The organism is Micromonospora sp. BRA006-A (genome assembly GCF_033433935.1).
Taxonomy (GTDB): domain Bacteria; phylum Actinomycetota; class Actinomycetes; order Mycobacteriales; family Micromonosporaceae; genus Micromonospora; species Micromonospora aurantiaca.
The window spans coordinates 264,288-375,002 of sequence record NZ_JANCLW010000001.1; the positions used below are offsets into that span (position 1 = coordinate 264,288).

The following is a 110,715-nucleotide window of genomic DNA, read 5'->3' on the forward strand; positions in this document are numbered from 1 at the left end:
CGGCCGAAGCTGTCACGCCGGCAGAAGGCCGTCAACCGAGCGCACGCGAAGATCCGCGCCCGCGGCGAACGCGCGATCGCCACCCTCAAGACCTGGAAAATCCTGGTCAAGCTGCGCTGCTGACCACGCCGAGCGACCGCGATCGTGCAGGCCATCCTCGTCCTGCACCGCGTCGAAGCCGACCGCCACGCAGGATGAAAATGGCTCACTGATCATCCCAGATCAGGCGGATCGGCCTGCTGACCTCGGCGAGTTCTTGCGTCGCCTTGCAGCGGTTGACAGTCCTTGTCGGCGTCAGTTGTGCCCAGTGTGCGCCTAATGATCTTGCTGGCTGGACGACGTCGAAGACGTCCAGGACCCAGCTCGACCACTCCGACGCCCGTACCACTCCCCGAAATCGGCGAACCCGGAAGGGCCCGCCGCGCCCTGACCCACGAGGCCCCCGATCCGCAGAGGATCGGGGGCCGGAGAGGGAGATTTCGGTGCGATCAGGTGGCAGGCGACGGTGGGGCGCTGGGCGTGACGGGGCGGGCGGTGACGGGAACCGGGGTGACGGCGTCGACGCCGTCCACGTCGGGCTTGGGTTTCAGCTCACCGGTCATGCAGCTCTTGATGTAGGCCTCTTCCACCTGCTCCCGCCACTTGACGGTGGTATCTCCGACCTCACTGTCGGCCGGCAGGTCCGGATCGAGCAGGTCATAGCCGATCTTGCACGCCTCCTTGGACGGCTCGGTGTGCTGGTCGTACAGCTGGGCCCGGTAGTCGATGCCCTTCTGGGAGATGCCGTCGAGGAACTTCATCCGCTCGTTGTACGGTGCCTTGCCGCACCCAGCCGCAGTCAGCGTCAAGAGGGCCACCACACAGGCGGCAACGCTACGCAATCTCATGACCACAGTGTAGGAATCAGCGGTGACAGACCTCGATGCGCCGTCCTGACCTACGGCGAGCCCGGCCACCTTGATCCACAAGCTGCTGGGTGGCAGAAGCATGCCTACCGACGGGGGGAGGTTTGTGCTGGCATATCGCCTGTGGCGCGTCGCCCCCCACAACGCCGGCCGACCGACGCATTACGAGTCGGCACCAAGACAATGGTTCGCTGCGTGGTCTTTCCTGCTTGACGTGCCTTCTGGTCCGCGGTCGTCCGCTGCTGCTCGCCGGCTTGGCTGCTCGTCAGGGCGTCGCGTCCGCACGGGGCCGGCAACGGCTGCAGGCTCGGAGCCTCGTCCGCGCCAGCGCGCGTCAGCGTGCGGCCGTCCGCTGACGTTGCTGTGGGCGGCCGTTCCGCCGGCGGCCGAGGCCGGCACGCATCGGGAGGCGGGGTGGTGCTGTCGAGGAGCGAGGTTCAGCAGGCAACAGCGCCGGTGGGGCATCTGCAGCACATCCCTTGTTGGCAAGCCTCTTCGAAGCCACTCTCCTGGCGCCGGTCTCGGCCTAGGTGGCTGGGAGCCAGTCTGTGCCACAGCAGGGCGGCGAGACCTCGCAAGCGAACCCCATCCTCGCGTGACGTCGTTGAGCGCGCTTTGGTCCACCCCTCGATCGAGAGCCACCTCTGCCGTAAGGTGGTGACACGGTGGCACAGCAAGATCGGAAAGTGGGGAGCTGGGTGGCAGCCAACCCTCAGAGTGTGGCGGCGCCCAGTTGGGATGCAACCAACGGCACACTCTTCCCGGAGAGGCCTGAGCATCGGTCACCTAAGCGCCCTCGAGTCGAGATGGTCGGCTTAGCAGATATCTTCCCTTACTACGCTGGCTTCTCCTTCGACTGGGCTCGCGGCCTTCTGCCAAGCCTCGCTACGTCAAGCGAACCGCGGGTCCTCGACCCTTGGAACGGCAGCGGCACGACCACCCTGGCGGCACAAGCACTCGGCTACAAGTCGGTTGGCGTCGACCTTAACCCAATCGCAAACGTCATCGCGAGGCTACGAACCCAAGTCCAATCAAGCGCCGAGGCCATACCACCGCCGAAGGGGCCCCTCGCCGCAGCCAGCGCAGACGATCCCCTCTCGGCGTGGTTTACGCACCCCACCGTTGAGCGGCTACGCAGCTGGACCTCGGAATTAACGCTCGCATCACGCGCCTCTGCCACGCTCGGACAGGTTGCACTCTTCCGAGTGGTCAAAAGCCTTACCAGTAAGTTCCAAGGAAGCAATCCGACTTGGGTTCGACGAGCTGCCTCTCCGGACGAGCTGGTGGATGTGCCTGCAGACGAACTGGATTCGCTCATCGTCGCCGATCAGCACCATATCCTGTCGCGTCTTAGGACCCTGCCGAGAGACAAAGAAAAAGAGTCGGTTGCATTGGTAACCGCATCATCCTCCGCACTACCAATCAAAGATGGCAGCATTGATGTCATCCTGACGTCCCCGCCGTACCTGACTCGCATCGACTACGCAGTTGCGTACGCAAGGGAGCTGGCCGTCTTGGGTGTGGATATCCGGATGGACCGGCGCCTTCGAGCGGGGCTAATGGGAACAACTCTCATCCGCCCATCGGACGAACAGCTGAGTTACGGACCCTTAGCAACAGACTTGGTGGACCGGATCAAGAGTCACTCAAGCAAGGCGTCTAATGGCTATTACCGGAAACAAGCCATCCAGTATCTGAATGACCTAGTTGGAAGCCTTGATGAGATCCAGCGAGTGGCTGCCCCTCGAGCTAGCGCCGTCCTCGTGGTGCAGGACTCCTACTACAAGGATGTACACGTGCGCTTGGCCGAAATCTGCGAGGAAGAGATGTCCGCGCGTGGATGGACCTGCAAGCCCCGTCGCTTCCGGGTCGATCGCATTCTTACCAGCGTGAACACTGCGGCGCGTGCGTACACCAAGGGCGATGTCTACGAGACCGTTCTCACTTTCACGAGGGGCAAGGATGACTGAGCTAGCCGCCGATGCCACCGGCAGTTTGATTCAAGCCATCGACGAAAAGATCAATGCGGTCCGAACGAACAGCTTGGACTTCTCCTTCAACGAGCTTGCAGATATGCACTCCTCCGGGGAGCTCATTATCCGGCCCGAGTTTCAGCGAATGTTCCGCTGGACAGAGGGTGCCCAGTCACGTTTCATCGAATCGTTGCTGCTGGAGCTACCTGTCCCGCCCATCTTCCTCCTTGAGCGTGAAGACCGAATCTACGAGCTGATTGACGGCCTGCAACGCGTTTCCTCCTTCCTAAACTTTCGAGGCCAACTCAGGGCGGGTGACGCGTACCGCGATCCCTTGACGCTCGTGGATTGCGACATCGTCAGGGAGTTGAACGGCCACACGTACAAGTCATTACCAAAATCGCTCGAGATCAAGCTGAAGCGCAGCTACATCAGAGCCGAGATTCTCCGCAAGGAAAGCGACCAGCATCTCCGCTACTACATGTTCAAGCGTCTGAACACCGGCGGCGAGAGACTGTCGGAGCAGGAGGTTCGCAATGCGACCATCCGTCTGCTGTCGAACGACTTTAACAACTTGATCATCGAACTTAGCGGCGATGTCAACTTCCGGCATTGCACTAACATCATCTCTTCTCAGCAGCGGAACCGCAAGTTCGACCAGGAGCTGGTGCTTCGGTTCTTTGCGATGAAGAACAACTTCGGCGATTACGTGCACGACATAGCTGACTTCCTGACAGAGTACATGGAGTCAGTCTCAGACCCCGAGTCCGGGACCGCGTTCAATTACGAATCCGAACGGGCCATTTTCAAAAAGACTTTCCTGATCCTGAAACTGATCTCCGATAAGCTGGACTTTGGTTACAAAATCTTTGGCAGCATGGGTGGCGGAGCGGAGCCCCGAGGCCAATTTTCCGTCTACCACTACGAGGGTTTGACTCTCGGCCTGCAGGCCGTCCTCGATGAGGTTGACCCAATGGACGACGACCATATTCGACGGCTTGCCGAGGTGGTATCTGCCGGCAAACCAGATGAAGAGTTCCTGAAGCACAGCGGGGGAGGTAAGAACTACCGTAATCCCATGAAGGCCCGCGTCGATTACTTCGCCGACCGGTTCCGATCGGCGATGGCCTCATGAACCTCAATGATCTTCGCGTACAACTTGAGGAGGATTTGGCTTGGCGCCTTGACGAGCTGCGGCGCCTGCGCAACGAACTGCTGGGCGCGCGCCGTCCAGAAGAATGGCCAGTGGCAGCACTTCGCTCCATCCTCGTTATGCAGTACGCCCACCTTGAGGGGTACGCTCGTCAGGCATTCACGCTGTACGTTACTGCCATCAATGCTCGGAAGATGCAATCACATGAGCTAAAGCCTCACTTGTTTGCATCGGCCTGCACCGCGGAATTCGAAGCGCTGCGGCTTCCGTCGCCCGACACTGAGAGCGAAGACGGAAAGTTGACGCGGCGAGCCAAGAAGCAAGTTGAGTTTGTCGAGCGGATCCGCACCCTACAGATGTCGGCAGTAACCATCGATCCCGACGCCGCAGTATCGATGGAAATGAACTTCGGAAGCGACGTTTTGCGACGGACGCTGTTTCGCCTGGGGATCCCCGAAAGCGAAGTAAGCAGAAGCTACTTCAAATCGATCGAGTTTGTCCGGAATACCCGGAACGACATCGCGCACGGGAACCGCAAAGAGCGGATCCCACCTGGCTTGTTTCAGGCACACCAGCGTACGTGCGAGCAATTCATGCAAGATCTAGCCCGGCTTATTACCACTGCCGTCGCTCGGGAGTATTTTAAGGTGCCGGTTCAACGGACGGGATGATGAATAACTACCACTAGGCTATCGAGGGAAGCCACTTCCAATAGCCTTAGCTTACACACTTCCATCACTGTCTGCCGTCGACCCGCCCTTCTGGGGAGCGGGCCGTCGCCCGGCCCGCCACGTCAAGACAGCCTTGACGCTCGCACGGACGCTGGCGGGTCGGGCGGTGGTCTGCTCGGCTTGCCCGGGTCGATGGCAGGCGGGATGGCTCCCTTCCGCAACCACCTACGGACCGTGACCCGCCAGCGGAGCCCCGGCCATCCTGGAGCCGGAGCGCCCCCGCCGGAGGCGCCCTAACCGCAACCCCGCGACCGCCGCCAGCTCGCCGACGCGGCCGGCGTGCGCTTTCCTTCGCCGCGCGGGCTCGTGGCCGCGCGGCCCGGCCGGCTGCCGGCCCACCACCCCACCGGTCAACAGTCTGTCGTTCTGCGGCGGCCCTCCGGGCTTCCCGCTCCCCGCGCCAGCCGCCGGGCATCCGGCGTGACGGCCGCAGAGCGACAGCGGCAGCGGCCGGCGCGCGCCCAGGCGGCGGCGCGTGCGGCCCGTCTAGGGCCGCCTTGATAGACGTATAGAAAGTCCTCCCACACCGGCCGGCAGCCGACACGGCCGGCAGCCGACCGTCCCACCCGGCGCGCAGGAGTCACGGCGGGTTGACGTGTCGGTACCCGGTGCTACTCTGGCGCTCGTCGAGCACGCTAGCGCGGCCTTCCTGCCGGATCGCTGGACTCGACGTCGGAGATGCCGAGCGGCCCTTCCTGCCGCTGATGCGGGCTACGCCCCGACGGCTCTCGATCGCACCGGCCGCTGTGCCGGCCTTCCGAATCCGCTGTACGGCCCAGCACGGTCTTCCTGCCGTCTACGTTGGCCCGGATTCGCGCATCTCCACGGGTGGGGGCAGTCTGCGGCAACCCGCCGGATGCCGACATTCAGGCTCCCCACCCGTGCCGGCCCCAATTGCCAAGTCCAGAAGCGTGAAAGGACATGACCCATCGGCGGGAAGTGGCACGACCACGACTCCGCCCTCCGGCGTCAGCCGCCCTCTCGGCGGTGCCAGGAGACACGACGAACACCATCAGCGGACAGACGTCCATGGCTGGTGGTGCTTCGTCTCCCGTCCCTGCCACCCCCTGAAGAGGAGACAGTCGTGTCCACCACCCCGCTCACCCTCTACCGGCCCGGTCTCGTCGTCGGCCGTGACGCCCAGGTCCTGCACCGCGCCGCCTCTCTGGAGTTCTCCGGCTGGATGGAGCACACCCGCCCCGCCGGCGGCTGCTCGCGGCCGATCCGCCTCACCGGCACAATCGCCGCCGTCGACCGGGACACCGGCCGCATCACCGGCCAGCTGCACACCGACGAACTGCCCGACCGCACGCTCTACAAGGCGTGCGGCAACCGCCGCGAATCGGTGTGCCCGGACTGCGCCTGGGTCTACCAGGGCGACGCCTACCAAGTGGTCTGTCGCGGCCTGACCGGCGGCAAGGGCGTCCCCGACTCGGTCGGCCGACACCCGGTCGTGTTCGCCACCTTCACCGCCCCGTCCTTCGGCCCGGTCCACCACCGGCACGTCCCCCGGCACACCTGCCGCCACCGGCAGCGCTGCGACTGCCGGTCCGCACCCTGCCGCGCCCGCAGCACCGCCGGCACCTGCCCGCACGGGCAGCCTGCGGCGTGCTTCGCCCGCCACGACAGCGATGATCCGCGGCTCGGGCAGCCGTTGTGCCTCGACTGCTACGACCACGCCCACCAGGTCGTCTGGAACTACCTCTCCGGCGAGCTGTGGAGGCGCACCAAGCAGGCCATCGAACGTCACCTCACAGCCCTGTGCCGCAAGCGCGGCATCCCCTTCGTCCGGGTCGTCACGGCCTCGGGCAAGGTCCGCTGGGTGCCGCCTGTGCGGGTGTCCCATGGCAAGGTCGCCGAGATGCAGCGTCGGGCAGCGGTGCACTTCCACACACTGCTGCGTCTCGACGGTGTCGACGCGGACGACCGGGACGCGCTCGTGCCGCCGCCGGACGGCATCACCGTCGACGACCTGGAGGAAGCGGTCCGCACCGCCGCTTCGCGGATCACGGTTACTGCACCTGCGCATCCGGACCGGCCGCAGGGCTGGTTGGTCGCCTGGGGTGAGCAGGTCGACGTCCGGCGGATCAACACCGCTGGCGACGAGCTGACCGACGGCAAGGTAGCCGCGTACCTGGCGAAGTACGCCACCAAGGCCACGGAAGCCACCGGGCACTCGTTGACCCGGCTCACCCCGGCCACGATCGACGACTACGCCGATCCGGAGGGTGACCACGTCGCCCGGCTCATCGACGCCTGCTGGCACCTCGGCCGCCCTACCCAGACCAACGGGAGCGGTGGCGCCGCAACGGCCGGCGACCGTCAAGACGGCCTTGACGCCAAACCGAACGTCTACGGCGGGCTGCGTCGCTGGGCGCACATGCTCGGCTTCGGCGGCCACTTCCTCACCAAGGCCCGTCGCTACTCCGTCACCTTCGGCCAGCTCCGCGACGCCCGCGCCACCTACCGCCGGACGGAAGACGACGAACCCGCCGACACCATCACCGTCGGCACCCTCACCTACATCGGGTCCGGCTGGCTGAGCGAGGGAGACGCCCTGCTCGCGAACACCGCCGCCCGACAGCGACGCGAGAGCAGCCGTGTCGGCCGGGAAGAACTTGCCTACGAATCCTGGCTCACCGGGGCCGCCGCATGAGCCACGATCTCCGCCCCCGCTGGTACTCGCCGGCCGAAGTCGCCGTGCTGCTCGGCTTCGGCATCTCCAAGGTCAAGATGAAGATCGCCACCGGCGAGCTGCGCTCCATCAAGGACGGCAAGTACCGCCGCATCCTCCCCGAATGGGTCGACGACTACATCCGCGATCAGATCGAGCGGCAGGAGGCGGCCTGATGCCCGGACGCGCCCGCGCCAACGGTGAGGGGTCGATCTTCCCCTACCGCAACGGCTTCGCCGCCTACGTCTGGGTCGAGAAGCCCGACGGGAAGCGGGGTCGGAAGTGGGTCTACGGCAAGACCCGCGAGGAGGTCCACGACAAGTGGATCAAGCTGCATGGCCTGGCGAAGGCCGGACCGGTGGCGACTCGCTCTCCGACGGTGGGGGAGTACGCCGGCTACTGGTTGCGCGAGATCGTCAAGCCGAACCTCGCCCCGGGCAGCTACGTCACCTACGAGGTGGTGGTCCGGCTCTACCTCGTGCCAGGGCTGGGCCGGAAACGCCTCGACAAGCTTCGGGTCAGCGACGTGCAGACGTGGATCAACGAGGTGGGGCGGACCTGCCAGTGCTGTGCCCAGGGCAAGGACGAGCGGCGCAAGCTCGCCCAGCGTCGCTGCTGTGCCCTCGGCCGCTGTTGCCAGAATCTGCCTTCGGCAACCAGCGTCACCCACCTGCGGACCGTGCTCCGGACGCTGCTCTCCCAGGCGATCACCGAGGGGCTGATCTCCCGCAACGTCGCGTCCCTGGTGAAGCTGCCACCCGTACGCAAGCGAAAGCGGAAGGCGTGGACGAGCGACGAGGCACGGCGCTTCCTGGAGTCGGCCCGCGCCGACGACGACCCGCTCTACGCCGCGTACGTCTTGGTCCTGGTGCTCGGTCTGCGCAAGGGCGAGATGTTGGGGCTCACCTGGGCCGACGTCGACCTCGACGCGGGGGAGCTAACCATCGATCGGCAGCTCCAGCGGGTCGGTGCCGAACTGCTGCACCGAGAGACGAAGACGGCCGCCTCGGACGCCACCCTGCCGCTGCCGGACATCTGCACCGTGGCGCTCGGCCGCCGCCGTGCCGCCCAGACCACCGCCCGGGATACCGCCGGCCCGGCCTGGCAGCCCTCAGACCTGATCTTCACCACCTGCTACGGCCGGCCGGTCGAGCCGCGCAACTTCAACCGCTTCTGGGACCGCCGCTGCGACGCGGCCGGCGTCCGGCGGATCACCGTCCGGGATGCCCGGCGGACCTGTGCCTCGCTCCTGGCGGACCTGGACGTGCACCCCCGGGTGGCGATGCAGATCCTCCGGCACGCCCAGTTCGCCATCACCATGGAGATCTACACGGTGGTCTCCTCGGCGGCCACCCGCGACGCCCTCAAGCGACTCGGCAGCGCACTGGACCGGTAACGCGCTACTGCTGTACTTCGTTGCTGTACCGGCCCGGAGCACAACAAAAGCGGCCCCCGCAAAGGGCCGCTGAGCTGCAACAGAGTGGGCCGCCAGGGACTCGAACCCTGAACCTATGGATTAAAAGTCCACAGCTCTGCCATTGAGCTAGCGGCCCGCACGGCACAGGTTACCCGAAGCCGATCAGCCCGGCGTGCGTCGCGCATCGACCCTCCGACCACGCCCCGACACCGACACGACGCCGCTTCGGGGCCCTCCGCTGCGTCCTCGGGCCGCTACGCTTCGGCAATGGCGAGCTGGCACCGGCACGGCCTGAAGGCAAAAGCCGCAGTGGTGCCCGCCGTCGCCCTGGTCGCCCTGCTCGGCCTGGTGGTGCAGTCGGAGGGCATCGACACCACCGCCGAACTCGTGGCGCTACTCGTCGTCCTCGCCTCGTCCGCAGCGCTCTACCTGCGCCGGCGACACCCGGTGGCGGTGGGCGTGGCCGCGCTGGCCGCGGTCGCCGCGTACGGCGCTCTGCTGCACCGGCCCGGGCCGATCATGCTGGTGTTCGTCGTGGCGTTGTACACGGTCGTCGACGAGGGGTACCTCGCGGTCGCGGTGGGGCTCGGCGTGGCCTCTGTCGTCTCGTTCGCCGTCGCCGACAGCTACACCCGGACCGGTGTCAGCGGGAACGGGGCGACGCTGCTGCACGCCGGCTGGCTCGTCGCGGTCATCGTCGGCGTCACCCGTAACCGGCGGGCCTACCTCGCCGAGGTGCAGGCCCGGGTGCTTGCCGCAGAACAGCGTAAGGAGGAGGAGGCCCGCCACCGGGCCACGGAGGAGCGGCTGCGGATCGCCCGCGAGCTGCACGACCTGCTCGGCCACCACTTGTCGCTGATCAGCGTGCAGGCGAGCGCCGCGTTGCACCGGCCCGATCCGGAACGGTCCGAGGAGGCGCTCTCCGTGATCAAGCAGACCAGCCGGGAGACGCTGCGCGAGCTGCGGGCGGCGCTCGGGGTGCTCCGGCAGGAGGGTACGTCGCCGAGCCGGCCCGCGCCCGGTCTCGACCGCCTCGACGAGCTGGTCACGGCGGCCGGGCGATGCGGGCTGACGGTGCGTACCGAGGTGACGGAGACCGGGCCGCTCCCGCCGGAGGTGGATCTGTCCGCGTACCGGATCGTCCAGGAGGCGCTCACCAACGTGAGCCGTCACGCGGGCGCAACCACGGCGGTGGTCCGGGTCGTGCCGGACGGCGACGAGGTGCTGGTGGAGGTGGCGGACGACGGCGCCGGTCCCACGGGCCCGCCCGGGAACGGGATCCTCGGCATGGGCGAGCGGGCCCGGGCGCTGGGCGGCTCGCTCACCACCGGGCCCGGCCCGGACGGCGGGTTCCTGGTGCGGGCCCGCCTTCCGCTGCGGCCCGCCCCGCTGCCGGTCCCGGCGCCACGCACGGCACAGGGGGAGACGACATGATCCGGTTGCTGCTCGCCGACGACCAGACCTTGGTACGCGCGGGCTTCCGCTCCATCCTCGACGGCGAGGACGGCATCGAGGTGGTCGGCGAGGCCGCCGACGGTGCCACTGCGGTAGGGCTGACGCGGGAACTACGGCCGGACGTCGTCCTCATGGACATCCGGATGCCGCTGCTGGACGGGCTCGCCGCGACCCGGGAGATCGTCACCGGCACGGCCGCCCGCGTGATCATTCTGACCACCTTCGACCTGGACGACTACGTGTACGGCGCGTTGCGGGCCGGCGCGAGCGGCTTCCTGGTGAAGGATACCGAGCCGGCGGAGCTGATTCACGGCGTCCGGGTGGTGGCGCGGGGCGACGCGTTGATCGCCCCGGCCGTCACCCGCCGGCTGATCGCCGAGTTCGCCGCCCGGACCCGGCACCCGGACCCGGGCCCTCGGCTGAACGCGCTCACCGAGCGGGAACGGGAGGTGCTCGCCCTGGTCGCCGCCGGCCTGTCGAACGACGAGATCGCGGCCCGGCTGGTGCTGAGCCCGGCCACCGCGAAGACGCACGTCAGCCGGATCATGACCAAGACGCGGGTACGGGACCGGGCCCAGCTCGTGGTGCTCGCGTACGAGTCGGGGCTCACCGTCCCCGGCTGGCTCACCGCCTCCTGACCGAGCCGCCAGGACGGAACGAGATGCCGGTCAGGCGGTGCGCCGGGAACGGGCCAGTGCCAGCCCGCCCAGCACCGCCCCGATCAGCCCGAACGCCACCCCGGCGACCGCACCGGCACGTCCCTGACCGCTGCCGAGGCCCTCGGTGGTCAGCGCCAGATGCCACACGCTGAGGACCAGGCTGACCAGTCCGGCCGCGGCAGCCAGCAGGGCCTGGACCCGCCCCTCGCCCGGCCCCCGGCGGGAGCGGCGCAGTGCCAACCCGCCGACGGCCACGCCGGCCAGGCCCACCAGGGCGATGACTGTGGCGCCGGCCCGCCCGGAGCCGCCGATGCCACCGGCGGCGAGCGAGGCGTGCGCGGCCGGGGCGACTGCGCCGGCGAGCAGGTGCATGGACATTCTGGGACTCCCTCGGGTCGCGGCAAGTGGTGACGGCGGCAGCGTATGGACGGGCATCGCCGCCGGTCGTCGCCCCGGAGTCGTCGATCGGGCTACCACCACGGGAGTACGCGCACCGCCCGCGTACCCCAGGGGTTGTCGCCGCCGGGCGTGAACGGCGGCGGCTCGGCGGTGAGGTGCACGCCTGGCTGCCGGGGCAGAACCAGACGCTGTGCGGGCTGCCGCTGAGCACGAACCCCCGTCCGTGAGCGGTTGCTGCCCGGTTCAGCGGGTACCGCACCCGTCATGCGCATCGTGATCGTGGGGGCGACCGGCAACGTGGGGACGGCAGTGCTGCGCCGGCTGCGGCGGGAGGCGGGCACCGAACTGGTCGGCGTGGCCCGCCGGCTGCCCGGGCCGGACGCCGGTGAACCGTACGACGACGTGGAGTGGCACGCCTGCGACATCGGCGCACCTGGTGCCGCCGACCAGCTCGTGCGGATCTTCGCCGGGGCACGGGCGGTCGTGCACCTGGCCTGGCAGATCCAGCCCAGCCACGACCGGCGCACGCTCCACCGAACAAACGTCGGCGGCAGCCGCGCGGTGATCGAGGCCGCCGTCCGGGTCGGCGTTCCGGCCCTCGTGTACGCCTCATCTGTCGGCACCTACGCGCCCGGCCCGAAGAACCAGCCGGTCAGCGAGAACTGGCCGGCGACCGGTGTGGAGACGTCGTCGTACAGCCGGGACAAGGCGGAGGTCGAGGCACTACTCGACGGCGTACAGCGGGAGCACCCGAAGCTGCGCGTCGTACGCCTGCGGCCGGGACTGATCTTCCAGCGGGAGGCCGGTACGGAGATCAGCCGCTACTTCCTCGGCCCGCTGGTGCCGGTGCGGCTGCTGCGGTACGGCCGGATTCCGCTGGTGCCGTCGAACAAGCGACTCCGGATGCAGGCGGTGCACGCCGACGACGTGGCGGACGCGTACGCCCGGGCGGTTCTGGGGGATGCGAGCGGCGCCTTCAACGTGGCGGCCGACCCGGTGCTGACGCCGGAGCTGGTGGCCCGGCACTTCCACGGCTGGACGCCGCTGCCGGTGGCGGTGCCGGTGCTGCGGGCCGCGGCGGCGGTGACCTGGCGGGCGCGGCTGCAACCGGTCGACACCGGGTGGGTCGACCTGGCGCTGAACGTGCCGCTGATGTCCAGCCACCGCGCCGAGACCGAACTCGGCTGGAGCCCGGCCGTCGACACGGTGACCGCCCTGAAGGAGCTGTTCGCCGGGATGGCCGCTCGGGCCGGTACCGACTCCCCGCCGCTGTCCCCGGACCCGGCGCTCCCCGGTCGACCTGCCGCCCTGACCAGAGGCCACCTCCCCGGACACCCCAACCCCTACTGACCCCGCCCTGCCTCGCCGCCTCGCCCCACCTCGCCCTGCGAAAGGGCGGATGCGATGGCGCGGGCGGAACGGGCGCCGTCGGGCCGGGATTGCCCGCTGATCATGAAGTTGACGGCGCGACACGCCGACGGGGAGGCCGCTAACTTCATGATCGACGGGGCGGGCGGGCGGGCCGGCGGGCCGGCGGGCGGGCGGAGCCGAGCCGCGCGGGGCAGCGCGGGGCAGCGCGGGACGGGTCAGGAGATCTGGGCACCCAGGAAGAAGATGCCGGGGTGGCCCTTCGTCTCGAAGCCTCGGCTGGGGTTTCGCCGCAGGGTGCTGCTGTCGATCTTCAGGGTGCCGGTCCGGTTGTTGCTGACGAAGAAGATCGCGCCGCCGCCCTCGTTCGCGCTGTTGTCCTCGATCACCGTGCCGGCGATCCGTACCGCGAACTCGTTGCCGTCGCAGTAGATCGCGCCGCCACTGCCGCCACCCGGCGTGCCGCCCCGGGCCGGGTTCGCCCCCGTGCCGACCGCGCGGTTGTCGCGGAAGACGCTGTTCAGCACCGTCCAGGAGACGCCGATGCTGCTCAGCGCCCCGCCGTTGGCGCACACCCCGCCGGTGAAGGTACTGCTCACCACGTACACCGGCTTGTTCTCGAACTGGCTCAGCACGCGCAGTGCGGCGCCCCCGAGGTCCGGGCCGGTGCGGTCGCAGCGGTTGCCGACGAACCGTGAGTTGATCACGGCGAACCGCCCGCCGCGTACGAAGATCGCGCCGCCTCCGCCGCCCTCGGTCTTCTCGCCCGTGGCGTCCCCGTCGGCGAACGTCAGGTTCTGCACGGTGAGCCGTGGGTGGTCCTGGTTCTGGCAGTGCGAGGTGGTCCAGCCCTGCGCCTCGTCGCACGTGTTCATGTAGAGGATCCGGCGCTTGCCGCCGCCGCTCAGCGTGACAGTGCCACCGCCGTCCAGCACGACGCGCGGGCCGTGCGAGTTCACCACCTTCGCGGTGGCCTTCATGGTGATGGTGACCGGCGCGGGCCCGCAGTCGAAGGTGATCAGACCACCGGCCGCGACGGCCTTCACCACCGCCTCCGAGGTGCAGCTCGCCGGGGTGCCGCTGCCGACGGTACGGGTCGGGCGCGAGGTGTCCACCGGGCGCGCCTCGGCCGGTACGGCGGCCCGGCCGGCCGGATTGCCGGCGCGGAACGTGACGGTGGCAGGGCTGGGGCTCGGACGGGCGCTGCCGAGACCGGCCCGCCCGCTCGGGGAGGCGACCGGGGCGGCTGCCGGACGGGCCGACGAGCCGGCGTCGGCGGCGGGCGCGACGGCCGGATCGTCGTCGCCGCAGGCGGGGAGCGTCGCCGTCGCCAGGGCGAGGACGAGCAGAGTGACAGCCGACTTCACGCGCACCGCCCGATGCTAGGAGGACCGGCCGCCCCGGCACGACTCCACGGACGATCCTTAACCTGCCGCTAAGCCGCCGCCGAGACGGCGGCCACGTGAAAGCGGCACCCGCGACCGGGCGCGCCGGTCAGGCGTGCGAGAGCGCGAACGCGACGAGGAAACCGAGCACGGTGATCAGCCCGACCAGCAGGTGCGCGTCGGCGAACGCCTCCGGGACCATGGTGTCGGTGATCATCGCGAGGATCGCGCCCGCGGCGAGCGCGGTGATCGTCGCCAGCAGCTCGGGCGGCGCGCCGCCCAGCAGCGTGTACCCGGCCAGCGCCGCCGCACCGGAGATCAACGCGATGGCCGTCCACAGCCCGAACACGTAGCGCCGGGTACGCCCGGCCTGGCGCATGCCGGCCGCGCTGGACAGCCCTTCCGGCACGTTGCTGAGGAACACCGCGATGACGGTGACCAGGCTGACCGGGCCGCCTGCGAGCAGGCTCGCGCCGATCACCACCGATTCGGGTACGCCGTCGAGCAGCGCGCCGACCGCGATGGCCGTCCCCGAGCCGGGCTGTTCCCGCTCGGAGGGCTGCTCGTCGCCGGAGCGCTTGCGGTGCCGCGCGCCGTGCCGGGCCAGCAGCACGTTCGCCCCGGTGTACGCGAGCGCGCCGATCGCCGCACCGATCACCACCGGCCGCAGGCCGCCCTGCTCGTGCGCCTCGTCGATCAGCTCGAACGAGACGGCGGACAGCAGCACACCTGCCCCGAACGCCATCACCGAGGCGGTCATCCGGCGCGGTACGCGCGCGAAGAACCCGACGGCCGCCCCGATCAGCAGGGCCGACCCGGCGAGCAGGCCCCAGAATCCCGCTTCCAGCCACTCCGGCACGCGCTGGACCCTACCCCCGGGCGCGCGTCGTCAACCGGGTCAGAAGTCGACGAACAGGTGCGGCAGTTCACGGGGGAAGAGGCGGCGCAGCTCACCGGCCGCGTCCACGGGCACCTCACCCAGCCCGCGTACGACCACCTCGGCCGGGTCGAGCACCCCGTACGCCAGGGCGGACAGCCCGGCGGCGGTGAGCCGCGCGGTCGGCACGCTGCCCTCGGCGGCGGTCTGCGCGGGCAGCACCGCGAGCTTGCCCGTGGTGCCGTCGAGCAGGTGCCGACCGGCGAGCCAGCGGTCGCCGACGACCTCGATCAGTACCCGGCCGACCCCGACCGGCTGCTCGGCGAGCGCGTCCAGGCTGAGCAGCCGGGCCATCGGCGCGGTCGGGTCGGGCCGGGCCACCCGCGCCTCCACCTGCACGTCGAGGTCGGTGAGCCACAGCTCGGGCAGTTCGTCGGGGGTCACCTGGAGGCTGATCCGGGCCACCTGGTCGACGTGCCGGGCGAAGAACTGAAGCACCGACGCGCGGGCGTACGCGTCGTCGACCAGCAGATCGTCGGCGAACAGCGTGCCGGCGTGGTCGTCGATGCGGTAGGTGACCGCGCCGACCGTCTCGCCGCCGCGCACCACGCTGATCAGCCAGCGGTCGTCCCGGTCGCGTAGCCCTACCGCCCGGAAGTCCGGGAAGACCGCGAAGCCGTGGCGTTCGCGCAGGCACCGCTCGGTGTACGCGCGCCACCGCGGATAGCCCGCGCCGATCCGCTCCCAGACCAGCTCGTCGGGCAGCTCGGCGCGCAGCAGCGGCGCCAGGTCCGCCGGGTTGAAGATCGCGGTGCGCCGCCGGGGCAGCCCGATGTAGCCGAAGCGCTCGTAGAACGAGGCGCGGAACGGGTGCAGTGCGGTGAGCTGGTGGCCCTCGTCGCGTACGCCGTCGAGGAGCTGCTGCATGAGCGTGCGGACGTGGCCGCGCCGGCGGGCCAGCGGATGGGTGGCCACGCCCGCGACACCGGCCATCGGCAGGACCGCGCCGCGCAGGTTCTGCCGCATCGGTATCGCCGACACGGCCGCCGCGGTGACCCCGTCCTCCTCGGCCACCAGCGTCGTGTTCCCGGCGTTGTACGGCAGGTACGCGCGGAACTGGTCGGTCCGGGTGGCGCCGATCGGCGAGGCCTCGAACGCGTACGCCTGGAGCGGGAAGCTGGTGGTCAGTCGTTCATCGGCGGCCAGCCGGCGAATGTGCATCCGTTCATCCCAACCGCACCCGCCGTGGTCCGCAACCGGAAAGGGGGCCCGCTCACGCCTCGGTGACGTCCGAGATGACCACAGTCACGTTGTCCGGCGCGCCGGCCTGGTGGGCCAGTTTCACCAGTTGCTCGCCGCACTGCTGGCGGTCCCCGTAGGTGGCGAGCGCCGCGGCGATGGCGGCGTCCTCCACGTAGTCGGAGAGGCCGTCGCTGCACAGCAGCAGCCGGTCGCCGGGGAAGACGGTGAGCGCGCCGACGGCGGGTGGCGCGTCGGAGCCCTGCACCGCGCGGGTGACGAGCGAGCGCTGCGGGTGGTGCCGGGCCTGGTCGCGGGAGAGCGCGCCCTGGTCGACGAGCGCCTGCACGAACGTGTCGTCGCGGGTGAGCTGGGTCAGCTCGTGGTCGCGCAGCAGGTAGCAGCGGGAGTCGCCGACCTGGGCCAGAACCAGGGTGTCCCCGGCGAGCAGGGCGGCGGTGAGCGTCGTACCCATGCCGTCGCGGGCCGGGTCCACCGTGATGGCCGCGCGGATGCGCTGGTTCGCGGTGCTCACGACGGCGCGCAGCGCATCGGCCGCCTCGTCGGCACCGGTGGGCGGCGTCAGCTCGTCCAGGATCCGGATGACGATCTCGCTGGCCACCTCGCCGGCGGGGAGCCCGCCCATGCCGTCGGCCACCGCCACGAGGCGGTCACCGGCGAGGGCGGAGTCCTCGTTGTTGGTCCGGACGAGGCCGACGTCGTTGAGGATGGCCGAGCGGAGGATGAGCGTCATGACGACAAGCTTGCCAAGAAGAACGGCTCCGCGTCTCTACGCGGTGGCGGGTCTACTGAAAGAAATGTCATCAGCTTGCATCCTGGGTATGCGTCAACTGTCCGGTGTGGACGGACGAGGATAGCGCAGCAGGAGGCTCGCATGGACCTCCTCCTCGCCCACCGCCGCGTAGGTGTGCGGGACGTCGGAGGTCCACCGCAGGTAGCCCCCGGGACCGGCGGTCAGCGGGGCGTCGACCGGCCCGGCGCGGAGCACACCGGAGAAGACCGTCACGTGTTCGGTCACGCCGCTGGAGTGGGCGGGGGAGAGCTGCGCCGGCCCCGGCGCGACCCGCATCCGGTACAGCTCGTATGTCGCCGCCCGGTCGTCGAACACCTCCAGCAGCGTGGCGCCGACCGCGGCCCCGCGTACGGTCGGCGCGTGGTCGGGTGTGGCGAGCACGGCGGTCAGCGGTACGCCGAGCTGCGCGGTGATCGCGTACAGGGTCTCCAGCCGGGGGTTGCGCACGCCGTTCTCCAGGCCGGAGAGCGTGGCCTTGCCGACGCCCGCGAGGCGGGCCAGTTCGGACAGGGAGACGCCCCGCTCGGTGCGGAGCGAGCGGATGCGCCGGCCGACCTCTCGGGCGCCCCTGTCGTCGGCTGGTGCGGCGGCTGTCATGGGGGCTATCGTGCTACACCGTGCCGTTCCGTAAACGGAACGGTCGGAGGAGGAGAGCATGGGGGGTCGGCTCCAACCCGTCCTGGCCGGCGTGGTGACCGCGCTGGTCGGCTTCGCCAGCTCGTTCACTGTCGTCCTGGCCGGGCTGCGCGCGGTCGGCGCCGAACCGGACCAGGCTGCCTCCGGCCTGCTCGCGCTCTGCGTCGCCAGCGGCGCCTGCGCGGTCTGGCTCGGCCTGCGGCACCGGCTGCCGCTGTCGATCGCCTGGTCCACGCCGGGCGCGGCGCTGCTCGTGGCCACCGGGCCGGTCGCCGGCGGCTGGCCCGCGGCGGTCGGCGCCTTCCTGCTCGCCGGCCTGCTGATCGTCGCGGCGGGGCTGATCCCCGCGCTCGGCCGCGCGGTCGCCGCGATCCCGGCTCCGATCGCCTCCGCCATGCTCGCCGGGGTGCTGCTGCCGCTGTGTACGGCACCGGTACGCGCCCTGGTCGAGGTACCCCGGCTGGCCGGGCCGGTGGTGCTGGTCTGGCTCCTGCTGCACCGGTTCGCCCGCCGCTGGGCGGTGCCGGGCGCGCTCGCCGTGGCAGTGGTCGCGATCGCGCTCACCACCTCCGGGCCGGCCCGGCTGGACGTCGCACCGGTCGTCGCGTTCACCGCGCCGTCCTGGACGCTGCCCGCAGTCGTCGGGCTCGCGCTGCCGCTGTTCCTGGTCACCATGGCCGCCCAGAACGTGCCCGGCACCGCGGTGCTCGCCGGGTACGGCTACCGGGCCCCGCTCGGCTCGGCGCTACGGGTGACCGGGCTCGCCACCGCACTCGGCGCCCCGGCGGGCGGGCACGCGGTGAACCTGGCCGCGATCACCGCCGCGCTGGCCGCAGGCCCGGACGCCCACCCCGATCCGGAGCGGCGCTGGATCGCCTCGGTCACCGCCGGGATCGGCCTGGCCCTGCTCGGCCTGGGCGCCGGCGTGGCGACCGCCCTGGTGCTGCTCTCCCCGCCGGTGCTGGTCGAGGCCGTCGCCGGGCTCGCCCTGCTCGGCGCGCTGGCCGGAGCGGTCACGGCGGCGGTCGCCCAGCCGGACGCGCGGGAGGCGGCGGTGGTGACGTTCGTGGTCACCGCCTCCGGGGTGAGCCTGCTCGGGGTGGGTGGCGCGTTCTGGGGACTGGTAGCGGGCTGGCTGATGCTGCTGCTGTTCCGCCGCCGCGCGGTCGTACCCCCGCCGGCCGAGCCGCCCCGGACCGAACCCGCCCCGTCGCTTTCCGGCCGGACCGGGTGACGAACTGTTAACCTGGAGTGCGCAGGAGGCCCGTGAGGGTTCCCGCAACCGCCTCAGGGCCCGCTCTCACGCGGGCCCTCCGTGCCTCGCCCACCCGGTTGCTCAGCCCATCGCTGTCTGCTGAGGTGGTAGCCGCAGTTCGAGTTCGACCGTCTGAACTTCCTCCCGGCTCACCGTTATCGGTGCCGGCCGCCCGATGTGGTAGCCCTGAGCGAAGTCGACCTCGGCTGCGCGCAGAAGGTCCATCGTCTCCTTGTCCTGGACGTACTCGGCGGCGACACGGATGCCGAGCGTGTGACACAGCTCGACGAGCGCCGACACCACAGCCTGGTCCGCCGGGGATCGGCAGAGGTCGACGATGAACGCTCCGTCGATTTTGACGAGGTCCACCGGCAGGTACTTCAGTTGGGCGAGAGCGCCGTACCCGGTGCCGAAGTCGTCGAGCGCGAGGTGGCACCCGATCTCTCTGATCCCCCTGGCGAAGGTCAGGGCCTCGTTCCGGTTCTCGATCAGCGCGGTCTCGGTGATTTCGAATGTCAGGCACTCCGGCTTGACGCTGTGCCGATGGATCGCCTCGGTGACGAAGGTGAGCAGCCCCGGATCGGCGAGCGATCTCCCGGAGACGTTGACTTGATAGTGGGAGGTCTGAGCCCCGCGGCCGATCAATTCCAGAGCATGGTCGATGACCCATTTGTCGACGGACAGGATCTCGCCCACACGCTCGGCCATGTCGAGGAAAGCCCACGGCGCGACCGGCTCGCCGGTGTCACTCCGTACCCGCAGCAGAATCTCGTGACGGGCGATCTGGTTGAGTGCGAGATCGATGATGGGCTGGGCGTACAGGGCGAAACGGCTCGTCGATACAGCGCCCAGAATCCGCGAACGGCAGCGCTCGGTCCGCTCCCTCTCGGCGGCCGGATGCTCCAGGACCTTGACGTCGGTCGCGCTCCGGCGTGCGTCGCGGGCCGCGTGCTCGCCGTCGATGAGAAGGTCGAAGCCGGTGTCCGGGATGTCGCTGCCGAAATGGACCACACCGGCCGAGATGTTGAGCCGCAGTGGCTTCTGGCGGACGCTGAAGAGATGATTCCGGAACTTGTCGACGATCTGCGCGGCCAGGTTCTCCGCCGTCCGCGCTTGTTCCTGCCGGGCGAGTAGTAAGCCCCACGAGCCGGAGCCCACCAGGCCGCTGGTCACGTCATGCCCGACGACTGTGCGCAGGGTCCGCGCGATGTCAGCCGTCAGTTGGTCCCGGTCCTCGTCGGTGAGCGCGTCAGGCATGCGGGTGGCGGGTTCGGTCGTCACGACGATCAGGGCGCCGCCGGTCGTGCGACGCGCCCTGTCGACCTCGTCGATGACGTAGCCCCGAGTCTGTAGTCCGGTGAGCACGTCCCGTACGGCCGGATCGGCGCCGAGCATCTGACGGCGGATCGCGAGCCGACGTTGCTCCCGGCGGGCGAGTTCGAGCGCGGTGACGTCCTCGCCCGTGGCGATGACGCCGACCGGCCGGTCCGCCTCCGTCAGGATCTCGAGGTGGCAGGACACGTGGCGGATGCTGCCTCCGGGTTGGACCACCCGGAAACCGATCTCGTCGGGACGGCTCTGCTCCCACGCCGTCCTCACCGCGGCGAGGACACGCTCGACATCAGCGGGGTGGACGAGGTCGAAGAGCGTCCGTGGGGTGAGGCGGAGCGTTCCGGGCGCGTGGCCGACGATCATGGCCATCTCGTCGGACCAGGAGAGCCGCTCGGAACGCTCCGTCTGGCCGGCGCCGGCCAGCCAGGTGACCGTGCCCCGCTTCGCGAGCTGGGCGGCGCGCGCCACCCGGGTGGCCTCGCCGGCGTCCCACGTCAGCGGGTCGACGAGGTCGGTATCCACGATGATCTCATAGCCCTCGGCCAGCGAGAGGTCGTACTGACTCTGCACGGTCCGTGCGACACGGCGGGCGCGGGCGAGTTCCAGAGGGCTGGGCCTGGTCTCGGCCAGCGCCAGGATGTCATCGAGGTCCACGGCCCGCCCCCTGACGCCGGTCGCGCTCCGAACGGGTGAAGCCTGCCTCCTCGGCCAGTTCGCCCAGCCTCTTCCTGGCGGCGGTCTTGTAGGAGCGGACACTGTTCTCGGTCAGGCCGAGAATGCCTGCGATCTCCTGGTTGGAGAAGCCCTCCCGCGACATCTGGAACACTTCGGCGTGCCGTGCCGGTAGCTGGTGCAGCCAGCCTCGCAGCGTCTCCTGCGCCTCCCACACGTCCGCGATGTCCGAGTGGGACGACGGTGGCAGGTCTTCCGGCGCCACCGCGGCTTCCCGCTGGCGCCGATCGTGATCCTTCAGCATCTTGAAGCGGGCCGTGCTGATGATCCAGCCGGCCGGTTTGACGTGCTCGCGAAGCTTGGGCCACTCGACTCGGCCGTGCAGATACGCTTCCTGAAGGGCGTCGTCCACCGCTTGACGGTCTCGGCACGTCGCCCTGAGAATCCGTTCGACCCGGTAGTAGGAGCTCTCGGCGAATTCGGCGAACTCCCGGTCGTGGAGGGCTTTCAGGCGGGCTGCCTCCGCCTCGCGCAGAGCGTCGCTGTCGGTGGAGCCCGGTGTCAGAGCGGCCGTGCCCTTGATGTCGGTCACGCCGCCTCCTCGACGGCCTCGGTCTTCGACGCGCTGCGTCCGCCCAGCTCGACCTCTCGATGCCCGTCGCGGTCGCGTTCCACGATCCGCACGACGTCATGGTCGGTCTCCGCGAGCCGAATCAGCCATGTCACCCGGGCTGTGGTGCGTGTCGTCGCCTCGCGTTCCTCGTTTATCCGGGCCCGGTATGCCACATAGGCTCGCACCAGGCCGGCGACCACTCCGGCGACTGCTGTAGCCACGGCCACCACCTGGTATCCGGTGAGCGGTTCCGCCAGCGCTTCGTTCATCGTTCCCCCTCGACCCCCTTGGTTCGCCAATAACTATCCGTGGCGGAGGGTCGATGTAGATACGTGAGCGCGCGCAATGTTTTTGAAGATCAATGATCAAGGCATTCATCTGCGATCAGAGCGCAAAGTCATGCCATTGGAACGCTGTGCAAGTGGATTGGCGAGCGCCTTTTCGGGGCAACTTGCATTGATCATTCATTACCGTGGGTGACAAATGCATCACCTCTGCCGGGGCTCACTCCTCGGCGGGCAGCTCCGCGGCCGGGACGGTGAGGCGTACCGCGCCGTCGCTCACCGCGGCGATGCGGTCGGCCAGCACGTAGACCGCGCCGGTGCGGACCAGCTCGGTGGAGACCTTGAGGTAGCCGTCGCGCAGCAGCCGGGCGGCCAGGTCGGCCGGTACGTCCGGCTCCTCGACCGCCGCCGACTCGATCAGCTCGTCCAGGCTGCTGCCCGGGTCGACCGGGGCGGGCGCCTGCACTGTCACCGCGGCCGGGTCGCCGCGCTGCACGAGATCGACTGTGCCCACCTCGACGCCTGCGGAGTCGACCACCCGCATGCCGGTGGTGACCCGGGAGACGGTGTCCTGCTGCTGGCTCATGCAGAAGCGGTTCCCGGGGCGCGCGGGCGCTAAACGGACGGGGCCCAGCCGCCCGGCGGGCGGGGGGACAGCTCGCGCCAGGTGTCGGTACCGTCCAGCAGCGCGCGGACCGTCTCCTCGGCCTCCTCGACGCTGGCGTGCTCGTAGAACCGGGAGACCCCCTCGGCGCCGCCGGCCCGCTGCTCCACGTGCCAGCGGTCGCCGTCCACCCGGAGGAAGACGTCACGCCGGGCGAGGCGTCCCCATTTCCCGTTCCACCAGTGCCTGCGCTGCTCCATGCCTGGACTCTATCGAACATGTGTTCGATACACGTCGGCCCCCGCGGGATTCCCGCGAGGGCCGATCGGCTATGGCGTCAGCGCGGCGCGGGCGGCTCCTGCCGGCGGCCGAGCACGTCGTCCAGGGCGCTGCGCTGGCCGGGGGTGCCGTGGTTGCCGGCGAGCAGTGCGTCGCGGATCTCGGTGAGCAGCTTGACCTCCTCGCTCGGGGCCGACGGCGGCGGCTCCTCGCCGCGCTTGCGCCGCTCGGCGAGCTTGTTCATCGGATAGACGACGAGGAAGTACAGCGCCGCAGCGGTGAGCACGAACGTGATCGCCGCGTTGACGAACGCCACCCAGTCGAACGGGATGCCCCGGAACTTCGGGGTCGAGCCGCTGAGGCCGTCCTTGCTGCCCGTGATCAGCGCGATGAACACCCGTACCAGCGGTTCCAGGAACGACTTGGTGAGCTGGGTCACCACGCCGGTGAACGCGGCGCCGATGACGACACCGACCGCCAGGTCGACGACGTTGCCGCGCATGATGAAGTCTTTGAAGCCCTTGAGCATCCGTACTCCCGTGCCCTGATGAGTCTGCGTCGGGGACAACCTATGCCGTTACCCATCGCCGGCTCTAGTGAGCTCGCGATCGGTAGTCCTGCCTTGCGGCGGGACGGTCCCGGTCTGACCCGCTGAGGCGGCGCCGGGTTGACGCTTCACTGCCACCAGCCCAGCATGCTGGGTCTTACGGTCGGCTCCACGTCCAGCCACCGGACCACTCCCGGTGGTGTGACTCGCGACTAGGGCGGCCAGATTGCGGGCAGCGTTGAGATCTCTATCAAGCACCAGGCCGCACTTTGTGCAGATGTAGATCCGCTCGGCTAGGGCCAGCTTGGCTTTCGCCGTACCGCAACCCGAGCAGGTTTTCGAGGAGGGATACCAGCGGTCGGCCAGAATCATTTGGCCGCCGTACCACTCAGCTTTGTATGCCAGTTGCCGGCGCAGTTCGGCAAAACCGGCATCGGCGATATGCCGCGCCAGCCGTCGATTGCGCAGCATTCCGGCGACGTTGAGGTCTTCTAGCACGATCGTGCCGTGTTCTCGGGCGAGGCGGGTGGTGAGCTTGTGCAACCCGTCACGACGCAGGTTTCTCACCCGTGCGTGAGCCCGGCTAAGGCGGGCGGATGCCCGTTCCCACCGGCCGGACGGGTGGCGGCTGGCGCACCGATCCGGTCCGGCCTTTCGGGCCAGCGCCCGGCTGAAACGCCGCAACCGCGCCTGTGCACCAATCAGGTGCTGGGGGTTTGGTGCCTTCTCACCGGTCGAGAGCACCGCGAGATGCTTGATGCCAAGGTCGACACCGACCACCGACAGGGGTTGGGTCGGGCGGCGATCGGTTCGCTCGACCTCGCAGGTGAAGGCCACGTGCCACCGGCCGCCGTCACGGCGCACGGTGGCGGACATGATTCGGGCGGTCCCGCTGTCGATGCGGCGGGCGAGCTTACGGGCGGACTCGTGTAGCTTCAGCCGGCCTAGCCGTGGAAGCACTATATGCTTCCGGTCCAACTCCACCCGGATCGTGCCAGTGGTGAAGCGAACGCTCGGCGCAGTGCGTCGGCGGGACTTGAACCGGGGGAAACCGGCGGGTCGGCCGGCCCGGTGCCCGCTGCGGGAACGGGTCCAGTTCCTCAGTGCTCGGGCGAGTGCGTCGAGACCCGTGTTGAACGCTTCTTTGGAGCACTCCGTCCACCATGGGGCGACCTGCCGCTTAGCGGCGTTCCATTCCTTGCGCAGCCCTGGAAGCGACCACGACAGCGCCGGGGTGAGTTGATTATCCGGGATGCCGTAGGTGCGCTCCGCGGCCCGTTGACACATCACTGCTCTGACTCGTGCGAGCGCCCAATTGTGCGCCACGCGGGCGGCACCGGCGTGCGCAAGTGCTGCGCGTTCCTGCATCGGGGTGAGATCGAGGGCGTATCGGTACGCCTGGATCGTCTTCACGCGGAACCATCGGGAGGTGACGGCGCCGGCCAGGATGCCGTGGCCACTACCTGCTCCTTCGGGTCTCCCGTCATGTCAGGAAGCTAGCGGGTGCCAGTGACATTTTGCGTGCGTCAGCAGCCGCTGCCCCCGGCGGGCCCTTCGAGAAAAGCACCGGCTTCGATCGCCGCCCGCTGCGGGTCGCCGGCCCGGATCGCCTCGACCAGCCGGCCGTGGTCCACGTACCGCTCCGGGGTCAGCGCCTCGCCCATCGCCTGGGCCACGGTGCTGCGCAGCGCGGCGCCGACCGAGGCGTACAGCTCGGCCAGCATGGCGTTGTGCGCGGCCGCCACCACGACCGTGTGCAGCGCGGCGTCCGCCTCGACGAACTCGTCCACCCGGCCGCCGCGCCACGCGGCCTCACGGGCCGCGAGCGCGCCGTCGAGCGCCGCCAGGTCCTCGGGGGTACGCCTCAGCGCGGCGAGCCGGGCCGCCTCCACCTCGAACGCGCGCCGGACCTCGATCACCTCGGTCATCCGGTCGTCGGTGAGCCGGCGGGCCACCACCGGCGCCAGCTCGTCCGTCGACACCACGTAGGTGCCGGAGCCCTGCCGGCACTCCAGCACCCCGGCGTGCACGAGCGCCCGGACCGCCTCGCGGACCGTGTTCCGTCCCACGCCGAGCGCGGCGACCAGTTGCGGCTCGGTGGGGATGCGCCCGCCCACCGGCCACTCGCCGCCGAGGATCCGTTCCCGGAGCTGCTCGATCGTCTGCCGGACCCGGTGACCGCGCGGAGGCACGGCGACGGAATCCCGGGCGGGTGTCACCGGTTACACCTCGTGCCGAAATTCATCCCATGATTGTAGGTTCGAGGTCATGACTCCGCCACCTGCGCCCGCCGCGACAGTGCCCGCACCGGGCGTCACCCCCGCGGCGGCCCCCGCCCCTGCGGCCGGCCCGGTCCGCGGCGGTCTGCTGGTGCTCGCCGGGATGCTGCTCGTCGCGCTGAACCTGCGGGCCGCGGTGACCAGCCTCGGCGCCCTGCTCGACGAGATCCGGGTCGGGCTGGGACTCTCCGGCGCGATGGCCGGCCTGGTCACCACGCTGCCCACCATCGCGTTCGCCGGGCTGGGCGCGCTCACCCCGTGGCTGGTCCGACGCTGGGCCGCGCCCCGGGTGCTGGTGCTGGCCATGCTGGCGCTCACCGCCGGGCAGGTGCTGCGCGCGGTCACCGGCTCGGCTGCGGTCTTCGTGCTCACCAGCGCGCTCGCGCTGGCCGGCATCGCGGTGGCGAACATCCTCCTGCCGATGCTCGTCAAGCAGCACTTCCCGCACCGCACCGGACTGGTCACCGGGGCGTACACGATGGCCCTGACGGTGGGCACGACGGTGGCCGCCGCGGCCGCCGTGCCGGTCGCCCACGCGTTCGGCTCCTGGCGGGCCGGACTCGGCATCTGGGCCGGGCTGGCGGCGCTGGCCGTACTCCCGTGGGTGCCGCTCGCGCTGCGGGCCCGCGCCGCGCGACGGAACGCGCCCCCGGCGGTGGCCGTCGCCGCCCCGGCCCGGGTGCAGCCCGCCCGGACCCGGCTCGGCTGGGCCATGGCGGTGTACTTCGGGGCGCAGTCGCTCAGCGGGTACGCGATCATGGGCTGGCTGGCCCAGCTCTTCCGGGACGCCGGCTACCGGCCGGAGGCGGCCGGGCTGCTGCTCGCCGGGGTGACCGCGCTGGGCGTGCCGGTGGCGCTGATGATGCCGGCGCTCGCCGGCCGGCTGGCCACGCTGCGCCCGCTGGTGCTGTCGCTGACCGTGTTCTCCGCCGCCGCGTACACCGGTCTGGCGCTCGCCCCGCGCGGCCTGGCGCCGCTGTGGGTGCTGCTGCTGGCGCTCGGCCAGGGCGCGTTCCCGCTCATCCTGACCACGATCGGGCTGCGCGCCCGGACCGCCGAGGGCACCGTGGCGCTGTCCGCGTTCGCGCAGAGCACCGGGTACGTGATCGCGGCGCTCGGACCGCTGCTGGTGGGCGTCCTCTACGAGGCGACCGGCGGCTGGACCGCCCCGATCGGTTTCCTGCTGGTGGCGCTGGCGGTGCAGACGGCGGCGGGCATGGTGATCGCCCGTCCCCGCTACATCGAGGACGAGCGCTGAGCGGGATCGGTCAGGAGGAGGCCGGGGTGGGATCGCCCGCGACGGCCTGCTCGACCGTCGGGTACGTGTGCAGCACCTCGACCAGGCCGCTGACCTCGAGGATGCGCAGCACACCGCGCTGCGGGGCGGCCAGCCGGACCACGCCGCCGACCTCGTCGCAGTTGTTCTTCGCCCGGACGAACACCGACAGGCCGGTGGAGTCGCAGAACGAGACCTCGGCCAGGTCGAAGACGAGGCGGCTGCGCCCCTTGTCCAGCAGATCCGTGATCTGGTCCTGGAGTTGCGGTGCCGTGGCCATGTCCAGCTCGCCCGCGACCGACACGACGACCACGTCGCCGCGCTGTTCCGTGTGCACCGTCAAGGACATTCGTCGACCTCCTGTGTTCGGGGGAAACGGTATCCCACGATGGGCGCGACGCGCAGAACGGGAGCGGTCACGGGTGCGGTCGATCATTCTTTGCTCCGCGACAAGTACCGCGTCAGCCTCCGGTGATAGAGTCCGCCCGTCCAAATCAGGGAGGTCAGCATGGCGTTGAGCGCCGAACAGGGTGGTCGGCTCGCCCACCTGCTCAGTCAGCACACGGACCGGCTGACCAACCGCTGGACGGAGATCGTCGCCAGTTCGCTGCGCGGTCGCCTGAGCCGGGCCGAGCTGGCCCGTCAGGTCCAGGAACTGCACCGCGCGCTGATCGACGCCGGCCGCCATGGCGTCTCCGACCTGGCCGGCGAGCACGGCGGTGAGCTGCGGGCGGTGCTGTCCGAGCTGTCCACCAACCGGGCCCGCCAGGGATTCTCCGCCACCGAGACCGCGATCAGCGTGTTCGCGCTCAAGGACGCCCTGCTGGAGCTGATGGAGGAGGAGAAGGGCGACGAGACCCTCCGCGACTTCGTCTCCTTCTCCGCGCTCGTCGACCAGATGGGCCTGTTCACCTTCGAGACGTTCGTCCGCGCCCGGGAGAGCCTGATCGCCGACCAGGCGGAGCAGCTGCTGGAGCTGTCCACCCCGGTGGTCAAGCTCTGGGAGGGCGTCGTCGCCGTCCCGCTGGTCGGGACGCTGGACTCGGCCCGCGCCCAGGTGGTGATGGAGCGGCTGCTGCAGACGCTCGTCGACACCGGCTCGCCGTACGCGATCATCGACATCACCGGCGTACCGGCGGTGGACACGCAGGTCGCGCAGCACATCCTCAAGACCGTGGTGGCCGCCCGTCTGATGGGTGCCGACTGCATCATCTCCGGCATCCGCCCGCAGATCGCCCAGACGATCGTCGCCCTCGGCATCGAGTTCGGCGACATCGCCACCAAGGCGAGCCTCGCCGACGCGCTGCGCCACGTGCTGCGCCTGACCGGGGTCGAGACCACCGCTCGCCGCCCGCGGCGGGAGTCCTGATGGAACGGGTGCCGATCCTCAAGATCGGCGACATCCTGCTGGTCTCCATCCAGGTCGACATGTCCGACCAGACGGCGATCCAGTTGCAGGAGGACCTCGCCGAGCGGATCGTCGCCACCGGCTGCCACGGCGTGATCATCGACATCACGGCGCTTGACATCGTCGACTCCTTCGTCGGCCGGATGCTGTCCACCATCGCGTCCATCTCCAAGGTGCTGGACGCCGAGACGGTGGTGGTCGGCATGCGCCCGGCCGTCGCCATCACCCTGGTCGAGCTGGGGCTGTCGCTCAACGGCATCCGTACCGCGCTGAACGTCGAGCGCGGCATGGAGCTGATCGCGGCCAGCCGGGCCGACGAGTGGGACGAGGCGGCCGACGACGAGGACACCGAGACGACGGCGACGGCATGACCACGGGCGTCGACCTGGGTGTGCCGGCGACCCAGGCGATCCGCAGCGACGAGGACGTGGTGCGGGTCCGGCAGTTGGTGCGTACCACCGCCGTCGCGGTCCGGCTCTCCCTGGTCGACCAGACGAAGCTCGTCACCGCCGCCAGCGAGCTGGCCCGCAACACGCTGATCTACGGCGGTGGGGGCAGCGCCGAGGTGAGCACCGTCTCCGACGGCCGCCGGCGCGGCGTGCGGATCGTCTTCGCCGACGAGGGGCCGGGCATCCCCGACCTCGACCTGGCGCTCACCGACGGCTACACCACCGGCGGCGGGCTGGGCCTGGGACTGAGCGGCGCCCGCCGGCTCGTCGACGACTTCGACATCCGCACGGCTGTCGGCGAGGGGACGCGGATCACCGTCACCAAGTGGTCGCGATGACCGCCGACGTGGTGCCCGACCACGGAATCTGGTTCCGGGTCGACACCGGCGCTACCGCCGGCAGCGTACGCCGGGCGGCCGAACGTCTCGGCCGGCAGCTCGAACTGAGCACGTCGCGCGTCGCGGACCTGGCAATCGTCACCGCCGAGATCACCAGCAACCTGGTCAAGCACGCCCGCGAGGGCGCGCTCCTGATGCGCCCCGCGCGCCGGGGCGGCCGGGCCGGGGTGGAGCTGGTGGCCATCGACTCCGGCCCCGGCATGGCCGACCTCACGCTCTCCTCCGTCGACGGACACTCCACCGCCGGCACGCTCGGCATCGGGCTCGGCGCGATCGCCCGGCAGTCGAGCCGGTTCGACGGCTACTCGACGCCGGGCCGGGGCACGGCCCTGGCCGTCCAGGTCTATGACGGCGTACCGCCGGAGCCGGACTGGGCGGCCGGGCTGGCCCGTCCGATCACCGGCGAGCAGACCAGCGGCGACGGGTACGCGGTCCGCCAGGTCGACGGCCGGCGGCAGGTGCTGGTCTCCGACGGGCTGGGCCACGGACCGCTCGCCGCCGCCGCCACAGGTGCCGCCGTGTCCGCGTTCCGCTCCGCGCCGGACGGGCCGCCGGACGTCGTGGTACGGCACCTGCACGCCGCCATGTCGCACACCCGGGGTGCCGCGCTCGCGGTGGCCGAACCGGATCCGGCCGCCGGACTGCTCCGCTACGCGGGGCTCGGCAACATCGCCGCGATGATCGTCGCGCCGGGCGAGCGGCGGCGCGGGCTGGTCTCGCTGCCGGGCATCGCGGGGCACCAGCGCCCCGTGATCCGCGGGTACGACTACCCCTTCTCGCGCGACGCCACCCTGGTCATGCACAGTGACGGGGTGGTGGATCGCTGGGATCTGGACGACTATCCCGGGCTCGCCGGGCGCAACCCGCTGCTGGCCGCCGCGACGCTGCTGCGTGACGCCGGTGTCCGCCGCGACGACGCCTGCGTCCTGGTGGCCCGGGGGGCGGCATGACCGAACCCCTCCTGCACCTCGCGCTCCGGGTGGAGCAGGACATCTTCCTGGTCCGGCAGCGGGGCCGGGAGGTGGCCGCGGCGGTCGGGCTGGAGCACCAGGATCAGGTACGGATCGCCACCGCGCTGAGCGAGGTGGCCCGGGAACTGTTGCACGGGGCCGACGGCGCGGACGTCACGTTCGCGCTCGACCGCGACGCCGTGGGCCGCCGGGTCCTCCAGGTGGACCTGTCGCCGCTGCGCCCGCTCCCCGGCGGACGGTACGAGCCGCAGTCCGGTGCCGTCGCGCGTCTGGTGGACACGTTGCGGGTCGTGGCCGTCGAGGGCGATACGGTCGTGAGGATGTCCCGACGAGTGCCCGACCACGCCGAGGAGCTGACGGCTGATCGCGCCGCCGAGCTTCGTGCCGAGCTGGCCGAGCGCGCCCCGGGTTCCGCGCTGGACGAGCTGGCCGCCCAGAACGCGCAGCTCATCGCCGCCCTCGACGAGGTACGCAGCCAGCGCGACGAGCTGGCGGTGCTGAACTCCGAACTCCAGGAGACCAACCACGGTGTGATGGCGCTCTACAACCAGCTCACCGAGGAGCTGGAGGAGACCAACCGCGGCGTGGTGGCGCTCTACGCCGAGCTGGACGAGAAGTCCGCCCAGCTGCGGGCCGCCAGCGAGTCGAAGAGCCGGTTCCTGGCGAACGTCAGCCACGAGCTGCGCGCCCCGGTCACCGCGATCATCGGCCTGGCCCGGCTGCTGGCCGACTCCGCCTCCGACCCGCTCACCGGCGAACAGGCCCGCCAGGTGGGGCTGATCCGCTCCTCGGCGGGCGACCTGCTGGGGCTGGTCAACGAGCTGCTCGACCTGGCCAAGGCGGAGTCGGGCCGGATCGAGCCGGACTGGTCCGACGTCGACCTGCGCGCCGTGTTCGGGCAGTTGCGCGGCACGCTGCGCGCGCTCGCCTCCCGCCCCGAGGTGGAGCTGGTGGTCGAGGAACCGCCGGCCCCGGCCACTGTGCGCTCGGACGAGGTGCTGCTCGCCCAGGTGCTGCGCAACCTGCTGCACAACGGACTGAAGTTCACCGAGCGCGGCGAGGTGCGCCTGCGCGCCGAGCGCCGCGGCGACCAGTGGACGCTGTCGGTCACCGACACCGGCGTGGGCATCCCGCCGGAACTGCACGAACGGATCTTCGAGGAGTTCTACCAGGTGCCCGGCACGACCCGGGTCGGCGGCACCGGGCTCGGTCTGCCGTACGCGCGACGGCTGGTCACGCTGCTCGGCGGGACGCTGGAGCTGACCAGCGAAGCCGGCCGGGGCAGCACGTTCACAGTTGCCCTCCCCGCGGGCGGAGCGTGACGGTGGACGGCGGGCCGGTGACCGTGCTTGTGGTCGACGACAGCGGCCCCAAGCGATACCTGCTGGTCAACTGGCTGACCCGGGCCGGCTTCGTCACCGTCGAGGCGGAGAACGGCACGGCGGCGCTGGACCGGGTGGCCCGGGAACACATCGACCTCGTGGTGCTCGACGTCCGGCTGCCCGACATGAGCGGCTTCGAGGTGTGCGAGCGGATCAAGGAGGCGTACCCGTCGATCCCGGTCATCCACGTCTCGGCCCACGCCGTCGACGTGGTGGACCGGGCGCAGGGCCTCACCCGGGGCGCGGACGCCTACCTGGCCGAGCCGATCGAGCCGGAGGAACTGGTCGCCACCGCCCACGCGGTGCTGCGCTACTACCAGGCCCGGCGGCGGGCCGAGCAGCTCGCCGAACGGCTCGCCGCGCTGGCCGACGCCACAGTGGAGATGCACGCGTCACCGAACTTCGTCCGGCTGCTGGAGGCCGCCGCGAGCGGCGCGGCCCGGATCTTCAAGGCCCCGGCGGCGGTGGTCGCGGAGACGTTCGACGGGGACTGCCTGGCCGGGGTGGCGTCCGACCCGCACACGCCGGCCACCATCGTGCCGTGGGTGGTGGACGACACCGGAGTGCCGATCGGCACCCGGGTACGCGTCGACGAGCCGGCCAACTGGGCGCTGGCCGGCTGGCCGGACGGCGACACCGTGACGGTTGCCGCATCCCGGCTGCGCGAGGACCGGGCCCCGCTGTACGTGGTGGTGCCGACCGCCACCCAGACCGTACGCACGCCGGTGCTGGTGCAGCTCGCCCAGGCGGTCGCCTCGGCGGTGGAGGCCCAGCGGTCCTTCGACGAGGAGCACCGGATCGCTGTGACGTTGCAGCGCAGCCTGCTCCCGCAGCGGCTGCCCGACGTCGTCGGTCTGGACCTGGCCGTCCGGTACGAGCCGGCGAGCGCGCAGACCGAGGTGGGCGGCGACTTCTACGAGCTGGTGATGCTCGACGGGCATCTGCTGGTGGCGATCGGTGACGTGGCCGGGCACTCGTTGCACGCCGCCACGGTGATGGCCGAGTTGCGGCACGCGGTGCGGGCGTACGCGGTCGAGGGGCACCAGCCGGGCGTGATCCTGGACCGGGTCAACGAGCTGATGCGCAGCCTGCTGCCCGCCGAGCTGGCGACCATCTGCGTCCTGCTGCTCCATCCGCCGACCGGGCGGGTCCGGATGGCCAGTGCCGGGCACCTGCCGGCGTTGCTGAGCCGGGACGGGCAGGTCGAGTTCGTGGCGCAGTCCGCGCCGCTGCTCGGCGTGCGCGCGCCGCGCCCGCCGGACCTGGAGTTCGTGCTGCCCGCCGGGGCCACGCTCGTGCTCTACACCGACGGGCTGATCGAGCGGCGGGACGCCACCATCGACGACGGCATGGCGGCGCTCGGCGTGGTCGCCACCCGGGTGGACGACGACCTGGACGACTTCTGCCGGCGGCTGCTCGTCGAGCTGGCACCGCCGGAGATCCACGACGACGTGGCGGTGGTGGCGGTCCGCCGCCGCTGACCCGCATCGGCGCGCGGCCCGCCCCGCGTCACTGTCGCAGGGCGGCCAGCGAGCGGGCGTACGCCGCGGGGGAGACCCCGGCGACGGCGGTGAACTCGCGGACCAGGTGGGCCTGGTCGGCGTACCCCAGATCGGCGGCGACCCGCGACCAGTCGAGCGGCCCGGCGGCGGCCTGTTCGATCGCCTCCTGGAGCCGGTAGCGGCGGATCACCCACTTCGGACCGACGCCGACGTGGTCCAGGAAGAGACGCTGGAGCCGGCGGACGGAGACGGCGTGCCGCCGGGCGAAGTCCGTCACCCGCAGCACGGTCCGGTCGGCGCGGATCTCCTCGACCAGCGCGGTGGCCTCCGCGTTGAGTGGGTCAGCAACCGGCGACCACGAGGTAAGCAGCTCGTCCAGCCTGGCGCAGCGCTCGTCGTCGGTGCCGGGGCAGATCGGCCCCTCGGTGATCGGTACGCGCCGGCCGGTCAGCTCGGCGACCGGGCGCCGCCAGAACGGCCGGAACCCGCCCGGGCGGAACTGGACGCCGGAGACCCGGCCGGTGCCGTGCAGCGTGACGGTGAACAGGCCGGTGTCGACGCCGGCGATCTCGCCGTGCTCGGCCGCACCCTCCTGCGCCTGGAACACCACGTTCACGGTCGGGTGCGGCACCACCCGTTGCTCGAACGACTCGGTCAGATCCCAGTCGATCAGCCAGTAGTGCTCAACCCACTGGCGCAACGCCGGGGCGGCCAGCCGGCGCCGGAACCGGACCTGCCGGCGCAGCCGGACGGGATCGAGGATGCCCCGGTTGTCACGCCGCGGTTCGTGTCGCATTTCTTCAAGACCGCCCTCATACGCTGCCCCTATGAGCACGAAGACTAGTGAGCTGCTCGCCGTCGCGGCGCCGCGTACGGCGGCGGTGGTGCGGGGCATCTCGGACGACCAGCTCGGCCTGCCCACGCCCTGCCCCGACTACACAGTGCGCGACCTGCTCAATCACCTGTTCGACGTGGTGGTCAACTTCCAGGCGCTGGCGCGTCGGGAGGAGGTCGACTGGTCCGGCAAGACCGACCACCTGACCGACGGCTGGCGGGACCGGTTCGCGACCGAGGCGACCCGGCTCACCGAGGCGTGGTCCGACCCGGCCACGCAGGAGGGCGTCTCGCCCGGCATGGGGCTGCCGCAGGAGACGGTCGGCTCGATGGCCCTGATCGACCTGACCATCCACGGATGGGACCTGGCGCGGGCCACCGGCCAGGAACTGAGCGTGGACCCGGCCGTGGTGGCGGCGGGGCACGAGTTCATGGACCGGATGGGCGACACGGGCCAGAAGATGGGCGCGTTCGGCCCGCCGGTGCCCACCGACGCGGCACCGGACGGCATGGACGCGCTGCTCGGCCGGGCCGGGCGCGATCCGGCCTGGACCCGCTGATCCGAACGGCCCGCGTTGTCCCGCGCGGGCCGTTCTTGACAGCGCTATTCACTCAGCGAATAGTAAGGGAGGTGTCCACTCAGCACGTCCTGCTCGGGCTGCTCGCCGCCGGGCCCCGCCACGGCTACGAGCTGAAGCGCGCGCACGACGAGCGCCTGCCCCGGGCCCGGCCGCTCGCCTTCGGGCAGGTCTACGCGACGCTGGCCCGCCTGCACCGGGACGGCCTGGTCGTGCCGGCCGGCCAGGAACGCGACGGAGGCCCGGACCGGACCGCCTACGCGCTCACCGACGACGGACGGGCGGCGCTCGACCACTGGCTGGGCGCCGTCGAGCCACCGATGCCGTACGTGGCGAGCACGCTGTTCGCCAAGGTGGTCGTCGCGCTCCTGGTGGCAGACGCCGCGCAGGCCCGCGGCTACCTGATCGCCCAGCGCCGGGCGCACACGCAGCGGCTGCGTGAGCTGACAGCGCTCAAGACCGCCCCCGGTGCCCGCCTCGACGAGGTGGTCGCCGCCGATTTCGCCATCGCCCACCTCGACGCCGACCTCCGGTGGCTGCACACCACCCTGGACCGGGTCGTCGACTGGCACCGGGAGGTGCACTCGTGACGTTCCTGCAAGCGCGCGGCGTCGTCCGCGCGTACGGCCATACGCCCGCGCTGCGTGGCGTGACGCTCGACGTGGCCGAAGGCGAGATCCTCGCGGTCACCGGGCCGAGCGGATGCGGCAAGTCCACCTTGCTGCACTGCCTGGCCGGCATCCTGCGTCCCGACGCCGGTCAGGTCACCTGGCGCGGTGAACGGATCGACACGTGGCCGGAGGCGGCCCGCTCCCGGCTGCGCCGTACCGAATTCGGGGTGTTGTTCCAGTTCGGCCAGCTCGTCGCCGAGCTGACCGCGGCGGAGAACGTCGCCCTTCCGTTGTTGCTCGCCGGCACGGGGCGGCGAGCGGCACGGACGGCGGCGTTCTCCTGGCTGGACCGGCTCGGTGTGGCCGACCTCGCCGACGTCCGGCCCGGCGAGATGTCCGGCGGGCAGCAGCAACGCTGCGCGCTGTCCCGGGCGCTGGTCACCGAACCACGGGTGCTCTTCGCCGACGAGCCGACCGGCGCGCTCGACACGCTGGCCGGCGAGCAGGTGCTCACCCAGATCGTCCGGCTGGCCCGCGAGCAGCGCACCACAGTCGTGCTGGTGACCCACGAGCCGCGCATCGCCGCGTACGCGGACCGGGAGGTGAGCCTGCGCGACGGCATGGTCGACCACACCGGCCTCGGGCTCGACCCGGCGCTGCCGGGCGGATCACGGTGAGGCCGGGCACGCTGCTGCGGCTCGCGCTTGCAGGCACCCGCACCGACATCGCCCGGGTGGTGCTCACCGCGGTGAGCGCCGCGCTGGCGACGCTGGCCGGGCTGGCCGCGCTGACGGTGCTGGCGGTGGTGAAGCCGCCCGGCGATGCCTGGACGCAGTCCGACCAGTACACCAACGCCCTGCTGCGGGAACCCGGCCTGCGTCCCGGCGTCGCGCTCGCGGTGCTGCTGCTCTGCGTACCGGTGCTGGGACTGGCCGGGCAGTGCGCCCGCCTCGGTGCGCCCGGCCGGGACCGGCGGCTGGCCGCGTTCCGGCTGGCCGGCGCCACCCCCGGGCAGGTCACCCGGGTCGCGGTCGCCGAGACCGGCGTGGCGAGCCTGCTCGGCACCCTCATCGGCCTGGCCGTCTTCCTGGCCGGGCGCAGGTTGCTGCACCGGCCCGACGCCGACGGGCGGCTGCCGCTGCCCACCGACGTGCGTCCGGCGCCGGTCGCCGTGGCCGCCGTGGTGCTCGGCCTGCCGCTGGTGGCCGCGCTGGTCAGCGCGCTGCTGCTGCGGCGGGTCACCACCACCCCGTTCGGCGTCGTACGCCGGGTCCGCACCCGGGCGCCCTGGCCGTGGCCGGGCGTGCTCATCCTCGCCGCGCTGGCGATGTTCGCCGCGATCCGCCCGCTCCTGCTCTGGTACGAACGGCGTGGCGTGGTGGCCCCCGACTGGCCGGTGCCGACACTGCTCGTCGTCGGCGGGCTGACCGCGATGATCGGCGTGGTGTCGGGCACCGGCTGGATCTCGTACCAGACCGGCCGGCTGCTGCACCGGCACGGACGCGGCCCGGCTGCCCTCCTCGCCGCCCGCCGGCTGGCCGCCGACCCGTGGGCCGGCAGCCGCACCTTCGCCGCGCTGCTGGCCGCGCTGATCTTCGGCGCCGGTGCCGCAGGACTGCGTGCCGACTTCCAGGCCGAGGCCGAGGTGACCCGCCGCACCGGCTCCGGACTGGCCGACCCGGGCTTCTACCTCGGCGCGATGGACCTGGTCGACCTCGCGGTCGTGGTGGCGATGGCGATCGCCGGCGGTGGGCTGCTCGTAGCGGTGGTCGAGGGGATCACCAGCCGGCGCCGGGCGTACGCGGCACAGGTGGCGACCGGCGTGCCACGGGCCACCATCGGCCGGTCGCTGCTCTGGGCCGCGCTCGCCCCCGCCGTACCCGCGATCGGGCTCGCGCTGACTGTCGGCTACCTGCTGGTCCGGGGCGTCATGCCGGCACCGAGCAACGGCGGGTTCACGCGGACGATCTGCGACGCCGGCACGGAACTGTGCGGCGACCCGGCCACCGCGGCGCGGTACACCCGTACCGAATGGGTGCCGAAGACGACGATCCCGCCGGACGTACCGTGGGACCAGCTGGCCTGGCTCGCGGCCGGCGGGCTGGCGGCGGTGCTGGGCACGGTCGTGGCCGGCCTGCTGTTCCTGCGCGCCGCGACCTCGGTGGAGGAACTGCGCGCGGGCTGAGCGGTCAGCGGCCGAGCAGCCCCTCGTGTAAGGAAGGGCCCCTTATTAACAGACGTCTGTTAATAAGGGGCCCTTCCTTACACCTCAGGCGCGGCTGACGCGGTCGAGGATCCAGGCGTTGACGAACGCCTCCTCGCGCCAGGAGTCGTACCGGCCGCTCGGACCGCCGTGGCCCGCGCCCATCTCGGTCTTGAGCAGGTAGTCGCCGGCCGGCGCGAGCGCGCGCAGCCGGGCGATCCACTTCGCCGGCTCGTGGTAGAGCACCCGCGTGTCGTTCAGGCTGGTCACCGCCAGCACCGCCGGGTAGTCGGCGGCCACCACGTTCTCGTACGGCGTGTACGACTTCATGTACGCGTAGACCTCGGGGTCGTCGAGCGGGTTGCCCCACTCCTCCCACTCGGTCACGGTCAGCGGCAGCGACGGGTCGAGGATCGAGGTGAGCGCGTCCACGAACGGCACCTGCGCGACGATGCCGGTGAACGCGTCCGGGGCGAGGTTCGCCACCGCACCCATCAGCAGGCCGCCGGCCGATGCGCCCCGGGCGACCAGCCTGTCGCTCGCCGTCCAGCCCGCCTTCACGAGGTGCCGGGCGCAGGCCACGAAGTCGGTGAACGTGTTCTTCTTGGCCAGCAGCTTGCCCTCGTCGTACCAGCGCCGGCCCAGCTCACCGCCGCCGCGGATGTGCGCCACCGCGAAGATCACGCCGCGGTCGAGCAGGCTCAGCCGGGCGATCGAGAACCACGGGTCCATGCTCGCCTCGTACGACCCGTAGCCGTAGATGACGGCGGGCGCCGAGCCGTCACGTGGCGTGTCGCGGCGGCAGACGAGCGAGATCGGTACGCGGGTGCCGTCGTCGGCGAGCGCCCAGTCCCGGTGCTGCTCGTAGTCGGCGGGGTCGTACGCCCGTCCGTCCGGCCCGGGCAGCACCGGCTTCTGCCGGCGCAGCGTCAGCTCGCGGGTCACCAGGTCGTAGTCGTAGACCGAGTCCGGGGTGACCAGCGAGGTGTAGCGCAGCCGGACCTCGTTCGTGCGGTACTCCGGGTTGGCGTCCAGCCCGACGCTGTAGATCGGCTCGGGGAAGTCGATGTCCCAGCTGTCGTCGCTGCCCACCGGCAGCACCCGCAGGCCGGTCAGCCCGTTGGTGCGCAGCGACACCACGAGGTGGTGCTCGAACGCGTCGACCGCCTCCAGGCGGGTGCCGGGCGTGTGCGGGATCAGCGGCTCCCACTCGCCCGGCGCGTCCGCCGACGTGTACGCCAACGCGAAGTCCTCCGCGCCGTCGTTGTGCAGGATCAGGAAGCGGTGGCCGTGGTGCTCCACCGCGTACTCGATGCCCTGACGTCGCGGGGCCACGACGGCGGGCGCGCCGGTCGGGTTGGCCGCCGGGATCACCCACACCTCGCTGGTGATCTTGCTGTGGATGTCGATGACCACGAAGCGCTCCGAGCGGGTCAGCTCGACGCCGACCCAGAACCGCTCGTCGTCCTCCTGGTGGACCACCACGTCCTCGGTGGACGGCGTGCCGACGGTGTGCCGCCAGACCCGGTTCGGCCGCCACGCCTCGTCCACAGTGACGTAGAACAGCGTGGACGCGTCAGTGGACCAAGCCGTCCCGTAGAACGTGTCCGGTACCTCGTCCGGCAGCGACTCGCCGGTGGTCAGATCCTTGATCCGCAGCGTGAAGCGCTCGTCGCCGGAGAAGTCGGTGGAGTAGGCCAGCCAGCGCCCGTCCGGGCTGACGTCGAACGCGCCGAGGGAGAAGAAGTCGTGCCCCTCGGCGAGCTGGTTGCCGTCGAGCAGCACCTCCTCACCGTCGAGCGGGGCGCCGTCCACGCTGACCGGGGGCGCCGTCTCGCCCGGCCGCACCGCACGCCGGCAGTGCACGCCGTACTGCTGCCCCTCGACCGTACGGGTGTAGTACCAGTAGCCGTCCTTGCGCGTCGGCACCGACAGGTCGGTCTCCTGGGTGCGCCGGCGCGTCTCCTCGAACAGCTCCGCGCGCAGCCCGGTCAGGTGGGCGGTGCGCGCCTCGGTGTACGCGTTCTCGGCGTCCAGGTACGCGATCGTGTCCGGGTCGTCCTTGACGGCGAGCCAGGCGTACTCGTCGATCACGGTGTCACCGTGGTGGACGCGCTCGGACGGGACGCGCTTGGCGACGGGCGGTGGGGTTTCGGTCACGGCGCCACGTTACCGGTCGGCGGGCCGCCGCCGGGCTCGCCCGCCGACCGAAACCCGCGACTCGCCGCCAGGTCATTCGAACATGTGTACGATAGCCGCCATGGCGGATGCGGCACGTTCCACCCCCCGGCTCGGAGCCCTCGACATCACCCGGAAGCTGGCCGCGATCTGCGGCGACCCGTTCGCCCGCTTCGCCGGCCCGGCCGACGAGGTGGCCGGCCGTACCGCCCGATGGGTGGCCGTGCCGGGCGGCCCGCACGCCGCCGCCGAGGTGTTGCGGCTGGCCGCGGCGTACGACCTGACAGTGGTGCCCCGCGGTGCCGGCACGAAGATCGACTGGGGTGCCGCGCCGGCACAGGTGGACATCATGCTCGACACCGGCCGCCTCGCCGGGGTCTGGCACGAGCCGCGCGACGCGGCGGTGGCCGAGATCGGCGCCGGTACGCCACTGCGCGCCGTCCAGGCCACGCTCGCGCGCACCAACCGGCGGCTGCCCGTCGACGCGCCCTCGCCGGGCGCGACGCTCGGCGGGGTGCTCGCCGCCGACGAGTCCGGTCCGCTGAGGCACCGGCACGGCAGCCCGTGCGCCCAGCTCGTCGGGGTGCGCTACCTCGACGCCGACGGCGAGCTGGTGAGCGTCGGCGAGTCCGGCACGGAGGCGCTCGGCCGGGCCGCGCCTGGCGGTGGCCGTCCGTCCGGGCACGGTCCGGCGGGCGGTGCCGGCGGAGATCCGGGTCGCGGTGGCGGCGACGCGATACTCGGTCGGGGTGGGGCGGCCGGGCTGGACGTGGCCCGCCTGCTCTGCGGCTCGCAGGGCGGGCTCGGCGTGCTGGTCTCGGCCACCATGCGGGTGCACGCCGTGCCGGCCGGCCGGCTCTGGGTGTCCCGCCCGGTGTGGACGCCGCTGGAGGTGCACGACCTGGTCCGGGCCGTACTGGCCGCCGACGTCGACCCGGCCGCCGTCGAACTGGACCTGCCGGTGCCGGTGCCGCTGCCCCGCCGTCGCATCCCGGCCACGCACCCGTCGGTGGTCAACCGCCCCGATCACCCGGCTGTGACCGGGCGACCCGCGGCGGGCAGCCTGGTGGTGCTGCTGGAGGGCGGCCCGGCCGACGTGACCGAGCGGGCCGAGCGGCTCACCGCCGTCCTCGGCGCCGAGGCGATGGTCGGTCACCACGCGCCGGAATGGTGGGGGCGTTACCCGTTCGCACCCGGCGACACGGCGTTGCGCATCGAGGTGCCGATAGGCGACCTGCACGCCGCCGTCTACGCGTTGCGCGACGCCACCGGCGGCCCGGTGCCGGTACGCGGTTCGGCCGGCTCGGGCACCGTGCACGCCGCACTGTCCGGCGCGCTGCCGCCCGAGCGGGTCGCCTCGATCCTCACCGCCGTACGCAGCGTGCTGATCGCCCGGCGGGGCCGGTGCGTCGTGGTGGCCGCGCCCGCGGCGGTACGCCGTGCCGTGGACCTCTGGGGCGAGCTGCCCACGTTGCCGCGTCTGCGCAGCGCCAAGGCCCATCTGGACCCGCACCACCGCCTGGCCCCCGGCCGTCTCCCCGGCGGCCTCTGATCAGCCTTCGCCCTCCCAAGGGGCCAGTCTGCCGATGTCCTGGCTCACCCGTGCCGGTGCTCTGCTCGACGGGGTGCCCGCCGGGGCGCCCGCCTGCCAGGTGCCCCGGCCCCACAGCCTCGGTGTCACCCGCGTCCCCGCCTCTCGTCCCCGCCCTGCCTCCCAGTAGTGGGTTGACCATGAAGTTGACGGGGAGGAAACGGGCGAATTGAGCGGCCAACTTCATGATCGACGGTGCCCCGCCCGGGGCGAGGTGGGACGGCGGTCAGGGGGTGTCGTTCCGGAGGACCAGGATGGCTATGTCGTCGCGTGGAGGCTCCACCGAGAACGCGATCGTGGCGGCGCGCAGCCGGGCGGCCACCACGTCGGCCGAGTACCCGGCCAGCGGCGCCGCCGACTCGCGCAACCGGTCGGTGCCGAACAGTTCGCGTCCGCGCCGCCGCTCGGTGACCCCGTCGGTGTAGAAGATCAGCGCGTCCCCGGGCTTGAGCGTCAGCTCGGCGGTCGGTGTGGTGATCGTGTCGAGCAGGCCCAGCGCCGTACCGCCGACCCCGACGAACGTCGCCCCGCCACCGCCGTGCAGCAGCACCGGGCGGTCGTGGCCGGCCAGGTGCAGTGAGACGTCGAGATGGTCGCCGTCGCCGGGTGCGACGGCCGCCAGCGCCAGCGTGCAGTAGCGTCCGCCGCCGCGCTCCACGAGCGTCTCGTTGAGCCGGCCGAGCACCTCGGGCAGCGGTTTGCCGTCGCCGACGAGCACCCGGATCACGTCCCGGACCAGGCCGGTCACGGCGGCGGCCTGCACGCCCTTGCCCGACACGTCGCCGACCACCACGAGCCAGCGGCCGTCCGGCAGCGGGAGCACGTCGTAGAAGTCGCCGCCGACCTCCGCGTCGTCGCCGGTCGGGACGTACTCGGCGGCGAAGCCGATGCCCTCGACCACCGGGAGCACCGGCGGCAGCAGCGACTGCTGGAGCGTCTGTGCGACCCGGCGGCGCTCGGCGTGGATGCGGGCGTTCTCGATGGCGAGGGCGGCGCGGCGGGCCACGTCCTCCAGCACCGACACCTCGTCCGGGTCGTGCCGGTGCCGCTGGTGGCGGCCCACGGCGAGGGTGCCGAGCCGCTGGCCACGGGCGATGAGCGGTACGGCGAAGCCCTCCATCGGCCCGCCGAGCGGCACCTGTGCGGCGTTGCGGGACGCCTCGCGCAGCCGGGACTGGATCGAGTCCGGGCCGGTCTCCTGGAGGATCCGGTGCAGCTGCGGCAGCATCGCCTCGTCGGCGTGGCTCGATGCGGCGAGCCGCAGCCGGCCCCACTCGTCGGTGGTGTGCACGGCGCACCACTGGCCGAGCCGGGGCACCACGAGCTGCGGGACGAGTGCCATGGTCAGCTCGACGTCGAGCGACTGGGCGAGCAGCTCACTGGCCTCGGCGAGGAACGTCAGCCAGGTGGAGCGGCGTACGTCGGCGCGGCGCAGCCGGTCGTTCTCCAGGTGCAGGGACAGCCGCTCGGCGGCCAGCACGGCGAGCGGCCGGGCGTACGCCGAGGGCGCCGCGTCCAGTTCCAGCTCACCGGCGTACGGGCGGTGCACGGCGAGCGGTACGCGCAGCAGCTCGTTGCCGTCGCGTGGCGGCCGGCCGTACCGGGCGAAGACCTGGGTGCCGAGCCCGTCGCCCCGGTCCAGCCGGACGGTGCCACCGGCGGCGCCGACCATCTCGGCGACCCGGGTCAGCAGTCCGGTGGCGAACTCGGGCAGCGGCTCGTCGGCGTACGAGTCAGGGGTGAGCTGCATCAACTCACTCATCGCCGCGGCGCTCGGCGTACCGTCGCCGTTTCGGTCCGGTTCGGCGACGCGCAGTGGGCCGGCCGACGGCCGGGCGGACCCGCCGGGGCCGGGCCGGTCGAGGCGGAACCAGACGCCCTTGCCGGTGGGCAGGTAGGTCGTGCCCCACCGGCTGGAGAAGTGGTCGACGAGCAGCAGGCCGCGCCCCCGGGCGGCGACCTCGGTGATGTCGGACGTGGTGTTGCGCACGCCCACGATCAGCTCGTCGACCGGGCCGGAGGCGAAGTCGGTGACCGTCACGGTGAGGCCGTTGCGGTCGGTGTCGACCTCGATGTCCAGTTCGGTACGCGCGTGCTCGACGGCGTTGGTGGTCAGCTCGGTGGTGAGCAGCAGCGCCTCGTTCAGCAGCTCGGGCAGCCGCGCTTCGAGCAGCATCGTGCGGACCAGCGCGCGGGCCGCAGCCGGGGTGCGGCGGTCGGCGGGGAGGCGGACGCGGCGGACGCGCTCGTCCGCGCCGCCGCTGACCGGCCCTGCCTCCGCTGACACCTTCGTATCCTCCACCGCGCCCACCCCGGGTGCCAAGCATCAGGCCGAACCCGCCACCCGGGTCGATACCGCACGTGACGCGCGATCACACGCGGTGACCTCGACGGATCGCGCGGCACAATGATGGGATGGCCCGTGTGACCGCACGAGCCCGAGCGGAGCGAGGAACGATGGCCACGGTGAATCAGTCGGTGACCGCTGACCCGTCCGCGTCCGACCACGAGGTGCTCCTCGGCGAACTCGTCGAGGCGTTGCGCCGGGTGGGGCGCGGCGATCTGCGGGTGCGCCTGCCCCGGCGGGCGGGTCTGCCCGGTGAGGTCGCCGACGCCTTCAACGACGTGGTGTCGTTGCAGGAGCGGCAGCACCTGGACCTGCGGCGGATCAGCCGGATCGTCGGCCGTGACGGCCGGCTCACCGAGCGCCTGGACGACGAGGGCCTGGACGGCTCGTGGGCGGAGGGGCAGCGGGCGGTCAACTCGCTCATCGACGACCTGGGCCGGCCGACCACCGAGATCGCCCGGGTTATCGTGGCGGTCGCCGACGGCGACCTCTCCCAGCACATGGCGCTGGAGATAGACGGTCGCCCGCTGCGCGGTGAGTACCTGCGCATCGGCCGCACGGTGAACACGATGGTGGACCAGCTCTCGTCGTTCGCCGACGAGGTGACGCGCGTGGCGCGTGAGGTGGGCACCGAGGGCAAGCTGGGCGGCCAGGCCGACGTGCGCGGGGTGGCCGGCACCTGGAAGGACCTCACCGACTCGGTGAACACCATGGCGTCGAACCTCACCGGGCAGGTGCGGTCGATCTCCCAGGTGGCGACGGCTGTGGCGAAGGGCGACCTGTCGCAGAAGATCACTGTCGGGGCGCGCGGCGAGGTGGCCGAGCTGGCCGACACGATGAACTCGCTCACCGACACGCTGCGGCTGTTCGCCGAGCAGGTGACCCGGGTGGCCCGCGAGGTGGGCACCGAGGGCAAGCTGGGCGGCCAGGCCGAGGTGCCGGGCGTGGCCGGCACGTGGAAGGACCTGACCGACAACGTCAACTCGATGGCGTCGAACCTGACCGCGCAGGTGCGCAACATCGCCCAGGTGTCCACGGCGGTGGCTAAGGGCGACCTGTCGCAGAAGATCACGGTGGCCGCCCAGGGCGAGATCCTGGAGCTGAAGGACACCGTGAACACGATGGTGGACCAGCTCTCGTCGTTCGCCGACGAGGTGACGCGGGTGGCGCGCGAGGTGGGCATCGAGGGCAAGCTGGGCGGCCAGGCGCAGGTGCGCGGCGTCTCCGGCACGTGGCGCGACCTCACCGAGAACGTCAACCAGCTCGCCGGCAACCTGACCAGCCAGGTCCGCAACATCTCCCAGGTCTCCACCGCGGTCGCCAAGGGCGACCTGGGTCAGAAGATCACGGTGGACGCGCAGGGCGAGATCCTGGAGCTGAAGAACACCGTCAACACGATGGTGGACCAGCTCTCCTCGTTCGCCGACGAGGTGACCCGGGTGGCCCGCGAGGTGGGTACCGAGGGCAAGCTGGGTGGTCAGGCCCAGGTGAAGGGCGTCTCCGGTACGTGGCGTGACCTGACCGACAACGTGAACTCGATGGCGTCGAACCTGACCAGCCAGGTGCGGAACATCGCGTCGGTCACCACGGCGGTGGCGAAGGGTGACCTGTCGCAGAAGATCACCGTTGATGCCCGGGGCGAGATCCTGGAGCTGAAGTCCACTGTCAACACGATGGTGGACCAGCTGTCGTCGTTCGCCGACGAGGTCACGCGGGTGGCGCGCGAGGTGGGCACCGAGGGCAAGCTGGGCGGCCAGGCCCAGGTGCGCGGCGTCGCCGGCACCTGGCGCGACCTGACCGACAACGTGAACTCGATGGCGTCGAACCTGACCGCGCAGGTGCGCAACATCGCCCAGGTGTCCACGGCCGTGGCGAAGGGTGACCTGTCGCAGAAGATCACTGTGGACGCGCAGGGCGAGATCCTGGAGCTGAAGTCCACTGTCAACACGATGGTGGACCAGCTGTCGTCGTTCGCCGACGAGGTGACCCGGGTGGCGCGCGAGGTGGGTACCGAGGGCAAGCTGGGTGGTCAGGCCCAGGTGAAGGGCGTCTCCGGTACGTGGCGCGACCTGACCGACAACGTGAACTCGATGGCGTCGAACCTGACCAGCCAGGTGCGGAACATCGCGTCGGTCACCACGGCCGTGGCGAACGGCGACCTGGGTCAGAAGATCACAGTGGACGCCCAGGGCGAGATCCTGGAGCTGAAGAACACCGTCAACACGATGGTGGACCAGCTCTCCTCGTTCGCCGACGAGGTCACCCGGGTGGCCCGCGAGGTGGGCACCGAGGGCAAGCTGGGTGGTCAGGCCCAGGTCAAGGGCGTCTCCGGTACGTGGCGCGACCTCACTGAGAACGTCAACCAGCTCGCCTCCACCCTGACCACGCAGTTGCGCGCGATCGCGCAGGTCTCCACGTCGGTGACTCGCGGCGACCTGACCCAACGGATCAACGTGAAGGCGCAGGGCGAGGTCGCCGAGCTGAAGGACAACATCAACCAGATGATCGTCACCCTCCGGGAGACGACCAAGAAGAACGCCGAACAGGGCTGGCTGGACTCGAACCTGGCCCGGATCGGTGGCCTGCTCCAGGGCCAGCGCGACCTGGGCGAGGTCTGCCGGATGATCATGCAGGAGGTGACCCCGCTGGTGGACGCGCAGCTCGGCGCGTTCTTCCTGGCGGACAGCTCCGAGGGCAGCATGCGGCTACGGCTCACCGCCTCCTACGGGTACGTGGCACGCGGCCACGACGTCACGTTCGGCCCGGGTGAGGGGCTGGTCGGGCAGGCCGCCCTGTCCCGTCGGACGATCCGGGTCAAGGCGCAGCCGGACGGACGCCTCGTCGTACGGTCCGGGCTGGCCGACACGCCCCCGGCCGACCTGGTGGTGCTGCCGGTCCAGTTCGAGGGCGAACTGCTCGGCGTGATCGAGTTCGCCGGCGTGGCCACGTTCTCCGAGCTGCACCTGGCGTTCCTGGAGCGGCTGGTGCTCACCATCGGTGTCGCTGTCAACACCATCCAGGCCAACCGGCGTACGGAGGAGCTGCTGGCACAGTCGCAGCGGCTGGCGCACGAGATGCAGGACCAGTCGGCCGAGTTGCAGCGCACCAACGCCGAACTGGAGGACAAGGCGAAGCTGCTGTCCGAGCAGAAGGCCAACATCGAGACGCAGAACCGGGAGATCGAGCTGGCCCGCCTCGGCCTGGAGGAGAAGGCGCAGCAGCTCACCCGCGCGTCGGCGTACAAGTCGGAGTTCCTGGCGAACATGAGCCACGAGCTGCGTACGCCGCTGAACTCGCTGCTCTTGCTGGCCCGGCTGCTGGCCGAGAACCCGGAGCGCAACCTCAGCGCGAAGCAGATCGAGTTCGCCCGGACCATCCACGGCGCCGGGTCGGACCTGCTGTCGCTGATCGACGACATCCTCGACCTGTCCAAGATCGAGGCGGGCCGGATGGACGTGGAGCCCACCGAGATCCAGTTCGCCGAGATCCGCGGCTACGTCGAGCAGGCGTTCGCGCCGCAGGCCGAGGAGAAGGGCCTGGACTTCCAGGTACGGGTGAGCCGCGACCTGCCGCCCGCGCTCGTCACCGACGCGCAGCGGTTGCAGCAGATCCTGCGCAACCTGCTGTCGAACGCGGTGAAGTTCACCGACAACGGCGCGGTGACGCTGCGGATCGGCCCGGCGGCCGAGAACGCCGTCTTCGACGTGCCGGCGCTGACCAACGCGCAGCGGGTGATCGCGTTCACCGTGATCGACACCGGCATCGGGATCTCCGACGACAAGCTGTCGCTGATCTTCGAGGCGTTCCAGCAGGCGGACGGCACCACCAGCCGCCGCTACGGCGGCACCGGGCTGGGCCTGTCCATCAGCCGTGACCTGGCCCGCCTGCTCGGCGGCACGATCACCGTCTCGTCCGCGCCCGGTCAGGGTTCGACGTTCACTCTCTTCGTACCCGATGTGCTGGCGCCGGACGCGGTGGTGGCGCCGGCGCCGCCGTCGCCGAGCCGCGCGGGCCTGCCGTCGTCGCTGCTCATGCCGATGGAGCTGCCGCAGCCGCAGGAGACGCCGGCCACCCGGCGCCTGGACGGCGTGACCGTGCTGATCATCGACGACGACGTGCGGAACGTGTTCGCGCTGACGTCCGCGTTGGAACTGCACGGGATGACCGTGTTGTACTCGGACAACGGGGCGGACGGTGTCCGCCAGCTCGCCGAGCACCCGGAGGTGGACATCGTCCTGATGGACGCCATGATGCCGGACCAGGACGGGTACGAGACGACAGCGCAGATCCGCCGCAACCACCGGTTCGCGGACCTGCCGATCGTGTTCCTGACCGCGAAGGCGATGCCCGGCGACCGGGAGTCGGCGCTCGGCGCCGGCGGCAGCGACTACATCACCAAGCCGGTGGACCTGGACGAGCTGATCGAACTGATGGCGTCCTGGATCGGCCGGAGCCGAGGCGAGGAGAACGCGTGACGCAGACGGCCAAGGCCCTGCTGGTGGACGACCGGCGGGAGAACCTGATGGCGCTGGAGGCGATCCTCCAGGGTCTCCCGGTGCAGTCGGTCGCGGTGGAGAGCGGCGAGGCGGCGCTCAAGCAGCTCCTGGTGGACGACTTCGCGGTGATCCTGCTGGACGCCCAGATGCCGGACATGGACGGGTTCGAGACCGCCACCCACATCAAGCGGCGCGAGCGCACCCGGCACGTACCGATCATCTTCCTGACCGCCGCGGACAAGGACGCCCAGCTCGCGCTGCGCGGTTACGCGGCAGGCGCGGTCGACTACCTGACCAAGCCGTTCGACCCGTGGGTGCTGCGCGCCAAGGTGACGGTCTTCGTCGACCTGTGGGTGAAGACGCGGCAGCTCGCCGCCCAGTCGGACCTGGTGCGGGAGCGGGATCTGCAGTGGCGGCACCTGACCGACGCGGTCGACGAGGCGACGGCGCTGCTGCGCGCCGACGACGACCCGTCCACCCGGGAACGCGCGGTGGAGCTGCTGGAGCAGGCGCGCTGGGGCAACACCCGCTGACGGTTCAGCCGCCGGCCGGGCCGCCGTGCCCGGTCGCGGCCCGCCGGGCCCGCCAGCGGTCGCCGAGCGATTCCAGTTCCTCCTGTACGAAGAGGAAGAAGTCGCGCATCTCGGCGACCCGCTCACCGGCCGGTGTGCTCCGCCCGTGCAGCGCGTCGACCCCGCCGGCGGCGATGTCGATGAAGTTCTTGTAGAGCGTGGTCTTGGTGATCGTCGCCTCGTACCACGGGTTGTCGGGCATCCGGTAGCGGTCGCGCCGGGAGCCCTTGACCGGCTCGCGGACCAGCATGGCGAACTGGGTCAGGTAGCGCACCGCGCCGCTGACCGCCGCCGCGCTGACGCCGAGCCGCTCGGCGATCTCGCCCGCGGTGAGCGGGTCGTCGGCGCTCATCACGGTGAACAGCACCCGGGCGGCCATCCGGGGGAAGCCCACGTCGGCGAAGGCCATCGCCATCCGCTCGACGAAGAGGTGGACCTCCTCCTCGTCGTGCTGGGGCGGCACGTTCATGGTCGGCTCCTCGACACTCACCCCGTGACCCTACAGTCTTCACAACTTTGTGAAACGAGCGTAGCTTCTGAAGTATGGAAACGGCAATTGACGTGTCCGGCCTGGTGAAGACCTTCGGCCGCACCCGGGCCCTCGACGGGCTCGACCTGACCGTTCGCACCGGTGAGGTGCACGGCTTCCTGGGCCCGAACGGCTCCGGCAAGTCGACCACCATCCGGGTGCTGCTCGGCCTGCTGCGGGCGGACGCGGGGGCCGTCCGACTGCTGGGCGGCGATCCGTGGCGGGACGCGGTGACGCTGCACCGCCGCCTCGCGTACGTACCCGGCGACGTCACGCTCTGGCCCCACCTCAGCGGCGGCGAGGTGATCGACCTGCTCGGCCGGCTACGCGGCGGGCTCGACCCGAGACGCCGCGCCGAGCTGCTGGAGTCGTTCGAGCTGGACCCGCGCAAGAAGGGCCGCACCTACTCCAAGGGCAACCGGCAGAAGGTCGGCCTGGTCGCCGCGCTCGCCTCCGACGTCGAACTGCTCATCCTGGACGAGCCGACCTCCGGGCTCGACCCGCTGATGGAGGAGGTCTTCCAGCACTGGGTCCGCCGGGCCCGGCAGGACGGGCGCACGGTGCTGCTGTCCAGCCACATCCTCGCCGAGGTGGAGGCGCTCTGCGACCGGGTGACGATCATCCGGGCCGGCCGGACCGTCGAGTCCGGCACGCTCGGCGACCTGCGCCACCTGCACCGCACCGCCATCGACGCCGAGGTCACCGCGCCGCTGGACGGCCTGGCCGACCTGCCTGGTGTGCACGACCTGCGGGTGGACGGGCAGCGGGTCCGCTTCGACGTGGACACCGCGTCGCTCGACGCCGCGCTGCGCCGGCTCACCGAGCTGGGGGTACGCAGCCTGGTCAGCACGCCGCCCACGCTCGAGGAACTGTTCCTGCGGCACTACGAGACGGCGCCTGCCGCCGACGTGGCGCCCTCGGATGCGGTTCGCGAGGGGGCGGACCGCTCATGAGCACGCTCACCGGCACCCGTCACCTGGTCCGGCTGATCCTGCGCCGGGACCGCCTCCTGCTACCGCTGTGGGTGCTCGTCCTCGCGGTACTGCCGATCACGTACGCGGCCAGCTTCTTCGAGCTGTTCCCCACCGCCGCCGAACGGGCCGCGTACCTGGAGGGCACCGCCCGCAACCCGTCGATCGTCGCGCTGCTCGGCCCGGCGTACGGCGACAGCGTCGGCGCGCTCACCGCCCAGCGCAGCGGCTTCCTGCTGCTCATCGTCGCGTTGGCGAGCCTGCTCACGGTCATCCGGCACACCCGTACCGAGGAGGAGGCCGGGCGGCGGGAACTGCTCGGCGGCAGCGTGCTCGGGCGGCACGCCGGACTGACCGCCGCGCTGCTCGTCACGTACGGCGCCGACCTGGTGCTCGGGCTGCTCACCGCCGCCGGGCTCGTCTCGACCGGGCTGCCGGTCGGCGGCTCGGTCGCGTACGGGCTGGTCACCGTGCTGACCGGCGCTGTCTTCGCGACGCTCGGCGGGCTGGCCGCCCAGCTCACCGAGACTGCGGGCGGGGCGCGGGGCGTCGGCCTCGCCGGTCTCGGCGCCGCGTTCGGGCTGCGCCTGGCCGGGGACACCGCCGGCAACGACTGGCCGAGCTGGCTGTCCCCGCTGGGCTGGGCCGCGCGCGTCCGGCCGTACGAGGGGGAGCGGTGGTGGGTGCTGCTTCTGCCGCTGGCCGCGACGGTGCTGCTCGCCGCGTTCGCGTACCCGATCTCGGTCCGCCGCGATCTGGGCGCGGGCGTGCTGCCGCCCCGGCTCGGCCCGGCCGGCGCGGGCGACGCGTTGTCCGGTCCGTTCGGGCTGGCGTGGCGGCTGCACCGGGGGCAGATCCTCTGGTGGTCGGTCGGGTTCGGCCTGCTCGGGCTGATCCTCGGTGGCGCGGCCGAGGCGGCCGGCCGGTCCGTCGAGGGGAGCCCGCGGATGGAGGAGATCGTGGCCCGGCTCGGCGGGGCGTCCGGGATGGCGGACGCGTACCTGGGGGTCACGCTGAGCCTGGCCGGGCTCGCCGCCGCCGGGTACGGCATCCGGGCCGCGCTGCGGATGCGCGCCGAGGAGGCCGCCGGGCACGCCGAGCCGGTGCTCGCCACCGGTACCCGGCGCTCTACCTGGCTGCTGTCGCACGTGGCGTTCGCGCTGCTCGGCCCGGTGGTGGTGCTCGGCGTGACCGGTCTGGCCACCGGCCTGACGTACGGGCTGAGCACCGGCGACGTGCCCCGCCAGCTGGGCCGGATGCTCGCCGCGGGCCTGGCCCAGGTGCCGGCGGCGTGGGTGCTGGCCGGGCTCGCCGTGCTGCTCTACGGCCTGCTGCCCCGGCTCGCGTCCGCCGCCTGGGTGGCGCTGGCGGTCTGCGTGCTGCTCGGGCAGCTCGGCGCCGTGCTGGAGCTGGACCAGTGGCTGCTGGACGTGTCCCCGTTCACGCACACTCCCCAGGTGCTGCGCGCCACGTGGACCCCCACCCCGCTCTACGTGCTGACGGCGTTGGCGGTGACCCTGGCCACAGCAGGCCTGCTCACGTTCCGCCGCCGCGACATCCCCGTCGTCTGAAGCCGTTGATCTTGCACTTGTGGCCCCGGCGAAAGGTGCGAATCACCCTCGCGGAGGGCTGCAAGTGCAAGATCGCGGGGAGGGGGCGGGTGGGGCTATGGGGTGGCCTCGTTGCGGATCATCAGGGCGCTGCGGAGGCCGGTGATGTCCAGGACGCGGATCAGGAAGTCGCCGACGTTGGTGAGCATCAGCAGGCACTGGGTGTGACTGGCCTTGCGGCTGAGCACCACGAGCGTGCCCAGGCCCTGCGAGTCGCAGAACGTGACTCCGGCCAGGTCGAGCACGATGCGCGGGGGCGGATCCGCCAGCACCTCGTTCACCACTGTCGAGAGCTGGGCGGCCGTGAGCATGTCGATCTCACCGGCCAGGCGAAGCACGGCTTCGTCACCCGTCCGGTGTACGGTGATGGACAGTTCGGCACGATCCACCCGGTCAGCCTATCGCGATCTCGACCGGCGGGCCTGTCGAGCGGTTCGCCGTCGGCCCGTCGCGCCGCTCAGGCGGGTGAGCCTGGTAACCCCCGTCGCGGGGTGCCTGCCAGGCAGCACTCCGGCGCTGACACAATGGCCCCATCGTGACCGAGACCTTTTCCGCCGGATCCGGCCGTTACCCGGCCGACGCCCCGGCCTCCGAGGCCCTGTTCGACCGCGCCAAGGCCGTCGTGCCCGGCGGGGTCAACTCTCCCGTGCGCGCGTTCCGTGCCGTCGGCGGCACCCCGCGCTTCATGGTCCGGGGGGAGGGTCCGTGGCTCTTCGACGCCGACGGTCGGCGCTACGTCGACCTGGTCTGCTCCTGGGGCCCGCTGATCCTCGGCCACGCGCACCCGGCGGTGGTGGAGGCGCTGCGCGAGGCGGCGCCGCTCGGCACCAGCTTCGGCACGCCGACGCCGGGTGAGGTCGACCTGGCTGAGGAGATCATCGCGCGGACGCCGGTGGAGCAGGTGCGCCTGGTCAACTCCGGCACCGAGGCGACCATGTCGGCGATCCGGCTGGCCCGCGGCTTCACCGGCCGCGCCAAGATCATCAAGTTCTCCGGCTGCTACCACGGCCATTCCGACGCGCTGCTCGCCGCCGCCGGCTCCGGCGTGGCCACGTTCGGCCTGCCCGACTCGCCCGGCGTGACCGGCGCGGCAGCGGGCGACACCATCGTGCTGCCGTACAACGACCTGCGCGCGGTCGAGGAGGCGTTCGCCGCCGAGGGGCAGCACATCGCCGCGATCATCACCGAGGCCGCGGCCGGCAACATGGGCGTGATCGCGCCCCGCGACGGCTTCAACTCCGAGCTGGCCCGGATCGCCCACGCCAACGGCGCGCTGCTCATCGTCGACGAGGTGATGACCGGGTTCCGGGTGTCCCGCGCCGGATGGCACGGCCTCGACCCGTCGGACGCGGACCTGTGGACGTACGGGAAGGTCATGGGTGGCGGCCTGCCCGCCGCGGCGTTCGGCGGGCGCGCGGAGATCATGGCGAAGCTCGCCCCGGCCGGCCCGGTCTACCAGGCCGGCACGCTCTCCGGTAACCCGCTGGCCTGCGCGGCCGGCCTGGCCACGCTGCGACTGGCCGACGACGCGCTCTACCGGCGGCTCGACGAGACCGCCGCCGCGCTCGGCAAGCTCACCACCGAGGCGCTGTCCGCGGCCGGCGTGCCACACCGCCTCTCCACCGCGGGCAACATGTTCTCGGTCTTCTTCACCGACGCGGACGTGCACGACTACGACAGCGCCCGCACCCAGGTGGTGCCGGCGTTCAAGGCGTTCTTCCACGCGATGCTCGCCGGCGGCGTCTACCTGCCACCGAGCGCGTTCGAGTCGTGGTTCGTCTCGACCGCGATCGACGACGCCGCGTGGGAGCAGATCGCCGCCGCCCTGCCGGTGGCGGCGCGGGCGGCGGCAGCGGCGGGAAGCGGGGGGTAACAATGGCGGAGACCGTGGTGCACGTGCTGCGGCACGGTGAGGTGCACAACCCGGACGGCATCCTCTACGGCCGCCTGCCCGGGTTCCGCCTATCCGAGCTGGGCGTGCAGATGGCCAAGGCGGCGGCGCAGGCGCTCGCCGACCGGACCGTCGTGCACGTGGTGGCCAGCCCGCTGGAGCGCGCCCAGCAGACCGCCGAGCCGATCGCCGCGCAGTTCGGCCTCTCCGTCGGCGTCGACGAGCGCCTGATCGAGAGCGCGAACTGGTTCGAGGGCAAGAAGGTCTCGCCCGGTGACGGTTCGTTCCGCGACCCGCGCAACTGGTGGGTGCTGCGCGACCCGGTGACCCCGTCGTGGGGCGAGGCGTACCGGGCCATCGCCGAGCGTATGTTCGCCGCGCTGCACGCCGCCCGGGTCGCCGCCGAAGGGCGGGAGGCGGTGCTCGTGTCGCACCAGCTCCCGATCTGGACGCTGCGCCGGCACGTCGAGCGCAAGCGCCTCTGGCACGACCCGCGCCGCCGCCAGTGCGGCCTGGCCAGCCTCACCTCGTTCCACTTCGACGGCGCCAAGATCGTCGGCATCGGGTACTCCGAGCCGGCCGCCCACCTCGTGTCGATCTCGCCGACCGCCCGGACGGCCAAGGGGGCCTGATGCTCACCCGGAGGCTCGCCGCCGCCCTGCTCGCCACCGTCACCGCCGGTACGGCGCTGGTCGGCTGCTCCTCCGGCAGTCAGGAGAGCCGGTGCGCGGCCGACGGCTCGACTGTCACCTGTGCCCCGGACCAGCGCTCCAAGACGCCGAAGGTGAGCGGTGAACTGCTCACCGGCGGCAGCTACGACATCTCCCGCGACCGCGGGCAGGTCGTCGTGGTCAACTTCTGGGGCTCCTGGTGCGCGCCCTGCCGCGCCGAAGCGGACGACCTGGAGGCCACGTACCAGGCCACCAAGGGCTCCGGCGTGACGTTCCTCGGCATCAACGTGCAGGACAGCAAGGACAAGGCGATCGCCTTCGAGGAGGGCCGGGTCACGTACCCGAGCATCTTCGACCCGGCCAGCCGGCAGGCGCTGAACTTCGACATCCCGCCGAACACCACCCCGGCCACCGTCGTGCTCGACCGCGAGGGCCGGATCGCCGTGGTGATCCGCCGGGCCGTCACCCGCGACGAGCTGCGGCCGATCGTCGAGGACATCGCCGCCGAGTCGCCGCCGCCGAACGGCGCCCGCTGATGGGCGAGACGTTCCGCCAGCTCGCCGAGTCCGGCCCGCTGCTGCTCGCGGTCGGCGCGGCCGCACTGGCCGGACTGGTCAGTTTCCTGTCCCCGTGCGTGCTCCCGCTGATGCCCGGCTACCTGTCGTACGTGACGGGCTTGGCCGGCTCCGACCTGGAGGGTGCAAGGAAGGGCCCCCTGTTAACGCCTCCGGTAGAGGAAGGGCCCCTTCTTAACACCGGCACCGCCGGCAGCGCCGGCAGCCAGGGCGCGAGTGGCAGCGCGGGCGGCGCCGGCGGCGGCGTGAGCGTCGCCGAGCGGGCGGTGCCGCAACGGACCACCGCCGCCGTCAAGGGCCGGGTGCTCGGCGGCACGCTGCTGTTCATCGCGGGCTTCACCGTCGTGTTCGTCGCCACCGCGATCCTCTTCTCCGGCGTCGGCAAGCTCTTCTTCCGGTACGAGCGCACGCTGGAGATCGTCATCGGCGCGCTCGTGGTGGTGCTCGGCCTCGGCTACCTCGGGGTGATCCCCGGCATGCAGCGGGAGTTCCGCATCCGCTGGCTGCCCTCCGCCGGGCTGCTCGGCGCACCGGTGCTCGGCGCGGTCTTCGCGCTCAGCTGGCTGCCCTGCACCGGCCCGACGCTCGGCGCGGTGCTCGGCATGGCGGCCACCGAGGGCGGAACCGACCGGGCCGTGGTGCTCGCCGTGGCGTACTGCCTCGGGTTGGGGATACCGTTCGTCGTCTTCGGGCTGGGCTTCCAGCGCCTGCTCGGGGTGTTCCGCGCCGTCCGGCGCAACAGCCGGTGGGTCACCCGGATCGGCGGTGCGCTGCTGATCGCGATCGGCCTGGCGCTGATCACCGGCGGCTGGGTGAACGTGGTGATCTGGTTGCAGACGAACGTGGGCGTGGGCGAGGTGAGCATCTGATGACGACCGTCGACGACAGGCCGTCGACCCCACCCGCGCAGGCACCCCGGCGGCGGGTCAACCCGGTGCTGGCCCTGCTGCGCAACTCGTGGCGGCAGCTCACCAGCATGCGTACGGCGCTGATCCTGCTGTTCCTGCTCGCCATCGCGGCCATCCCCGGCTCGGTGCTGCCCCAGCGCGGCGTCAACCCGGAACGCGTCAACCAGTGGTTCGTCGACCACCCCGACCTCGCGCCCCGGCTGAACCAGATCGGCGCGTTCGAGGTCTTCGGCTCGGTCTGGTTCTCCGCGATCTACCTGCTGCTGTTCACCTCGCTGATCGGCTGCATCCTGCCCCGCGCCCGCGACCACGTCCGCGCGCTGCGGATGAGGCCACCGGCCGCGCCGAGACGGTTCGACCGGCTGCCGCAGCACGCGGTGCTGGAGGCCCCGGCCGCCGCCGACCCCGAGGCGATCGCGGCGGTGCTGCGCCGCCGCCGGTGGCGGGTCACCGTGCGCGGCAACGAGGTCTCCGCCGAGAAGGGCTACCTCAAGGAGACCGGCAACCTGCTCTTCCACGTGTCGCTGGTCGCCGTCCTGCTCGGGGTGGCGCTCGGTTCCTGGTACGGATGGCACGGCAACCGCATCCTGGTGGCGGGCGAGGACAACGCGTTCTGCAACACCCGCCAGCAGTACGCCGAGGCGTCGCTCGGTCCGCGCGTGGACAGCTCCGACCTGCCGCCGTTCTGCCTGACGCTGGAGAAGTTCGAGGCCGACTACCTGCCGTCCGGGCTGGCGTCCCGCTACTGGGCCACGGTGACCGTGGACGAGCCGGGCGGCACGGAACGGACCGCCGGGTTCTCGGTCAACTCGCCGCTGCGGCTCGGCTCGGCGAACGTCTACCTGCTCGGCAACGGCTACGCGCCGCTGCTGAAGTACACCGACAAGTACGGCCGCAGCCAGACCAGCGAGGCGCCGTTCCTGCGTACCGGTGACTCCAACGCGACCGAGGAGGGCGTGGCGATCTTCCCGGACGCCAACGTCGACCCGAAGACCGGCGCGCGTGCACCGGACCAGCAGATCGCCTTCGACGGGCTCTATCTGCCGACCGCTCCGGAGAGCGCGCCGTACGTCTCGTCGCAGTATCCGGCCGAGCGGAACCCAGCGGTGAACCTGACCGCGTACCGGGGCAACCTCGGGCTGGACGCGGGCATCCCCGGCTCGGTGTACGCGCTGGACCGGGGGCAGATCGACGACGGCAAGCTCAAGGAGATCGGCACCAAGCTGCTGCGGCCGGGGGAGAAGTGGACCCTTGACGACGGCAGCACGCTGGAGTTCGTCGGCACCAAGCCGTACATCACGCTCGCGGTCCGGCACGCGCCCGGGCAGACGTTGCTGCTGGTGGCGAGCGGCACGCTGCTGCTGGGCCTGATGGGCTCGCTGTTCGCCCGGCGGCGCCGGGTCTGGTTCCGGGTTTCGCCCCCCGAGGGCGGATCTCCGACGAGCGGTAGTAGTTTGGTGGAGGCCGGTGGGCTGCCGCGCACCGAGCACCCTGGGTTCGCCGACGAGTTCGCGCAGCTCGTCGCCGCGGTGAGCGGTGACGCGCCGGACGCGCGGCGGGCGCGAGAAGGAGACGACTGATGTCCGCACTCTCCGACCAGCTGGTCGCGTTCGCGATCCTGGCGTACCTGATCGCGATGATCAGCCACGCCGTGGAGTTCGCGCTGGGCAACGCGCGGAAGGTGCCCGCGGCCGCGCCGGCGCGGGAACTGGTCGGTGCGGGCGTCGGCGGAGCCGGCGGCACCATCGACGAGCCGGCCGTCGCGGCGACGCCGCCGCGTCCGGACCGCACCGGCGCGCGGGCCGTGCTGGCCGGCCGGATCGCCGCCTGGCTCACCGTGCTCGCCGCCGCCGTGCACCTGGGCGCCGTCGTCACCCGGGGCCTCGCCGCCGACCGGATGCCCTGGGGCAACATGTACGAGTTCGTGCTGACCGGCACCTGGATCGGTGTGGCGGCCTGGCTCGTGGTGCTCTGGAAGCAGCCGTGGCTGCGCCGGCTCGGGCTGTTCCTGACGCTGGTCATGGTGCTGCTGCTGGCGTTCGCCGAGCTGAAGCTCTACGTGCCGATCGAGCCGCTGATGCCGGCGCTGCAGTCGTGGTGGTTCATCATCCACGTCTCGACGATCATCTTCGCCTCGGGCATCTTCCTGCTGGGCGTGGTGCCCGCCGCCGCGTACCTGATGCGGTCCGGCTGGGAGCAGGGGCGGCGCAGCTTCCCGTACACCCTGGCCCGCCGCCTCCCGGAGGCGGCCGGGCTGGAGCGGCTGACCTTCATGCTGCACGCCTTCTCGTTCCCGATCTTCACCTTCGCGGTGATCGCGGGGGCGATCTGGGCCGAGGCGGCGTGGGGTCGTGCCTGGGGCTGGGACCCCAAGGAGACCTGGGCGTTCATCTCCTGGGTGGTGTACGCGGGCTACCTGCACGCCCGGGCCACGCCGAGCGTGAAGCGCAACGTGGCCACCTGGATCTCCATCGTGGGCTTCCTGACCGTGATGATGAACCTGTTCGGCGTGAACTTCTTCTTCACCGGTCTGCACTCGTACGCCGGGGTGTAGTGCCGCTCAGCACCTCGTCCATCCGCCGCGTGACCTGGTAGGCCACCTCCGGCAGGTCGGCCAGTTCGAGGCGGTCCGCCCGCAGCGCGAACTGGGCGTGCAGCTCGCGGGCCACCGCGTCGCGGATCTCGGCTTGGAGCGGGCTGAGGCCGTCGGGGTCACCCACCACATATGCGTCGTCCATCCGCCGATGATGAACCGCCGTCGGCGACCCTGTCAGTGACGAAGTCATCCGCCGAACCAGCCGGGGACGTCGAGGCGGAACACGTCGGCGGGGACCACCCGGCGTAGGTCGTCCTCGATGGCGGCGACCCGGTCCGCGCCGAGCGTGGCCGCCCAGCGGTCGTGTAACTCGTCGAAGACCACAGCCGAGCGGTGCAGCCCGTCGCGGCCCTTCGCTGTCATCCGGACCAGCCTGCGGCGGGCGTCGGCGGGGTCGTCCACGCGTTCCAGGTAGCCGAGCGCGACCAGCCGGTCCACCGTCTTGCCCGCAGCCTGCTTGGAGACGCCGAGGCGTTGCCCCAGGTCGGAGGCGGTGGTGCCGGCCGGGCCGATGGCCTGGAGGACGAAGCCGTGTGCCGGGCGCAGCTCGGGGTGCCCCTGGCGGGCCAGTTCGGCGTGCAGGTCGTCGACGAGCGTGCGGAAACCGGCAAGCAGGAGCAGCGGCAGCGCGAAGCCGGGGCGGTCAGGCATTGCCATGTTCGACAACCACGTTTACTATTTCGTCAACCACGTTGACCATCTTACGAGAGGGGCCCTGTCATGTCCCGCTTCACCGCGTACGAGCCGGACACCGCGCCCGCCGCCGCCCGCCCGGTCATGGCCGGAGTACGCCGCTCGCTGGGTCACCTACCGGCCGCCGTGAGCCTGATGGCCGGCTCGCCCGAACTACTGAAGGGCTTCCTCGCCGCCAACGCCGCGTTCGAGGCCGCCGACCTGGACCCGGTCGCCCGGGAGGTGGTCGTGCTGACCGTCGCCACCCGCAACGGCTGCCACCTCTGCGTGGCCATGCACACCGCGACACTGGTCCGGCACGGCGCCACGCCCGAGCTGATCGAGGCGCTGCGGACCGGTACGACGCTGCCCGACCCCCGGCTGGAGGCGCTGCGCCGGTTCACCGTCTCCGTGCTCGACCACCGGGGCGCGGTACCCGACGCCGACCTGGACGCGCTGCTCGCCGCCGGATGGCAGCCCCGGCACGCGCTGGACGTGGTGCTCGGCGTCGGCACGTACACGATCTCCACGTTCGCCAACCGGCTCACCGAGGCGCCGCTCGACGAGCCGCTGGCCGCGTACGCCTGGACGCCCGCCGCCTGAGCTGCGGGTGTTAAGAAGGGGCCCCTCCTCTACCGGAGGCGTTAAAAGGGGGCCCGTCCTTACCTCTCAGGAACGTACGGGAGGATGGCGGTATGGCGGCTCGCTTCCCGTACACCGATCTGAAGGACTTCCTCGCGGCGCTGGAGCGTGCGGGCGAGCTGCGGCGGGTGAGCGCGCCGGTCGACCCCACGCTGGAGATCAGCGAGATCGTCACCCGCACCGTCCGGGCCGGCGGGCCCGCGCTGCTGTTCGAGCGGCCCACCCGGGGCGAGATGCCGGTGGCGATCAACCTGTTCGGCACCGAGAAGCGGATGGCGATGGCGCTCGGGGTGGAACACCTCGACGAGATCGGCGAGCGCATCGGCGACATGCTCAAGCCGGAACTGCCGCAGGGCTTCTCCGGGATGATGGGCGGCCTGGGCAAGGTCATGCAGCTCAAGTCGATGCCGCCGAAGAAGGTGAAGACCGCGCCCTGCCAGCAGGTGGTCTACCGCGGCGACGACGTCGACCTGAACCGGCTGCCGGGGTTGCAGGTGTGGCCCGGTGACGGCGGGATCTTCCACAACTTCGGGCTGACCCACACCAAGCACCCGGAGACCGGCAAGCGCAACCTCGGGCTCTACCGGCTCCAGCAGCACTCGCACAACACCATCGGCATGCACTGGCAGATCCACAAGAACTCCACCGCGCACCACGCGGTCGCCGAGCGGCTCGGCCAGCGGCTGCCGGTGGCGATCGCGATCGGCGCGGACCCGGTGGTGGCGTACTCGGCCAGCGCGCCGCTGCCGGCCGACATCGACGAGTACCTGTTCGCCGGGTTCCTCGCCGGTGAACGGGTCGAGATGGTGGACTGCCTGACCGTCCCGTTGCAGGTGCCGGCGCACGCGCAGATCGTGCTGGAGGGCTACATCGAGCCGGGTGAGCGCCTGCCCGAGGGGCCGTTCGGCGACCACACCGGCTTCTACACGCCGGTCGAGCCGTTCCCGGTCATGCACATCGAGTGCATGACCATGCAGCGCAACCCGGTCTACCACTCGATCGTCACGTCCCAGCCGCCGCAGGAGGACCACGGCCTCGGCAAGGCCACCGAGCGGATCTTCGCGCCGCTGCTGCGCTTCCTGATCCCGGACATCGTCGACTACGACCTGCCCGCCGCCGGTGTCTTCCACAACTGCGCGATCGTGTCGATCCGCAAGCGCTACCCGAAGCACGCGCAGAAGGTCATGAACGCGATCTGGGGCGCGCACATGATGTCGCTGACCAAGCTGATCGTGATCGTCGACGAGGACTGCGACGTGCACGACTACAACGAGGTCGCGTTCCGCGCCTTCGGCAACGTCGACTACGCCCGCGACCTGATGGTCACCGAGGGGCCGGTGGACCACCTCGACCACGCCTCGTACCAGCAGTTCTGGGGTGGCAAGGCGGGCATCGACGCGACCCGCAAGCTGCCCGAGGAGGGCTACAGCCGGGGCTGGCCGGAGGAGATGCGCATGTCGCCCGAGGTGGTCTCGCTCGTCGACAAGCGCTGGAAGGAATACGGGATCCGATGACGGCGGCAGTACAGGAACGGCCCGGCCGGGTCTCGTCCTTCCTCAAGCTCGTCGCCATCGAGCACTCGGTCTTCGCGCTTCCGTTCGCGTACCTGTCGGCGCTGACCGCCATGCAGCTCAACGGCGGCCGGGTCCGCTGGGGAGACCTGCTGCTGATCACCGTGGCGATGGTCGGCGCGCGGACGTTCGCGATGGCCGCGAACCGGATCCTCGACCGGCGGATCGACGCCCGGAACCCGCGTACCGCGAACCGGGAACTGGTGACCGGCGCGGTGAGCGTGCGGACGGCCTGGACCGGCGCGGCCGTCGCGCTCGTGGTGTTCCTGGCCGCCGCCGCCCTGCTCAACCCGCTCTGCCTGGTGCTCGCGCCGCTCGCCGTGGTGCCGCTCGTGGTCTACCCGTACGCCAAGCGGTTCACGAACTGGCCGCACGCCATCCTCGGGGTGGCGCAGGCGGTCGGCCCGGTCGGCGCCTGGCTGGCGGTCACCGGCACGCTCGACGGCTCCGGCCCGGCCTGGCTGCTCGGCGCCGCCGTCGGCCTGTGGATCGGCGGCTTCGACCTGATCTACGCCTGCCAGGACTCGGAGATCGACCGGGAGATCGGGGTGCACAGCGTCCCCGCCCGGTACGGCCGGCGCTTCGCGCTGCACGCCTCCACCGTCGCGCACGTGGTGACGTTCGCGCTGTTCATCTGGTTCGGCGCCTGGGTCGGCTTCGGCTGGCTGTGGTGGATCGGGCTGGCGCTCACCGCTGTGGCCTTCGCCTACCAGCACATGGTGGTCAGCCCCACCGACCTGAGCAAGGTCAACCGGGCGTTCTTCACCGCCAACGGCTTCGTCGGCATCGCGTTGTTCGTCCTCGCGCTGCTCGACCTGGTGATCCGGCTCGGCCTGCGGCCGTAACGGCGACGCCGGTACCCGGTCAGGACGCCGCGGCGACCGGGTAGCGGGCGCTCTCCAGCGTCCAGTCGACGGTGCCGCGCACGGCGGCGGCCAGACCGTCGAGGTGGATGGCGACGGCGTCGTCGAGCGTCGGGCCGAACGACGGCGCCGCCGCCAGGAGCGTCGCGAACCGGTCCATCTCGGCCCGCCAGTGCCCGGCCACCAAATCGACCGCCGCCGGCAGCGGCACGCCCCGCTCGGCGGCCGTCGCCAGCACCAGGTTGTGCCCGCCGCCGGTGGCCCGGTCGCGCTCCAGCGAGGCGATGTCGTTGAACCAGGAGAGCAGGTCGTTGGCGAGGCCGGCGAGCCGCCGCAGCGCCGGATGGTGGTAGACCGCGTCGGGCAGCGGACGCCCGGACGCGAACTCGATCAGCGGGTACGACACGTACGCCGCCGACGTGGCCCGGCGCAGCCGCACGTACTCGGCGACGCCCGGTGGGCGGCCGGACGTGGTGGCGGTGGCCTCCCGGTGGACCCCGTCGAGGTGGTCGGCGACCGCGTCGGCGAAACGCAGCCGCCACCGGGCCGGCATCCGGCGGCGCGGCTCCCGCCACGCCTGCACCAGCAGCCGCCGCAGTGGGCCGGAGAAGCCCGGGTGGCGGGCGCGCGGACCCTCGCGCAGCAGGGCGAGTGCGCCGTCGCGCAGCGCGCGGATCTGCGGCGGGGCCAGCCCGTCCCGCCCGTCGCAGGCGTCGTCGACGAGGAAGAACCAGGTGAACAGCGCGGTCAGCACCCGCAGGTCGGGCTCGGTGGCGTCCGGGTAGAGGCGGCCCGCGTACCGGGCGAAGCCGGCCCGCGCCAGCCGTCGCCGGGTCACCGGGTCAGCCGGCAGGCCGAGCCGGTCGACCTGCTCCACCAGCCAGCCCTGCACGTCGTCGGCGTACGGGGAGAGGCGGGGCGGGATGGGGCAGTCGGCGCGGAGCGCCCGCAGCACCGCAGCCGTCATCACCGGCCCTTCCGTGGACGTCGATCGCCGACCGAAGAATTTCACGTCGCTGGAAGTTCCGTGAACCCTCTGGACATCCCGGACGGGCCGACCGAACGGGGGTCGCCGCCCGCCGTCGGCGGCGACCAGGCACGCTTGGGGCATGCGCGAACCATGGGTGGTGGGTGTCTCCGGCGCGTCCGGGACGCCGTACGCGGCGGCTGTCGTCCGGGGACTGCTCGACGCCGGTCAGGCGGTGGACCTGATCGTCTCCCGGGCGGCCCGGCTGACGGTGCTGGACGAGACCGGCCGGCCCTTCCGGGACGCGCACTGGACCGAGGACCTGGCCGCCTGGCTCGACCGCGACCTCACCGGCGCGGACCTGCGGCACTGGCCCGCCGGTGACCTGGCCGCCGGCCCGAGCAGCGGCTCCTACCCGGTACGCGGCATGGCGGTGGTGCCGGCCAGCACCGCCGCGTGCGCGGGTATCGCCATCGGGCTGTCGAAGGACCTGCTCCAGCGTGCCGCCGAAGTCAATCTCAAGGAGCGCCGCCCGGTGGTCGTGGTGCCCCGGGAGACGCCGGTGACCCGCAGTCACCTGGAACATCTCATCGCGCTGCACGACGCGGGCGCGGTGGTGCTGCCGGCCAGTCCGGGCTTCTACGGCGCCGGGGCAGCGGCGTCCGCCGGGCAGCTCGTGGACTTCGTGGCCGGGAAGGTGCTCGACGCGCTCGGTGTCGAGCACACGCTGTTCCGGCGGTGGTCCGGCGAACTGGCCGCCGGTCGCCGGGAGACGGATCCGCGCTGACGGACCCGGTGGGCGACGTCCGGGGCGCGGCCCTCGGCCGGACCGCGCCCCGCACGTTCAGTACATGCCGGCGTTCGCCGGTCCGGGGCCGGTGGAAGCGGTCGGGCCCATGTTGCGGGCCTTGCCCATGTCCTCCGCCTCGTCCAGCATGCCCTCCCCCTCGAGCAGGGCCCGCACCTCGGATTCCCGAAACCGGCGGTGCCCTCCTGGAGTCCGGATACTGCCGATCCGGCCGGCCGCTGCCCATCTGGTCACGGTCTTCGGGTCCACCCGAAACAGCGCAGCGACCTCACCCGGTGTCAGCAGGCGATCTCCAGTGTCCACAGCCCCCTCCTCGCGTCGACGAAGCCCCCGGCTGAACACACTGCCCCCGGCCGGTGCGAGCCCAGAGCCGTCATGAGGGACGTATGGCAATTACAGCACCGGCTACCGGACGTGTCCGCCAAACGCGAAAAACGCACACACTGGGAAGTTAGGAAATGGTACCGGTGAAGAACCCCCTGATCGTACGTTTGTGAAGGGCCGGTGCACCGGTACCGACAGTGTCCGGTGGCCGCCGAGCGGATAGGGTCACTCTCCGTGGACACGATCGACCTGAGCCTCGTGGAGTTGTTACGGGGCAACGCCCGTCTGTCGTACGCCGAGCTGGCCCGTCAGGTCGGCCTCTCCGCCCCGGCCGTGCACGAGCGGGTCGGCAAGCTGGAGTCCAGCGGCGTGATCCGGGCGTACCGGGCCGAGGTCGAGCCGGAGTCGATCGGGCTCGGCGTGACCGCGTTGATCGGCATCATCGAGGACTCCGACGCCGACACCGACGACGTGCTGGAGTCGTTCCGCCGCATCCCCGAGATCGAGTCCTGCTACTTCATGGCCGGCGTCGAGTCCTTCCTACTGAAGGCGCGCGTCGGCACGATCGCCGAGCTGGAGCAGCTGATCGTCCGGCTGAACCGGACGGCGGGTGTGGCGTCCACCCGTACCAGCATCGCCCTGTCGACCAAGTGGGAGAACCGCCCGCAGCCGCTGGAACCCCCCACCGCCTGACGCCTCTGGCCCCAGGGCGGGGGTTGCGGTTACCGTGCGCCGATGACGAGCTCGGAGCGCGGCGCCGCAGTGGTCACGGGTGCGGCCGGTGGGCTGGGGCGGGCCATCGCCGCCGCGCTGCACGCCGACGGGTGGAACGTGCTGCTCACCGACGTGGACGCCGGGGCCGTGTCGGCCGCCGCCGCGCCGCTGGGTGGCTGGTCGCGCGCCCTCGACGTACGCGACGAATCCGCCTGCGCGGACGTCGCCGCCGAGGCGGCGGCCGCGCCCGGCGGCCTCGGGCTCTGGGTGAACAACGCGGGCGTCCTGGTCACCGGGCCGTCCTGGGCGCACGACGCCCCGGCCCGCCGCGCGGTGGTCGAGGTCAACGCGCTCGGCGCGATGAACGGCACGCTCGCCGCCGTCGCGGTGATGCGCGAGCAGGGCCGCGGCCACGTACTCAACGTCGTCTCGCTGGCCGGGCTGATCGCCGCGCCCGGCGAGACGGTGTACGCGGCCAGCAAGCACGCCCTGCTCGCGTTCAGCCTCGGCACCCTGAGCGACCTGCGGATGGCCGGCGTCCGGGGCGTACACGTGTCGTGCCTGTGCCCGGACGGGATCTGGACGCCGATGCTCCACGACAAGCTGGACGACCCGGGGGCGCTGGCGTCCTTCACCGGCGCGCTGCTCACGCCGGAGCGGGTGGCCGCTCGGGCCGTCCGGCTGGCCCGGCGGCCCCGGCCGGTGGTCAGCCTGCCGCGCTGGCGCGGCGCCCAGGTGCGGCTCCTGGACGCCTTCCCCCGGCTCGCGCTGGCCCTCACGCCGGTGATCCGGGCCACCGGACGGGCCGGTCAGCGGCGGCAGGCCCGCCGGGTCCGGGAGAACCCGAGCCCACCTCGCTTGTAACGTTGCCGGCGTGACTCACTTCGACAGGTGCGACGAGGCCAGCCGGCGCTGGGTGACCGAGGCGATCGCCACTGTCGAGGCGGACGCCAACCGCTCCGCCGACACCCACCTGCTGCCGTTCCCGCTTCCCCGCGAGTGGGGGATCGACCTCTACCTCAAGGACGAGTCGGTGCACCCCACCGGCTCGCTGAAGCACCGGCTGGCCCGGTCGCTGTTCCTCTACGGGCTCTGCAACGGCTGGATCGGCCCGGACACCACGATCGTCGAGGCGTCGTCAGGCTCGACGGCGGTCTCCGAGGCGTACTTCGCCCGGATGCTCGGGCTGCCGTTCATCGCGGTCATGCCCGCCTCTACGTCGCCGGAGAAGATCGCCCAGATCGAGTTCCAGGGCGGGCGCTGCCACCTGGTGGACGACCCGTCGAAGGTCGTGGTGGAGGCGCGCTGGCTCGCCGAGGACAGCGGCGGCCGGTTCATGGACCAGTTCACCTACGCCGAGCGGGCCACCGACTGGCGGGGCAACAACAACATCGCCGAGTCGATCTACGCCCAGCTCGCGCTGGAACGGCACCCGGTGCCCGCCTGGATCGTGGTCGGTGCCGGCACCGGCGGCACCAGCGCCACCATCGGCCGCTACGCCAGGTATCGGCGGCTGCCCACCAAGCTCTGCGTGGTGGACCCGGAGAACTCCGCGTTCTACCCCGCCTGGCAGGCCGGTGACTGGTCGGTGCGCACCGACCGCGGCTCCCGGATCGAGGGCATCGGGCGGCCCACCGTCGAGGCGTCCTTCCTGCCCAGCGTGGTGGACCGGATGGTGCAGGTGCCGGACGCCGCGTCGCTCGCCGCCATGCGGGCCGGTTCGGCGGTGCTCGGCCGCCGCGTGGGCGGCTCCACCGGCACCAACCTGTGGGGCGCCTTCGGGCTGATCGCGCAGATGCGCGCGGCCGGGCGTACCGGCTCGGTGGTCACGCTGATCTGCGATCCGGGCGACAGGTACGGCGACACCTACTACTCAGACGAGTGGGTGGCCGCGCAGGGCCTCGACCTCGCCCCGCACCTCGCGACCATCGACCGGTTCCTGACCGACGGCACCTGGCCGGCGGCCTGAGCCGGGCCCCGGCCGGTCAGCGCGGGTCGACCCGCTCGGCCAGCCCCGGGTAGCGCACCACGAAGCCCTCCGGGTCGACCTCCAGGTCCGCGGTGAACGTGCCGCTCGCGTACCGGACCCGGCCCGGACCCAGCGAGGTGTAGACCTGCTCGGCGGGCACCACGGCCAGGCCGGGCAGCAGCACCCACGCCACATTCACGGCCGACGCCAGGTCGGCGGGCAGCCGCCCCAGCCCGATCCGGCGGATCGGCAGCGTGTTCGTCAGCGGGGAACCGCCCAGGTCCACGTCGAGCGCCTCGGCCAGCCGGCCCGGGTCGTCGGTGCCCGGCAGGCCCGCCGGTGGGTGGCCCGCCGCGCTCAGCGCCGCGTCCAGGTCACCCTCCTCGCCGGTACGCACGCGCCATCCGTCCCGGCCCCGCTCCAGGCGTACGCTCCGCGACCAGCCCGCGCCCTCGGACTCGACCTCCAGCCGGTTCGTCGACCAGTCCGGCCCGACGCTCAGGCGGTACCGGCACGTGTACGGGATCGGATCGACGGCGAGCGCCACACCCTGCGCGGTGAGCCCGGGGCCGTCGAGCACGACGTGCTCGGAGCCGGCGGTGTCGGTCCGGGCCCAGAAGAGCGACTTCGGCATGGACCGGACGTTACGCGAACCGGCGGTCGGCGGCAGCGGATGCGCGAACGCCGCCGCGAGCCGGGGCGTTACCGACTACCCCTGCTCGTCGCCCTCGGTCGGGCGGGGCGGCCGGTTGTGGCGGGCCCACTCGTCGACCTCATCGGCGTCCCAGACGTTCATGCCGATCAGTCGGGCGAGTGGCTCGGGGAATCCGGGGCGGCGGGTGATCTGGAGAACCCGCTGACGCGATACGCCGAACAGGGCGGCCAGCTCGCCGGGCCCGTACAGGCGTGGTCGTCTCACCCGCCGAAGGGAGTCAGGAGACGTACTGGTCATGCCTCGTCGGGCTACTCGTCGTCGTCCGCCGGCCGGGGCGGCCGGGGCTCCCGGATGTACCGCTCGACGTCCCGCTTCAACCAGACCGCACCGACCGACAGCTCTTGATACGGCGCGGGGAATGCGGGGTGCCGCCGGATCTCGCGGAATCTCGACCTGCCCACGCCGAGCATCTTCAAGATCTCACCGGCCGCGACAAGTTCGCCCGGTCCCGTCTCCTTGGTCACGACTTCGAAGGTAGGAGCGGGCCGACCTGGCCATGTCGACGCGAACAAATGACCCCACCTAAGTGGGCCCGTCAACATTGACAGGGGGGCAAGTGAGCGATCTGATGGGTAAGGCCCCCCGTCCGGTGGCGAGTTCGCGGCGGACGGGGGTGCCACCTGGACGCCGACCATGCAGGAGGGCCCCGAGTGACCCAGCGCCACGCTCCGCTGAAACCCCTTTGGGTCTGTACGGCAGACCTGCTCAACTGGCCCTGCGAGAACGCCAAGGTCGAGTTGGTCGCTGACTACGAGCACGACCGACGCCACCTCGCCGTCGATCTGGCCGCCCTGATGCGGCAGGCGACCGATGACCTGACCAGGCTCTATTCCGAGCCGCCGGACCCCGCCGAGATGCACATCCGGTTCCTGGGCTGGCTGCGGTCGGTGCGCAATGTCTGACCCGATCGGCACCGGTCTGCTGCTGACCGCCGTCATCGCCCAGGCGTTCGGCTGCTGGGTCGCCTGGTCGTGGGGCCGGTCCGCTCGGCGCAGCCTCCGGCAGACCATCGACAAGACCATCCCCACGCCACCGCCCGGTTGGCGGCCTCGTCATCGCCTGTCGCTGTGGAATGAGCCGACCCGGCGGTATCCCGTCCTCACACCGCGCAGCTAGAACGGGGAGCCGACATCACCCCAGACGCACCGCCGCCGCCGAGCGGATGCTCGGCGGCGGCAGTGGGTGCGCTCAGATCAGTGGGTACGTGCCGGCGGGCGACCGCCGAAGCCGCGCCTGTCGTCCCGGCCCCGCCCCTCGGCCCGGAAACCGCCGCTCCGGCGCTCGGCCGGACGCGCGTCGCTCCGGTCACCGAAACGCCGCTCGGCGTGCGGGCGGTCGTCCTGGCGCCGGTCGCCGAAGCCGCGCGAGCCGCTCGGCCGGTCGTCGTACCGCCGCTCGTCGCGGTCGTAGCCGCGTCCGGCCGCCGGCTGCTGCCGGTCGCCGTACGGCCGGTCGGCCCGCTCGCCGAAGCGCCGGTCGTCGCCGCGCTGGCCGCCGAAGCGCTGGCCACGGTCGTCGGACCGCTGCTCGCCGAAGCTCCGGCCGTCGGACCGCCGGTCGCCGAAGCGCTCGCCGCGGTCGCCGAAGCTCCGGTCGTCGCGACGCTCCGGCCGCCCGAAGCGACGCTCGCCGCCGCCGGCCCGCTCGCCCGAGTAGCGCTCGCCCGCCGGACGGTCGCCGAACCGGCGCTCGCCACGGTCCGCGAACCGGTCGCCGGACCGCTCGCCCGTGGGCCGGTCGCCGTAGCGGCGCTCGCCCCGGCCGTCGCGGTCACCGAACCGGCGCTCGCCACGGTCGGAGAAGCCGCCCCGGCTGCCCCGGTCGAAGCTCCGGCCGTCGCGGTCGCCGAAGCGGCGCGAGCCGCCGCCGCGTCGCGGCTCCGGCTCGTCCCGGACCGGTACGCCGCTGGGCTCGCGCGCGCCGGTCAGCTCGGCCAGCGCCTCGTCGCCCGCCCGGACCCGGGTCTCGGCCGGCTCGACGCCCGCCTTCTCCATCATGGCCAGCGTGGTGCGGCGCTGCTTGGGCAGCACCAGCGTCGCCACCGCGCCCGACTCGCCGGCCCGAGCCGTACGGCCGGCCCGGTGCAGGTAGTCCTTGGGGTCCTTCGGCGGGTCCACGTGCAGCACCAGCGAGACGCCGTCGACGTGGATGCCCCGGGCCGCCACGTCGGTCGCGACCAGCACGGGCGTGCGGCCCTCGCGGAACTCGGCGAGCGTCTTGGTGCGCATGCGCTGCGTCTTGCCGCCGTGCAGTCCACCGGCCCGCACGCCGACGGCCGCGAGCTGCTCGACGAGGCGGTCCACGCCGAGCTGCGTACGGGCGAACAGCATGGTGCGGCCCTCACGGGCGGCGATGGACGCGGCGACGGCGAACTTGTCGTGCGGCGGGATCAGCAGCAGGTGGTGATCCATCGTGGACACGGCGGCGGTGGCCGGCGCGGTCGAGTGGGTGACCGGGTCGGTCATGAACCGCTTGACGAGCGTGTCGACGTCGTTGTCCAGAGTGGCCGAGAACAGCAGCCGCTGGGCGTCCGCCGGAGTCTTCGCCAGCAGCTGGGTGACCTCGGGCAGGAAGCCCATGTCGGCCATCTGGTCGGCCTCGTCCAGCACGGTGATCTCGACGTCGTCGAGGCGGCACACGCCGCGCTCGATCAGATCGCCGAGCCGGCCCGGCGTGGCCACGACGATCTCCACACCGCGGCGCAGCGCGTCGATCTGCCTGTCGTACGGCACGCCGCCGACGGCGGTCTTCAGGAACACGCCGACCGCCTTGCCGAGCGGCATGAGCGCGTCGTTGACCTGCATGGCCAGTTCACGGGTGGGGACCAGGACCAGGGCGCGCGGGTGCAGCGGCCGGGCCCGGTTGCGGTCGGCGAGCCGGGCGATCACCGGCAGGCCGAAGGCGAGCGTCTTGCCGGAGCCGGTCTGGCCCCGGCCGAGGACGTCGCGGCCCGCGAGCGAGTCGGGCAGGGTGGCCCGCTGGATCTCGAACGGGGTGGTGATGCCCTGCCGGGCGAGCGTCTCGACGACCTGCCGGGGCAGGCCGAGCGAGGCGAAGTCGACGGTCTCGGGCGTCGGGTCGACGGACGGGGACGTGCCGGGTTCAGCGAACGTGGTCAAGAAATACCTCTCGAGCGGGGCGCATCTTCGCGATGGCCCGCCGCGGCCTGTCACGCCGCCGAATCGCCCGCAAGATCGCCCATGGGCGCGCGCAGTCGGGCGCGCCAGGTCAGTGATCGCAGACAAGTGTACGGCGCATCGCCCACTCCGCCACGGTGACGCGAGAACGTAGTGGGCGGGCTCACCCCCGTCACTCGATGAGCATGGTCCCGGTCAGCCCGCTCAACGCGTCGTTGGCCAGGAAGACCACGAGCAGACTGATCGCGATCAACATGGTCAGCGCGACGGCCAGCACGATGAACACCTTCGTGTTGCCGCCCCGGGCCGCCGGCCCCTCCTCGGACCAGCCCTGGGCCAGGATGTGCCCGGTCAGCGATCCGGAGTTCTCCAGCGGATTGCCCTGCGGGAACGACACGGTGGCGAACCCGGGCCCGTCGGTGCCGCCATACGCGGTGGTGGCGAGATCCGGATCGGCGGGCTGTGGGCGTACCGGACGGGTGGTGTCGGCGTCGCGGGCGGGCGTGGCCGGCGGCGGCCAGGTCGGCAGCGCCGGGGCCGGTACCACGGGCGGCGGCGGGTCCGACACGGGTGCGGCGGCCCACGACGGCTGCGCGGCGGCCGGCGGCGCGATGAGCGGCGCCGGCGGCGTCGGAACGGCGGCCCGCGCGGGCGGGAACACCGGGGCGGCGGGAGGCGCCGGGAACAGCGGCGCGGGCAGCGCGTCCGCCGCGCCGGCCATCGCCGGTGGCGGCGGGAACGGCGGTGCGGGCATCGGACCCGGTGGCGGCGGAGGCGGGGGTACGGGCGGACCCGGCGGCGATACCGGCGGCCCGGGGACCGGCGGCACCGGGCCGGGCGTCGGCGTGGGCGGGGTGGGCGCGGGCGGCACGGGCAGGGGCGGCGTGGGCCGCAGCGGCGGTTCCGGCTCGGGTACCGGCGGCGCCGGTGACGGCGGCGTCGGGCCCGGCACCGGGGTCGGCGCCGGCTCGGGCTCCGGGCCGTTCGGCGCCGGGGGTTGCGCGGGCTCCGGCGGCTGGACCGGCTCCGGCGGTTCCGGGTTCACCGGCCCGGCCCGGTAGACGGTGGCGGCGGCGGGCGGCGCGGCCACCACGGAGGCGGCGACCTCCTCGGCCGAGACGCGGCTCAGGCCGGGCACCGACGCGCTGGCCCGGGCGGGCGCGGACCCGGCCTGCTCGCCGCCCGTGGACGCGCCGGTGAGCGGGGCCGGGCGGTCGGCGGCGGAGGCCGGTGCCGCGTTCGGCGGAGACTCGACCGAACCGGCTGCCGGGGACGGGGAGTCGTCGGTCCCGTCCGCCTGCTCGGCCGGTGCGGTGTCGCGCTCCGGTGCGGCGTCGGCCGGTGCTGCCGCGTCCGCGGTTGCGGCGGCCGGCGCGGGCACGCGTGCGGAACCGGAGACGCGGGGTGCCGGGATGGCGGCCGGAGCACTGCCGGGCGTACCCGGGGAGGCGTCGCCGTCGGCCTCCGCGGCGGCGGGCGTGGGCGCCGTGCCGGCGGTGGGCTGAGGTGTCGCCTGGCGTTCACCCACGGCGAAGGCGGACCAACTGGACGGCGGCACGGTGGCGCCGGGCAGACGCCGGTCCAGCGGTGGTGGGGTCTCCGCCGGGGTGCCCGCCCGGTACGTCGTCGGTCCGGCCTGCGGAATCGGCTGCGCGTCACCGGCGGGCGGCGGTACGGCCGCGCCGGCGACCGACACCCGCGCCCGCGCGACGGCTACCGGCGCGGCCGAACCACCACCACCGTCGTCGTCGCCGGCCGGTTCGGCGGGGTCGGGCGTCGGTCCCGGGTGGACCTTCTCCGCCGGAACGTCCTGCTCGCCCATCTCGCCCCTCCGCACCCACGCTCGCCTCCGGCCGTGGCGCCGACCGGAAGTGCCTGGATCTCACCGTGCCACATTCCGGCCCGGGAACACAGCCGGAGTGGCGGTTGGGTCAGTCGGCGCTGCTGCTCGGGCTGGCGGAGCCGCTGCCGGACGTGCTGCTCGACGGGGCGACGCTGCTTCTCGACGGGGCGGCGCTGCTGCTGCTCGGCGCGGCGCTGCTGGTGTCCGGCTCGGCGCTCACGCTCTGGCTCGGCGTCGGGTCGGGCGAGTCGGTCGGGCTCGGCGGCGGTGTGGTCGGCGCCGGGCTGGACGTCGTCGGCTTCGGCGTCGGCGTGGTGGGCTTCGGCGTGGTGGGCGTCGGCTTGGGCGTGGTCGACGGCTTCGGGGTGGTGGGCGTCGGCTTCGGCGTGGTCGGCACCGTGGGCGGCGGGGCGGGCGTGGCCGGGGCGGGAACCGCTCCGATCACCCGGGTCGCGGCGTAGAGCCGGGACCAGCGGACCACCGAGATCTTGACGACGTCGCCGGTCCGCGGCGCCTCCACCATCTTGCCGTTGCCGATGTACATGGCGACGTGGTGGACGCTGGTCCAGCTGCTGCTGGAAGCGAAGAACAGCAGGTCACCGGGGAGCAGGGCGGTCGGCGAGACGGTGCGGGACCGGGTGGCGAAGTACTGGTCCTTGGCGACGCGGGGCAGGCCCCGGTAGCCGGCCGCCTGGTAGGAGGCGAGCATCAGGCCGGAACAGTCGAACCGGTCCGGGCCCTCGGCCGCCCACAGGTAGGGGTCGCCGAGCTGGGCGAGGGCGTAGCGCACGGCGGCGAGCGCCCGCGGGTCCGCCACCAGGCCGTCGATGCTCTGGTCGACCACGTACGAGGTGCCGAGCCGTTGCTCGGCGGCGTCCGCCAGGCGCTCGATCTCCAGCAGCTTGGCCGCGTTCTCCTTGCGCAACGCGACGAGCGCGGTCTCCTGCTTGCGCAGGTCGGTCTCGGCGCGGGTGAACTCCGCGGCCTTCTCGCCGGCCCGGCGCTGAACCGACTCGTGTGCCTTCCGGGCGGCCTCCTCGGCGCTGGTGGCACGCAGGAGTTCGCCGGTCACCGACGTGGTGGCGCCCTCGGCCCTGTCGCCGCGGGTGATGCGCTGGAGGTTGGCGAAGTCGCGCAGGCTCGCGCCGAACTCGCCGGGCGGCAGCGCCGCGTCGGCCTTCACGGCGTCGGCGGCGGCGCTCTTGGCGTTTTCCTGGGCGCGGCGGAGCGCGTCCTGGGCCTCCTTGAGCCGGGCGGCGGACTGGGCCAGCTCGGTCTGCGCGGCGTCCCGCTCGGTCTTGATCCCGAGCAGCGCCTCGCCGAGCTGGGTCACCCGGGCGTCGAGCTGGTTGATCTGCGCGATCAGCGGGCCGTCGGCCGGGTTTGTTACGCCTGTGGTGCCCGGCAGGCCCGTCGCGCCACCAGGGGTGGTGACGCCGGGCAGACCCGGGACGGTGCCGGGGAGGCCGGGAACGGTGCCCGGCACGCCGGGAACGCCGCGGACGGTGCCGGACGAGCCGGGCAGCTGCAGCGGGCCGGTGACCTGGGGCCGGGAACCGGTGTCGGGCACGACGTCGGGCAGCGGGTCGGCCCAGGCGGGTGTGGCGAGCGCCGCGGCCGCGACCGCCCCCAGGAGGGCGGACCAGAGCGCCGGGCGCAGGATCGGTGAGATCACCGGCTGCCGTCCTCGTCGCCGTCGGGCCTTGGTGCTGTGAGCCATACCGCTCCCCGTCCGGTCTGGGGTCCGTCACGCGTGGTTGGGGCGTGTCGGGACAGGACGGCCCTGGTGTGTGTTCCGCCCCACCCTGTCTTACCTCACGGTTGCGACGATGTCGATGTGCGGAGCGTGACCACGGGTGAACCGGCACGCCCAGGTCGGCGGCCGGTCGGACCCGCGACGTACGCTCGATCGGGAACCCAGGTGGAAGGACGTGGCTTTCGGATGGACGCCGGACTCAAGCGCGAACTCGAGGCGAAGGTGTACGCGGGGGAGCGGCTGACCCGCGAGGACGGCATCGCCCTCTACGCCAGCGACGACCTGACCTGGCTGGGCCGGCTGGCCCACCACAGGCGGACCGAGCTCAACGGCGACCGGGTGATGTTCAACGTCAACCGGCACCTGAACCTGACGAACGTCTGCTCCGCGTCGTGCGCGTACTGCTCGTTCCAGCGCAAGCCGGGCGAGAAGGACGCCTACACGATGCGCATCGACGAGGCGGTCCGCAAGGCCAAGGAGATGGAGGACGAGCAGCTCACCGAGCTGCACATCGTCAACGGCCTGCACCCGACGCTGCCCTGGCGCTACTACCCGAAGGTGCTGCGCGAGCTGAAGGCCGCGCTGCCGAACGTCAACCTCAAGGCGTTCACCGCGACCGAGGTGCAGTGGTTCGAGAAGATCAGCGGGCTCACCGCCGACGCGATCCTCGACGAGCTGATGGACGCCGGCCTGGAGTCGCTCACCGGCGGCGGCGCGGAGATCTTCGACTGGGAGGTCCGGCAGCACATCGTCGACCACAACTGCCACTGGGAGGACTGGTCGCGCATCCACCGGCTGGCCCACTCGAAGGGCATGAAGACGCCGTCGACGATGCTCTACGGCCACATCGAGGAGCCCCGGCACCGGGTCGACCACGTGCTGCGGCTGCGTGAGCTGCAGGACGAGACCGGCGGTTTCCAGGTGTTCATCCCGCTGCGCTACCAGCACGACTTCGTCGACTCGGCGGACGGCAAGATCCGTAACCGGATCCAGGCCCGGACCACGATGGCCTCGCCGGCCGAGTCGCTCAAGACGTTCGCGGTCTCCCGGCTGCTGTTCGACAACGTGCCGCACGTGAAGTGCTTCTGGGTCATGCACGGGCTGTCGGTCGCGCAGCTCTCGCTGAACTTCGGTGTCGACGACCTGGACGGCTCGGTCGTGGAATACAAGATCACCCACGACGCCGACTCGTACGGCACGCCGAACACCATGCACCGCGACGACCTGCTGCACATGATCTGGGACGCCGGGTTCCGTCCGGTCGAGCGGAACACCCGCTACGAGATCGTCCGCGAGTACGACGGCCCGCCGTCGCTGGCGGAGCGCCGGTCCGAGCCGCAGCAGGTCTGGGCCTGACCTGGCGATGAGCGACGAGGAACAGCAGCGCGGCTTCCCCCGGCGCGACGCCGAGGGCCGCATCCTCACCCTCGGTGACCTGCTCGGGGTGAGCCTGGCCGGCCTGGTCATCGGGGTGCTGGCGCTGCTGGTCTTCGAGTGGGCGTTCGCCACGGTGGGCGACAGCGGCTTCGGGGGTACGAACGGCTGGCTCGCGGTGATCCTGCCGCTCTGGCTGTTCTGGGACGAGTTCCGGGCCTGGGAGTTCGGCGCCGCCCGGGTGGTGGCCGCGCTGGCCGGTCTCGGGCTCGGCATCGTCGCCGGTCTGCTGGCCGCGGGCCTGGCCTCCGGGCTGCCCGCGCTGTTCACCGGCGCGCTGGCCGCGGCGGTGTTCACCGTGGTCTACGCCGTCATCTGGTTTCATGGCGTGCACTGGCTGGCCCGGCGTACGGGCTGAGGCACGGAGAGAGTGGGAATGCGGGAATGAGCGCGGCGGTCAAGTACACGCTGGGCCGGGTCGGGCTGTTCGTCGCCGTGCTGGCAGCCCTCTGGTTCGTCGAGATGAACATGTTCCTGCGGCTGATGGTGGCGCTGATCTCCTCCGCCGCGCTGTCGTTCTTCCTGTTGCGCAACTGGCGGGACGAGATGGCCGGGGAGATGGCGGAGGCGTCGGAGCGGCGTCGCGCGGAGAAGGACCGGCTGCGCTCGGCGCTCGCCGGTGACGACGAGCCGGGCACCGCACCGGCCACCGAGCCGGACGCCGAGCGCCGCGACGGCTGAGCGGACGAACGAGGGGCCCGGCGCCGGACACGGCACCGGGCCCCTCGTCGTCACCGGCCGGCCGAACCGTTCACCGGCCGGCCGGGCCGTTCACCAGTTGGTCGAGCCCGCGACGACCGGCCACGGCCGGTCGGCTGGCTTGATCAGGTACGCGATGCCGCCGGAGCCGGAGGCCACCGTGCCGTTGGCCCGGTAGCGCTTGGTGCGCAGCCAGATCTGCTCGAACTGCTCCCGCTTGTAGACGTTGCGGACCGCGTCGTTCGACGAGGACGCCGGATCGTTGACGATCACGTCACCCTCGGCGGTGAAGCCGACGATCACGAACAGGTGCCCGGAGGTGCCGTAGTTGGCGCCGTCCAGCTCGCTGGCGAGGAACGACTGCGAGGTCACCACCGGGATGCCCGCCTTGATGAACCGTTCCGCCTCGTCCAGCGAGTGCAGCCGCGTGACCCGCGCCTCCAGGCCGGGGAAGCTCGCCGCGTACGCGGTGTTGAACGGCCAGTTGCCGGCGCCCTCGTACTCGTAGTCGTAGGTCATCCGGGCGGCGTGGTCGACTGTCGGGTCGGGGTAGGAGGGGTCGACCCAGGAGGTGTCCTCGGCCGAGGGCTTGCGACCCCAGTACTCGACCACCATCTCCGTCGAGGTGGGTGAGCACCACGCCTCACCGCCGCCGTCGTACTCGGGGTACTCGCCGATGTGGACGTTCTGCGAGTAGCGCGGCACGGCCAGTTCGGTGCCCCAGGCGATGCCGCCCCGGCTCGGCGTGACGGTGAACCGGTCCGGCACGTTCGACGCCATCGCGCCGAGCATCCGGACCTGCGGCGCGGCTGCCTGGCCGGGCGCGCGGTAGAGCGTCAGCCGCATCTGGTACGAGCGCAGCAGCACACCGGCGTCGGCGTCGTCGACCGCGAACGTGTCGGTCCAGATGCTCGACCAGGGGTCGCCCTGGCCGTCCAGCGTGGAGCGCTTGATGTCCTGGTCACCGGAGGCCCAGCGGCCCATGACGTACCAGGGGGTCTGTGCCCCGGTGTTGTACGTGCCGTGCAGCTCGACCTGGATCCAGGTGCCGGCCGGGGTGGCGGCGTTCCACGACGCGACCATCTCGGTGGCGTCGAAGCCGATCCGCCGCTCGGGTGAGGTCCAGGTGGCGTACTCCCAGGTGCGGGTCGTGCCGGTGTGCTCGTCGGTGAACTCGGTGGTGCCCACCGGACGGGCGATGGTCAGCGCCGGGTGGCGCCCCGGTACGGCGCGGGTGCCCTGGTGGGTGCCGGTACGCCAGTCGGGGAAGCGGGAGAACTCCTGGAAGGTGATCTGTTCGTCGTGCGTGACGCCCGGTCGCGGGGCTTGTGCCTGGACCGGTGCGCTGGTGCCGAGGAGGGTGAGCGCGGTGAGGCCGGCGAGGGCGGCCGCGCGCATGGGTCGTCCGAACATGGCAGCTCCACAGGGAGACGGCATCGTTGCCGTTCACTGTCGCGCTTGGCGGGAAGTTTCGCCAGATGTTCAGGCATAGAAAATCATTGCCGAAGTGACGATCAGGTCGGGATGACCGAAGGTAAAGACAGATATTGATATGACCATGTGTCTCCTGGTGGAGTGTGCGGACAACGGGATCTCCCGTACCCCCAGGAGGTTGTCCATGGCCTTCCGCGCCTCTCCGCTCCGCCGCCGGCTGGCGCTCGCCGCCGCCGTCGGCCTCACCATCGTCGCCGCGGCCGCCGCCCCCGCCGTCGCCCGACCCGCACCGGAAGGCTCCGGCGAGCCGACCACAGTCGCCTACCGGGTGCTCGGCCCGCGTACGGCGGCCGACCGCACCGCGGTCGCCTCCACCGGTGCCGCGATCGACTACTCCGAGCACGGCGTGCTGCACGTCACGGCGACCAAGGCCGAGGCCAACGCGATCACCCGGCTCGGATTCCGGCTCGAGAAGGACGTCGTGCCGGAGCACGACCACGCCGACGGGGGCATGACCGCCAACGCGTTCCCGCCCGCCGACTCGAACTACCACGACTACGCCGAGCTGACAGCGGTGGTGAACAAGGTGGTCGCCGACCACCCGACCATCGCCCGGAAGCTGAGCATCGGCACGTCGTACCAGGGCCGGGACCTGATGGCGGTGAAGATCTCCGACAACGTCGCCACGGACGAGGCCGAGCCGGAGATCCTGTTCAACGCCCAGCAGCACGCCCGTGAGCACCTGACCGTCGAGATGGCGATCTACCTGCTCAACCTCTTCACCGACAACTACGGCAGCGACTCCCGGATCACCGGCATCGTCAACTCGCGGGAGATCTGGATCGTCCCCACCGTCAACCCGGACGGCAGCGAGTACGACATCGCCACCGGCTCGTACCGCTCCTGGCGCAAGAACCGGCAGCCCAACAGCGGTTCCACAGCCATCGGTACCGACCTGAACCGCAACTGGAGCTACCAGTGGGGCTGCTGCGGCGGCTCGTCCGGCACCAAGTCGTCGGACACCTACCGGGGCCCGTCCGCCTTCTCCGCACCGGAGACCGCGGCGCTGCGCAACTTCGTCAACAGCCGGGTCGTCGGCGGGGTGCAGCAGATCAAGGCCAACATCGACTTCCACACCTACTCGCAGCTGGTGCTCTGGCCGTACGGATACACGTACAGCAACACCGCCACCGGGATGAGCACCGACCAGTACAACACCTTCGCCACCATCGGACGGCAGATGGCGGCGACGAACAACTACACCCCGGAACAGTCGAGCGACCTCTACATCGCCGACGGCACCAGCATCGACTGGATGTGGGGCGCCCACAAGATCTGGGCGTACACCTTCGAGATGTACCCCGGCTCGGCCTCCGGCGGCGGCTTCTACCCGCCGGACGAGGTGATCCCGGCGCAGACCTCACGCAACCGGGAGGCCGTGCTGATCCTGTCCGAGTACGCCGACTGCCCGTACCGGGCGATCGGCAAGCAGAGCCAGTACTGCTGACCTCACCACCGGGCGGGAACCCCGGTTCCACCCCCGCCGGGGTTCCCGCCCACCCCGCCCGTCCGGACGATCTCCGCTGGTCGTGCGCTACCGTGGCACCGACCGTGCCACAGCGAAGCCGGTGTGAAACCGGCGCTGTCCCGCAACTGTGATGCCCCGTACGCGCGGCGCCGGCCTTCCGCCGGCGCCGACGGACGTGGGACGAGCCAGGTCGCCTGCGGCCCGGTCGCGACACGCGCTCTCGAGGAAGGGCGCCTCGCGGACGGGCCTTTCCCCCTGTCGGCGAAGCACCACACTCCTCGACCGACAGGAGGCCCCATGTCCCGACGTACCCCCCGGCTCTTCGCCACCGCGCTCGCGGCCGGCGTGCTGCTCCTCGGCGGCTGCGCCGAGAAGACCTCGACCGACACCCCCGCCGCCGGCGGCTCCGGCGGCGCGTTCCCGGCCACCGTCGGCAAGCTGACGCTGGAGAAGCGGCCCGAGAAGATCGTCTCGCTCTCGCCGACCTCCACCGAGATGCTCTTCGCCATCGGCGCCGGTAAGCAGGTCACCGCCGTCGACGACCAGTCGAACTACCCGGCCGAGGCACCCCGCACCGACCTGTCCGGCTACCAGCCGAACGCCGAGGCGGTCGCCTCCCGCAACCCCGACCTGGTGGTGATCTCGGACAACCTCAACAAGATCGCCGACCAGCTCGTCGCGCTGAAGATCCCGGTCCTGCAGATCCCCGCCGCGACCACGCTCGACGACACGTACCGGCAGCTCACCGACCTGGGCACGCTCACCGGCCACCGGTCCGAGGCGGACGCCGTGGTGCAGAAGATGAAGGACGACATCACCGCGCTGACCAAGGACCTGCCGAAGCGTACGGAGAAGCCGACCTACTACCACGAGCTGGGCCCGGAGCTGTACAGCGCGACCAGCAAGACCTTCATCGGCACCATCTACGCGCTCGCCGGCCTGGAGAACATCGCCGACGCGTCCGACGCCGACGGGAAGAACGGCGGCTACCCGCAGCTCTCCCAGGAGGTCATCGTCAAGGCGAACCCCGACTTCGTCTTCCTCTCCGACACCAAGTGCTGCAAGCAGAACGCCGACACGGTGAAGGCGCGCAGCGGCTGGTCCGGCATCACCGCCGTGAAGAACAACCAGATCGTGGAGCTGGACGACGACATCGCCTCGCGCTGGGGCCCGCGCGTGGTCGACCTGCTCAAGGTGATCGTCGACGCCACCGCCAAGGTCCCGGCCTGACCGTGGCCCTACGACAGGCGGACTCCGCCCCGAACCCGGCCGGTACGCCTCGGGCGTCCCGGCCGGGCATCCGGCCGCTGTCCCGCCCCGGGCGGCGTGGGGCGCCCGGCGCGGGCGGCGCCCCGGTCCGGCCCGCCGGGCTGCGTAAGCGCTGGCTGCTCGCCGGTGTCGTGGCGGTGCTCGTCGCGCTGGTGGCGGGCGTCTCCCTCGGCCCGGTCAGCCTGCCACCCGGCAGCGTCGCGGCCGAACTGCTCAACCTGCTGCCCGGTGTGCACCTGGACAGCGGGCTCACCGAGCGGGAAGTCGCGATCATCACCGAGCTGCGGCTGCCCCGGGTCGTGCTCGGCCTGCTCGTCGGCGCGCTCCTCGCCCTGGCCGGCGGCTGCTACCAGGGCGTCTTCCGGAACCCGCTGGCCGACCCGTACCTGCTCGGCGTGGCGGCCGGCGCCGGATTCGCGGTCACCGCGGCGATCGTGCTCGGCGCCGGTGCGGGCGGCGCGCTGACCGGGCTGCCGATCACCATTCCACTCGCCGCGTTCGTCGGGTCGCTCGGCGCGGTCGTGCTGACGTACCTGCTCGGCGCCGCCGGCGGCCGGGACCGGTCCCCGGCCACGCTGATCCTCGCCGGGGTGGCGGTGTCCGCGTTCTTCGCCGCCGGGCAGACGTACCTGCTGCAACAGCACTCCGACAACATCCAGCAGGTCTACTCCTGGCTGCTCGGGCGGCTCGCCACCGCCGGCTGGCACGACGTGTGGCTGGTCCTGCCGTACTTCGTGCTCACCTCCGTGGTGGTGCTGCTGCACCGGCGCGAACTGGACGTGCTCTCCGTCGGCGACGACGAGGCCGCCGGTCTCGGCCTGCACCCGCAGCGTTCCCGCTACCTGCTGATCGCCGCCGCGTCGCTCGGCACCGCCGCCGCCGTCTCCGCGTCCGGGCTGATCGGCTTCGTCGGCATCATCGTGCCGCACACCATGCGGCTGCTCGCCGGTTCCAGCCACCGGGTGATCCTGCCGCTGTCGATGCTGTTCGGCGGCGCGTTCCTGGCGCTGACCGACGTGGTCGCCCGGACCGCCGCCGCACCGGCCGAGATCCCGATCGGCGTGGTCACCGCGCTGCTCGGCGGCCCGTTCTTCGTGCTGGTCCTGCGGACCGCCCGCCGGGTGGCGATGTGAACGCCCCAGCGGTACGCGTCCACGACCTGCGCGTCGCCCTGGGCGGCACCCCGGTCCTGGCCGGCGTCGACCTCACCGTCACGGCAGGCGAGTGGGTCACCGTGATCGGACCCAACGGCGCCGGCAAGTCGACCCTGTTGCGCGCCGTCGGCGGCCTGCTGGCCGCACCGGGCGAGGTGGCACTCTTCGGTACGCCGATCGGCGCGCTCCGCCGCCGCGACCGCGCCCGGATCGTGGCCACGGTGGCGCAGTCCCCGGTCGTACCGATCGGCATGTCGGTGTTCGACTACGCGCTGCTCGGGCGCACCCCGTACATCCCGCCGCTGGGCCGCGAGTCCGCCGCCGACCTGGCCGCCGTGCACGAGGTGCTGGACCGGCTCGACCTCGGCCCGTTCGCCCACCGCGAGCTGGCCACCCTGTCCGGCGGCGAGCGGCAGCGCGTCTTCCTGGCCCGGGCGCTGGCCCAGGGCGCCACCCTGCTGCTGCTCGACGAGCCGACCAGCGCGCTGGACATCGGGCACCAGCAGGAGGTGCTGGAACTGGTCGATCAGCTCCGCCGCGAGCACGGCCTGACAGTGCTCGCCACCATGCACGACCTCTCCATCGCCGGCGAGTACGCCGACCGCCTGGTGCTGCTCGCCGACGGCCGGGTGGCAGCCGCCGGGCCGCCCGAGGAGGTGCTGACCGAGGAGCTGCTTGCTCGTCACTACCGCGCCCACATCCGCGTGATCCCCGGCGACCACGGCCCCTTGGTGGTCCCCGTCCGCCCCACCTGACCCGTCCCGCCCTCACCCCGCCCCGCCCTGCCCCGTCGATCTTGCACTTCCGGCCCCGGCAAAAGGCGCATAAACCACGCCTGAAGGGCCGCATCTGCAAGATCGGCGGAGGCGTCCGGCTGCCGGGACGACAGGTAGATCTTGGTACGAAAAGGCCCTCCCTGGGGGCCGTTCCGTACCAAGATCTCGACCGTCGCCGCCTCTCCCCGTCGATCTTGGGATTTCGGCCCGGGTAAAAGGTGCGTATGCCCCACCGTGGGGGCCGCAACTGCAAGATCGGCGGGGCGGGGCGGGGCATACGCATCGGCGGGGCGGGGCGGGGCGGGGCGAGGCGGGGCGGGGGGCGTGGGTCAGCGGAGGGTGGAGATGGAGAAGAGGGCGCCGGCCGGGTCTCGCAGGGCGGCGCTGCGGCCGGCCGGATTGTCGCGCGGCGGGACCAGGATCGTGCCGCCCAGCTCGGCGGCCCGGGCGGCGGTCGCGTCGGCGTCCTCCACCGCGAAGTAGACCGCCCAGTACGCGGGCAGGTCCTCCGGCATCGGCTCGGCCCGGGGCAGCATCCCGGCGACGATCCGCGCGCCGCAGCGCCACCCGGTGTACGCGACCGGCCCGGCCGGACGTTCCTCCGGATGCCAGCCGAAGACCAGCGCGTAGAACTCCTTCGCGCCCTCCGGGTCGGGAGTGACCAGCTCGTTCCAGCACATCGCGCCGGGCGCGTTGTACAGCTCTGCCCCGCGCATCGCCATCGGCTGCCACACGCTGAACACCGCGCCGGCCGGGTCGGCGAGCACCGCCATCCGGCCCTGCTGGGCGACGTCGAACGGGGATACGACGACCTGCCCGCCGGCCGCCTCGACCCGGGTGGCGACCAGATCGGCGTCGTCGGTCGCCACGTACGTGGACCAGACCGGCACCTGGTCCGGCGTACCGGGTGGGCCGGCCCCGGCGACCGCCTTGCCGTCCTTGCGGAAGACGGTGTAGCCGCCTGCTTCCGGTTCGGGGGAGATCTCTCCGGTCCAGCCGAACAGCTCGGGGTAGAACCGGCGTGCGTCGTCCAGGCCGGGCGTGGCCAGGTCCGTCCAGCAGGGCGTGCCGGGCTCGACGCCGTTCACGGTGACCCCTCTCGCCGGGGGCGGCTCCGCGCGCCCGCCCTGTCGGCATCGTGGCACCGCCGGGTCGGCCACCGGGCCGGAACCGGACAAAAGGTCAGCTGAAGCGGCGTCCCTCGTCCCGCCGGTACGCCCAGCCGGCGAGCGCGGCGAGCACCAGCACCCAGACCACGAGCATCACCAGCGCCCGGCTGTCCGGCCGGAAGTCGGTGACCGCCGCCCAGATCAGTTCCACGGCGCCCCGGGTCGGCAGGTAGGGCGCGATCGCCTTGATGAAGCCGGGCGCGTCGTCCGGCCCGGAGAGCAGGCCACCGCCGAACGCGAGCGGGAAGAAGACCACCTGCGCCACCACGATCGCGGCCTTGCTCGGCAGCGAGTAACCGATCGCCAGGCCGAGCAGCGTGAACGGAACCGAGACCACGGCCACCGCGCCCAGGCCGAGCAGGAACTGCACCGCGCTGACCCGGGCCTCGGTGGCGACCGCCGCGATCACCACCACCGGGATCATCGAGACGTAGGTCAGGACCACCCCGGCCAGGATCCGCCCGGCCAGCCGCGGTGCCGGTCCGGTCGGCAGGGTCCGGGTGTACGGGTTCCAGGGCTGGTCGCGGTCCTCGGAGACGCCCACGCCGTACTGGAAGATGTTGGCGGTCATCACCGCGAACGTCACCATGGCGGCGGTGGCGTAGGTGGCGCCGACCGGATCGTCGCCGGCGAACGGCACCACGAAGAAGAGCATCGAGGCTGCGGGGAAGAACGCGCTGCCCACCACCGCCACCGGCACCCGGATGATCTCCAACAGGTGGTAGCGGGCGTGGATCAGGGCGAGCGGCACGGAGGTCTCCTAGGCGGCTGTGGGCGCGGGCCGGTCGTCGGCCGTGATGGCGAGGAACGCCTCCTCCAGCGAGGTGGGCCGGACCTCCAGATCGTGGAACGGCACCCCGGAGGTGACCAGGTCGCGGACGAGCTGGTCGGCGTCGGTGGTGAGCAGGTGCACCCGCCCGTCGGCGCGTTCGGTGGTGACCACGCCCGGCAGCGCCGGCAGGTCGTCGGCGACCAGGCTGACCCGGCGTACGCCGACGATCCCGCGGATCGCCGTCACCGAGTCGTCGGCCAGCACCCGCCCGTGGCCGATCACCACCACCCGCTGCGCGAGCGCCTCCACCTCCTCCAGGTAGTGGCTGCTCAGCAGCACGGTGCCGCCGTCGGCGTGGAAGCCGCGGATCGCGTCCCAGAGCGCGTGCCGCGCCTCCACGTCGAGGCCGGTGGTCGGCTCGTCGAGCACCACCAGCCGGGGACGGCCGACGAACGCCAGCGCCACGGCGAGCCGGCGACGCTGACCGCCGGAGAGGCCGCCGGTCTGCCGGCGTACCTGGTCGGCGAGGCCGAACCGGTCGAGCAGCTCGCCGCGTGGCACCGGGTCGGGGAAGTGCGCGGAGACGAAGTCGACCACCTCGCCGACCCGCAGCGTGCCGGGCAGGCCGGTCTCCTGCGGGGTGACGCCGAGTTGCCGCCGGCTCGCCGGGTCGCGCGGGTCGCCGCCGCACAGCTCGACCCGGCCGGCGGTGGGCCGGCGCAGCCCGACCAGCAGGTTGATCAGCGTGCTCTTGCCGGCGCCGTTCGGGCCGAGCAGGCCGACCAGCTCCCCGGCCCGGACGGCCAGGTCGACCCGGTCCAGCGCCAGCACGTCGCCGTAGCGGCGACTGACCTGTTCGGCGCGAGCCAGGATCATCGGCGATCTCCTCGGGCGGAAGGGCTGTGCCTCCCCTGTCTACAGTGCGTGCGCCAGCCCTGCTGTCCCCTGACCGGGTGCCCGCATCCCCTAGTCTGGTGGCGCCGTCGACGACGGTGGAAGTTCCGACCGGACACTGGGGAGGGTCCGTGACCAGTCCGAGCAGGAATCTCGACGTCCAGCCGGAGGCGCTGAAGGCGTTCGCCACCGCCTCCCGGGACCGGGCCGGCCGGTTCCGCGAGCTGGAGCGGGTGTTCCGCGACGGCCATGTGGCCCGGCACTCCTTCGGTGTGATGCCCGCGTCGTTCAGCCTCGCCGCCGCGTACGAGCAGCAGTTCGAGGCGTGCCTGCAGGGGCTGGCGGACGGTGCCGAGACCATGCTGACCGTCGCCACGGGGCTCGCCGAGACCGCCGCCGCCTACGACGACACGGACTCGGCGAACGACACGATGTTCACCGCCGGCGGCTGAGGGGGAGCGGCATGAGCACCGAGGCGCTCCAGCGCAACAAGACCTACTTCGAGCAGATCGTGTCGGGCACGCCCGACCCGTTCAAACCGCTGTCGAACGCGGTGCTGTGGCCGTTCGAGCAGCTCCTGGAACTGGTCGCCGGTGAGCCGGACGACCTGATGAGGGCGGCCCAGCTCGCGATGACCACCGGTGAGGCGGTCCGGCAGATCGCCGGTGACCAGATCGCCGACCGGGCGCGGCTGCGTGGCGCCTGGGACGGCGACGCGGCGGAGAAGTTCCACGCCTCGATGCAGTCCATCGAGGAGGCGATGGACGATCTCGCAAAGGGGCTGGACGGCACCAAGGAGGTGCTCGTCGACTCCGCGAACGCGTCGGTGGACGCGTTCAACCTGCTGGTCGAGCTGATCCTGGAGTTCCTGCTCTGGTTCCTGACCGAGATCATCATCGCCGCGGTGGCGGCGGCGCTGAGCGCCGGTGTGAGCCTGGCCGCCACAGTGGTGCGGGTGCTGGCCCGGCTCGCCACCACCGTCGGCCGCATGGTCAAGATCGTGGCGCGGTTCGCGGAGATCCTCACGAAGCTCGCCACCAAGCTCCAGAAAGTCGCCAACCTGCTCGACCACTACGCCAAGGTGGTGATGGAGCTGCGCCGGGCCAAGAAGGCGTACAGCGCGTTCAGCAAGTCCGGCTACACGAAGGCGGCGCTCGCCTTCAAGGTCGAACGCGCCGCCGTACTCTTCCCGGGCAAGTTCGCCATCAACCAGGCGTCCCCGGTGAACATCCCCGGCATCGGCGGCGCCCTGCTCGACACCGGGATGGGCCTGCACGACGTCTCCGACGGGCGCAAGGACCGTAACTACCTGGTGGACGGCACGTACCGCGACGACCTCGGCCCGTACACCAAGGGCGTGCAGAACGTGTTCGACTCGATCGTGAACTGAGAGGCAGCAATGACGTTCCCGGCCCTGGACCGGATCGAGGCGCTGGCCCGCAACCTGGACGGGTGGCAGCGCGAACTCGGCGCGCGGATGGCCGAGCTGGAGCAGAGCAGCGCCGAGGGGGTCAGCGACTCCGGCCTGGTCACCGTCGTGGCCGCCGCCGACGGCAAGATCCTCTCCACCGACATCAACGCGCGGGCCATGCGCTTCGACTCGTACACGCTCGCCGAGGAGATCACCTCGGCGGCGAACCGGGCGCAGGAGGCCGCCGCCGCCCGGGTACGCGAGATCGTCGGCGAGGTGATGGGCAACGCGCCGGGCGCGGAGCGCCCCGCCGACGACGGCTACGGCCACGACCGATACTGAGCCGATGGACGAGACCAGATACCGCGACCGGATCGGCCTGCTCGTCGAGCCGGGCGAGCGCGTCCTGGCCCACGCCAAGGCAGACGTCGGCCAGGGGCTCGCTCCGGCGCCGCCGCCCGAGCCGGAGTCCACTGCCGAGCCGAGCCGGCGGACTGTCGGCTCGGTGCTGCTCAACATCCTGCTGCCCCTGGCCACCTGGGACCGCGGCGACCGCCTGGTCGACGCGATCGGCTGGGGGATCGCCGGACGCGGCGCCCCCGGTTCGGCCGCCTCCCGGCTGCACCGCGCGCTCCGCCCGCCCCGGCCCGACCTCCAGGTCCGGGAGACGCTGCTCGCGGTCACCGACCGGCGACTGGTGGTCTGCCGTACCGGCGGGGTCAAGCTGCTGGCCGGGCGCGAGGCCGAGGAACGCGCGCTGGCCGAGACCGCAGTGGCCTGGTCGGCCGCGCGCAGCGAGGTCGCCTCCGCGCGGGTGGGCTGGCACCGGCTCAACCCGAAGCGGCTGCGGATCGACTTCACCGACGGCTCCTGGCTGTCGTTCACCGTGCCGATCGCCGAGTCCGGCCGCCCGCTGCGCGAGGTCGCCGCCGCGCTGTCCGCCTGACCGGACCGCCCTGCCGGGCCCCGCGACGGGCCGTCCGGGACCGCTGTCGGCCGGCCACGTCAGCGCGGCCGGGCCCCGCGTCAGGCGGTCAGCGGCTCCGGCAGCGGCTCGCGGTGCAGCACGGCCAGGCGGGAGACCGCCCGGGTCAGCACCACGTAGAGGCGGTGCAGCCCGCGCGGCTCGGCGGCCACGATCGCGGCCGGCTCGACGACCACCACGTGGTCGTACTCCAGGCCCTTGACCAGCGTCGCCGGGACGACGGTGACGCGCGCCGCGGCCTCGACGTCGTCGGCGGTAGCGGTCTCGACGCCCGCGTCGGCGAGCGCCGCGCGGAGCCGGTCGACCGCGTCGTCGGCGGCGATCACACCGACCGAGCCGTCGTGCGCGAGCGCCGCCCGCACCTCGGCCACCGTCGCGGCCGTCAGGTCGTCTGCGGTACGCACATCGAGCGCGCCGTCGTTGCGGAGCGACCGGGCCGGGGGTACGTCGACGGCGAGCGCCGGCAGCAGCCGGTTCGCGAACGCCACCACGGCGGCCGGCACCCGGAAGCCCACGCTCAAGGGCACCACCGCGGCGTCCGGCTTGCCCAGGTGGGCCAGGGACTCCCGCCAGTCGGTGGCCGCCCACGGCGCGGTGCCCTGGGCCAGGTCGCCGAGCAGCGTGATCGAGCCGTGCTCGCTGCGCCGGGCGATGGCGCGGCACTGCATCGGGGAGAGATCCTGCGCCTCGTCGACCACCACGTGCCCGAAACCGCCGGGCCGGTCCAGCAGCCCGGCCACCTCGTCGATGAGCACCGCGTCGGCGGCGGTCCACCGTGTCGCCTTCGCGGTGCGGCCGATCTCGCCGGAGCGGAACAGCTTCTGCTCCTCGGGCGTGAGCAGGCCGTCCGCGGCGGCGGCGAGCGCGTCGGCGTCGGTACGCAGCCGGTGCAGCAGTCCGTCGGGGGTGAGCGCCGGCCAGACCGTGTCGAGCAGGTCGGTGACCGGCTTGATCCGGCTCATCCGGCGTAGCCAGGCGTCGCTCGGTGACTCCGCCCGGCGCGCCTCGGCCTGGCGTTGCAGCAGCCCCACCACCCGTGCCCGGACCCGCTCCCGGCCGGTGGCGTAGGGCAGCCCCTCCTGCCGGGTCTCAGTGACCAGCCGGTGCAGCGGGTCCAGCCCGATCCGCCACCGGTACGAGCCGTCCGACACCATGATCGGCTCGGTCGGCGTACCGATGTGGGCCTCGACGGCCCGGCGCAGCACCTCGGCCATCCGGACGTCGTGCTTGAGCGCGGCGGCGGCCGGGTCGTCGACCGCGCGCACCGGCACGCGCGCGACCAGGTCCTCCACGGTGGCCTGCTCGACCTCGACCTCACCGAGCGCGGGGAGCACCGCCGCGATGTACGACAGGAACGCCCGGTTCGGCCCGACGATCAGCACGCCCGAGCGGCGCAGCCGTTCCCGGTGCAGGTAGAGCAGGTACGCGGCGCGGTGCAGCCCGACCGCCGTCTTCCCGGTGCCGGGCGCGCCCTGGACGCAGATCGAGTCGGCCAGGTCGGCCCGGACCAGCTCGTCCTGCTCCGGCTGGATGGTGGCGACGATGTCGCGCATCGGGCCGACGCGGGGGCGCTCGATCTCGGCGGTGAGGATGCGGCTGGCGGTGCCGAGTTCCTCACCCCGGTCCAGGTGCTCGTCCTCGAAGCTGGTCAGCGTCCCGGCGCTGAACCCGAACCGGCGGCGTACGGCGACACCCTGCGGGTCGCGCGCGCTGGCCCGGTAGAACGACCGGGAGACCGGGGCCCGCCAGTCCAGCACCAGCGGCTCGCCCAGCTCGTCGGTGACGTGCCGCCGCCCGACGTGGTACTCCCGCCCGGCGTGGTCCGGGTCGTCGCCGCCGAAGTCCAGGCGGCCGAAGAACAGCGGGGTGGTCGGGTCGTCGGCCAGTTCCTTGACCCGCCGGGCCATGTGCCGGCCGAGCTGCTCGGCGGTGTACGAGTCACCGGCCACCTTGTCACCGGTGGCGAAGAGCGCCTCGGCGCGTTCCCGCATCCGTTTCAGCGCGGCGCGGGAGGCGTCGAGGTGGGCACGTTCTGCGGTCAGTTCGGCGTCGAGGCCGGGTGTGGCGTCGAGGTCGGTTGCGGGCACTGTGAACTCCGATGGCTCAACTGAGGCTCGCTCGCGTGTCCGGGGCGGTTGGCCTGCTCCCGGCGCGGGGACGTCCGCTGCGGTGCATGCTCACCGCGGCCGTCGGGCGGCCCTCCACGCTACGGGAGCACCGGCAGATCGCGCCAACGAATTCCGGGTGTGGGCCGCGGGGTGTGTGTCGGCCGGTCCGGCGTGGCGGCAATCATTGAGGCATGACCGAGGCGCTTCCCGGCCGGAGCCGGGTGACGATCAGTGATCCGCAGGTGATGCGGGCGCTCGCTCACCCGGCCCGCATGGCGATCATGGAACATCTCGGCACGCTGGAGGGCGGCGCGACGGCCACCGAGTGCGCCGAGATCGCCGGGCTGTCGCCGAGCGCGACCAGCTACCACCTACGCGAGCTGGCGAAGTTCGGGCTGGTCCGGCAGGCGCCGGGCCGGGGTGACGCCCGGGAGCGGGTGTGGCAGGCGGTGAACCCGTCGTATCACGTCGAGGTGGGGCCGGACGCCGATCCGGAGGCGCGTGCCGCCGAGGCGGCCCTGGTCGAGGCGCACATGGTCCGTGACGCGCAGCGGGTCCGGGAGTGGTTGCGCCGCGCGGCGGACGAGTCGCCGGAGTGGTACGCGGCCACGTGGTTCAGCGACAGCGTGCTGCTCATGACCGCCGAGGAGCTGACCGAGCTGAACCAGGCGATCCAGGCGCTGATGGAGCCCTATCGGCGGCGGACCCGGGCCGATCCGCCGGCCGGGGCCCGGCCGGTGGCGACGCAGTACCGGGCGATGCCTCTCGACTGACGGGGCTTGCGTACGGCAGTTATGAAGGATTACTTTCGAAGTATGTCCTTCACAACTGACGAGTCGCGCTGGCCGGACGTCTGGCTCGCGGCCACCGCGCGCGGCATCTCCAGTTGCGGGGACTTCCTCGCCGCCGCCACGCTCACGCTCGCCCTCCAGTCCGCCGGCGCCGGCGGACTCGCCGTCTCCGGGCTGCTGCTCGCCGCGACGCTGCCGCTCGTGGTGCTCGCGCCGCTGACCGGCCGGCTCGCCGACCGGGTGGACAGCCGGGTGCTGCTCGTCGCCGCCGGTCTCGCGCAGGCCGCGGTCTGCCTGGCCCTCGCGTACGCCCGGGATCCGGTGCTGGTGATCGCGCTCGTGGCGCTGCTCGCGACCGGGCTCGCGGTCACCCAGCCGGCGATCGCCGCGCTGGTGCCGGTGATGGTCCGGACCGAGGACCTGCCCCGTGCGGGCGCGCTCAACCAGACCGCCGGGACGCTCGGCGCGCTCGCCGGTCCGGCGCTGGCCGGGCTGCTCGTCGGGCAGTTCGGCACCCGGGTGCCGCTGCTCGTCGACGCGTTCAGCTATCTCGCGCTGGTGGCGGCCGGGCTGCTCATCCGTACCCGCAGGGGAGGGCGCCGGACGCCGGCCGCGGTCGCCGCGGCGGTCGCGCCCGCCTGGCGGCTGCGCCGTGACCCGCTGCTGACGGTGATGGTCGGCAGCGTGGCCGCGGTGATCGGCGCGGTCGGCGCGGTGAACGTGATCGAGGTCTTCTTCATCCGGGAGACGCTCGGCAGCAGCACCACCGTGTACGGCCTGGTCACCGGCTCCTGGACGCTCGGCATCGTGCTCGGCGCGTGGCTGTTCGCCCGGGTGGCCCGCCGGCTCGCCGACGACGGCGCGCTGCTCGGCGCCGGGCTGGTGCTGCTCGGCGGCTGCTGCCTGGCGGTGCTCGTCTCGGCCGCGGTGCCCTCGGCCTGGCTGCTCGTGCCCATCTGGCTGCTGGGCGGCGTGGCAAACGGCGGCAACAACGTCTTCGACCAGTTGCTGCTGGCTCGGCGGGTGCCCGAGGCGTCCCGGGGCCGGGCGTTCGCCGTCTTCGGAGCGGCCGCGCAGGGGGCGGCGATGGGCGGCTACCTGATCGGCGGCCTGCTGCTGGAGGTGGCCGGCCCGCGCGTCCTGATCGCCGGTTGCGGCGTGGCCGGCCTGCTGGTCGTGGTGGCGCTGCTCGGGCCGGTCCGCCGCGCGGTACGCGCGGAGCGCACCGTCGCGCGCGCCACAGCTCTCGCGGCGGAGCCCGCGTGATCCGCTGGTGTTAAGAAGGGGCCCTTCCTCTACCGGAGGCGTTAACAAGGGGCCCTTCCTTCCCGCCGGGAGCGGAGTTCGCCACTCGATCGGATCCCCAGGCGGCGCGGCGGGAGCCACGGCGATACGGTCGGGTCATGGCCGACCGCATCGCCCGCCCCCGCGTGGGGCACATCCAGTTCCTCAACTGCCTGCCCATCTACTGGGGGCTGATGCGGTCCGGCGCGCTGATCGACGTCGACCTGCACAAGGACTCGCCGGACCGGCTGAGCGCCGACCTGGTCGCCGGTGACCTGGACATCGGCCCGATCACGCTGGTGGAGTTCCTCAAGCACGCCGACGACCTGCTGCTCCTGCCGGACCTGGCGGTCGGCAGCGACGGGCCGGTGCTCTCGGTGAACGTGGTGTCCACCCGCCCGCTGGGCGAGCTGGACGGCGCCCGGGTGGCGCTCGGCTCCACGTCGCGTACCGGAGTGCTGCTGGCCCAGCTGCTGCTCGCCGAGCGGCACGGGGTGCGCCCGGAGTACTTCCGCTGCCCGCCGGACCTGACCCAGATGCTGCTGGAGGCCGACGCCGGGGTGCTGATCGGTGATGTGGCGCTGCGCGCGCTCTACGAGGCGCCGGCCAAGGGCCTCGAGGTGACCGACCTGGGGCAGGCGTGGCACGACTGGACCGGCCTGCCGATGGTGTTCGCCGTCTGGGCGGTACGCCGCGAGTACGCCGCCGCCCACCCGGGCCTGGTCAAGGAGGTGCACGAGGCGTTCCTGCGCTCGCGTGACCTGTGCCTGGCCGAGCTGGACCAGGTGGCGGAGGCGGCTGCCCGTTGGGAGACGTTCGACGCGGAGACGCTCGCCACGTACTTCCGGGCGCTCGACTTCTCGCTCGGTGAGCGGCAGGTGGCCGGGTTGCGCGAGTTCGCCCGCCGGGCGGCCGCGTACGGGGAGGTGCCGGCGCTGCCGGCGGACGGCCCGGAGTTCTTCCAGGGCTGACCGCGCCGCCCGCGGCTCAGGTGGCCGGGCGCAGCAGCGCCTTGGTGATCCGTTCGCAGGCGTCCATGCCGTACTCCCAGCCGCCTTCGACGCCGAACGGGGTGCGCAGCATCACGCCCATCGTCCAGGTGTCGCCGATGGCCAGGCAGTTGACGTGGTACTCCTCTTCCTTGTCCCGGTCGATCCACCCGTTCTTGATGGCGATCTTCTTCTGCTCGGCCGCCGGGAACGCCTTGCGGATGCCGAAGTCGCCGGGAGCGCGGACCTGGCGCATCTCGTTGAGCAGCCACTTGGTCCACTTCGGCCCGGCCGCGCGGCCGTCGTCGATGCAGAGACCGAGCCGGGCGGTGTCCCGAGGGGACAGCTCGGTGCGGCTCCAGCCGCCGTCGGAGGCGACCTCGCTGTCGGTCAGCTTGCAGATCGAGATCAGCCGCTCGATCGAGTCCGAGCCGCCGACGCTCTCGTAGAACTCCTGGGCGCGGGTGTTGTCGCTGTCCCGGATGATCTTCGTGGCGTCGGCCAGCTTCGCGTTGCTCGGCGTCTTGCCGTCCTCGGCGCTCAGGCGCAGGTAGTCGGCCACCACCCAGGACTTGATCAGGGACGCCGTCGTGCTGGTCTCGCCCATGTTCGCCGAGCCGATGATCTTCCCGGTGCGCTTGTCCAGCACGGACCAGGCGTACCAGCCCTTGATCTTGAGGCTGTCCAGGTTCTTCGCCTGGAACGGCAGCGGGGTGATCGACGGTGAGGGGGCGACGCGTGGCGCGTTGCGGTCGACGGACTGCTGAGTGGACCGCTCGTTCGTCGGTTCGGGACGCGAGTTCGCGGTCGTCTCCAGCGGCGAGCCGGGGATCACGCGCAGGGAGAGGCCGAGCAGGCCGACGAGGACCGCAGCCAGGGCGCTGAAGGCGAGCGGGCGCCGATAGCTGCCGGGCCGACGCCGGGCACCGGCCATCAGAGCTTCCCGACCGGCTGCTGCGGCACCTTGAGTGCGGCGCCGGGCTGCGGCGTCACGAGCTGGGTGGCGACGGCGGCGCACATCTTCGCACCGTACGGCAGGCCGGCGCTGCCCGGGTACCGCATCATCACGGAGAGACTCCACTTGTCGGTGAACGCCAGGCAGCTGACGTGCCAGTTGCCGTCGTAGGCGAGCTGGGTCCAGCCGTTCTTCATGTGCACCGGGCCCTGCGACTTGATCGTCGCCGGGAGGCCGTCGATGATGCCCCAACGGCCGCCGCCGGACCGCTCGCTCTGCTTGTTGACGCTGCCGGCCACCTTGGTCATCTCGCTGAGCAGCCACTTGGTCCACTTGGGCCCGGCGGCGCGGCCATCGGCGATGCAGTCGCCGAGGCGGACCGCGTCACGCGGGGACATCTCGGTGAAGCTCCACCAGCCCTTGTACTGGGGTACGTCGCCGGGCTCGGTGTCGGTCAGGCCGCAGATCCGGATCGCGCGCGCGATGACCGGGTCCGGCTTGCCGCCCGGCTGAGGCTTGTAGGAGCCGCCGGCCGCCCGGTAGACCCGGTTGGCGCCGTCGTCGTCGCTGTTCCGGATCGCCAGGATCGCCGCCTTCTCAAGGTCGGCGGCCGGCTGCTTGTCGCCGAGCTGACGAAGGTAGTCCGCGACGATCCAGGCCTTGAGCATCGACTCGGTGGAGCTGGTCTGGTTCATGTTCTTCGCGCCGGTGATGGTGCCGGTCTCGCGGTCCATCAGGGCCCAGGAGAAGAACTCGCCCTTGAAGTTCACCGACACCGGGGCGTCGGCGAGCGTCGGGGGCGCAGGCGCGGTCGGCGTCGGCGCCGGGACCTGCGCGCCGCCGCCGAGGCCGCCCGCGTCGTCGCCGCCGGCGAGCTTCGCGTACGCGGCCGGCACCAGCATGACGCCACCGATGATGATCGCCACGATGGCGACCGCCATGGTCACGCGAGGTCGCATGAGTGGTGAGCTCCAGATGTCTGGCCGGGGGGACCGGCACTTCCGCATGGGTCCGGCCCGGTCGCCGACAGGCCGGGGGACGATGGCCTGAACGGTGACGATCATGAAGCCGAACGGTTTGCCGGGGGGAAGTCTACTTCTGGACAGCCCTGATGCCAGGTCTCGACACCCGTGACTTTGCCGGGTGGGCGGGATATTGAGCCACTTTGCCGTCCTTGGGGGATTTCCTCTATTCAGAGTGGTCGACATCACAGCCACCAGCACCGATGGCGGTGTGCGTGCGGCCGGTGACGCCAGGTGGCCCGGAAACCTGTTACACCCTCTGGTGTCGTTCGTGCCGAGCTGTAACACTGGCTGCATGTATGGCAATGACTTCGCCCCGCCGGAGGACGCTCCGGGCGGCGGCCTGCTCGGCGAGGTGGAGGCGGCGGAGGCGGCGCTGCGCGAGGCGGCGGCACGCGCCCGGCGCGGTGGCGCGGCTCCGGACGAGGACGTCGAGGCGTACTTCGCCGACGTCATCGGCGCCGACCAGAAGATCGAGCCCCGCGACTGGATGCCCGAGGCGTACCGCCGGACGCTGATCCGGCAGATCGCCCAGCACGCGCACTCCGAGATCATCGGCATGCAGCCGGAGGGCAACTGGATCAGCCGGGCGCCGTCGCTCAAGCGCAAGGCGATCCTGCTCGCGAAGGTGCAGGACGAGGCCGGTCACGGCCTCTACCTCTACGCGGCCGCCGAGACGCTCGGCATCAGCCGCGACGAGCTGGTGGAGCTGCTGCTCGACGGTCGGCAGAAGTACAGCTCGATCTTCAACTACCCGACGCTGACCTGGGCCGACGTGGGCGCGATCGGCTGGCTCGTGGACGGCGCGGCGATCGTCAACCAGGTGCCCCTGTGCCGCTGCTCCTACGGCCCGTACGCCCGGGCGATGATCCGGGTCTGCAAGGAGGAGTCGTTCCACCAGCGGCAGGGCTACGAGATCCTGCACACGCTGGCGCACGGCACCGAAGCGCAGAAGGCGATGGCGCAGGACGCGGTGGACCGCTGGTGGTACCCGTCACTTGCCATGTTCGGCCCGCCGGACGGCGACTCGACGCACAGCGCCCAGTCCATGGCCTGGAAGATCAAGCGCTTCTCCAACGACGAGCTGCGCCAGCGCTTCGTCGACATGTGCGTCGGTCAGGCGGAGGTGCTGGGCCTCACCCTCCCCGACCCGGACCTGCGCTGGAACGACGAGCGGCAGGCGTACGACTACACCCAGCCCGACTACGCCGAGCTGATGCGGGTGATCAAGGGCGACGGGCCGTGCAACAGGGAGCGCATGGCGCACCGGCGCAAGGCGCACGCCGACGGCGCGTGGGTACGGGAGGCCGCCGCGGCGTACGCCGCGAAGCGGGCGAAGCGAAAGGCGGTAGCGGCATGAGCGAACGCACCGAGCGAAGCGAGGGCCGTGAGGGCATGCCCAGTCAGCCCGGCATGAACAGCGCGTCCTCTCCCCTGTGGGAGGTCTTCGTGCGGGCCCGCCGTGGCCTGTCGCACACCCACGTCGGCAGCCTGCACGCCCCCGACGCCGAGATGGCCCTGCGCAACGCCCGGGACCTCTACACCCGCCGCCAGGAGGGCGTCTCCATCTGGGTGGTGCCGGCGAGCGCGATCACCGCGTCCAGCCCGGACGAGAAGGACGCCTTCTTCGACCCGGCCGCCGACAAGGTCTACCGCCACCCGACGTTCTACGAGGTTCCCGAAGGGGCTGCGCACCTATGAGCCTGTTCGACTTCACGCTCGCCATCGGCGACGACGCGCTCATCGCGGCGCAGCGCCTCGGTGAGTGGACCTCCCGCGCGCCCGAGATGGAAGAGGACATCGCGCTCGCCAACATCGCCCTGGACCAGCTCGGCGCGGCGCGGCTGCTGCTCACGTACGCGGGCGAGCTGGAGGGCGCGGGCCGCGACGAGGACGACCTGGCCTACCTGCGCGACGACCGCGAGTTCCGCAACTGCCTGCTTGTCGAGCTGCCCAACGGCGACTTCGGCGTGACCATGGCGAAGCTGTTCTTCCTGGCCGCGTACCAGTCGCCGCTCTACACGGCACTGGCCGACTGCGCGGACGAGCGGCTCGCGGCGGTCGGCGCCAAGGCGCGCAAGGAGTCGGCGTACCACCTGGACCACGCCGCGCTGTGGGTGAAGCGGCTCGGCGACGGCACCGAGGAGTCGCACCGGCGCATGCAGGACGCGGTCGACCAGGTGTGGCCGTACGTCCACGAGCTGTTCGCCCCGGACCCGGCGGCGCCGGTCGACCCGTCCACCCTTCGGGCCGACTTCGACGCCACCGTGTCCGCCGTGCTGGACGAGGCCACGCTGACCCGGCCGGAGACCGGCTGGGCACCCGGCGGCGGCCGGGACGGCCTGCACACCGAACACCTCTCCTACCTGCTCGCCGAGATGCAGGTGCTGCACCGTGCCCACCCCGGAGCGAGCTGGTGAGCGCGAGGAGTGCAGCGGAGCGGAGCCCCGCAGTCGCGAACGGAGGGTGGCGTTGGTGACAAGCGCGAGGGACGCCGCGGCGGCGGTGGTGGACCCGGAGATCCGGGTCATCACCATCGACGAGCTGGGCATCCTGCGCGCTGTCGACGAGGAACCGGACACCGGCCGGGTCGTCGTCACCATCACCCCCACCTACACCGGCTGCCCGGCGATGGACGTGATCCGGGAGGACATCCGCCGGGCGCTGGCCGCCGCCGGGCACCCGGACGCCGAGGTCCGCACCGTCTACCACCCGGCGTGGAGCACCGACTGGATCTCCGACACCGGCCGGGCCAAGCTCGCCGCCGCCGGCATCGCCCCACCGGGGCCGCGCGGCGACGATACGGTGGTGCCGCTGACGCTGGCCGTACGCTGCCCGCGCTGCGGGTCGCCGGAAACCACCCAGATCAGCCGCTTCGGCTCCACCGCGTGCAAGGCGCTGTGGCGCTGCCGGTCCTGTTCCGAACCCTTCGACCACCTGAAGGCGCTGTGACTGTCACCATCACCCGGCCGGTGCGCCGCCGGCCGGTCTTCCACCCGCTGCCCGTCGCCGCCGTGGACCGGCTCACCGACGACTCGGTGTCGATCACGTTCGCGGTACCGGAGGAACTGCGCGAGACGTTCGCGTTCTCCGCCGGGCAGCACCTCACCGTCCGCCGCCCGGCCGACGGCGACGGCGACGAGGTGCGGCGGTCGTACTCGATCTGCTCCACCCCCGACGAGCTGGCCCGGCACGGCCGGTTGCGGGTCGGGGTGCGTGAGGTCCCGGGTGGGGCGTTCTCCGCGTACGCCTGCGGCGCGCTGCGCGGCGGCGACACCGTCGAGGTGCTGCCGCCGCTGGGTCACTTCACCTCCGCGTTCACCCCGGACCGGGCCCGCCGGTACGGCGCGGTGGTCGCCGGCTCCGGCATCACCCCGGTCCTCGGGCTGGCCGCGACCGCGCTGGCCACCGAGCCGCGCAGCACGTTCACGCTCGTGTACGGCAACCGCACGGCGAACTCGGTGATGTTCGCCGAGGAGCTGGCCGACCTGAAGGACCGCTACCCGACCCGGCTGCACCTGGTGCACGTGTTGTCCCGGGAGATGGGCGAGTCGGCGCTGCTGTCCGGGCGGATCGACGCCGACCGGCTGACCCGGCTGCTCGACACCGTCGTACCCGGTGACGAGATCGAGGAGTGGTTCCTCTGCGGCCCGTACGGCATGGTGGTGGACGCCAAGGCGGTGCTCGCGGGTCGCGGCGTGCCGGACGCGGCGGTGCACACCGAGCTGTTCCACGTCGACGCTCCGCCGGAGCCGGTGCGGCGGGAGACCGACCGGCCGGGGGCCGGCACCGAGGTGACGATCCTGCTGGACGGACGCTCGTCGAGCTTCACGATGGGCCGGGACGAGCGGGTGCTCGACGCGGCGCTGCGGGTGCGCGGCGAGTTGCCGTACGCCTGCAAGGGCGGGGTGTGCTCGACCTGCCGGGCCAAGGTGACGTCCGGTGAGGTGACGATGGCGCGCAACTACGCGCTGGAGCCCGACGAGGTCGCCGCCGGTTACGTGCTGACCTGCCAGTCCAGCCCGGTCACCGACGAGCTGACAGTCGACTACGACGCCTAGCGGCGCCGCCGCTCAGATCACCACGGGCGGTGCCGTGGCGGCGCGGCCACGGGCCCGGCTGACGTGGCCGCGCCACCCGCCGACGAGCGCGAACAGGGTCCATCCCGCCGCGCCGAACACGAGCATGCTGCGCTTCCCGTCCGGGTCCACGTCCCGCGCGTCGGCCAGTTCCACCTCGCCCCGCGGGTCGACGACAACCGTCAGCCGCTGGCCGACCCGGTAGCCGGGGGAACTGCCCCGGTAGACCAGCGTCTCGTCGAGCAGGCCGGCGTCGCCCTGGAGGACGAACTCGTGCCGCTTGCCGACGGTCTCCACGTCGGTGATGGTCACCTGCTGGGCGACGCCGCGCTGCTGAAGGACCGACTCCGGGGCGAGCTGCACGGTGCCCACCAGCACGAACAGGGCCGGCAGCACCGACAGGAGGGTCAGCCACCAGCCTCGGTGCAGCAGGCGCAGGCCGACAGCGAAGGCGAGGCAACCGGCCAGGGCGACGGAGATCGGCACCGCGATCGGCAGGCCCACGGTGAGGTGGCCGACCACCGCGCTGACCGCGATCACGGCGAGGCCGAAGCCGACGAGCACGGCGGTCATGGTGAGGGACCAGAGGGCGGAGCGGGCGCCGGCCACGCGTACGGGGGTGGGCGGGGGCGATACGACTGACACGCCGAGAGCGTAGACGCGGCCTGCCACGTCCATTTCTTGTCCGAACGGTTCGGACAGCGGTAACCTTCAACTGCCAGGGGCACTAGCCCCGTGGAAGTGGACCCGGCAGCCTTCCGGACGGTGGGTGAGCCGGGTCTCGCGCTGTCTGCGCCTCGTCAGACCTGTCGCGACTCACTGATCATGCGGCGGATGGAGTCCGTCCAGCGCCCGCCTTTGGCCCAGCACCAGGCCAACGCGTCGGGAACGGCCAGCAGACACTCCTCGTGAGCGCGTAGCTGGTCGTACCGCAGCGTTCCATCCACCCCGCACTTCCTGACCTGCTCGAAGAGCAGGCGCTGATCGGCCTGGAAGGTCGAGTCGTCGCGTTCCAGGACGAGGCGGGCAGCCCCGATCTTCGCCGTATGCTCCACCAGAGCGACGAGGCAGGCCTCGCGAGCGACCCGGGCGTTGCGATGTTCCTTCGCGTCGAAGATGACGGCGTGCGCGGAGAGCGCGAGAAACCCGTCGATGATCTGGCGGCGCCGGTCGTCCCTCTCCTTGTGGAAGTGGATGCGGTGCTGGCCGGGCAGGATGAGATCACGAATCGACCGGCGCGCAGCGGTCAGGTCGGCCGGGTGCATGACCACGGCGGCGACGAGTAGCCCTCGCTCCTTGGTCTCGTCGACGAAGACGTGCGCGGTCATGGGACGAGGCCCTCCTGTCGCTGCTCAGACCCGGTCAGGCGTTGACGATTTCCCTGATGCGGTCGAGCTTCTGCCGGGCGGTCAGGCCGGCGGGGTTCTTGGTGCCGATGACGTCCAGCTCCGCTCGGACGTCACAGTCGTCCGGCTGAAGGACGGCATCGATCACACGTGCTCGGGGGCCGCCGTCCCGGACGTAGATCCAGACCGTTTGCGACTGCCGTGGCTCGGTGTTGAGCGCCGCGTCGAGCCGGTGGGGCGGGAAGAAACCCAGGCCGGTCGCCCTGAGCGTGTCGGCGATCTCGGCGAGGACCCAGCGGCCGAGCTTGCGGTAGCCCAACTCGTCCCGCAACTCGCCGAGCGTTGCTTCCGTTAGTCCTCCGTCCGCTCGGCAACGGGCCGCGATGCCTGGAGCGGTGTCGGTCTCGCTCACGTCCCACCCCCATGGCGTCGATGGATATCGAACAAGATGATGCGAGACGCTCACCATCTTGTCAATGAGCCGCCAATGTTTTATTTCGATCTTGACGATATGTTCGGGGAAGTGGGTTCGGCTCACACCGGAGGGCCCGGTACGGCGGCATCCACCGGTGGCGACGTACGCTCGGGGATGTGACGGCGAACCGGGAGATCGACGACATCCTGCAACGCGGCGCGGACGGCGGGCGGATCACGCCCGAGGAGGCGCTGCTGCTCTACACCGACGCGCCCTTCCACGCGCTGGGCGAGGCGGCCGACGCGGTACGGCGGCGCCGCTACCCGGACAACATCGTCACCTACCTCATCGACCGCAACATCAACTACACGAACGTCTGCGTGACGGCGTGCAAGTTCTGCGCGTTCTACCGGGCCCCCAAGCACAAGGAGGGCTGGACCCACCCGACCGAGGAGATCCTGCGCCGTTGCGGCGAGGCGGTCGAGCTGGGCGCCACCCAGGTCATGCTTCAGGGCGGGCACCACCCGGACTACGGCGTCGAGTACTACGAGGAGCTGTTCTCCTCGGTCAAGAAGGCGTACCCGCAGCTCGCCATCCACTCGATCGGCCCGAGCGAGATCCTGCACATGGCGAAGGTCTCCGGCGTGAGCCTGGACGAGGCCATCGCCCGGATCAAGGCCGCCGGCCTGGACTCGATCGCCGGTGCCGGCGCCGAGATGCTGCCGGACCGGCCGCGTAAGGCGATCGCGCCGCTGAAGGAGTCCGGCGCGCGCTGGCTGGAGGTCATGGAGCTGGCGCACCGGCAGGGCCTGGAGTCGACGGCCACCATGATGATGGGCACCGGCGAGACGAACGCCGAGCGCATCGAGCACCTGCGGATGATCCGCGACGTGCAGGACCGTACCGGTGGTTTCCGGGCCTTCATTCCGTGGACGTACCAGCCGGAGAACAACCACCTGAAGGGCCGCACCCAGGCGACCACGCTGGAATACCTGCGCCTGGTCGCGGTGGCCCGCCTGTTCTTCGAGACGGTGCCGCACCTCCAGGCGTCCTGGCTGACCACCGGCAAGGATGTCGGGCAGCTCGCGTTGCACATGGGTGTGGACGACCTCGGCTCGATCATGCTGGAGGAGAACGTCATCTCCTCGGCCGGCGCCCGGCACCGGTCCAACCTGCACGAGCTGATCGGCATGATCCGGTCGGCCGACCGGATCCCGGCCCAGCGGGACACGCTCTACAACCGGCTCGCGGTGCACCACACGCCCGCCGACGACCCGAGCGACGACCGCGTCGTCTCGCACTTCTCGTCGATCGCCCTGCCGGGCGGCGGTGCCGGGAAGTCGCTGCCGCTGGTCGAGGTCAACTGACCGGGTTCCGCCGTTCGGCCGGTCGGCGTCCGTCGTGCGGCCGGAGCTCCGCCCGTTTCCGGTGAAGCTTGCGCCAGAGGTCTTCACCTGCGTGATCACCGGCGGCTAGCCTGCCCGCGCGACACCACCGATCCGGGCCGCGAGCAGGCAGGTAACAGGTCGGCGGCGACCCGGTCGAGCACGGCCCGGTGAGCCGGCGACGCCATTACGCTTGCGGCGTCCGTCGGACCGTCGTCCTCCATCGGCCCATGAGGGCCGTTCACATAACGCACCGCGGCAGGGGCGGGATGGGTGACCATCCCGCCCCTGCCGTCTGCCGGGATCGATCGGAATTCCCACTGCTGGGCGGTGGCGTGACGAGGCGTCGCTCCGGTACCGTCCGTTCGTTCGGTACGTGATCACGTGTCCCTATCCCCGGGGGAACAATGACCTTCCGCTACCGGTCCACGCTGGCCCGCGCCGGCGTCGTGGCCCTGCTCTCCACCGCCGGTCTCGGCGTCGTCGCCGGCCCGGCACAGGCCGCCGACAAGGCCGACCTCCAGCTCATCCCGCTCAGCTACCAGCTCGCCAAGGGCGTCACCGAGGCGAAGGCCAAGCCGTTCAAGTTCCAGGTGAACAACACCCTGGGAACCGTCGACGCGAAGGACGTCCGGGTCACCGTCGAGACGAAGGGCCTCAAGACCGCCAAGGTCGGCGTGCTGGTCCCGGCCGGCTGCGACATCCGTGGCACCACCTTCTCCTGCCTGCTCGGCGACCTGCCCGCCGGCACCACTGAGGACTTCGGCCTCCCGCTGTTCTCCACCGGCGGCAAGGGCGCGGCCGGCACGCTCACGGTCTCGATCAGCGCGGCGAACGGCTCCGGAGTGCTCGACTCGGTCGACCACGACATCACCGTCACCGAGCCGGGATACGACCTCACCACGTGGGTCCAGGACGTGTACGCCGGCGTGAGTGTCGACGGCGACGACGCCGACGAGGCGGGCCTGCGCCCGGTCCGGCCGGGCGAGACCGCGCCGCTGGACTGGGCCGTGTTCAACGACGGCAGCAAGCGCGCCACCGGCATCAAGTACGGGATCGCGCTGCCGGCCGGTGTCACCTTCGCGAAGCTGCCCGACGGCTGCGTCGAGCAGAACCTGGGTGGTTTCCTCAACGCGTACTGCGAGGACCTGGGCGCGGTGCTCAAGCCCGGCCAGTACTACACCGCCGACGTCCGGGTGACTGTCGGCGCGGACGTGACCGAGAAGCTGCTCCGGCCCGGCATCCTCTGGGCCGAGGGCCTGGACGCCGCCTCCGGTGCGCCCGAGGAGGAGCCGCGGGTCGCCAGCTCGGCGCAGCGGCGCGCGTTCGCCGAGACCGACGACGGTGACAACAGCGCGGTGTTCGACGTCTTCGTCGACCAGAGCCCGTCGACCCCGAGCCCGACGCCGACCGCCGGCCCGACCTCGACGCCGACCGCCCAGCCGACGCCCACCGGCGGCGCGACGGCGGTGCCGACCCCGACCGCCGGTGGTGGCACGGGCGGCGGCACCGGCGATGGTGGCCTGCCGGTGACCGGTATGCAGGTCGGCCTGATCGGCGGCGTCGGCGCGGCGGTGCTCGCCGCCGGCGCGGCGCTGATGATGCTGTCCCGCCGCCGCAAGGTGGTCCTCGTCGCTCCGGGCGAGGAGCGCACCGGCGACTGATCGGGGACCGATACGCGACCAGGGCGGGGTGGGTGACCATCCCGCCCTGTCGCGTACCCGGGGGGAGGCCAGGGCGACGCGGCTGGCAGAGTGGAGGGGTGAGCCGTACCCCGCAGGGCCAGCGCGCCAGCCTGGACAAGCAGCCGCACGAGGTCGCCGCGATGTTCGACGGTGTCGCGGCCCGCTACGACCTGACGAACACCGTCCTGTCGTTCGGGCAGGACCGGTCGTGGCGGCGGGCCACCCGGGCGGCGCTCGGGCTGCGGCCGGGCGAGCGGGTGCTGGACGTGGGCGCCGGCACCGGTGTGTCGACCGAGGAACTGGCCCACTCCGGGGCGTACGCGGTCGGCGCGGACCTGTCGCTGGGCATGCTGCACGCGGGTAAGCGCACCCGCCCGGCGGTGCCGCTGCTGGCCGGGGACGCGCTTCGGCTGCCGTTCGCCGACGCCAGCTTCGACGCGGTGACCATCTCCTTCGCGCTGCGCAACGTCAACGACACCGACGCGGCGCTGGCCGAGCTGGCCCGGGTGACCCGGCCGGGCGGGCGGCTGGTGGTCTGTGAGTTCAGCACTCCGGTGAACCCGGCGTTCCGCACGGTCTACCTGTCGTACCTGATGCGGTCGTTGCCGGCGGTCGCCCGCGCGGTGTCGAGCAACCCGGACGCCTACGTCTACCTGGCGGAGTCGATCCGGGCCTGGCCGGACCAGGCGGCGCTAGCCGCACGGATCGGCGCGGCCGGCTGGGGCCGGGTGGCGTGGCGCAACCTGACCGGCGGCGTCGTGGCGCTGCACCGGGCCGTCCGAAACTGACCGTCCGGCCAGCGAACGCTAGTCATTTCGTGAATATCCAATTTTGGTCTACTTTGTTCCGTAGGCTCGCCCCCATGACGGGACCAGACCAGGCCGCCACCGACGACGACGCCGCCGAGCTGATCGCGCAGCTCCGCGAGCTGGCCGGCGCGGATCCCGCCGATGTCCGGCAGGTCGTCGCCGAGGTGCTGGCCGCGCTGGACCGGGCCGCCGGTGGCGCGTTGCGCGACCACCTGCCCGAGGCCATCCGCCTCGACGCCGGGCTCGGACCGGCCGCGCAGGCGCGCCCGTGACCGGTCTCGACGCTCTTACCGGCGCGTTTCCGCGAAGTTAGGCCCCCCTCAGCGCGTACTGGTGTAACGCCGGTCATAGACTCCAACCGGATCGGCTTGTGAAGCATTTCACGAGCATGCGGGAGGAGGCGCGGATGACCGCGGTGGAGAACGACGCCGACGTCATCGTCGTGGGCGCCGGTCCCGGAGGATCGGCCACGGCGTACCACCTGGCGCGGCACGGCGTACGCGTGCTGTTGCTGGAGAAGACGGAGTTTCCCCGGGAGAAGGTCTGCGGCGACGGGCTCACGCCCCGCGCCGTGCGGCAACTGATCCGGATGGGCGTGGACACCTCGCCCGAGGCGGGCTGGCTGCACAACAAGGGCCTGCGGGTGATCGGCGGCGGCATACGCCTGGAACTGGACTGGCCCGACCTGGCCAGCTTCCCCAACTACGGCCTGGTGCGCACCCGGCTCGACTTCGACGACCTGCTCGCCCAGCGTGCGGTCGCCGCCGGGGCGAAGCTGCAGACCAGCGTGAACGTCCTCGGGCCGGTGCTCGGCGCCGACGACCGGGTGATCGGCGTGCAGGCCGAGGTCGGCCCGGACAAGGAACCCGCCACGTTCCACGCGCCGCTCGTGGTCGCCGCCGACGGCGTCTCCGGCCGCTTCCCGCTCGCCCTCGGGCTCGCCAAGCGGGAGGACCGCCCGATCGGCGTGGCCGTCCGCCGCTACTACCGCTCGCCCGCCAAGCACGACGACGACTATCTGGAGTCCTGGCTGGAGCTGCGGGCCAAGGGCAGCGACGCGCTGCTGCCCGGCTACGGCTGGATCTTCGGCCTCGGCGACGGCCGGGTGAACGTCGGCCTGGGCGTGCTGAACTCCTCTTCGGCGTTCGGCAAGACGAACTACCGCAAGCTGCTCACCGACTGGCTCGCGAACACCCCCGAGGACTGGGGGATGACCGACGAGTCCAACGCGGAGGGCCCGATCCTCGGCGCCGCGCTGCCGATGGGCTTCAACCGCGTCCCGCACTACACCCGCGGTGTGCTGCTCGTCGGTGACTCCGGCGGCATGGTCAACCCGTTCAACGGCGAGGGCATCGCGTACGCGATGGAGTCGGGCGAGATGGCCGCGGAGGTCGTGGTGCAGGCACTGGCCCGCCCGGCCGGCGCGGAGCAGGAGCGGGCGCTGATGGCGTACCCGCAGGAGCTGAAGGCCCGCTTCGGCGGCTACTACCGGCTCGGCGGCGTCTTCGTGAAGCTCATCGGCCGCCCCGAGATCATGCGGATGGCGACCAAGCACGGCATGCCGCACCCGATGCTCATGCGCTTCGTGCTCAAGCTGCTGGCCAACCTGACCGACCCGCGCGGCGGGGACGCGATGGACCGGGTCATCAACGCGATGACGAAGGTGGCTCCGGCCGTGTAGAAGACGACCGGCCCGGGGCGGAACGTCCACGGGCCGGACAGAGATCGACCCCCGCCGACCGAGGTCGTGAGGGACGTGAATAGTGTGATTTTGGCCAACCACCGAGGTCAGGGAAGGACGAGCAGGGGACAACGATGACGCTCTCTCCTTACGCACCCATCATCGGGCTGTTCGCCCTCGCTGCGGCGTTCGCGCTGTTCTCCGTGGCCGCTGCCCGACTCGCCGGCCCGCGGCGTCTGAACAAGGCCAAGCTCGAGGCGTACGAGTGTGGCATCGAGCCGAGCCCGCAGCCGGTCGGCGGCGGCCGGTTCCCGATCAAGTTCTACCTGACGGCGATGCTCTTCATCGTCTTCGACATCGAGATCATCTTCCTCTACCCCTGGGCGGTCTCCTTCGACGCCCTGCCGATCTTCGGCTTCGTGGAGATGGTCCTGTTCATCGTCGCGGTCTTCGTCGCGTACGCCTATGTGTGGCGTCGCGGCGGCCTGGACTGGGACTGAGGAGGTAGCAGATGGGCATCGAGGAGAAGCTCCCCTCCGGCGTTCTGCTCACCAGCGTCGAGAAGCTGGTCAACTGGACGCGGAAGACCTCGGTCTGGGGCGCCACGTTCGGTCTGGCCTGCTGTGCCATCGAGATGATGGCGGCGGGCGGCCCGCACTACGACATGGGCCGCTGGGGCATGGAGGTCTTCCGCGCCTCGCCCCGCCAGGCGGACCTGATGATCGTGGCCGGCCGGGTGAGCCAGAAGATGGCCCCGGTCCTGCGCCAGATCTACGACCAGATGGCCGAGCCCCGCTGGGTCATCTCGATGGGCGTCTGCGCCAGCAGCGGCGGCATGTTCAACAACTACGCCATCGTGCAGGGCGTCGACCACGTCGTACCGGTCGACATGTACCTCCCCGGCTGCCCGCCCCGGCCGGAGATGCTCATCGACGCGGTGCTCAAGCTGCGCGAGAAGATCATGCACGAGCCGCTGGGCCCGAACGGCCGCAAGATGCTGGAGGCCCGCCAGGCGCGTGGCGACGTGCCGGTGGTGCCGTACGGCTCGATGCCCTCGTCGTACCGCAGCGACAAGGCCCGGCGTGCCGAGTGGACGAAGGCGGTCCGCGAGGGGCGTGAGGAGCAGCTGCGGATCGAGAACTGGATGAAGGCGCAGAACCACCTTCAGGCGTCGCATAGGGGCCCGAAATGAGTAACGACAAGAACAACGACGGCGGGGTGCCGGTACCCACCACCCCGGCCGGTGCCAGCTCCACCGCCCCGGCGGAGTACCCGCCGGCCAGCCCGGCCGGCCGGGGCATGTTCGGCAACCAGGGCACCGGCGACGTCTCCGGCTACGGCGGCCTGGTCCGCCCGCGCAAGCCCATCGAGGAGGCGGCCCGGCCGTACGGGAGCTACTTCGACGAGGTGCGGGACGCGCTGGAGGAGGCGTACCCGGACTTCGGCGACGCGATCGAGAAGGTCGTGGTCGACCGGGGCGAGCTGACCCTGCACGTCCGCCCGGAGCGGATCGCCGAGGTCTGCCAGGTGATGCGCGACGACCTCGCGCTGCGCTTCGAGCTGTGCTCCTCGGTGTCCGGTGTGGACTACCTGGGCGCGCAGGAGCGCCGCCTGCACGTGGTCTACCACCTGACCTCGATGACCTACCGCCGCAGCGTCCGGCTGGAGGTGGCGGTCTCCGCCGAGGAGCCGCACGTCCCGAGCGTCACCGCCGTCTACCCGACCGCCGACTGGCAGGAACGGGAGACGTACGACATGTTCGGCGTCGTCTTCGACGGCCACCCCGCCCTGACCCGGATCCTCATGCCGGACGACTGGGAGGGGCACCCGCAGCGCAAGGACTACCCGCTGGGCGGCGTCCCCGTCGAGTACAAGGGTGCGGAGATCCCCCCGCCGGACAAGCGGCGGTCGTACCAGTGAGCGCGAGGAGTGCAGCGAAGCGGAGCCCCGCAGTCGCGAACGGAGGGTTGGCAACGTGACCACGTCGAACTACGCGACCGAGCGCGAGACGACCGAGGGCAAGGTCTTCACCGTCACCGGCGGGGACTGGGACGAGGTCGTCTCCGGCACGGACCCGATCAACGACGAGCGGATCGTCGTCAACATGGGTCCGCAGCACCCGTCCACCCACGGCGTGCTCCGGCTGGTCCTGGAGCTGGAGGGCGAGACGGTCCGCGAGGCCCGCTCGGTCATCGGCTACCTGCACACCGGCATCGAGAAGAACCTCGAGTACCGCAACTGGGTTCAGGGTTCGACGTTCGTGACCCGGATGGACTACCTCTCGCCGCTGTTCAACGAGACCGCGTACGCGCTCGCGGTGGAGAAGCTGCTCGGCATCACCGACGACATCACCGAGCGGGCCACCACCATCCGGGTGCTGATGATGGAGCTCAACCGCGTCTCGTCGCACCTGGTCTGGCTGGCGACCACCGCCATGGAGCTGGGCGCGATCAACATGATGCTGTACGGCTTCCGCGAGCGGGAGTACGTCCTCGACATCTTCGAGACCATCACCGGCCTGCGGATGAACCACGCGTACGTGCGGCCGGGCGGTGTGGCGCAGGACGTGCCGGACGACGCGATCCGCAAGATCCGCGACTTCCTCCAGCTCATGCCGAAGCGGCTCAAGGAGTACGAGAACCTGCTGTCCGGTCAGCCGATCTGGCTGGAGCGTACGCAGCACGTCGCGGTGCTCGACGTGACCGCCTGCATGGCGCTCGGCGTCACCGGCCCGGTGCTGCGGTCCGCGGGTCTCGCCTGGGACCTGCGCAAGACGATGCCGTACTGCGGGTACGAGACGTACGAGTTCGACGTGCCGACGCACACCGACGGTGACGTGTGGGGCCGCTACCTGGTCCGGGTGGCGGAGATCCGCGAGTCGCTGAAGCTGATCGAGCAGGCGCTGGACCGCCTGAAGCCCGGCCCGGTGATGGTGTCCGACAAGAAGATCGCCTGGCCGGCGCAGCTCGCCATCGGCGTGGACGGCATGGGCAACTCGCTGGAGCACGTCGCCAAGATCATGGGTCAGTCGATGGAGTCGCTGATCCACCACTTCAAGCTCGTCACCGAGGGCTTCCGGGTTCCGCCGGGCCAGGTGTACGTCGGCATCGAGTCGCCCCGCGGCGAGCTGGGCGTGCACGCGGTGTCCGACGGCGGCACCCGGCCCTACCGGGTGCACTACCGGGAGCCGAGCTTCGTCAACCTCCAGGCCCTCCCGGCGATGGCCGAGGGCGGCCTGATCGCCGACGTGATCGCCGGCGGCGCCTCGCTGGACCCCGTGATGGGTGGTTGTGACCGATGAGCTTTACCGAAACGACTCGCGCCCGGGCTCGGGAGATCATCGCCCGGTACCCGGCGGACCGGTCCCGCTCGGCGCTGCTGCCGCTGCTGCACCTGGTCCAGTCCGAGGAGGGCTACGTCTCCCCGGCCGGTGTCGAGTTCTGCGCCGAGGTGCTCGGGCTCAACAAGGCCCAGGTCGGCGCCGTCGCCACCTTCTACACCATGTACAAGCGCAAGCCCACCGGTGACTACCTGGTGAGCGTCTGCACCAACACCATGTGCGACGTGCTCGGCGGGCAGAAGGTCTACGACACCCTGGCCGAGCACCTCGGCGTCGGGCACGAGGAGACCACCGCCGACGGGAAGATCACCCTGGAGCACGCCGAGTGCCTGGCGGCGTGCGACTACGGCCCGGTGATGACGGTCAACTACGACTTCTTCGACAACGTGGAGCCGCAGGCCGCGCTCGACGTGGTCGAGGAGCTGCGCGCCGGCGGCCGGCCGATGCCGACCCGTGGGGCGCGGCTGTGCACGCTCAAGGAGATGGCGGTCCAGCTCGCCGGTTTCGCCGACGAGCGCGACGGCGCGGTGGCCGACGGCGGGCCGGGCGAGCCGAGCCTGCGCGGTCTGCGCCTGGCCGAGCAGCACGGCGTCTCGGTGCCGGGCTTCGACCCGAAGACCCCGATCCGCAGCAAGGCCGAGGCCGACCGGGCCGCCGCCGAGGCGAAGGCGAAGGCCGAGGCCGAGGCCGCCAAGCCGGCCCCCGCGCCCGAGCCGGCCGCGCCGGAGGCGGCCAGCGGCAGCACCGCGCCGGACGTGAAGGCGCCGGACGACAAGTCGCCGCAGGTGCGTACCGCCGAGACCCGGCAGCCGGACGCGAGCACCCCGGTGCCGGACGCCCCCGGCACCAAGGTTCCGGTGGACGGACCGGCACCGGCGCCGCGCGACGCGCGGGCGGCGGAGGCGGCCGGCGTGGCGTCGAACCCGCCGGCCGGTGACGGCAAGCCCGCCGGCGACGCGGCCGGCGCGCAGGAGCGCAACCTCAAGGAAGCGGAGTCCGGTACGGGCGCGGACGGCGCCGACCCGGCGGACGCGAGCGGAACGGGGGTCCGGAAGTGACCACTCCTCGGCCGGAGACGCTGGCCAAGCTCACGCCGGTGCTCACCAAGCGCTGGCTCTCGCCGGACGCGTGGCGGCTCGGCACCTACGAGAAGCTGGACGGCTACGCCGCCCTGCGCAAGGCGCTCAAGGCGCACCCGGACGACCTGATCCAGCTGGTCAAGG

At 71.8% G+C, this 110,715-nt stretch carries 112 protein-coding genes, 1 tRNA gene, 2 pseudogenes and 1 riboswitch (1 of these 116 cut by a window edge); of the genes and pseudogenes, 73 read left to right on the forward strand and 42 right to left on the reverse strand.

Annotation, left to right across the window (positions count from 1 at the left end; genetic code table 11):
• Positions 1–198, forward strand: a pseudogene (locus tag NMK34_RS01385) (transposase family protein); the annotation flags it as partial.
• A 290-nt stretch (positions 199–488) separates the two neighbouring features.
• Here NMK34_RS01385 and NMK34_RS01390 read toward each other — a convergent pair.
• On the reverse strand, positions 489–887 hold the full coding sequence (locus tag NMK34_RS01390; RefSeq protein WP_318331893.1) for a hypothetical protein: 399 nt from the start codon (positions 885–887) through the stop codon (positions 489–491).
• A 683-nt stretch (positions 888–1,570) separates the two neighbouring features.
• On the opposite strand from NMK34_RS01390, the gene NMK34_RS01395 reads away from it, so the two are divergent.
• From NMK34_RS01395 to NMK34_RS01420, 6 genes are all read left to right on the forward strand, one after another.
• The gene (locus tag NMK34_RS01395) at positions 1,571–2,875 is read left to right on the forward strand and encodes a hypothetical protein (RefSeq protein WP_318331894.1); all 1,305 of its coding nucleotides are present in this window, start codon (positions 1,571–1,573) and stop codon (positions 2,873–2,875) included.
• A complete protein-coding gene (locus tag NMK34_RS01400; protein WP_318331895.1) occupies positions 2,868–4,013 on the forward strand; it encodes a DUF262 domain-containing protein in 1,146 nt (381 codons plus the stop codon). Before NMK34_RS01395 ends, NMK34_RS01400 begins: the two co-directional genes overlap by 8 nt.
• A complete protein-coding gene (locus NMK34_RS01405) occupies positions 4,010–4,702 on the forward strand; it encodes an MAE_28990/MAE_18760 family HEPN-like nuclease (protein WP_318331896.1) in 693 nt (230 codons plus the stop codon). Before NMK34_RS01400 ends, NMK34_RS01405 begins: the two co-directional genes overlap by 4 nt.
• 1,144 nt (positions 4,703–5,846) lie before the next feature.
• Entirely contained in the window at positions 5,847–7,418 is a 1,572-nt protein-coding gene (locus NMK34_RS01410; protein WP_318331897.1) for a replication initiator, read from the forward strand.
• Positions 7,415–7,612: an excisionase family DNA-binding protein gene (locus NMK34_RS01415; RefSeq protein WP_318331898.1), complete on the forward strand. Its 198-nt coding sequence runs from the start codon at positions 7,415–7,417 to the stop codon at positions 7,610–7,612. Before NMK34_RS01410 ends, NMK34_RS01415 begins: the two co-directional genes overlap by 4 nt.
• Positions 7,612–8,832, forward strand: a complete 1,221-nt coding sequence (locus tag NMK34_RS01420; protein ID WP_318331899.1) for a tyrosine-type recombinase/integrase — start codon at positions 7,612–7,614, stop codon at positions 8,830–8,832. The genes NMK34_RS01415 and NMK34_RS01420 overlap by 1 nt, the downstream gene beginning before the upstream one ends.
• Positions 8,833–8,917: 85 nt before the next feature.
• Here the strand turns inward: NMK34_RS01420 and NMK34_RS01425 are convergent.
• A tRNA-Lys gene (locus tag NMK34_RS01425) sits at positions 8,918–8,989 on the reverse strand.
• A gap of 131 nt (positions 8,990–9,120) precedes the next feature.
• Here NMK34_RS01425 and NMK34_RS01430 point away from each other — a divergent pair.
• Positions 9,121–10,287 carry a sensor histidine kinase gene (locus NMK34_RS01430; RefSeq protein ID WP_318331900.1) on the forward strand — a complete coding sequence of 389 codons (1,167 nt, stop codon included), beginning with the start codon at positions 9,121–9,123 and terminating at the stop codon, positions 10,285–10,287.
• Positions 10,284–10,946 carry a response regulator transcription factor gene (locus NMK34_RS01435; RefSeq protein ID WP_318331901.1) on the forward strand — a complete coding sequence of 221 codons (663 nt, stop codon included), beginning with the start codon at positions 10,284–10,286 and terminating at the stop codon, positions 10,944–10,946. The genes NMK34_RS01430 and NMK34_RS01435 overlap by 4 nt, the downstream gene beginning before the upstream one ends.
• A 30-nt stretch (positions 10,947–10,976) precedes the next feature.
• On the opposite strand, the gene NMK34_RS01440 is transcribed toward NMK34_RS01435, so the two are convergent.
• Positions 10,977–11,345, reverse strand: coding sequence for a DUF6223 family protein (locus NMK34_RS01440; protein WP_318331902.1), 369 nt, complete (start codon positions 11,343–11,345; stop codon positions 10,977–10,979).
• 26 nt (positions 11,346–11,371) lie between these two features.
• On the opposite strand from NMK34_RS01440, the gene NMK34_RS01445 reads away from it, so the two are divergent.
• The gene (locus NMK34_RS01445; protein ID WP_318331903.1) at positions 11,372–11,593 is read left to right on the forward strand and encodes a hypothetical protein; all 222 of its coding nucleotides are present in this window, start codon (positions 11,372–11,374) and stop codon (positions 11,591–11,593) included.
• Positions 11,594–11,630: 37 nt separating this feature from the next.
• A complete protein-coding gene (locus NMK34_RS01450; RefSeq protein ID WP_318331904.1) occupies positions 11,631–12,716 on the forward strand; it encodes an NAD-dependent epimerase/dehydratase family protein in 1,086 nt (361 codons plus the stop codon).
• Between the two features lie 236 nt (positions 12,717–12,952).
• Here the strand turns inward: NMK34_RS01450 and NMK34_RS01455 are convergent, their stop codons facing one another.
• The 5 genes from NMK34_RS01455 to NMK34_RS01475 form a co-directional block, all read right to left on the reverse strand.
• Positions 12,953–14,101: a hypothetical protein gene (locus tag NMK34_RS01455; RefSeq protein WP_318336246.1), complete on the reverse strand. Its 1,149-nt coding sequence runs from the start codon at positions 14,099–14,101 to the stop codon at positions 12,953–12,955.
• A 127-nt stretch (positions 14,102–14,228) separates the two neighbouring features.
• Positions 14,229–14,978 (reverse strand): ZIP family zinc transporter, encoded by a 750-nt coding sequence (locus tag NMK34_RS01460; RefSeq protein WP_318331905.1) that lies wholly within the window; start codon positions 14,976–14,978, stop codon positions 14,229–14,231.
• A gap of 39 nt (positions 14,979–15,017) precedes the next feature.
• A complete protein-coding gene (gene eis, locus NMK34_RS01465) occupies positions 15,018–16,217 on the reverse strand; it encodes an enhanced intracellular survival protein Eis (RefSeq protein ID WP_318331906.1) in 1,200 nt (399 codons plus the stop codon).
• Between the two features lie 52 nt (positions 16,218–16,269).
• Positions 16,270–16,989, reverse strand: coding sequence for a PP2C family protein-serine/threonine phosphatase (locus tag NMK34_RS01470; protein ID WP_013283512.1), 720 nt, complete (start codon positions 16,987–16,989; stop codon positions 16,270–16,272).
• Between the two features lie 93 nt (positions 16,990–17,082).
• Positions 17,083–17,646 (reverse strand): XRE family transcriptional regulator, encoded by a 564-nt coding sequence (locus NMK34_RS01475; protein ID WP_318331907.1) that lies wholly within the window; start codon positions 17,644–17,646, stop codon positions 17,083–17,085.
• Positions 17,647–17,704: 58 nt separating this feature from the next.
• Between NMK34_RS01475 and NMK34_RS01480 the strand changes: the two genes are divergently transcribed.
• Complete coding sequence (locus NMK34_RS01480) at positions 17,705–18,919, forward strand: benzoate/H(+) symporter BenE family transporter (RefSeq protein ID WP_318331908.1); 1,215 nt, start codon at positions 17,705–17,707, stop codon at positions 18,917–18,919.
• 102 nt (positions 18,920–19,021) lie between these two features.
• Here the strand turns inward: NMK34_RS01480 and NMK34_RS01485 are convergent, their stop codons facing one another.
• The 8 genes from NMK34_RS01485 to NMK34_RS01520 form a co-directional block, all read right to left on the reverse strand.
• Positions 19,022–20,926, reverse strand: a complete 1,905-nt coding sequence (locus NMK34_RS01485; RefSeq protein WP_318331909.1) for an EAL domain-containing protein — start codon at positions 20,924–20,926, stop codon at positions 19,022–19,024.
• Complete coding sequence (locus tag NMK34_RS01490; protein ID WP_318331910.1) at positions 20,913–21,536, reverse strand: RNA polymerase sigma factor; 624 nt, start codon at positions 21,534–21,536, stop codon at positions 20,913–20,915. The genes NMK34_RS01485 and NMK34_RS01490 overlap by 14 nt, the downstream gene beginning before the upstream one ends.
• On the reverse strand, positions 21,533–21,826 hold the full coding sequence (locus NMK34_RS01495; RefSeq protein ID WP_318331911.1) for a hypothetical protein: 294 nt from the start codon (positions 21,824–21,826) through the stop codon (positions 21,533–21,535). Before NMK34_RS01495 ends, NMK34_RS01490 begins: the two co-directional genes overlap by 4 nt.
• Before the next feature lie 235 nt (positions 21,827–22,061).
• Complete coding sequence (locus NMK34_RS01500; protein ID WP_318331912.1) at positions 22,062–22,427, reverse strand: hypothetical protein; 366 nt, start codon at positions 22,425–22,427, stop codon at positions 22,062–22,064.
• 29 nt (positions 22,428–22,456) lie between these two features.
• The gene (locus tag NMK34_RS01505) at positions 22,457–22,705 is read right to left on the reverse strand and encodes a hypothetical protein (RefSeq protein ID WP_026268772.1); all 249 of its coding nucleotides are present in this window, start codon (positions 22,703–22,705) and stop codon (positions 22,457–22,459) included.
• 77 nt (positions 22,706–22,782) lie between these two features.
• A complete protein-coding gene (gene mscL, locus NMK34_RS01510) occupies positions 22,783–23,253 on the reverse strand; it encodes a large conductance mechanosensitive channel protein MscL (RefSeq protein ID WP_187690944.1) in 471 nt (156 codons plus the stop codon).
• A gap of 48 nt (positions 23,254–23,301) precedes the next feature.
• On the reverse strand, positions 23,302–24,684 hold the full coding sequence (tnpB, locus tag NMK34_RS01515) for an IS607 family element RNA-guided endonuclease TnpB (RefSeq protein WP_318331913.1): 1,383 nt from the start codon (positions 24,682–24,684) through the stop codon (positions 23,302–23,304).
• 113 nt (positions 24,685–24,797) lie between these two features.
• Positions 24,798–25,490: a FadR/GntR family transcriptional regulator gene (locus tag NMK34_RS01520; RefSeq protein ID WP_318331914.1), complete on the reverse strand. Its 693-nt coding sequence runs from the start codon at positions 25,488–25,490 to the stop codon at positions 24,798–24,800.
• Between the two features lie 49 nt (positions 25,491–25,539).
• On the opposite strand from NMK34_RS01520, the gene NMK34_RS01525 reads away from it, so the two are divergent.
• Positions 25,540–26,808 (forward strand): MFS transporter, encoded by a 1,269-nt coding sequence (locus NMK34_RS01525; protein ID WP_318331915.1) that lies wholly within the window; start codon positions 25,540–25,542, stop codon positions 26,806–26,808.
• Between the two features lie 10 nt (positions 26,809–26,818).
• Here the strand turns inward: NMK34_RS01525 and NMK34_RS01530 are convergent, their stop codons facing one another.
• Positions 26,819–27,175 carry an STAS domain-containing protein gene (locus NMK34_RS01530; protein WP_135242831.1) on the reverse strand — a complete coding sequence of 119 codons (357 nt, stop codon included), beginning with the start codon at positions 27,173–27,175 and terminating at the stop codon, positions 26,819–26,821.
• Between the two features lie 159 nt (positions 27,176–27,334).
• On the opposite strand from NMK34_RS01530, the gene NMK34_RS01535 reads away from it, so the two are divergent.
• From NMK34_RS01535 to NMK34_RS01560, 6 genes are read left to right on the forward strand one after another with little or no spacing between them, the layout of a single operon-like run.
• A complete protein-coding gene (locus NMK34_RS01535) occupies positions 27,335–28,195 on the forward strand; it encodes an STAS domain-containing protein (protein WP_318331916.1) in 861 nt (286 codons plus the stop codon).
• Positions 28,195–28,605 (forward strand): STAS domain-containing protein, encoded by a 411-nt coding sequence (locus NMK34_RS01540; RefSeq protein WP_135242833.1) that lies wholly within the window; start codon positions 28,195–28,197, stop codon positions 28,603–28,605. The genes NMK34_RS01535 and NMK34_RS01540 overlap by 1 nt, the downstream gene beginning before the upstream one ends.
• Entirely contained in the window at positions 28,602–29,021 is a 420-nt protein-coding gene (locus NMK34_RS01545; protein ID WP_121684395.1) for an ATP-binding protein, read from the forward strand. The genes NMK34_RS01540 and NMK34_RS01545 overlap by 4 nt, the downstream gene beginning before the upstream one ends.
• Positions 29,018–30,031, forward strand: coding sequence for a SpoIIE family protein phosphatase (locus NMK34_RS01550; RefSeq protein ID WP_318336247.1), 1,014 nt, complete (start codon positions 29,018–29,020; stop codon positions 30,029–30,031). The genes NMK34_RS01545 and NMK34_RS01550 overlap by 4 nt, the downstream gene beginning before the upstream one ends.
• Complete coding sequence (locus NMK34_RS01555) at positions 30,028–31,374, forward strand: sensor histidine kinase (protein WP_318331917.1); 1,347 nt, start codon at positions 30,028–30,030, stop codon at positions 31,372–31,374. The genes NMK34_RS01550 and NMK34_RS01555 overlap by 4 nt, the downstream gene beginning before the upstream one ends.
• A gap of 2 nt (positions 31,375–31,376) precedes the next feature.
• A complete protein-coding gene (locus NMK34_RS01560) occupies positions 31,377–32,915 on the forward strand; it encodes a SpoIIE family protein phosphatase (protein ID WP_318331918.1) in 1,539 nt (512 codons plus the stop codon).
• 28 nt (positions 32,916–32,943) lie between these two features.
• Here the strand turns inward: NMK34_RS01560 and NMK34_RS01565 are convergent, their stop codons facing one another.
• Entirely contained in the window at positions 32,944–33,732 is a 789-nt protein-coding gene (locus tag NMK34_RS01565) for an AraC family transcriptional regulator (RefSeq protein WP_318331919.1), read from the reverse strand.
• Positions 33,733–33,763: 31 nt separating this feature from the next.
• On the opposite strand from NMK34_RS01565, the gene NMK34_RS01570 reads away from it, so the two are divergent.
• The 4 genes from NMK34_RS01570 (at position 33,764) to NMK34_RS01585 (ending at position 37,144) form a co-directional block, all read left to right on the forward strand.
• The gene (locus tag NMK34_RS01570) at positions 33,764–34,330 is read left to right on the forward strand and encodes a TIGR03086 family metal-binding protein (protein ID WP_318331920.1); all 567 of its coding nucleotides are present in this window, start codon (positions 33,764–33,766) and stop codon (positions 34,328–34,330) included.
• Between the two features lie 71 nt (positions 34,331–34,401).
• Positions 34,402–34,938 carry a PadR family transcriptional regulator gene (locus NMK34_RS01575; RefSeq protein ID WP_318331921.1) on the forward strand — a complete coding sequence of 179 codons (537 nt, stop codon included), beginning with the start codon at positions 34,402–34,404 and terminating at the stop codon, positions 34,936–34,938.
• Positions 34,935–35,636, forward strand: a complete 702-nt coding sequence (locus NMK34_RS01580; protein ID WP_318331922.1) for an ABC transporter ATP-binding protein — start codon at positions 34,935–34,937, stop codon at positions 35,634–35,636. Before NMK34_RS01575 ends, NMK34_RS01580 begins: the two co-directional genes overlap by 4 nt.
• Complete coding sequence (locus NMK34_RS01585; RefSeq protein ID WP_318331923.1) at positions 35,633–37,144, forward strand: FtsX-like permease family protein; 1,512 nt, start codon at positions 35,633–35,635, stop codon at positions 37,142–37,144. The genes NMK34_RS01580 and NMK34_RS01585 overlap by 4 nt, the downstream gene beginning before the upstream one ends.
• A gap of 84 nt (positions 37,145–37,228) precedes the next feature.
• On the opposite strand, the gene NMK34_RS01590 is transcribed toward NMK34_RS01585, so the two are convergent.
• Positions 37,229–39,322: a S9 family peptidase gene (locus NMK34_RS01590; protein ID WP_318331924.1), complete on the reverse strand. Its 2,094-nt coding sequence runs from the start codon at positions 39,320–39,322 to the stop codon at positions 37,229–37,231.
• Positions 39,323–39,422: 100 nt separating this feature from the next.
• On the opposite strand from NMK34_RS01590, the gene NMK34_RS01595 reads away from it, so the two are divergent.
• Complete coding sequence (locus NMK34_RS01595; RefSeq protein WP_318331925.1) at positions 39,423–40,892, forward strand: FAD-binding oxidoreductase; 1,470 nt, start codon at positions 39,423–39,425, stop codon at positions 40,890–40,892.
• A 265-nt stretch (positions 40,893–41,157) separates the two neighbouring features.
• Here the strand turns inward: NMK34_RS01595 and NMK34_RS01600 are convergent, their stop codons facing one another.
• A complete protein-coding gene (locus NMK34_RS01600; protein WP_318331926.1) occupies positions 41,158–43,218 on the reverse strand; it encodes a SpoIIE family protein phosphatase in 2,061 nt (686 codons plus the stop codon).
• 170 nt (positions 43,219–43,388) lie between these two features.
• On the opposite strand from NMK34_RS01600, the gene NMK34_RS01605 reads away from it, so the two are divergent.
• A complete protein-coding gene (locus tag NMK34_RS01605) occupies positions 43,389–47,753 on the forward strand; it encodes a HAMP domain-containing protein (RefSeq protein ID WP_194802085.1) in 4,365 nt (1,454 codons plus the stop codon).
• On the forward strand, positions 47,750–48,307 hold the full coding sequence (locus NMK34_RS01610) for a two-component system response regulator (RefSeq protein WP_013283536.1): 558 nt from the start codon (positions 47,750–47,752) through the stop codon (positions 48,305–48,307). Before NMK34_RS01605 ends, NMK34_RS01610 begins: the two co-directional genes overlap by 4 nt.
• A gap of 4 nt (positions 48,308–48,311) precedes the next feature.
• Here the strand turns inward: NMK34_RS01610 and NMK34_RS01615 are convergent, their stop codons facing one another.
• Positions 48,312–48,836 (reverse strand): GbsR/MarR family transcriptional regulator, encoded by a 525-nt coding sequence (locus tag NMK34_RS01615; protein ID WP_225319687.1) that lies wholly within the window; start codon positions 48,834–48,836, stop codon positions 48,312–48,314.
• 53 nt (positions 48,837–48,889) lie between these two features.
• On the opposite strand from NMK34_RS01615, the gene NMK34_RS01620 reads away from it, so the two are divergent.
• Both NMK34_RS01620 and NMK34_RS01625 read left to right on the forward strand, forming a co-directional pair.
• Positions 48,890–49,828, forward strand: coding sequence for an ABC transporter ATP-binding protein (locus NMK34_RS01620; RefSeq protein WP_318331927.1), 939 nt, complete (start codon positions 48,890–48,892; stop codon positions 49,826–49,828).
• Entirely contained in the window at positions 49,825–51,417 is a 1,593-nt protein-coding gene (locus tag NMK34_RS01625) for an ABC transporter permease (protein ID WP_318331928.1), read from the forward strand. The genes NMK34_RS01620 and NMK34_RS01625 overlap by 4 nt, the downstream gene beginning before the upstream one ends.
• Before the next feature lie 95 nt (positions 51,418–51,512).
• On the opposite strand, the gene NMK34_RS01630 is transcribed toward NMK34_RS01625, so the two are convergent.
• Positions 51,513–51,845 carry an STAS domain-containing protein gene (locus NMK34_RS01630; protein ID WP_013283540.1) on the reverse strand — a complete coding sequence of 111 codons (333 nt, stop codon included), beginning with the start codon at positions 51,843–51,845 and terminating at the stop codon, positions 51,513–51,515.
• Positions 51,846–51,991: 146 nt separating this feature from the next.
• On the opposite strand from NMK34_RS01630, the gene hemL reads away from it, so the two are divergent.
• Genes hemL through ccsB form a run of 6 tightly spaced genes read left to right on the forward strand, consistent with a single transcriptional unit; the run spans position 51,992 to position 58,055 of the window.
• Positions 51,992–53,329: a glutamate-1-semialdehyde 2,1-aminomutase gene (gene hemL, locus NMK34_RS01635; protein WP_318331929.1), complete on the forward strand. Its 1,338-nt coding sequence runs from the start codon at positions 51,992–51,994 to the stop codon at positions 53,327–53,329.
• A 2-nt stretch (positions 53,330–53,331) separates the two neighbouring features.
• Positions 53,332–53,979, forward strand: coding sequence for a histidine phosphatase family protein (locus NMK34_RS01640; RefSeq protein ID WP_013283542.1), 648 nt, complete (start codon positions 53,332–53,334; stop codon positions 53,977–53,979).
• The gene (locus NMK34_RS01645; RefSeq protein WP_318331930.1) at positions 53,979–54,554 is read left to right on the forward strand and encodes a TlpA disulfide reductase family protein; all 576 of its coding nucleotides are present in this window, start codon (positions 53,979–53,981) and stop codon (positions 54,552–54,554) included. The genes NMK34_RS01640 and NMK34_RS01645 overlap by 1 nt, the downstream gene beginning before the upstream one ends.
• Entirely contained in the window at positions 54,554–55,462 is a 909-nt protein-coding gene (locus NMK34_RS01650) for a cytochrome c biogenesis CcdA family protein (RefSeq protein ID WP_318331931.1), read from the forward strand. Before NMK34_RS01645 ends, NMK34_RS01650 begins: the two co-directional genes overlap by 1 nt.
• Positions 55,462–57,081, forward strand: coding sequence for a cytochrome c biogenesis protein ResB (locus NMK34_RS01655; protein ID WP_318331932.1), 1,620 nt, complete (start codon positions 55,462–55,464; stop codon positions 57,079–57,081). The genes NMK34_RS01650 and NMK34_RS01655 overlap by 1 nt, the downstream gene beginning before the upstream one ends.
• Positions 57,081–58,055 (forward strand): c-type cytochrome biogenesis protein CcsB, encoded by a 975-nt coding sequence (ccsB, locus tag NMK34_RS01660; protein WP_013283546.1) that lies wholly within the window; start codon positions 57,081–57,083, stop codon positions 58,053–58,055. The genes NMK34_RS01655 and ccsB overlap by 1 nt, the downstream gene beginning before the upstream one ends.
• Here the strand turns inward: ccsB and NMK34_RS01665 are convergent.
• Together NMK34_RS01665 and NMK34_RS01670 are read right to left on the reverse strand one after the other, a co-directional pair.
• The gene (locus NMK34_RS01665) at positions 58,024–58,239 is read right to left on the reverse strand and encodes a hypothetical protein (protein ID WP_318331933.1); all 216 of its coding nucleotides are present in this window, start codon (positions 58,237–58,239) and stop codon (positions 58,024–58,026) included. The genes ccsB and NMK34_RS01665 overlap by 32 nt on opposite strands.
• Before the next feature lie 44 nt (positions 58,240–58,283).
• On the reverse strand, positions 58,284–58,754 hold the full coding sequence (locus tag NMK34_RS01670) for a MarR family winged helix-turn-helix transcriptional regulator (RefSeq protein ID WP_318331934.1): 471 nt from the start codon (positions 58,752–58,754) through the stop codon (positions 58,284–58,286).
• A 63-nt stretch (positions 58,755–58,817) separates the two neighbouring features.
• Here NMK34_RS01670 and NMK34_RS01675 point away from each other — a divergent pair, with 63 nt between their 5' ends.
• The 3 genes from NMK34_RS01675 (at position 58,818) to mqnP (ending at position 61,827) form a co-directional block, all read left to right on the forward strand.
• Positions 58,818–59,372: a carboxymuconolactone decarboxylase family protein gene (locus NMK34_RS01675; protein WP_318331935.1), complete on the forward strand. Its 555-nt coding sequence runs from the start codon at positions 58,818–58,820 to the stop codon at positions 59,370–59,372.
• 92 nt (positions 59,373–59,464) lie between these two features.
• The gene (locus NMK34_RS01680) at positions 59,465–60,925 is read left to right on the forward strand and encodes a menaquinone biosynthesis decarboxylase (protein WP_318331936.1); all 1,461 of its coding nucleotides are present in this window, start codon (positions 59,465–59,467) and stop codon (positions 60,923–60,925) included.
• The gene (mqnP, locus tag NMK34_RS01685) at positions 60,901–61,827 is read left to right on the forward strand and encodes a menaquinone biosynthesis prenyltransferase MqnP (protein ID WP_412098938.1); all 927 of its coding nucleotides are present in this window, start codon (positions 60,901–60,903) and stop codon (positions 61,825–61,827) included. Before NMK34_RS01680 ends, mqnP begins: the two co-directional genes overlap by 25 nt.
• Positions 61,828–61,846: 19 nt before the next feature.
• On the opposite strand, the gene NMK34_RS01690 is transcribed toward mqnP, so the two are convergent.
• Positions 61,847–62,812 (reverse strand): terpene synthase family protein, encoded by a 966-nt coding sequence (locus tag NMK34_RS01690; RefSeq protein WP_318331937.1) that lies wholly within the window; start codon positions 62,810–62,812, stop codon positions 61,847–61,849.
• Between the two features lie 142 nt (positions 62,813–62,954).
• Here NMK34_RS01690 and NMK34_RS01695 point away from each other — a divergent pair, with 142 nt between their 5' ends.
• Entirely contained in the window at positions 62,955–63,599 is a 645-nt protein-coding gene (locus tag NMK34_RS01695; RefSeq protein WP_318331938.1) for a UbiX family flavin prenyltransferase, read from the forward strand.
• 57 nt (positions 63,600–63,656) lie between these two features.
• Here NMK34_RS01695 and NMK34_RS01700 read toward each other — a convergent pair whose 3' ends face one another.
• On the reverse strand, positions 63,657–63,923 hold the full coding sequence (locus NMK34_RS01700) for a BldC family transcriptional regulator (protein WP_013473529.1): 267 nt from the start codon (positions 63,921–63,923) through the stop codon (positions 63,657–63,659).
• Positions 63,924–64,178: 255 nt separating this feature from the next.
• On the opposite strand from NMK34_RS01700, the gene NMK34_RS01705 reads away from it, so the two are divergent.
• From NMK34_RS01705 to NMK34_RS01715, 3 genes are read left to right on the forward strand one after another with little or no spacing between them, the layout of a single operon-like run.
• Complete coding sequence (locus NMK34_RS01705) at positions 64,179–64,637, forward strand: Lrp/AsnC family transcriptional regulator (protein ID WP_018787850.1); 459 nt, start codon at positions 64,179–64,181, stop codon at positions 64,635–64,637.
• A gap of 42 nt (positions 64,638–64,679) precedes the next feature.
• A complete protein-coding gene (locus NMK34_RS01710; protein WP_318331939.1) occupies positions 64,680–65,522 on the forward strand; it encodes an SDR family oxidoreductase in 843 nt (280 codons plus the stop codon).
• 10 nt (positions 65,523–65,532) lie between these two features.
• A complete protein-coding gene (locus NMK34_RS01715; RefSeq protein WP_269698007.1) occupies positions 65,533–66,627 on the forward strand; it encodes a PLP-dependent cysteine synthase family protein in 1,095 nt (364 codons plus the stop codon).
• Between the two features lie 16 nt (positions 66,628–66,643).
• Here NMK34_RS01715 and NMK34_RS01720 read toward each other — a convergent pair whose 3' ends face one another.
• The 3 genes from NMK34_RS01720 to NMK34_RS01730 all read right to left on the reverse strand — a co-directional run bounded on the left by NMK34_RS01720 (position 66,644) and on the right by NMK34_RS01730 (position 67,806).
• On the reverse strand, positions 66,644–67,261 hold the full coding sequence (locus tag NMK34_RS01720) for a putative glycolipid-binding domain-containing protein (protein ID WP_318331940.1): 618 nt from the start codon (positions 67,259–67,261) through the stop codon (positions 66,644–66,646).
• Between the two features lie 75 nt (positions 67,262–67,336).
• Entirely contained in the window at positions 67,337–67,546 is a 210-nt protein-coding gene (locus tag NMK34_RS01725; RefSeq protein WP_041798756.1) for a helix-turn-helix transcriptional regulator, read from the reverse strand.
• A 44-nt stretch (positions 67,547–67,590) separates the two neighbouring features.
• A complete protein-coding gene (locus NMK34_RS01730; RefSeq protein WP_318331941.1) occupies positions 67,591–67,806 on the reverse strand; it encodes a hypothetical protein in 216 nt (71 codons plus the stop codon).
• A 186-nt stretch (positions 67,807–67,992) separates the two neighbouring features.
• Here NMK34_RS01730 and NMK34_RS01735 point away from each other — a divergent pair, with 186 nt between their 5' ends.
• Both NMK34_RS01735 and NMK34_RS01740 read left to right on the forward strand, forming a co-directional pair.
• On the forward strand, positions 67,993–68,244 hold the full coding sequence (locus tag NMK34_RS01735; protein ID WP_013283561.1) for a hypothetical protein: 252 nt from the start codon (positions 67,993–67,995) through the stop codon (positions 68,242–68,244).
• Positions 68,237–68,458 (forward strand): hypothetical protein, encoded by a 222-nt coding sequence (locus tag NMK34_RS01740; protein WP_318331942.1) that lies wholly within the window; start codon positions 68,237–68,239, stop codon positions 68,456–68,458. Before NMK34_RS01735 ends, NMK34_RS01740 begins: the two co-directional genes overlap by 8 nt.
• 77 nt (positions 68,459–68,535) lie before the next feature.
• Here the strand turns inward: NMK34_RS01740 and NMK34_RS01745 are convergent, their stop codons facing one another.
• The 3 genes from NMK34_RS01745 to NMK34_RS01755 all read right to left on the reverse strand — a co-directional run bounded on the left by NMK34_RS01745 (position 68,536) and on the right by NMK34_RS01755 (position 74,042).
• Positions 68,536–70,461 (reverse strand): DEAD/DEAH box helicase, encoded by a 1,926-nt coding sequence (locus NMK34_RS01745; RefSeq protein WP_318331943.1) that lies wholly within the window; start codon positions 70,459–70,461, stop codon positions 68,536–68,538.
• Positions 70,462–70,651: 190 nt separating this feature from the next.
• Entirely contained in the window at positions 70,652–72,301 is a 1,650-nt protein-coding gene (locus tag NMK34_RS01750; protein WP_318331944.1) for a hypothetical protein, read from the reverse strand.
• Between the two features lie 109 nt (positions 72,302–72,410).
• The gene (locus NMK34_RS01755) at positions 72,411–74,042 is read right to left on the reverse strand and encodes an NlpC/P60 family protein (protein ID WP_318331945.1); all 1,632 of its coding nucleotides are present in this window, start codon (positions 74,040–74,042) and stop codon (positions 72,411–72,413) included.
• Positions 74,043–74,264: 222 nt separating this feature from the next.
• Here NMK34_RS01755 and mqnE point away from each other — a divergent pair, with 222 nt between their 5' ends.
• The 3 genes from mqnE to NMK34_RS01770 are packed head-to-tail and all read left to right on the forward strand — an operon-like array spanning position 74,265 to position 76,193.
• The gene (gene mqnE, locus NMK34_RS01760; protein WP_018787841.1) at positions 74,265–75,434 is read left to right on the forward strand and encodes an aminofutalosine synthase MqnE; all 1,170 of its coding nucleotides are present in this window, start codon (positions 74,265–74,267) and stop codon (positions 75,432–75,434) included.
• 7 nt (positions 75,435–75,441) lie between these two features.
• Positions 75,442–75,870: a hypothetical protein gene (locus NMK34_RS01765; protein ID WP_194802064.1), complete on the forward strand. Its 429-nt coding sequence runs from the start codon at positions 75,442–75,444 to the stop codon at positions 75,868–75,870.
• Between the two features lie 26 nt (positions 75,871–75,896).
• Complete coding sequence (locus tag NMK34_RS01770) at positions 75,897–76,193, forward strand: DUF4229 domain-containing protein (RefSeq protein ID WP_194802063.1); 297 nt, start codon at positions 75,897–75,899, stop codon at positions 76,191–76,193.
• A gap of 90 nt (positions 76,194–76,283) precedes the next feature.
• On the opposite strand, the gene NMK34_RS01775 is transcribed toward NMK34_RS01770, so the two are convergent.
• On the reverse strand, positions 76,284–77,624 hold the full coding sequence (locus NMK34_RS01775; protein WP_318331946.1) for a C39 family peptidase: 1,341 nt from the start codon (positions 77,622–77,624) through the stop codon (positions 76,284–76,286).
• 205 nt (positions 77,625–77,829) lie between these two features.
• On the opposite strand from NMK34_RS01775, the pseudogene NMK34_RS01780 reads away from it, so the two are divergent.
• The 4 genes and pseudogenes from NMK34_RS01780 to NMK34_RS01795 form a co-directional block, all read left to right on the forward strand.
• Positions 77,830–79,149 (forward strand): annotated as a pseudogene (locus NMK34_RS01780) (M14 family metallopeptidase); the annotation flags it as partial.
• Positions 79,150–79,269: 120 nt separating this feature from the next.
• Positions 79,270–79,363: riboswitch (cobalamin riboswitch) on the forward strand.
• A gap of 107 nt (positions 79,364–79,470) precedes the next feature.
• Positions 79,471–80,403, forward strand: a complete 933-nt coding sequence (locus NMK34_RS01785; RefSeq protein ID WP_318331947.1) for an ABC transporter substrate-binding protein — start codon at positions 79,471–79,473, stop codon at positions 80,401–80,403.
• A gap of 77 nt (positions 80,404–80,480) precedes the next feature.
• Positions 80,481–81,575 (forward strand): iron ABC transporter permease, encoded by a 1,095-nt coding sequence (locus tag NMK34_RS01790; RefSeq protein WP_318336248.1) that lies wholly within the window; start codon positions 80,481–80,483, stop codon positions 81,573–81,575.
• Positions 81,572–82,351 carry an ABC transporter ATP-binding protein gene (locus NMK34_RS01795; RefSeq protein ID WP_262016155.1) on the forward strand — a complete coding sequence of 260 codons (780 nt, stop codon included), beginning with the start codon at positions 81,572–81,574 and terminating at the stop codon, positions 82,349–82,351. The genes NMK34_RS01790 and NMK34_RS01795 overlap by 4 nt, the downstream gene beginning before the upstream one ends.
• Before the next feature lie 350 nt (positions 82,352–82,701).
• Here NMK34_RS01795 and NMK34_RS01800 read toward each other — a convergent pair whose 3' ends face one another.
• The 3 genes from NMK34_RS01800 to NMK34_RS01810 all read right to left on the reverse strand — a co-directional run bounded on the left by NMK34_RS01800 (position 82,702) and on the right by NMK34_RS01810 (position 85,189).
• Positions 82,702–83,460 (reverse strand): VOC family protein, encoded by a 759-nt coding sequence (locus NMK34_RS01800; RefSeq protein WP_318331948.1) that lies wholly within the window; start codon positions 83,458–83,460, stop codon positions 82,702–82,704.
• A 94-nt stretch (positions 83,461–83,554) separates the two neighbouring features.
• Positions 83,555–84,292 carry an ABC transporter permease gene (locus NMK34_RS01805; protein WP_318331949.1) on the reverse strand — a complete coding sequence of 246 codons (738 nt, stop codon included), beginning with the start codon at positions 84,290–84,292 and terminating at the stop codon, positions 83,555–83,557.
• A 9-nt stretch (positions 84,293–84,301) separates the two neighbouring features.
• The gene (locus NMK34_RS01810) at positions 84,302–85,189 is read right to left on the reverse strand and encodes an ABC transporter ATP-binding protein (protein WP_318331950.1); all 888 of its coding nucleotides are present in this window, start codon (positions 85,187–85,189) and stop codon (positions 84,302–84,304) included.
• A gap of 149 nt (positions 85,190–85,338) precedes the next feature.
• Between NMK34_RS01810 and NMK34_RS01815 the strand changes: the two genes are divergently transcribed.
• Genes NMK34_RS01815 through NMK34_RS01830 form a run of 4 tightly spaced genes read left to right on the forward strand, consistent with a single transcriptional unit; the run spans position 85,339 to position 87,564 of the window.
• Positions 85,339–85,659: a type VII secretion target gene (locus tag NMK34_RS01815; RefSeq protein WP_318331951.1), complete on the forward strand. Its 321-nt coding sequence runs from the start codon at positions 85,339–85,341 to the stop codon at positions 85,657–85,659.
• A gap of 11 nt (positions 85,660–85,670) precedes the next feature.
• Positions 85,671–86,597, forward strand: a complete 927-nt coding sequence (locus NMK34_RS01820; RefSeq protein WP_135242872.1) for a WXG100 family type VII secretion target — start codon at positions 85,671–85,673, stop codon at positions 86,595–86,597.
• A 9-nt stretch (positions 86,598–86,606) separates the two neighbouring features.
• Positions 86,607–86,960: a YbaB/EbfC family nucleoid-associated protein gene (locus NMK34_RS01825; protein WP_013283579.1), complete on the forward strand. Its 354-nt coding sequence runs from the start codon at positions 86,607–86,609 to the stop codon at positions 86,958–86,960.
• A 4-nt stretch (positions 86,961–86,964) separates the two neighbouring features.
• Positions 86,965–87,564, forward strand: a complete 600-nt coding sequence (locus NMK34_RS01830; protein ID WP_318331952.1) for a hypothetical protein — start codon at positions 86,965–86,967, stop codon at positions 87,562–87,564.
• 80 nt (positions 87,565–87,644) lie between these two features.
• On the opposite strand, the gene NMK34_RS01835 is transcribed toward NMK34_RS01830, so the two are convergent.
• Positions 87,645–89,690, reverse strand: a complete 2,046-nt coding sequence (locus NMK34_RS01835) for an AAA family ATPase (protein WP_318331953.1) — start codon at positions 89,688–89,690, stop codon at positions 87,645–87,647.
• A gap of 212 nt (positions 89,691–89,902) precedes the next feature.
• Between NMK34_RS01835 and NMK34_RS01840 the strand changes: the two genes are divergently transcribed.
• The 3 genes from NMK34_RS01840 to NMK34_RS01850 all read left to right on the forward strand — a co-directional run bounded on the left by NMK34_RS01840 (position 89,903) and on the right by NMK34_RS01850 (position 92,757).
• Entirely contained in the window at positions 89,903–90,484 is a 582-nt protein-coding gene (locus tag NMK34_RS01840) for a metalloregulator ArsR/SmtB family transcription factor (RefSeq protein WP_318331954.1), read from the forward strand.
• A 42-nt stretch (positions 90,485–90,526) separates the two neighbouring features.
• Positions 90,527–91,768 carry an MFS transporter gene (locus NMK34_RS01845; RefSeq protein WP_318331955.1) on the forward strand — a complete coding sequence of 414 codons (1,242 nt, stop codon included), beginning with the start codon at positions 90,527–90,529 and terminating at the stop codon, positions 91,766–91,768.
• A gap of 137 nt (positions 91,769–91,905) precedes the next feature.
• Positions 91,906–92,757: a menaquinone biosynthesis protein gene (locus NMK34_RS01850; protein ID WP_318331956.1), complete on the forward strand. Its 852-nt coding sequence runs from the start codon at positions 91,906–91,908 to the stop codon at positions 92,755–92,757.
• A 16-nt stretch (positions 92,758–92,773) separates the two neighbouring features.
• On the opposite strand, the gene NMK34_RS01855 is transcribed toward NMK34_RS01850, so the two are convergent.
• Together NMK34_RS01855 and NMK34_RS01860 are read right to left on the reverse strand one after the other, a co-directional pair.
• A complete protein-coding gene (locus NMK34_RS01855) occupies positions 92,774–93,709 on the reverse strand; it encodes a hypothetical protein (RefSeq protein WP_318331957.1) in 936 nt (311 codons plus the stop codon).
• The gene (locus tag NMK34_RS01860; RefSeq protein ID WP_318331958.1) at positions 93,709–94,689 is read right to left on the reverse strand and encodes a hypothetical protein; all 981 of its coding nucleotides are present in this window, start codon (positions 94,687–94,689) and stop codon (positions 93,709–93,711) included. The genes NMK34_RS01855 and NMK34_RS01860 overlap by 1 nt, the downstream gene beginning before the upstream one ends.
• Before the next feature lie 358 nt (positions 94,690–95,047).
• On the opposite strand from NMK34_RS01860, the gene paaA reads away from it, so the two are divergent.
• Genes paaA through paaE form a run of 5 tightly spaced genes read left to right on the forward strand, consistent with a single transcriptional unit; the run spans position 95,048 to position 98,813 of the window.
• Positions 95,048–96,112 carry a 1,2-phenylacetyl-CoA epoxidase subunit PaaA gene (paaA, locus tag NMK34_RS01865; protein ID WP_318331959.1) on the forward strand — a complete coding sequence of 355 codons (1,065 nt, stop codon included), beginning with the start codon at positions 95,048–95,050 and terminating at the stop codon, positions 96,110–96,112.
• Complete coding sequence (gene paaB / locus NMK34_RS01870) at positions 96,109–96,453, forward strand: 1,2-phenylacetyl-CoA epoxidase subunit PaaB (protein ID WP_412098842.1); 345 nt, start codon at positions 96,109–96,111, stop codon at positions 96,451–96,453. Before paaA ends, paaB begins: the two co-directional genes overlap by 4 nt.
• Positions 96,450–97,172 (forward strand): 1,2-phenylacetyl-CoA epoxidase subunit PaaC, encoded by a 723-nt coding sequence (paaC, locus tag NMK34_RS01875; protein ID WP_318331960.1) that lies wholly within the window; start codon positions 96,450–96,452, stop codon positions 97,170–97,172. The genes paaB and paaC overlap by 4 nt, the downstream gene beginning before the upstream one ends.
• Positions 97,173–97,227: 55 nt before the next feature.
• Positions 97,228–97,704, forward strand: coding sequence for a 1,2-phenylacetyl-CoA epoxidase subunit PaaD (gene paaD, locus NMK34_RS01880; RefSeq protein WP_318331961.1), 477 nt, complete (start codon positions 97,228–97,230; stop codon positions 97,702–97,704).
• Entirely contained in the window at positions 97,701–98,813 is a 1,113-nt protein-coding gene (gene paaE, locus NMK34_RS01885; RefSeq protein WP_318331962.1) for a 1,2-phenylacetyl-CoA epoxidase subunit PaaE, read from the forward strand. The genes paaD and paaE overlap by 4 nt, the downstream gene beginning before the upstream one ends.
• Before the next feature lie 12 nt (positions 98,814–98,825).
• On the opposite strand, the gene NMK34_RS01890 is transcribed toward paaE, so the two are convergent.
• From NMK34_RS01890 to NMK34_RS01900, 3 genes are all read right to left on the reverse strand, one after another.
• On the reverse strand, positions 98,826–99,476 hold the full coding sequence (locus tag NMK34_RS01890; protein ID WP_318331963.1) for a hypothetical protein: 651 nt from the start codon (positions 99,474–99,476) through the stop codon (positions 98,826–98,828).
• 155 nt (positions 99,477–99,631) lie between these two features.
• Entirely contained in the window at positions 99,632–100,159 is a 528-nt protein-coding gene (locus NMK34_RS01895) for a hypothetical protein (protein WP_318331964.1), read from the reverse strand.
• Positions 100,160–100,193: 34 nt separating this feature from the next.
• Complete coding sequence (locus NMK34_RS01900; protein WP_318331965.1) at positions 100,194–100,589, reverse strand: hypothetical protein; 396 nt, start codon at positions 100,587–100,589, stop codon at positions 100,194–100,196.
• 179 nt (positions 100,590–100,768) lie between these two features.
• Here NMK34_RS01900 and mqnC point away from each other — a divergent pair, with 179 nt between their 5' ends.
• The 11 genes from mqnC to nuoF all read left to right on the forward strand — a co-directional run.
• Positions 100,769–101,959: a cyclic dehypoxanthinyl futalosine synthase gene (gene mqnC, locus NMK34_RS01905; RefSeq protein ID WP_030500766.1), complete on the forward strand. Its 1,191-nt coding sequence runs from the start codon at positions 100,769–100,771 to the stop codon at positions 101,957–101,959.
• Positions 101,960–102,384: 425 nt separating this feature from the next.
• The gene (locus tag NMK34_RS01910; RefSeq protein ID WP_318331966.1) at positions 102,385–103,641 is read left to right on the forward strand and encodes a cell wall anchor protein; all 1,257 of its coding nucleotides are present in this window, start codon (positions 102,385–102,387) and stop codon (positions 103,639–103,641) included.
• Between the two features lie 98 nt (positions 103,642–103,739).
• Positions 103,740–104,450 (forward strand): demethylmenaquinone methyltransferase, encoded by a 711-nt coding sequence (locus NMK34_RS01915; RefSeq protein WP_318331967.1) that lies wholly within the window; start codon positions 103,740–103,742, stop codon positions 104,448–104,450.
• Between the two features lie 74 nt (positions 104,451–104,524).
• Positions 104,525–104,743, forward strand: coding sequence for a hypothetical protein (locus tag NMK34_RS01920; RefSeq protein WP_030273586.1), 219 nt, complete (start codon positions 104,525–104,527; stop codon positions 104,741–104,743).
• A 134-nt stretch (positions 104,744–104,877) separates the two neighbouring features.
• Positions 104,878–106,152 carry a geranylgeranyl reductase family protein gene (locus NMK34_RS01925; RefSeq protein ID WP_318331968.1) on the forward strand — a complete coding sequence of 425 codons (1,275 nt, stop codon included), beginning with the start codon at positions 104,878–104,880 and terminating at the stop codon, positions 106,150–106,152.
• 134 nt (positions 106,153–106,286) lie between these two features.
• Complete coding sequence (locus NMK34_RS01930; protein WP_013283601.1) at positions 106,287–106,652, forward strand: NADH-quinone oxidoreductase subunit A; 366 nt, start codon at positions 106,287–106,289, stop codon at positions 106,650–106,652.
• An 11-nt stretch (positions 106,653–106,663) separates the two neighbouring features.
• Positions 106,664–107,344 (forward strand): NuoB/complex I 20 kDa subunit family protein, encoded by a 681-nt coding sequence (locus tag NMK34_RS01935; RefSeq protein ID WP_013283602.1) that lies wholly within the window; start codon positions 106,664–106,666, stop codon positions 107,342–107,344.
• Positions 107,341–108,072, forward strand: a complete 732-nt coding sequence (locus tag NMK34_RS01940; protein ID WP_318331969.1) for an NADH-quinone oxidoreductase subunit C — start codon at positions 107,341–107,343, stop codon at positions 108,070–108,072. The genes NMK34_RS01935 and NMK34_RS01940 overlap by 4 nt, the downstream gene beginning before the upstream one ends.
• A 55-nt stretch (positions 108,073–108,127) precedes the next feature.
• On the forward strand, positions 108,128–109,453 hold the full coding sequence (locus NMK34_RS01945; RefSeq protein ID WP_013283604.1) for an NADH-quinone oxidoreductase subunit D: 1,326 nt from the start codon (positions 108,128–108,130) through the stop codon (positions 109,451–109,453).
• Positions 109,450–110,550 carry an NADH-quinone oxidoreductase subunit NuoE gene (gene nuoE / locus NMK34_RS01950; protein WP_318331970.1) on the forward strand — a complete coding sequence of 367 codons (1,101 nt, stop codon included), beginning with the start codon at positions 109,450–109,452 and terminating at the stop codon, positions 110,548–110,550. Before NMK34_RS01945 ends, nuoE begins: the two co-directional genes overlap by 4 nt.
• Positions 110,547–110,715: the 5' end (the start) of an NADH-quinone oxidoreductase subunit NuoF gene (nuoF, locus tag NMK34_RS01955; RefSeq protein ID WP_318331971.1), read on the forward strand. Its footprint extends 1,148 nt past the window's final position; only the first 169 of its 1,317 coding nucleotides appear in the window; its start codon is at positions 110,547–110,549; the stop codon falls past the right edge of the window. Before nuoE ends, nuoF begins: the two co-directional genes overlap by 4 nt.

Bases quoted from the DNA above. Each gene is read 5' to 3' on its own strand.
- NMK34_RS01390 (WP_318331893.1), bottom strand. From the start codon at position 887: ATGAGATTGCGTAGCGTTGCCGCCTGTGTGGTGGCCCTCTTGACGCTG.
- NMK34_RS01400 (WP_318331895.1), top strand. From the start codon at position 2,868: ATGACTGAGCTAGCCGCCGATGCCACCGGCAGTTTGATTCAAGCCATC.
- NMK34_RS01405 (WP_318331896.1), top strand. From the start codon at position 4,010: ATGAACCTCAATGATCTTCGCGTACAACTTGAGGAGGATTTGGCTTGG.
- NMK34_RS01415 (WP_318331898.1), top strand. From the start codon at position 7,415: ATGAGCCACGATCTCCGCCCCCGCTGGTACTCGCCGGCCGAAGTCGCC.
- NMK34_RS01420 (WP_318331899.1), top strand. From the start codon at position 7,612: ATGCCCGGACGCGCCCGCGCCAACGGTGAGGGGTCGATCTTCCCCTAC.
- NMK34_RS01430 (WP_318331900.1), top strand. From the start codon at position 9,121: ATGGCGAGCTGGCACCGGCACGGCCTGAAGGCAAAAGCCGCAGTGGTG.
- NMK34_RS01435 (WP_318331901.1), top strand. From the start codon at position 10,284: ATGATCCGGTTGCTGCTCGCCGACGACCAGACCTTGGTACGCGCGGGC.
- NMK34_RS01440 (WP_318331902.1), bottom strand. From the start codon at position 11,345: ATGTCCATGCACCTGCTCGCCGGCGCAGTCGCCCCGGCCGCGCACGCC.
- NMK34_RS01450 (WP_318331904.1), top strand. From the start codon at position 11,631: ATGCGCATCGTGATCGTGGGGGCGACCGGCAACGTGGGGACGGCAGTG.
- eis (WP_318331906.1), bottom strand. From the start codon at position 16,217: ATGCACATTCGCCGGCTGGCCGCCGATGAACGACTGACCACCAGCTTC.
- NMK34_RS01470 (WP_013283512.1), bottom strand. From the start codon at position 16,989: ATGACGCTCATCCTCCGCTCGGCCATCCTCAACGACGTCGGCCTCGTC.
- NMK34_RS01475 (WP_318331907.1), bottom strand. From the start codon at position 17,646: ATGACAGCCGCCGCACCAGCCGACGACAGGGGCGCCCGAGAGGTCGGC.
- NMK34_RS01480 (WP_318331908.1), top strand. From the start codon at position 17,705: ATGGGGGGTCGGCTCCAACCCGTCCTGGCCGGCGTGGTGACCGCGCTG.
- NMK34_RS01495 (WP_318331911.1), bottom strand. From the start codon at position 21,826: ATGAACGAAGCGCTGGCGGAACCGCTCACCGGATACCAGGTGGTGGCC.
- NMK34_RS01500 (WP_318331912.1), bottom strand. From the start codon at position 22,427: ATGAGCCAGCAGCAGGACACCGTCTCCCGGGTCACCACCGGCATGCGG.
- NMK34_RS01505 (WP_026268772.1), bottom strand. From the start codon at position 22,705: ATGGAGCAGCGCAGGCACTGGTGGAACGGGAAATGGGGACGCCTCGCC.
- mscL (WP_187690944.1), bottom strand. From the start codon at position 23,253: ATGCTCAAGGGCTTCAAAGACTTCATCATGCGCGGCAACGTCGTCGAC.
- NMK34_RS01525 (WP_318331915.1), top strand. From the start codon at position 25,540: ATGACTCCGCCACCTGCGCCCGCCGCGACAGTGCCCGCACCGGGCGTC.
- NMK34_RS01530 (WP_135242831.1), bottom strand. From the start codon at position 27,175: ATGTCCTTGACGGTGCACACGGAACAGCGCGGCGACGTGGTCGTCGTG.
- NMK34_RS01535 (WP_318331916.1), top strand. From the start codon at position 27,335: ATGGCGTTGAGCGCCGAACAGGGTGGTCGGCTCGCCCACCTGCTCAGT.
- NMK34_RS01540 (WP_135242833.1), top strand. From the start codon at position 28,195: ATGGAACGGGTGCCGATCCTCAAGATCGGCGACATCCTGCTGGTCTCC.
- NMK34_RS01545 (WP_121684395.1), top strand. From the start codon at position 28,602: ATGACCACGGGCGTCGACCTGGGTGTGCCGGCGACCCAGGCGATCCGC.
- NMK34_RS01550 (WP_318336247.1), top strand. From the start codon at position 29,018: ATGACCGCCGACGTGGTGCCCGACCACGGAATCTGGTTCCGGGTCGAC.
- NMK34_RS01555 (WP_318331917.1), top strand. From the start codon at position 30,028: ATGACCGAACCCCTCCTGCACCTCGCGCTCCGGGTGGAGCAGGACATC.
- NMK34_RS01565 (WP_318331919.1), bottom strand. From the start codon at position 33,732: ATGCGACACGAACCGCGGCGTGACAACCGGGGCATCCTCGATCCCGTC.
- NMK34_RS01570 (WP_318331920.1), top strand. From the start codon at position 33,764: ATGAGCACGAAGACTAGTGAGCTGCTCGCCGTCGCGGCGCCGCGTACG.
- NMK34_RS01595 (WP_318331925.1), top strand. From the start codon at position 39,423: ATGGCGGATGCGGCACGTTCCACCCCCCGGCTCGGAGCCCTCGACATC.
- NMK34_RS01605 (WP_194802085.1), top strand. From the start codon at position 43,389: ATGGCCACGGTGAATCAGTCGGTGACCGCTGACCCGTCCGCGTCCGAC.
- NMK34_RS01620 (WP_318331927.1), top strand. From the start codon at position 48,890: ATGGAAACGGCAATTGACGTGTCCGGCCTGGTGAAGACCTTCGGCCGC.
- NMK34_RS01625 (WP_318331928.1), top strand. From the start codon at position 49,825: ATGAGCACGCTCACCGGCACCCGTCACCTGGTCCGGCTGATCCTGCGC.
- NMK34_RS01640 (WP_013283542.1), top strand. From the start codon at position 53,332: ATGGCGGAGACCGTGGTGCACGTGCTGCGGCACGGTGAGGTGCACAAC.
- NMK34_RS01645 (WP_318331930.1), top strand. From the start codon at position 53,979: ATGCTCACCCGGAGGCTCGCCGCCGCCCTGCTCGCCACCGTCACCGCC.
- NMK34_RS01650 (WP_318331931.1), top strand. From the start codon at position 54,554: ATGGGCGAGACGTTCCGCCAGCTCGCCGAGTCCGGCCCGCTGCTGCTC.
- NMK34_RS01655 (WP_318331932.1), top strand. From the start codon at position 55,462: ATGACGACCGTCGACGACAGGCCGTCGACCCCACCCGCGCAGGCACCC.
- ccsB (WP_013283546.1), top strand. From the start codon at position 57,081: ATGTCCGCACTCTCCGACCAGCTGGTCGCGTTCGCGATCCTGGCGTAC.
- NMK34_RS01665 (WP_318331933.1), bottom strand. From the start codon at position 58,239: ATGGACGACGCATATGTGGTGGGTGACCCCGACGGCCTCAGCCCGCTC.
- NMK34_RS01670 (WP_318331934.1), bottom strand. From the start codon at position 58,754: ATGGCAATGCCTGACCGCCCCGGCTTCGCGCTGCCGCTGCTCCTGCTT.
- NMK34_RS01675 (WP_318331935.1), top strand. From the start codon at position 58,818: ATGTCCCGCTTCACCGCGTACGAGCCGGACACCGCGCCCGCCGCCGCC.
- NMK34_RS01680 (WP_318331936.1), top strand. From the start codon at position 59,465: ATGGCGGCTCGCTTCCCGTACACCGATCTGAAGGACTTCCTCGCGGCG.
- NMK34_RS01690 (WP_318331937.1), bottom strand. From the start codon at position 62,812: ATGACGGCTGCGGTGCTGCGGGCGCTCCGCGCCGACTGCCCCATCCCG.
- NMK34_RS01695 (WP_318331938.1), top strand. From the start codon at position 62,955: ATGCGCGAACCATGGGTGGTGGGTGTCTCCGGCGCGTCCGGGACGCCG.
- NMK34_RS01710 (WP_318331939.1), top strand. From the start codon at position 64,680: ATGACGAGCTCGGAGCGCGGCGCCGCAGTGGTCACGGGTGCGGCCGGT.
- NMK34_RS01720 (WP_318331940.1), bottom strand. From the start codon at position 67,261: ATGCCGAAGTCGCTCTTCTGGGCCCGGACCGACACCGCCGGCTCCGAG.
- NMK34_RS01740 (WP_318331942.1), top strand. From the start codon at position 68,237: ATGTCTGACCCGATCGGCACCGGTCTGCTGCTGACCGCCGTCATCGCC.
- NMK34_RS01750 (WP_318331944.1), bottom strand. From the start codon at position 72,301: ATGGGCGAGCAGGACGTTCCGGCGGAGAAGGTCCACCCGGGACCGACG.
- NMK34_RS01755 (WP_318331945.1), bottom strand. From the start codon at position 74,042: ATGGCTCACAGCACCAAGGCCCGACGGCGACGAGGACGGCAGCCGGTG.
- mqnE (WP_018787841.1), top strand. From the start codon at position 74,265: ATGGACGCCGGACTCAAGCGCGAACTCGAGGCGAAGGTGTACGCGGGG.
- NMK34_RS01765 (WP_194802064.1), top strand. From the start codon at position 75,442: ATGAGCGACGAGGAACAGCAGCGCGGCTTCCCCCGGCGCGACGCCGAG.
- NMK34_RS01770 (WP_194802063.1), top strand. From the start codon at position 75,897: ATGAGCGCGGCGGTCAAGTACACGCTGGGCCGGGTCGGGCTGTTCGTC.
- NMK34_RS01775 (WP_318331946.1), bottom strand. From the start codon at position 77,624: ATGTTCGGACGACCCATGCGCGCGGCCGCCCTCGCCGGCCTCACCGCG.
- NMK34_RS01785 (WP_318331947.1), top strand. From the start codon at position 79,471: ATGTCCCGACGTACCCCCCGGCTCTTCGCCACCGCGCTCGCGGCCGGC.
- NMK34_RS01810 (WP_318331950.1), bottom strand. From the start codon at position 85,189: ATGATCCTGGCTCGCGCCGAACAGGTCAGTCGCCGCTACGGCGACGTG.
- NMK34_RS01820 (WP_135242872.1), top strand. From the start codon at position 85,671: ATGAGCACCGAGGCGCTCCAGCGCAACAAGACCTACTTCGAGCAGATC.
- NMK34_RS01825 (WP_013283579.1), top strand. From the start codon at position 86,607: ATGACGTTCCCGGCCCTGGACCGGATCGAGGCGCTGGCCCGCAACCTG.
- NMK34_RS01830 (WP_318331952.1), top strand. From the start codon at position 86,965: ATGGACGAGACCAGATACCGCGACCGGATCGGCCTGCTCGTCGAGCCG.
- NMK34_RS01840 (WP_318331954.1), top strand. From the start codon at position 89,903: ATGACCGAGGCGCTTCCCGGCCGGAGCCGGGTGACGATCAGTGATCCG.
- NMK34_RS01845 (WP_318331955.1), top strand. From the start codon at position 90,527: ATGTCCTTCACAACTGACGAGTCGCGCTGGCCGGACGTCTGGCTCGCG.
- NMK34_RS01850 (WP_318331956.1), top strand. From the start codon at position 91,906: ATGGCCGACCGCATCGCCCGCCCCCGCGTGGGGCACATCCAGTTCCTC.
- NMK34_RS01855 (WP_318331957.1), bottom strand. From the start codon at position 93,709: ATGGCCGGTGCCCGGCGTCGGCCCGGCAGCTATCGGCGCCCGCTCGCC.
- NMK34_RS01860 (WP_318331958.1), bottom strand. From the start codon at position 94,689: ATGCGACCTCGCGTGACCATGGCGGTCGCCATCGTGGCGATCATCATC.
- paaA (WP_318331959.1), top strand. From the start codon at position 95,048: ATGTATGGCAATGACTTCGCCCCGCCGGAGGACGCTCCGGGCGGCGGC.
- paaB (WP_412098842.1), top strand. From the start codon at position 96,109: ATGAGCGAACGCACCGAGCGAAGCGAGGGCCGTGAGGGCATGCCCAGT.
- paaC (WP_318331960.1), top strand. From the start codon at position 96,450: ATGAGCCTGTTCGACTTCACGCTCGCCATCGGCGACGACGCGCTCATC.
- NMK34_RS01895 (WP_318331964.1), bottom strand. From the start codon at position 100,159: ATGACCGCGCACGTCTTCGTCGACGAGACCAAGGAGCGAGGGCTACTC.
- NMK34_RS01910 (WP_318331966.1), top strand. From the start codon at position 102,385: ATGACCTTCCGCTACCGGTCCACGCTGGCCCGCGCCGGCGTCGTGGCC.
- NMK34_RS01920 (WP_030273586.1), top strand. From the start codon at position 104,525: ATGACGGGACCAGACCAGGCCGCCACCGACGACGACGCCGCCGAGCTG.
- NMK34_RS01925 (WP_318331968.1), top strand. From the start codon at position 104,878: ATGACCGCGGTGGAGAACGACGCCGACGTCATCGTCGTGGGCGCCGGT.
- NMK34_RS01930 (WP_013283601.1), top strand. From the start codon at position 106,287: ATGACGCTCTCTCCTTACGCACCCATCATCGGGCTGTTCGCCCTCGCT.
- NMK34_RS01935 (WP_013283602.1), top strand. From the start codon at position 106,664: ATGGGCATCGAGGAGAAGCTCCCCTCCGGCGTTCTGCTCACCAGCGTC.
- NMK34_RS01940 (WP_318331969.1), top strand. From the start codon at position 107,341: ATGAGTAACGACAAGAACAACGACGGCGGGGTGCCGGTACCCACCACC.
- nuoE (WP_318331970.1), top strand. From the start codon at position 109,450: ATGAGCTTTACCGAAACGACTCGCGCCCGGGCTCGGGAGATCATCGCC.